General features: G+C 65.0%; 109 protein-coding genes and 1 tRNA gene (1 of these 110 running past the window's edge). 61 read left to right on the top strand and 49 right to left on the bottom strand.

Translation table 11 applies throughout. The features are described from left to right. On the top strand, positions 1–569 hold the 3' portion of the coding sequence (locus tag AVO45_RS17095) for an SDR family NAD(P)-dependent oxidoreductase (RefSeq protein WP_068349635.1). Its footprint begins 97 nt before the window's first position; only the last 569 of its 666 coding nucleotides appear in the window; its start codon lies off the left edge, out of view; it ends in the stop codon at positions 567–569. 4 nt (positions 570–573) lie between these two features. Here AVO45_RS17095 and AVO45_RS17090 read toward each other — a convergent pair whose 3' ends face one another. Beyond that, a complete protein-coding gene (locus AVO45_RS17090; RefSeq protein ID WP_068349457.1) occupies positions 574–2046 on the bottom strand; it encodes an MORN repeat-containing protein in 1473 nt (490 codons plus the stop codon). A gap of 158 nt (positions 2047–2204) precedes the next feature. Between AVO45_RS17090 and AVO45_RS17085 the strand changes: the two genes are divergently transcribed. The 3 genes from AVO45_RS17085 (at position 2205) to AVO45_RS17075 (ending at position 6146) form a co-directional block, all read left to right on the top strand. Continuing rightward, the gene (locus AVO45_RS17085) at positions 2205–3863 is read left to right on the top strand and encodes an NAD+ synthase (RefSeq protein WP_068349455.1); all 1659 of its coding nucleotides are present in this window, start codon (positions 2205–2207) and stop codon (positions 3861–3863) included. A gap of 362 nt (positions 3864–4225) precedes the next feature. Then, positions 4226–4645, top strand: a complete 420-nt coding sequence (locus AVO45_RS17080) for a hypothetical protein (protein WP_205627906.1) — start codon at positions 4226–4228, stop codon at positions 4643–4645. A gap of 169 nt (positions 4646–4814) precedes the next feature. Next, complete coding sequence (locus tag AVO45_RS17075) at positions 4815–6146, top strand: NAD(P)/FAD-dependent oxidoreductase (protein WP_068349452.1); 1332 nt, start codon at positions 4815–4817, stop codon at positions 6144–6146. 5 nt (positions 6147–6151) lie between these two features. Here the strand turns inward: AVO45_RS17075 and AVO45_RS17070 are convergent, their stop codons facing one another. After that, positions 6152–7084, bottom strand: coding sequence for an MBL fold metallo-hydrolase (locus AVO45_RS17070; RefSeq protein WP_068349450.1), 933 nt, complete (start codon positions 7082–7084; stop codon positions 6152–6154). 157 nt (positions 7085–7241) lie between these two features. On the opposite strand from AVO45_RS17070, the gene gltX reads away from it, so the two are divergent. Further along, a complete protein-coding gene (gene gltX / locus AVO45_RS17065; protein ID WP_068349449.1) occupies positions 7242–8567 on the top strand; it encodes a glutamate--tRNA ligase in 1326 nt (441 codons plus the stop codon). Positions 8568–8650: 83 nt separating this feature from the next. Here the strand turns inward: gltX and AVO45_RS17060 are convergent, their stop codons facing one another. After that, the gene (locus AVO45_RS17060) at positions 8651–9220 is read right to left on the bottom strand and encodes a gamma-glutamylcyclotransferase family protein (RefSeq protein WP_068349447.1); all 570 of its coding nucleotides are present in this window, start codon (positions 9218–9220) and stop codon (positions 8651–8653) included. A gap of 96 nt (positions 9221–9316) precedes the next feature. Here AVO45_RS17060 and AVO45_RS17055 point away from each other — a divergent pair, with 96 nt between their 5' ends. Continuing rightward, positions 9317–9781: an RrF2 family transcriptional regulator gene (locus AVO45_RS17055; RefSeq protein ID WP_068349633.1), complete on the top strand. Its 465-nt coding sequence runs from the start codon at positions 9317–9319 to the stop codon at positions 9779–9781. Here AVO45_RS17055 and AVO45_RS17050 read toward each other — a convergent pair. Beyond that, entirely contained in the window at positions 9778–12306 is a 2529-nt protein-coding gene (locus tag AVO45_RS17050) for an ABC transporter permease (protein ID WP_068349446.1), read from the bottom strand. The genes AVO45_RS17055 and AVO45_RS17050 overlap by 4 nt on opposite strands. Next, on the bottom strand, positions 12303–12998 hold the full coding sequence (locus AVO45_RS17045) for an ABC transporter ATP-binding protein (protein WP_082688863.1): 696 nt from the start codon (positions 12996–12998) through the stop codon (positions 12303–12305). Before AVO45_RS17045 ends, AVO45_RS17050 begins: the two co-directional genes overlap by 4 nt. A gap of 64 nt (positions 12999–13062) precedes the next feature. Between AVO45_RS17045 and AVO45_RS17040 the strand changes: the two genes are divergently transcribed. Beyond that, positions 13063–13689 carry an arylesterase gene (locus AVO45_RS17040; RefSeq protein ID WP_240482165.1) on the top strand — a complete coding sequence of 209 codons (627 nt, stop codon included), beginning with the start codon at positions 13063–13065 and terminating at the stop codon, positions 13687–13689. Between the two features lie 23 nt (positions 13690–13712). Here AVO45_RS17040 and AVO45_RS17035 read toward each other — a convergent pair whose 3' ends face one another. Then, complete coding sequence (locus tag AVO45_RS17035) at positions 13713–14189, bottom strand: DUF4329 domain-containing protein (protein ID WP_068349441.1); 477 nt, start codon at positions 14187–14189, stop codon at positions 13713–13715. A 107-nt stretch (positions 14190–14296) separates the two neighbouring features. Next, positions 14297–14854: a L,D-transpeptidase gene (locus AVO45_RS17030; RefSeq protein WP_068349631.1), complete on the bottom strand. Its 558-nt coding sequence runs from the start codon at positions 14852–14854 to the stop codon at positions 14297–14299. A 198-nt stretch (positions 14855–15052) separates the two neighbouring features. Here AVO45_RS17030 and trxC point away from each other — a divergent pair, with 198 nt between their 5' ends. Continuing rightward, positions 15053–15478: a thioredoxin TrxC gene (trxC, locus tag AVO45_RS17025; RefSeq protein WP_068349439.1), complete on the top strand. Its 426-nt coding sequence runs from the start codon at positions 15053–15055 to the stop codon at positions 15476–15478. 30 nt (positions 15479–15508) lie between these two features. On the opposite strand, the gene AVO45_RS17020 is transcribed toward trxC, so the two are convergent. Beyond that, the gene (locus AVO45_RS17020) at positions 15509–15715 is read right to left on the bottom strand and encodes a cold-shock protein (RefSeq protein ID WP_068349438.1); all 207 of its coding nucleotides are present in this window, start codon (positions 15713–15715) and stop codon (positions 15509–15511) included. A 463-nt stretch (positions 15716–16178) separates the two neighbouring features. Between AVO45_RS17020 and AVO45_RS17015 the strand changes: the two genes are divergently transcribed. The 8 genes from AVO45_RS17015 to rarD all read left to right on the top strand — a co-directional run bounded on the left by AVO45_RS17015 (position 16179) and on the right by rarD (position 26562). Next, on the top strand, positions 16179–16748 hold the full coding sequence (locus AVO45_RS17015) for a helix-turn-helix domain-containing protein (RefSeq protein ID WP_068349630.1): 570 nt from the start codon (positions 16179–16181) through the stop codon (positions 16746–16748). After that, positions 16748–17371, top strand: a complete 624-nt coding sequence (locus AVO45_RS17010; protein WP_068349436.1) for a LysE family translocator — start codon at positions 16748–16750, stop codon at positions 17369–17371. The genes AVO45_RS17015 and AVO45_RS17010 overlap by 1 nt, the downstream gene beginning before the upstream one ends. A 54-nt stretch (positions 17372–17425) precedes the next feature. Then, positions 17426–19873, top strand: coding sequence for a GcvT family protein (locus tag AVO45_RS17005; RefSeq protein ID WP_068349434.1), 2448 nt, complete (start codon positions 17426–17428; stop codon positions 19871–19873). A 39-nt stretch (positions 19874–19912) separates the two neighbouring features. Beyond that, entirely contained in the window at positions 19913–20959 is a 1047-nt protein-coding gene (locus AVO45_RS17000) for an alcohol dehydrogenase family protein (protein ID WP_068349431.1), read from the top strand. Between the two features lie 10 nt (positions 20960–20969). Beyond that, on the top strand, positions 20970–21866 hold the full coding sequence (locus tag AVO45_RS16995) for a homocysteine S-methyltransferase family protein (protein ID WP_068349430.1): 897 nt from the start codon (positions 20970–20972) through the stop codon (positions 21864–21866). A gap of 11 nt (positions 21867–21877) precedes the next feature. Further along, the gene (locus tag AVO45_RS16990) at positions 21878–22849 is read left to right on the top strand and encodes a GlxA family transcriptional regulator (RefSeq protein ID WP_082688858.1); all 972 of its coding nucleotides are present in this window, start codon (positions 21878–21880) and stop codon (positions 22847–22849) included. Between the two features lie 90 nt (positions 22850–22939). Next, positions 22940–25393 carry a GcvT family protein gene (locus AVO45_RS16985; RefSeq protein WP_068349426.1) on the top strand — a complete coding sequence of 818 codons (2454 nt, stop codon included), beginning with the start codon at positions 22940–22942 and terminating at the stop codon, positions 25391–25393. A gap of 263 nt (positions 25394–25656) precedes the next feature. Further along, positions 25657–26562, top strand: a complete 906-nt coding sequence (gene rarD / locus AVO45_RS19980; RefSeq protein WP_068349425.1) for an EamA family transporter RarD — start codon at positions 25657–25659, stop codon at positions 26560–26562. Here rarD and AVO45_RS19975 read toward each other — a convergent pair. After that, entirely contained in the window at positions 26553–27266 is a 714-nt protein-coding gene (locus AVO45_RS19975) for an SGNH/GDSL hydrolase family protein (protein WP_082688857.1), read from the bottom strand. The genes rarD and AVO45_RS19975 overlap by 10 nt on opposite strands. A 4-nt stretch (positions 27267–27270) precedes the next feature. Beyond that, a complete protein-coding gene (locus tag AVO45_RS16970) occupies positions 27271–27681 on the bottom strand; it encodes a nuclear transport factor 2 family protein (protein WP_068349626.1) in 411 nt (136 codons plus the stop codon). Between the two features lie 99 nt (positions 27682–27780). On the opposite strand from AVO45_RS16970, the gene AVO45_RS16965 reads away from it, so the two are divergent. After that, positions 27781–28428: an RluA family pseudouridine synthase gene (locus AVO45_RS16965; protein ID WP_068349423.1), complete on the top strand. Its 648-nt coding sequence runs from the start codon at positions 27781–27783 to the stop codon at positions 28426–28428. A 238-nt stretch (positions 28429–28666) separates the two neighbouring features. Here the strand turns inward: AVO45_RS16965 and AVO45_RS16960 are convergent, their stop codons facing one another. Continuing rightward, positions 28667–29551 carry a LysR family transcriptional regulator gene (locus AVO45_RS16960; protein WP_068349422.1) on the bottom strand — a complete coding sequence of 295 codons (885 nt, stop codon included), beginning with the start codon at positions 29549–29551 and terminating at the stop codon, positions 28667–28669. 292 nt (positions 29552–29843) lie between these two features. Further along, positions 29844–30233 carry a MerR family transcriptional regulator gene (locus AVO45_RS16955; RefSeq protein WP_068349420.1) on the bottom strand — a complete coding sequence of 130 codons (390 nt, stop codon included), beginning with the start codon at positions 30231–30233 and terminating at the stop codon, positions 29844–29846. Between the two features lie 100 nt (positions 30234–30333). Here AVO45_RS16955 and AVO45_RS16950 point away from each other — a divergent pair, with 100 nt between their 5' ends. Both AVO45_RS16950 and AVO45_RS16945 read left to right on the top strand, forming a co-directional pair. Next, a complete protein-coding gene (locus tag AVO45_RS16950; RefSeq protein WP_068349418.1) occupies positions 30334–30657 on the top strand; it encodes a hypothetical protein in 324 nt (107 codons plus the stop codon). 5 nt (positions 30658–30662) lie between these two features. Then, positions 30663–30881 (top strand): GDCCVxC domain-containing (seleno)protein, encoded by a 219-nt coding sequence (locus AVO45_RS16945; RefSeq protein WP_068349624.1) that lies wholly within the window; start codon positions 30663–30665, stop codon positions 30879–30881. Positions 30882–30963: 82 nt separating this feature from the next. Here AVO45_RS16945 and AVO45_RS16940 read toward each other — a convergent pair whose 3' ends face one another. Beyond that, positions 30964–32403 carry an aldehyde dehydrogenase family protein gene (locus AVO45_RS16940; RefSeq protein WP_068349416.1) on the bottom strand — a complete coding sequence of 480 codons (1440 nt, stop codon included), beginning with the start codon at positions 32401–32403 and terminating at the stop codon, positions 30964–30966. Between the two features lie 267 nt (positions 32404–32670). Here AVO45_RS16940 and AVO45_RS16935 point away from each other — a divergent pair, with 267 nt between their 5' ends. After that, a complete protein-coding gene (locus AVO45_RS16935) occupies positions 32671–33324 on the top strand; it encodes a peroxiredoxin (RefSeq protein ID WP_068349415.1) in 654 nt (217 codons plus the stop codon). Here AVO45_RS16935 and AVO45_RS16930 read toward each other — a convergent pair. The 3 genes from AVO45_RS16930 to AVO45_RS16920 form a co-directional block, all read right to left on the bottom strand. Further along, on the bottom strand, positions 33321–34037 hold the full coding sequence (locus tag AVO45_RS16930) for a glycosyltransferase family 25 protein (protein ID WP_068349621.1): 717 nt from the start codon (positions 34035–34037) through the stop codon (positions 33321–33323). The genes AVO45_RS16935 and AVO45_RS16930 overlap by 4 nt on opposite strands. Before the next feature lie 194 nt (positions 34038–34231). Continuing rightward, positions 34232–36382: a polyribonucleotide nucleotidyltransferase gene (gene pnp / locus AVO45_RS16925; RefSeq protein ID WP_068349413.1), complete on the bottom strand. Its 2151-nt coding sequence runs from the start codon at positions 36380–36382 to the stop codon at positions 34232–34234. 423 nt (positions 36383–36805) lie between these two features. Beyond that, positions 36806–37009, bottom strand: coding sequence for a hypothetical protein (locus AVO45_RS16920; RefSeq protein WP_068349411.1), 204 nt, complete (start codon positions 37007–37009; stop codon positions 36806–36808). Between the two features lie 14 nt (positions 37010–37023). On the opposite strand from AVO45_RS16920, the gene AVO45_RS16915 reads away from it, so the two are divergent. Together AVO45_RS16915 and AVO45_RS19530 are read left to right on the top strand one after the other, a co-directional pair. Continuing rightward, positions 37024–37875 carry a glycosyltransferase family 2 protein gene (locus tag AVO45_RS16915; RefSeq protein WP_157770195.1) on the top strand — a complete coding sequence of 284 codons (852 nt, stop codon included), beginning with the start codon at positions 37024–37026 and terminating at the stop codon, positions 37873–37875. A 277-nt stretch (positions 37876–38152) separates the two neighbouring features. Next, positions 38153–38878, top strand: a complete 726-nt coding sequence (locus AVO45_RS19530; RefSeq protein ID WP_082688856.1) for an FkbM family methyltransferase — start codon at positions 38153–38155, stop codon at positions 38876–38878. 112 nt (positions 38879–38990) lie between these two features. Here AVO45_RS19530 and AVO45_RS16905 read toward each other — a convergent pair whose 3' ends face one another. Next, positions 38991–40661, bottom strand: coding sequence for a peptidase U32 family protein (locus AVO45_RS16905; protein WP_068349406.1), 1671 nt, complete (start codon positions 40659–40661; stop codon positions 38991–38993). Positions 40662–40848: 187 nt separating this feature from the next. On the opposite strand from AVO45_RS16905, the gene AVO45_RS16900 reads away from it, so the two are divergent. Then, entirely contained in the window at positions 40849–42237 is a 1389-nt protein-coding gene (locus tag AVO45_RS16900; protein ID WP_082688855.1) for an SLC13 family permease, read from the top strand. A gap of 129 nt (positions 42238–42366) precedes the next feature. Then, positions 42367–42774, top strand: a complete 408-nt coding sequence (locus tag AVO45_RS16895) for a universal stress protein (protein WP_068349402.1) — start codon at positions 42367–42369, stop codon at positions 42772–42774. Positions 42775–42867: 93 nt separating this feature from the next. Here AVO45_RS16895 and rpsO read toward each other — a convergent pair whose 3' ends face one another. The 3 genes from rpsO to AVO45_RS16880 form a co-directional block, all read right to left on the bottom strand. Beyond that, positions 42868–43137 carry a 30S ribosomal protein S15 gene (gene rpsO / locus AVO45_RS16890; RefSeq protein ID WP_068349401.1) on the bottom strand — a complete coding sequence of 90 codons (270 nt, stop codon included), beginning with the start codon at positions 43135–43137 and terminating at the stop codon, positions 42868–42870. Between the two features lie 143 nt (positions 43138–43280). After that, positions 43281–44321: a calcium-binding protein gene (locus tag AVO45_RS20135; RefSeq protein ID WP_068349398.1), complete on the bottom strand. Its 1041-nt coding sequence runs from the start codon at positions 44319–44321 to the stop codon at positions 43281–43283. Positions 44322–44406: 85 nt separating this feature from the next. Further along, positions 44407–44928: a DUF1643 domain-containing protein gene (locus AVO45_RS16880; RefSeq protein WP_068349396.1), complete on the bottom strand. Its 522-nt coding sequence runs from the start codon at positions 44926–44928 to the stop codon at positions 44407–44409. Between the two features lie 72 nt (positions 44929–45000). Here AVO45_RS16880 and AVO45_RS16875 point away from each other — a divergent pair, with 72 nt between their 5' ends. Next, positions 45001–45369, top strand: coding sequence for a nuclear transport factor 2 family protein (locus tag AVO45_RS16875; protein WP_157770194.1), 369 nt, complete (start codon positions 45001–45003; stop codon positions 45367–45369). Here the strand turns inward: AVO45_RS16875 and truB are convergent. The 3 genes from truB to rbfA form a co-directional block, all read right to left on the bottom strand. Then, positions 45366–46271, bottom strand: a complete 906-nt coding sequence (truB, locus tag AVO45_RS16870; protein ID WP_068349393.1) for a tRNA pseudouridine(55) synthase TruB — start codon at positions 46269–46271, stop codon at positions 45366–45368. The genes AVO45_RS16875 and truB overlap by 4 nt on opposite strands. A gap of 97 nt (positions 46272–46368) precedes the next feature. Beyond that, entirely contained in the window at positions 46369–47106 is a 738-nt protein-coding gene (locus AVO45_RS16865) for a phosphodiester glycosidase family protein (RefSeq protein ID WP_240482163.1), read from the bottom strand. Then, positions 47103–47498 (bottom strand): 30S ribosome-binding factor RbfA, encoded by a 396-nt coding sequence (gene rbfA / locus AVO45_RS16860; protein WP_068349391.1) that lies wholly within the window; start codon positions 47496–47498, stop codon positions 47103–47105. Before rbfA ends, AVO45_RS16865 begins: the two co-directional genes overlap by 4 nt. Positions 47499–47587: 89 nt before the next feature. Here rbfA and dapB point away from each other — a divergent pair, with 89 nt between their 5' ends. Next, positions 47588–48397 (top strand): 4-hydroxy-tetrahydrodipicolinate reductase, encoded by an 810-nt coding sequence (gene dapB / locus AVO45_RS16855; protein ID WP_068349389.1) that lies wholly within the window; start codon positions 47588–47590, stop codon positions 48395–48397. 93 nt (positions 48398–48490) lie between these two features. Here the strand turns inward: dapB and AVO45_RS16850 are convergent, their stop codons facing one another. Further along, positions 48491–49306 carry a DMT family transporter gene (locus tag AVO45_RS16850; RefSeq protein WP_240482162.1) on the bottom strand — a complete coding sequence of 272 codons (816 nt, stop codon included), beginning with the start codon at positions 49304–49306 and terminating at the stop codon, positions 48491–48493. A 71-nt stretch (positions 49307–49377) separates the two neighbouring features. Here AVO45_RS16850 and AVO45_RS16845 point away from each other — a divergent pair, with 71 nt between their 5' ends. Beyond that, entirely contained in the window at positions 49378–49635 is a 258-nt protein-coding gene (locus tag AVO45_RS16845) for a hypothetical protein (RefSeq protein ID WP_068349387.1), read from the top strand. Between the two features lie 2 nt (positions 49636–49637). Beyond that, entirely contained in the window at positions 49638–50255 is a 618-nt protein-coding gene (locus AVO45_RS16840) for a LysE family translocator (protein WP_068349385.1), read from the top strand. 4 nt (positions 50256–50259) lie between these two features. Here AVO45_RS16840 and AVO45_RS16835 read toward each other — a convergent pair whose 3' ends face one another. From AVO45_RS16835 to tmpA, 3 genes are read right to left on the bottom strand one after another with little or no spacing between them, the layout of a single operon-like run. Further along, the gene (locus AVO45_RS16835; RefSeq protein ID WP_068349383.1) at positions 50260–50928 is read right to left on the bottom strand and encodes an ureidoglycolate lyase; all 669 of its coding nucleotides are present in this window, start codon (positions 50926–50928) and stop codon (positions 50260–50262) included. Further along, positions 50925–51515 carry a (R)-1-hydroxy-2-trimethylaminoethylphosphonate oxygenase gene (gene tmpB, locus AVO45_RS16830; RefSeq protein ID WP_068349382.1) on the bottom strand — a complete coding sequence of 197 codons (591 nt, stop codon included), beginning with the start codon at positions 51513–51515 and terminating at the stop codon, positions 50925–50927. Before tmpB ends, AVO45_RS16835 begins: the two co-directional genes overlap by 4 nt. Continuing rightward, complete coding sequence (gene tmpA / locus AVO45_RS16825; protein ID WP_068349617.1) at positions 51512–52648, bottom strand: 2-trimethylaminoethylphosphonate dioxygenase; 1137 nt, start codon at positions 52646–52648, stop codon at positions 51512–51514. Before tmpA ends, tmpB begins: the two co-directional genes overlap by 4 nt. A 97-nt stretch (positions 52649–52745) precedes the next feature. Here tmpA and AVO45_RS16820 point away from each other — a divergent pair, with 97 nt between their 5' ends. Beyond that, the gene (locus AVO45_RS16820; RefSeq protein WP_068349379.1) at positions 52746–53606 is read left to right on the top strand and encodes a LysR family transcriptional regulator; all 861 of its coding nucleotides are present in this window, start codon (positions 52746–52748) and stop codon (positions 53604–53606) included. Between the two features lie 65 nt (positions 53607–53671). Next, entirely contained in the window at positions 53672–54529 is an 858-nt protein-coding gene (locus AVO45_RS16815; protein WP_068349378.1) for a hypothetical protein, read from the top strand. An 8-nt stretch (positions 54530–54537) separates the two neighbouring features. On the opposite strand, the gene AVO45_RS16810 is transcribed toward AVO45_RS16815, so the two are convergent. Continuing rightward, on the bottom strand, positions 54538–54720 hold the full coding sequence (locus AVO45_RS16810; RefSeq protein ID WP_068349376.1) for a DUF1674 domain-containing protein: 183 nt from the start codon (positions 54718–54720) through the stop codon (positions 54538–54540). A gap of 92 nt (positions 54721–54812) precedes the next feature. On the opposite strand from AVO45_RS16810, the gene AVO45_RS16805 reads away from it, so the two are divergent. The 7 genes from AVO45_RS16805 (at position 54813) to AVO45_RS16775 (ending at position 63284) form a co-directional block, all read left to right on the top strand. Continuing rightward, the gene (locus AVO45_RS16805) at positions 54813–56072 is read left to right on the top strand and encodes an RsmB/NOP family class I SAM-dependent RNA methyltransferase (protein ID WP_068349374.1); all 1260 of its coding nucleotides are present in this window, start codon (positions 54813–54815) and stop codon (positions 56070–56072) included. Positions 56073–56160: 88 nt separating this feature from the next. Beyond that, positions 56161–57900 (top strand): heparinase II/III family protein, encoded by a 1740-nt coding sequence (locus AVO45_RS16800; protein WP_068349373.1) that lies wholly within the window; start codon positions 56161–56163, stop codon positions 57898–57900. Positions 57901–57923: 23 nt separating this feature from the next. Next, on the top strand, positions 57924–59513 hold the full coding sequence (gene purH / locus AVO45_RS16795; RefSeq protein ID WP_068349371.1) for a bifunctional phosphoribosylaminoimidazolecarboxamide formyltransferase/IMP cyclohydrolase: 1590 nt from the start codon (positions 57924–57926) through the stop codon (positions 59511–59513). After that, positions 59513–59986 carry a signal peptidase II gene (gene lspA / locus AVO45_RS16790; protein ID WP_068349369.1) on the top strand — a complete coding sequence of 158 codons (474 nt, stop codon included), beginning with the start codon at positions 59513–59515 and terminating at the stop codon, positions 59984–59986. Before purH ends, lspA begins: the two co-directional genes overlap by 1 nt. A 50-nt stretch (positions 59987–60036) precedes the next feature. Next, complete coding sequence (locus AVO45_RS16785; RefSeq protein ID WP_068349368.1) at positions 60037–60555, top strand: DUF3035 domain-containing protein; 519 nt, start codon at positions 60037–60039, stop codon at positions 60553–60555. Between the two features lie 81 nt (positions 60556–60636). Then, complete coding sequence (locus tag AVO45_RS16780) at positions 60637–61977, top strand: M16 family metallopeptidase (protein WP_068349366.1); 1341 nt, start codon at positions 60637–60639, stop codon at positions 61975–61977. Continuing rightward, entirely contained in the window at positions 61974–63284 is a 1311-nt protein-coding gene (locus tag AVO45_RS16775) for a M16 family metallopeptidase (RefSeq protein WP_068349364.1), read from the top strand. Before AVO45_RS16780 ends, AVO45_RS16775 begins: the two co-directional genes overlap by 4 nt. 6 nt (positions 63285–63290) lie before the next feature. Here the strand turns inward: AVO45_RS16775 and AVO45_RS16770 are convergent, their stop codons facing one another. The 4 genes from AVO45_RS16770 to deoC all read right to left on the bottom strand — a co-directional run bounded on the left by AVO45_RS16770 (position 63291) and on the right by deoC (position 68235). After that, on the bottom strand, positions 63291–63953 hold the full coding sequence (locus tag AVO45_RS16770) for a DUF6946 family protein (RefSeq protein ID WP_068349362.1): 663 nt from the start codon (positions 63951–63953) through the stop codon (positions 63291–63293). A 105-nt stretch (positions 63954–64058) separates the two neighbouring features. Beyond that, the gene (locus AVO45_RS16765) at positions 64059–64874 is read right to left on the bottom strand and encodes an SDR family oxidoreductase (protein WP_068349361.1); all 816 of its coding nucleotides are present in this window, start codon (positions 64872–64874) and stop codon (positions 64059–64061) included. 26 nt (positions 64875–64900) lie between these two features. Then, positions 64901–67234, bottom strand: coding sequence for an aldehyde dehydrogenase family protein (locus tag AVO45_RS16760; protein WP_068349359.1), 2334 nt, complete (start codon positions 67232–67234; stop codon positions 64901–64903). A gap of 11 nt (positions 67235–67245) precedes the next feature. After that, positions 67246–68235, bottom strand: coding sequence for a deoxyribose-phosphate aldolase (gene deoC / locus AVO45_RS16755; RefSeq protein ID WP_068349615.1), 990 nt, complete (start codon positions 68233–68235; stop codon positions 67246–67248). A 201-nt stretch (positions 68236–68436) separates the two neighbouring features. Between deoC and AVO45_RS16750 the strand changes: the two genes are divergently transcribed. The 6 genes from AVO45_RS16750 to AVO45_RS16725 all read left to right on the top strand — a co-directional run bounded on the left by AVO45_RS16750 (position 68437) and on the right by AVO45_RS16725 (position 75777). Beyond that, entirely contained in the window at positions 68437–69390 is a 954-nt protein-coding gene (locus AVO45_RS16750; protein WP_068349357.1) for a metal ABC transporter solute-binding protein, Zn/Mn family, read from the top strand. Position 69391: 1 nt separating this feature from the next. Next, positions 69392–70198 (top strand): metal ABC transporter ATP-binding protein, encoded by an 807-nt coding sequence (locus AVO45_RS16745; RefSeq protein WP_068349355.1) that lies wholly within the window; start codon positions 69392–69394, stop codon positions 70196–70198. Positions 70199–70202: 4 nt separating this feature from the next. Then, positions 70203–71408, top strand: a complete 1206-nt coding sequence (locus tag AVO45_RS16740) for a metal ABC transporter permease (protein ID WP_068349353.1) — start codon at positions 70203–70205, stop codon at positions 71406–71408. Next, entirely contained in the window at positions 71405–72334 is a 930-nt protein-coding gene (locus tag AVO45_RS16735) for a metal ABC transporter permease (protein WP_068349351.1), read from the top strand. The genes AVO45_RS16740 and AVO45_RS16735 overlap by 4 nt, the downstream gene beginning before the upstream one ends. Before the next feature lie 290 nt (positions 72335–72624). Then, positions 72625–74481, top strand: a complete 1857-nt coding sequence (mutL, locus tag AVO45_RS16730) for a DNA mismatch repair endonuclease MutL (RefSeq protein ID WP_068349349.1) — start codon at positions 72625–72627, stop codon at positions 74479–74481. Between the two features lie 57 nt (positions 74482–74538). Then, positions 74539–75777 carry a DNA recombination protein RmuC gene (locus AVO45_RS16725; protein ID WP_068349347.1) on the top strand — a complete coding sequence of 413 codons (1239 nt, stop codon included), beginning with the start codon at positions 74539–74541 and terminating at the stop codon, positions 75775–75777. Between the two features lie 3 nt (positions 75778–75780). Here AVO45_RS16725 and AVO45_RS16720 read toward each other — a convergent pair whose 3' ends face one another. Beyond that, positions 75781–76185: a hypothetical protein gene (locus AVO45_RS16720; RefSeq protein WP_068349345.1), complete on the bottom strand. Its 405-nt coding sequence runs from the start codon at positions 76183–76185 to the stop codon at positions 75781–75783. A 206-nt stretch (positions 76186–76391) separates the two neighbouring features. Between AVO45_RS16720 and AVO45_RS16715 the strand changes: the two genes are divergently transcribed. After that, on the top strand, positions 76392–76709 hold the full coding sequence (locus tag AVO45_RS16715; RefSeq protein WP_068349343.1) for a DUF3775 domain-containing protein: 318 nt from the start codon (positions 76392–76394) through the stop codon (positions 76707–76709). Positions 76710–76813: 104 nt separating this feature from the next. On the opposite strand, the gene AVO45_RS16710 is transcribed toward AVO45_RS16715, so the two are convergent. The 4 genes from AVO45_RS16710 to AVO45_RS16695 are packed head-to-tail and all read right to left on the bottom strand — an operon-like array spanning position 76814 to position 80322. Further along, entirely contained in the window at positions 76814–77956 is a 1143-nt protein-coding gene (locus AVO45_RS16710; protein WP_068349341.1) for a saccharopine dehydrogenase family protein, read from the bottom strand. A gap of 3 nt (positions 77957–77959) precedes the next feature. Next, on the bottom strand, positions 77960–79015 hold the full coding sequence (locus AVO45_RS16705) for a saccharopine dehydrogenase (RefSeq protein WP_068349613.1): 1056 nt from the start codon (positions 79013–79015) through the stop codon (positions 77960–77962). A 14-nt stretch (positions 79016–79029) separates the two neighbouring features. Continuing rightward, positions 79030–79644, bottom strand: a complete 615-nt coding sequence (locus AVO45_RS16700) for a glutathione S-transferase family protein (RefSeq protein ID WP_068349339.1) — start codon at positions 79642–79644, stop codon at positions 79030–79032. Between the two features lie 27 nt (positions 79645–79671). Continuing rightward, entirely contained in the window at positions 79672–80322 is a 651-nt protein-coding gene (locus AVO45_RS16695) for a histidine phosphatase family protein (protein ID WP_068349337.1), read from the bottom strand. Between the two features lie 199 nt (positions 80323–80521). Between AVO45_RS16695 and AVO45_RS16690 the strand changes: the two genes are divergently transcribed. Further along, positions 80522–81199, top strand: a complete 678-nt coding sequence (locus AVO45_RS16690) for a Crp/Fnr family transcriptional regulator (protein WP_082688853.1) — start codon at positions 80522–80524, stop codon at positions 81197–81199. Positions 81200–81250: 51 nt separating this feature from the next. Here AVO45_RS16690 and AVO45_RS16685 read toward each other — a convergent pair whose 3' ends face one another. Together AVO45_RS16685 and AVO45_RS16680 are read right to left on the bottom strand one after the other, a co-directional pair. Next, a complete protein-coding gene (locus AVO45_RS16685) occupies positions 81251–81952 on the bottom strand; it encodes a response regulator transcription factor (protein WP_068349332.1) in 702 nt (233 codons plus the stop codon). Beyond that, positions 81952–83847 carry a PAS-domain containing protein gene (locus AVO45_RS16680; RefSeq protein ID WP_068349331.1) on the bottom strand — a complete coding sequence of 632 codons (1896 nt, stop codon included), beginning with the start codon at positions 83845–83847 and terminating at the stop codon, positions 81952–81954. The genes AVO45_RS16685 and AVO45_RS16680 overlap by 1 nt, the downstream gene beginning before the upstream one ends. A gap of 233 nt (positions 83848–84080) precedes the next feature. On the opposite strand from AVO45_RS16680, the gene AVO45_RS16675 reads away from it, so the two are divergent. From AVO45_RS16675 to AVO45_RS16645, 7 genes are all read left to right on the top strand, one after another. After that, positions 84081–86072, top strand: coding sequence for an AMP-binding protein (locus AVO45_RS16675; protein WP_169796027.1), 1992 nt, complete (start codon positions 84081–84083; stop codon positions 86070–86072). Positions 86073–86165: 93 nt separating this feature from the next. Beyond that, positions 86166–86984 (top strand): ABC transporter ATP-binding protein, encoded by an 819-nt coding sequence (locus tag AVO45_RS16670; RefSeq protein ID WP_068349328.1) that lies wholly within the window; start codon positions 86166–86168, stop codon positions 86982–86984. A 29-nt stretch (positions 86985–87013) separates the two neighbouring features. Continuing rightward, positions 87014–88000 (top strand): branched-chain amino acid ABC transporter permease, encoded by a 987-nt coding sequence (locus AVO45_RS16665; protein WP_068349327.1) that lies wholly within the window; start codon positions 87014–87016, stop codon positions 87998–88000. Between the two features lie 87 nt (positions 88001–88087). Next, positions 88088–88345 (top strand): hypothetical protein, encoded by a 258-nt coding sequence (locus tag AVO45_RS16660; RefSeq protein WP_068349326.1) that lies wholly within the window; start codon positions 88088–88090, stop codon positions 88343–88345. 3 nt (positions 88346–88348) lie between these two features. Beyond that, a complete protein-coding gene (locus AVO45_RS16655; protein ID WP_068349324.1) occupies positions 88349–89425 on the top strand; it encodes a branched-chain amino acid ABC transporter permease in 1077 nt (358 codons plus the stop codon). 79 nt (positions 89426–89504) lie between these two features. Beyond that, positions 89505–90788, top strand: a complete 1284-nt coding sequence (locus AVO45_RS16650; RefSeq protein ID WP_068349322.1) for an ABC transporter substrate-binding protein — start codon at positions 89505–89507, stop codon at positions 90786–90788. 83 nt (positions 90789–90871) lie between these two features. Then, positions 90872–91705, top strand: a complete 834-nt coding sequence (locus tag AVO45_RS16645; RefSeq protein ID WP_068349320.1) for an ABC transporter ATP-binding protein — start codon at positions 90872–90874, stop codon at positions 91703–91705. 4 nt (positions 91706–91709) lie between these two features. Here the strand turns inward: AVO45_RS16645 and AVO45_RS16640 are convergent, their stop codons facing one another. After that, a complete protein-coding gene (locus AVO45_RS16640) occupies positions 91710–92540 on the bottom strand; it encodes a hypothetical protein (protein WP_068349318.1) in 831 nt (276 codons plus the stop codon). Positions 92541–92668: 128 nt separating this feature from the next. Here AVO45_RS16640 and AVO45_RS16635 point away from each other — a divergent pair, with 128 nt between their 5' ends. Next, positions 92669–93889 carry a phenylacetate--CoA ligase family protein gene (locus tag AVO45_RS16635; protein ID WP_068349611.1) on the top strand — a complete coding sequence of 407 codons (1221 nt, stop codon included), beginning with the start codon at positions 92669–92671 and terminating at the stop codon, positions 93887–93889. Between the two features lie 204 nt (positions 93890–94093). Then, a complete protein-coding gene (locus tag AVO45_RS16630) occupies positions 94094–95764 on the top strand; it encodes an ABC transporter permease (RefSeq protein WP_082688852.1) in 1671 nt (556 codons plus the stop codon). On the opposite strand, the gene AVO45_RS16625 is transcribed toward AVO45_RS16630, so the two are convergent. The 5 genes from AVO45_RS16625 to AVO45_RS16605 all read right to left on the bottom strand — a co-directional run bounded on the left by AVO45_RS16625 (position 95761) and on the right by AVO45_RS16605 (position 98574). Further along, positions 95761–96282, bottom strand: coding sequence for a GNAT family N-acetyltransferase (locus tag AVO45_RS16625; RefSeq protein WP_068349316.1), 522 nt, complete (start codon positions 96280–96282; stop codon positions 95761–95763). The genes AVO45_RS16630 and AVO45_RS16625 overlap by 4 nt on opposite strands. Further along, positions 96279–96833, bottom strand: coding sequence for a helix-turn-helix domain-containing protein (locus AVO45_RS16620; RefSeq protein WP_068349314.1), 555 nt, complete (start codon positions 96831–96833; stop codon positions 96279–96281). The genes AVO45_RS16625 and AVO45_RS16620 overlap by 4 nt, the downstream gene beginning before the upstream one ends. Positions 96834–96951: 118 nt before the next feature. Continuing rightward, entirely contained in the window at positions 96952–97968 is a 1017-nt protein-coding gene (locus AVO45_RS16615; RefSeq protein WP_068349312.1) for a Fe(3+) ABC transporter substrate-binding protein, read from the bottom strand. 324 nt (positions 97969–98292) lie between these two features. Further along, positions 98293–98418, bottom strand: a complete 126-nt coding sequence (gene ykgO / locus AVO45_RS16610; protein WP_005648635.1) for a type B 50S ribosomal protein L36 — start codon at positions 98416–98418, stop codon at positions 98293–98295. Between the two features lie 81 nt (positions 98419–98499). Then, positions 98500–98574, bottom strand: a tRNA-Val gene (locus tag AVO45_RS16605). A 148-nt stretch (positions 98575–98722) separates the two neighbouring features. On the opposite strand from AVO45_RS16605, the gene AVO45_RS16600 reads away from it, so the two are divergent. Further along, entirely contained in the window at positions 98723–99583 is an 861-nt protein-coding gene (locus AVO45_RS16600; protein WP_068349310.1) for an N-formylglutamate amidohydrolase, read from the top strand. A gap of 20 nt (positions 99584–99603) precedes the next feature. Here the strand turns inward: AVO45_RS16600 and AVO45_RS16595 are convergent, their stop codons facing one another. Beyond that, positions 99604–100857 (bottom strand): DNA polymerase IV, encoded by a 1254-nt coding sequence (locus AVO45_RS16595; RefSeq protein WP_068349308.1) that lies wholly within the window; start codon positions 100855–100857, stop codon positions 99604–99606. Positions 100858–101217: 360 nt separating this feature from the next. After that, positions 101218–101922 (bottom strand): orotidine-5'-phosphate decarboxylase, encoded by a 705-nt coding sequence (pyrF, locus tag AVO45_RS16590; protein ID WP_068349307.1) that lies wholly within the window; start codon positions 101920–101922, stop codon positions 101218–101220. Positions 101923–102230: 308 nt separating this feature from the next. Between pyrF and clpB the strand changes: the two genes are divergently transcribed. From clpB to AVO45_RS16570, 4 genes are all read left to right on the top strand, one after another. Next, positions 102231–104849 (top strand): ATP-dependent chaperone ClpB, encoded by a 2619-nt coding sequence (clpB, locus tag AVO45_RS16585; protein ID WP_068349607.1) that lies wholly within the window; start codon positions 102231–102233, stop codon positions 104847–104849. A 186-nt stretch (positions 104850–105035) separates the two neighbouring features. After that, a complete protein-coding gene (locus tag AVO45_RS16580; protein ID WP_068349306.1) occupies positions 105036–105683 on the top strand; it encodes a TVP38/TMEM64 family protein in 648 nt (215 codons plus the stop codon). Positions 105684–105787: 104 nt separating this feature from the next. After that, positions 105788–106237 (top strand): phasin family protein, encoded by a 450-nt coding sequence (locus tag AVO45_RS16575; RefSeq protein ID WP_068349305.1) that lies wholly within the window; start codon positions 105788–105790, stop codon positions 106235–106237. A 134-nt stretch (positions 106238–106371) separates the two neighbouring features. Further along, complete coding sequence (locus tag AVO45_RS16570; protein WP_068349304.1) at positions 106372–107061, top strand: DUF6629 family protein; 690 nt, start codon at positions 106372–106374, stop codon at positions 107059–107061. Between the two features lie 4 nt (positions 107062–107065). On the opposite strand, the gene AVO45_RS16565 is transcribed toward AVO45_RS16570, so the two are convergent. Further along, a complete protein-coding gene (locus AVO45_RS16565) occupies positions 107066–107461 on the bottom strand; it encodes a hypothetical protein (protein ID WP_068349303.1) in 396 nt (131 codons plus the stop codon). A gap of 187 nt (positions 107462–107648) precedes the next feature. Continuing rightward, on the bottom strand, positions 107649–108026 hold the full coding sequence (locus AVO45_RS16560) for a DUF302 domain-containing protein (RefSeq protein WP_240482161.1): 378 nt from the start codon (positions 108024–108026) through the stop codon (positions 107649–107651). A gap of 355 nt (positions 108027–108381) precedes the next feature. Between AVO45_RS16560 and msrP the strand changes: the two genes are divergently transcribed. Continuing rightward, positions 108382–109281 (top strand): protein-methionine-sulfoxide reductase catalytic subunit MsrP, encoded by a 900-nt coding sequence (gene msrP, locus AVO45_RS16555; protein ID WP_068349605.1) that lies wholly within the window; start codon positions 108382–108384, stop codon positions 109279–109281. A 4-nt stretch (positions 109282–109285) separates the two neighbouring features. Beyond that, on the top strand, positions 109286–109882 hold the full coding sequence (msrQ, locus tag AVO45_RS16550) for a protein-methionine-sulfoxide reductase heme-binding subunit MsrQ (protein ID WP_068349299.1): 597 nt from the start codon (positions 109286–109288) through the stop codon (positions 109880–109882). The last annotated feature ends 274 nt before the right edge of the window (positions 109883–110156 follow it).

Below are 110156 nucleotides of genomic sequence, written 5' to 3'. Positions count from 1 at the left end.
GCTCGGCCGACGGGTTCGATTTGACGCGGCCGGAAGTGGCTGAAGATATGCTCGGGCGTCTCGAAGGGCCATACGATCTTGTGCTCGTCGCCTCGGGCGCTCTTGAAATCGGCGGGGCGCAGCCGGAAAAGACCATCCGGGCGATTTCGGCAGAGGCGATGCTGGAGCAGTTCGCGTTGAACGCGGTGGGGCCGGCTTTGGCACTGAAACACGCGCACCGGTTGCTGCCGCGCAAGGGCAGGTCGGTCTTCGCGGTCCTGTCGGCGCGGGTCGGGTCGATCGGTGACAATCGGTTGGGGGGCTGGATCAGCTATCGCGCGGCCAAGGCGGCGGTGAACCAGATCGTGCATACCGCTGCGATCGAACTTGGCCGTACCCATCCCGACGCCATTTGCGTCGCCCTGCACCCCGGAACGGTCAAGACGCCGTTCACGCGGAAATACCTGGGGCGGCACCCGGCGGTCGAACCCGATGCGGCGGCCGGAAATCTACTGCGCGTCATCGACGGGCTGAGCGTCGATCAAACCGGTCAATTCTTCGACTGGGCGGGCCGGCCGATCCCTTGGTGACGGATTACCCGTCCGAGGTGGTGGGATCGGTGTTCTGCTCGGCCTCGGGCGCCTGCGGCTCGGACTCCGACGGTTCGGCCGCATCCTGATCGATCAGCGCGCCGTTTTCCCAGGTGCCCGTTTCCTGCTGGCCGCTGGCATAGCGCATCGTGCCTTCGCCCTGACGCTTGCCGTTGAGGAAATAGCCCTCGTAAACATCGCCGTTGGCATAGGTGGCCACGCCGCGTCCGGTGATGCGGCCTTCCTTCCACTCGCCGACGTATCTGAACCCGTCGGCCATGACGATTTCGCCCTGACCGTGGCGTTGGCCGTTCACGTATTCGCCGGTATAGACCGACCCGTCGGGATAGGTTGCCTTGCCCTGACCTTGCCGGATGCCATCGACCCAGTCGCCTTCGTAGCGGTAGCCGTCGGCATAGGTCATCACGCCCTTGCCGTGGTTGCGGGCGTTCTTGAACTGGCCCTTGTAGACGACGCCATTGGCATAGATCGCGGTGCCTTCGCCCTCGATCACGCCCGCGACCCAGCTGCCCTCGTAGCTGGAGCCGTCCGGATAGGTGATCTTGCCTTGCCCGTCCGCCAGATCGGCGCTCAACTCGCCGACATAGACCGACCCGTCGGGATAGGTCACCTCGCCCTCTCCCTCGATCTGTCCCTCGGACCAAGTGCCGGTATAGCGATAGCCGTCGGTTCCGATGAACGTCCCTTGGCCGTGGCGGCGGTCATCGGCGAACTCGCCTTCGTAGACGTCGCCATTCGCATAGATCACCTTGCCGGTGCCCTGGCGCTTTCCGCCGACCAACTGGCCTTCGTAGACGTCACCATTGGCCTGGGTCAGGCGGCCCGTGCCGGTGATCTGCCCTTCCACCCAGTCGCCGGTGTAGGTCATCCCGTCGGGCAGGGTGAGGGTGCCTTTCCCGTGGCGCTGGCCGGCAACGATGTCACCCTCGTAGACAGCCCCGTCCGGATAGGTGATCTTGCCCTTTCCCTGTTTCTGTCCGTTGACCCAGTCGCCTTCATAGCGATAGCCGCCGGGGCTGGTCATCACCCCCTTGCCGTGATGCTGGGCATTCACGAATCCGCCTTCATAGCGGACGCCGTTGGCATAGACGGCGACGCCGGTGCCGTTGATGACGCCGTCCTTCCACTCGCCTTCATAGGTGCCGCCATCGGCGAAGGTGATCTTGCCCACGCCTTCCGGTTTGCCCTTGGCGAATTCGCCTTCATAGACCGATCCGTTCGGGAACCGGGCGACCCCGTGGCCGCGGATCTCGCCTTCGACCCATTCGCCGGAATACTCATAGCCATTGGGAAGCCGGTAGGTGCCGATACCGTGCTGCAGGCCGTCCTTGAAGGTTCCTTCATAGACACCGCCCACTTCGTCCTCGGCGGTCAGAATCTGCCCCTGCTGGGCCCAGGCCGCACCCGCGGTCGTTCCCATGGCCACAATTGTGATCGTCTTGCAGATCCTGTTCATGGTTGCCCCTGTCTGCCCGGTTTGCATCGATTTCCTGACCAATAGCGCGAAATTAGGATACCGGCGATGGGGTAGCAACGTCTTTTGCCGCATTTGCCTTTTCCTCGCGCTGCGATCTGGTAAATGGCTTGGGAACCGACGAGGGCAAGAGGGGCACGATGGCCGACCGTTTCCGCATCACTCTGGCGCAGCTGAACCCCGTCATGGGCGATCTGGCGGGCAACGCGGACAAGGCGCTTGCCGCGTGGGAACAGGGGCGCGCGGCCGGGGCCGACCTGGTGGCCCTGCCCGAGATGTTCATCACCGGCTACAACACGCAGGATCTGGTGATGAAGCCTGCCTTTCACGACGCTGCGATCGCCACCGTCCGGGCGCTTGCCGAGCAATGCGCCGATGGTCCGGCGCTGGCGATCGGCGGCCCCTGGGTCGAGGACGGCAAGCTGTTCAATGCCTATCTGATCCTCAAGGGCGGCAAGATCGCCAGCAAGGTGCTAAAGCACCACCTGCCCAACGAAACGGTCTTCGACGAGATGCGCCTGTTCGACGCCGGGCCGCTGGGCGGCCCCTATGCCGTCGGCAACACCCGCATCGGCAGCCCGATCTGCGAGGACGCCTGGCACGAGGACGTGGCCGAGACCCTGGCCGAGACCGGGGCCGAGTTCCTGCTGGTTCCCAACGGATCGCCCTATTTCCGCAACAAGCAGGACATGCGGCTGAACTACATGGTGGCGCGGGTGGTCGAGACCGGACTGCCGCTGATCTACCTGAACATGGTCGGCGGGCAGGACGATCAGGTCTTTGACGGCGGCACCTTCGCGCTCAACCCGGGGGGCGAACTGGCTTTCCGGATGCCGGTGTTCGACGAGGCCGTCGCCCATCTCGACCTCGAGCGCGGCGACGACGGCTGGCGGACCGTGCCGGGCGAGATCGCGCCGCAGCCCGACGAATGGGAGCAGGACTATCGCGCGATGGTGCAGTCCCTGCGCGACTACATGGGCAAGACCGGGTTCGGAAAGGCGGTGCTGGGGCTTTCGGGCGGCGTGGATTCGGCGCTGGTCGCGGCGATTGCCGTCGACGCGCTGGGCGCGGACAACGTGCGCTGCGTCATGCTGCCCTCGGAATATACCAGCCAGTCCTCTCTGGACGATGCCGAGGCCGTCGCCAGGGCGCTGGGCGTGCGATACGATTATGTGCCGATCTCGGAAAGCCGTGCCGCGGTCACCGACACGCTGGCCCCCCTGTTCGCGGGGCGCGAGGCGGACCTGACCGAGGAAAACATCCAGTCCCGCCTGCGCGGCCTGTTGCTGATGGCGATCTCGAACAAGTTCGGCGAGATGCTGCTGACCACCGGCAACAAGTCCGAGGTCGCGGTGGGCTATGCCACGATCTATGGCGACATGAATGGCGGCTACAACCCGATCAAGGACCTCTACAAGACTCGCGTATTCGAAACCTGCCGCTGGCGCAATGCCAATCACCGCGACTGGATGATGGGGCCTGCAGGCGAGGTGATCCGGCCCTCGGTGATCGACAAGCCCCCCAGCGCCGAGTTGCGCGAAGATCAGAAGGACAGCGACAGCCTGCCGGATTACCCCGTTCTGGATGCCATCCTGGAGATCCTGGTCGATCGGGACGGCTCGATTGCCGACTGCGTGGCCGCCGGTTTCGACAGGGCCGTGGCGAAAAGGGTGGAGCATCTGCTCTATGTCAGCGAATACAAACGCTTCCAGTCGGCGCCGGGCACCCGGCTCACGCAGCGTTCGTTCTGGCTGGACCGGCGCTATCCCATCGTCAACCGGTGGCGCGACCCTTCGTGATGGCGCAAAATTGGCCTGTCTTTGCCTTAGTTTTGCCATAGATGAGGCGAAGATGGCCCATTAAGGGCGGAATCGCCAAGGTCGATACAGGTTTCCTGTCGAGCAGCTCGTAGCCCCCGTATTCACGGTGGCTTGGTATTCCGCTGGAATGTCAGTGAGTGTGTGTCATGGTTGATCGTGTTGGTTCGTGTGGAACGAAAAGGCAGGCAAAACGGTCAGAAGACCCTTCAAGGCATGAGACAGCAGGCTGCGATGTCGAAGCGACCATTCATGCGGTTCTCGGCGGAGAGCTGAATCAGCCCACCAGCGCGAAAAGAGGCACCGGTGCAAGTCCGGACCAGCCCGTTCAGGGAGGAGCGGTGTTGCTGACTCGGCCATCGTTGGCCGATGTGAAGCGGTTGGGGCCGACCCGGCGACAAGTCGCCTTCGCGGTCGTGGCACTGGTGGTGTTTCTCTGGCCGCTGCAGGTGATTTCGATTTTTCTGCTGACCGTCATTGCGCTGCTTGTCAGCTACTGGACGCTTGGCCATGAGCGCTCGGCCGAAGTGGGTGAACAGGCGATGGGCTGGTTGCAGGCCCGCTACCCGGCGGCGGCGTCGAGACTGCGGCAGGGCATGGCGCGCTATGGCCGTGCCGCCTGCGCACTTGTAGAGAGATTGCCCGAGCGCTGGACCGAGGGCCTCTACCTGCCCGATTTCGAGCCCCCCGCGGAACCACCGGAGAAAATGCAGCTGGACCCCTTTGAGCGGCTGTTGAAAGACAGGCAGAAAGGCGCCAAGTGAGCCGCGCCTGTCGCCGCGCCGGCCCGGTTCGTTCATGAGAACGACCGGTCTGCGTTGACCGAGTTGCCACAATCGCGGTTCGACTGTTCCTCCAGCCAGCAATTCACTTTTCACCGGCTCGATCCGGCGACATCAATAGATTGAAACCGGAGCAGCGAGCAGGACATTCATGCCAGGCCCAAAGCCGGATCCAGTCGAGCCGGATCTGTCTCTGCCCAAGCGGGTCGATGTGGTGATCGTCGGAGGCGGCATCATCGGCGCAGCCTCTGCATTGGAGCTGGCCGAGCGCGGCGTTTCGGTTCTGCTGTGCGAAAAGGGGCAGATCGCCGCCGAGCAGAGTTCGCGCAACTGGGGCTGGGTTCGGCTGGGCATGCGCGACCCCCGCGAGATTCCCCTGATGCTGGACTCGATCCGAATCTGGCAGGGGCTGGACGCCCGACTGGGGCGCAGAACCGGCTATGTGCAATCCGGCATCGTGTTCGGGGCGTCAGGGAAAAGATCGCAACGCAATCTCGAACGGTGGCTTGCCAATCTCGACGGCCTTCAGACCGGCGCCCGGATGTTGTCCCGTGCAGATATCGCCTCGGTCCTGCCCGGCGGGCAGTTGAAGCTGGACGCGGCGCTGCACACCCCGATGGATGGCCGGGCAGAGCCGCAATGGGCAGCGCCGGCAATCGCCGAAGGCGCGCGGGACCGCGGCGCGGCGGTGATGACGAACTGCGCCGTGCGCAGCGTCGATGTCCAGGCGGGCCGCATCGCCGGGGTTTACACCGAGCGTGGGCGGGTGGCCTGTGATCAGGTCGTGCTGGCAGGCGGGGCATGGTCAAGGCTGTTTGCCGGAAACGCAGGTCTATTCCTGCCGCAGCTCAAGGTTCTGAACACGGTCATGCGAACCTCTCCGGTCAGGGACGGCCCGGAAGCCGCCTTGTGGTCGGACGATTTCGCGATCCGAAAGCGGGCTGATGGGGGCTATGTGATCGCCTCGGGGCACGAGAACATCGTGGACATCGTGCCCGACAGCTTTCGCCTGGCATCGCGCTTCTTGCCCGCCTTCGCGCAGGACTGGCGGTCGCTCAGGTTCCGCCTGTCGCGGCGATGGGCCGAAGAGGCCCGGCAGGACCGCAGCTGGCTGCCGACCGATGTCACGCCGTTCGAACTGTGTCGGGTTCTGGATCCCGAGCCCTCCGCCAGGGTCCTGCGCAAGGCATGGGCGGATGCGCGGTGGGTGTTTCCCGCGCTGGAACAGGCCGAGATCGTGCAAAGCTGGGCGGGCATGATCGACGTGACGCCCGACGCCATTCCTGTGATTTCGCCCGTTGACGATCTGCCGGGCATGGTCATCGCCACCGGGTTTTCGGGCCATGGCTTTGGCATAGGGCCGGGGGCTGGCCGGCTGGTGGCCGACCTTGTCACGCAAGGAACGCCTTGCGTCGATCCGACAGCCTTTCGCCTGTCCCGCTTCACCGATGGATCGAAGGTGCGGCCGGACCCGGGTTACTGATCGCCTCAACCCATCATCTGGTAGCTGACCGGCACAAAGCGGAAACCGTCCCCGCGTGTCTCGACAAATCCGGCTGCGGGGAAGGGCATGTGATATCCGATCATCGGCACCTTGTCGGCCGCCAACATGCCCAGCACCTTGCGCCGCGCTGCGGTCGCCTGGGCCTTGTCCATGTCGAACTTGACCTCCCATTCGGGGTGCGCGAAGGACCAGACGTAATGGTTGGCCAGGTCCGCGGTCAGGATCAGCCGCTGGCCGCCGCTTTCCAGATGATAGACCATGTGCCCCGGTGTGTGGCCAAAGGCCGCCATGGCGGTCACGCCCGATGCGACTTGGCCGCCATCCTCGATGAAGGACATCTTGTCGGCGAACGGCGTGACCTTGGCGGCCACCATGTCGCCGACGCGGTTGCCTTCCTCCTGCGCCGACCAGAAATCATATTCTGCGGCGGCCGTGACATAGCGCGCGTTGGGGAAGGTCGGCGCATCCTTCGTCGTCATGCCTCCGATATGGTCCGGGTGCATATGCGTCAGCACGACGATGTCGATGTCCTCGGGGCTGACGCCCGCACCGGCCAGAGCCGTCTGAATGCCGCCCTTGCCCAGCCCCGTATCGAACAGGATCAGGTCGGAGCCGGTGTTGAGGAGCGTCGGAGTGAAATAGAACTGCGCCTTGTCGGCCGGGATGAAATTCTCGGCCGAGACCTTGGCGAAGTCCTCGTCCGACGCGCCGCCGCCGAAGATCTCCTTGGCGCCGTCCCGCGGCAGGCTGCCATCCAGCAGCGTGGTGACCGAAAACTCGCCCAGGCGAAAGGTTCTTGCTACCGCCGTGTTGGCCTTGGTTTCGGACCCGGCGGCCAGAGCCGGGGCTGCGACCGATGCAAATGGCAAGGCCGCAGCGGCCCCCAGAGCGGCCCGGCGTGTCAGTTTCGACGTCATTGCAAAAATCTCCCTGTCACCATGTCTGTGGCGTACCGACATAGGCCGGTGTGAAATCATTGCCACTCTGTCACGGTATGGCCTTGGCCGGGCCTGACAGCCGCCGCTGGACAAAAACGCGCCCATGTGACAAGAGCCGCGGCAACAGGAGACACCCATGACCACCACCCGTTTCGCCCCGTCGCCCACCGGTTACATTCACGTGGGCAACCTGCGCACCGCGCTGATGAACTATCTGATCGCCCGCAAGGCCGGCGGCACCTTCATCCTGCGCATCGACGACACCGACCCCGAGCGGTCGAAAGAGGAATATGTCGATGCGATCAAGCAGGACCTGGAATGGCTGGGCCTGCATTGGGACCGGATCGAGCGCCAGTCCGAGCGGCTGGACCGCTATGCCGCGGCCGCCGACAAGCTGCGCGAGATCGGCCGGTTCTACGAGGCGTTCGAAACCCCGACCGAACTGGACCTCAAGCGCAAGAAGCAGCTGAACATGGGCAAGCCGCCGGTCTATGACCGCGCCGCGCTGAACCTGTCGGACGCCGAGAAAGAGGCGCTGCGGGCCGAGCGCGGGAACGGCGTGTGGCGTTTCAAGCTGGATCACGAGCGGATCGAATGGAAAGACGGCATCCTGGGGGACGTGTCGATCGATGCGGCCTCGGTGTCGGACCCGGTGCTGATCCGGGGCGACGGGCAGGTGCTGTACACGCTGGCCTCGGTGGTGGACGATACCGAGATGGGCGTGACGGACGTGGTGCGCGGCGCCGACCATGTCACCAACACCGCGACCCAGATCCAGATTATCAAGGCGCTGGGCGGCAATGTTCCGAACTTTGCGCACCATTCACTGCTGACCGGCCCGCAGGGCGAGGCGCTGTCCAAGCGTCTGGGCACCCTGTCGCTGCGCGACCTGCGCGAACAGGGTGTGCAGCCGATGGCGCTGCTCAGCCTGATGGCGCGGCTGGGCTCGTCGGACCCGGTCGAGTTGCGCACGGACATGGCCGAGCTGATCGAAGGCTTTGACGTGACGCGTTTCGGCGCGGCGCCGACCAAGTTCGACGTGCAGGATCTGTTCCCGCTGACGGCGAGGTATCTGCAGACGCTGCCGCTGGAGGAGGTGGCCGACGCGGTTGCCGAGGCTGGCGTTCCGGCGGAGCTGGCCGAGCCGTTCTGGAACATGGCGCGCGAGAACATCACCACGCTGAACGACCTGAAGGGCTGGTGGGAGCTGTGCCGCGACGGCGCCGAGCCGCTGATCGACGACGAAGACCGCGAATTCGTCGCGCAGGCGATGGAATTGCTACCCGATGGGCCGTTCGACGGCGAGACGTGGGGCAAGTGGACGGCGGCCGTGAAAGAGGCCACCGGCCGCAAGGGCAAGGGCCTATTCATGCCGCTGCGCAAGGCGCTGACCGGCATGGAGCGCGGCCCCGAGATGGCGGCCCTGCTGCCGCTGCTGCAGGTGATCCGCGCCCGCAAGTGAGGAAACGCGCCTGCGGCGCGTGCCTTCGGCGAGAGTATTTGGAAAAAGATGAAGGGGCGGCTGCCGGTGGCGGCCGCCCTTTCTCATGTATGTTCAATGATTCTCGCGCCGATGCGGGCCAGCCGGTCATCGACCAGCGCGGTTTCCTCGGGCTTGAGCTGCTGGTGGCGCGGATAGCGGGGCGCGGCGCGGTCGTTCAGGATCGGGGCCTCCCACCCGTCGGTGGTCGCGAAGAAGCGATCCACTCCGTCAGGTCCGAATATGCGCAAATAGCCCTGGATCACCACGTCGATGTAGCTCAGCAGGATCGGATAGCTGTCTGTTGGGTCGTTGTGGCGGTGTTCCGGCACGGCGTAGACGGCGATTTCCGCCTCATGCTTCAGGGTATGTCGTACCGCCTGCGTGGCGGACACCCGGTCATAGGCCCATTCCCGTTCATCCAGCGCCGCCCAGTCGTTCCTTGGCACATGCGCGATCATCCCCTCGATCTCGCTGTGCGGGTCGGGAATCGCCGTCAGGAAGGCGACGGGCCGCAGGTCGGTGTGCCGCCAGGCCCGGCGCCAGCCCCGCAAGCGGGCCGGCTGCGGATCGGGAAAGTCGTGGGTGGCCAGATTTACGAGGCTGCCATAGCCGAAGAAATAGGGCTCTGCCATGAGTTCCGCTGTCCCAGAATGCAATTGATGTATGTCAAACAGCCTTTTTGAGCCTTGTGCAATAAGATTGCATCGCGAAACTCGGGGAGGATGCTCATGCGCATCACCAAAAGGACGAATATCGCCGTGCGGCTGTTGATGTACTGCGCCGCTCACCAGGACCGGCTGGTCACGAAAGCCGAGATCGCCGAGGTCTGCAACATCTCGGAGAACCACCTGGCGCAGGTGATCAACCAGTTGAGCCAGCTTGGCTATCTGAGCACGCAACGCGGGCGGAATGGCGGCATGGAACTGGCGCGGCCCGCCGACCGGATCCGGATCGGAGACGTGTTCCGCCACGTGGAAGGCGGCCTGCCCATTGCCGAATGCTTTGCGGATGCCGACAATTCCTGTCCGCTGACCGATGCCTGCCGGTTGAAGGTGGCGTTGCAGGATGCGGCACAGGCCTTCTTCGCCTCGCTGGACGAAATCACGCTCGATGCGCTGGTCTGCGACAATGCCGAGCTTATCAGCATCCTGCAGCCCGTTACCTGCAATCGCGAACTGCAGCCCGTCGCCTAGTCGTTGGCGCGTAGAATCCGGGCGGGTCGCACCGCAAGCGGGCGCCAGGCAAACAGCAGCCCCGCGCCCAGCGTGACGGTGATTCCGGCAAGGATGATGGCCAGCGCCGACGGCCAGATGACGGTGAAGCCGGTATCGAACACATAGGTCGCGACGGCCCAGCCGCCCAGCAACCCGGTGGCGAGGGCCACGGCGCCGGCGGCCGCGCCCAGAAGTGCGGCACGCAGGGCAAAGCTCAGCAGGATGCGGCGACGCTCGGCCCCGAGCGTCTTGAGAATGGCGGCCTCGTATTGCCGGGCGGTTTCGCCGGCCGCGGCGGCGCCGATCAGCACCAGAAATCCGGTCAGCAGCGAGACCCCGGCCCCATAGGAGGTAGCGGCGGCAAGTCCGGCCAGCAGCTCCGACACCCGATCGATGGCGTCACGCACGCGGATCGCGGTGATGTTGGGAAAGCGTTCCGCCAGATCCCGCAATATGGCGGCCTCGGCCTCTTCCTCGGCATAGACGGTGGCGATGAAGCTGTGCGGCGCCCCGGCCAGCGCGGCGGGGTTCATCGCCAGGACGAAACCCATGCCGGCGGTCGAGAAATCCACTTCGCGGAACGAGGCGATCGTGGCGGTGATGTCGCGCCCAAGGATGTTGATGGTCAGCGTGTCCCCGAGCTTGAGCCCCATCTCTTCGGCTTCTTCCGCCGCAAAACTGATCAGCGGCGGCCCGGAATAGCCCTTGGGCCACCATTCGCCCGCGGTCAGGCGGGTTCTGTCCGGCAGGTCCTCGGAATAGGTGACGCCGCGATCGCCCTGAACGACCCAGTGGTTGCCCGCGACCTCGCGGGCCGGGCGGCCATTGATCCGGGTGATGACCCCGCGCAGCATCGGTGCGCTGTCCACTCGGCTGACCGCCGGGTCCGTGTCCAGGCGTTCGGAAAAGTCCGGCATCTGGTCTTTCTGGATGTCGACAAAGAAATATGACGGGGCGATATCCGGCAGGTTCCCGGAAATCGCCTGCCGCAGGTTGCCGTCGATCTGCCCGACCGACGCCAGCACCGACAGCCCCAGTCCCAGCGACAGCACCACCGAGGCCGCGCCTTCGCGGGGGCCGGAAATGGCGGCGAGCGCCCAGCGCAGCGCCGGCCGGCCGCGTGACACCGTCGCGCCTGCGCGGGCGAGGGCGCGCACCAGCAGGGCGGACAAGGCCAGCAGCGCCAGGGCGCCGGCAATGCCGCCCGTCGTCCAGAGGGTCAGCCATGACGAGCCGCTGAACCATGCCGCGGCGCCCACCAGCAGCGCCGCGCCCAACGCGGCCAAAAGGACATAGCGGGCGCGGGGAAAGTAGCCGGCCGATGACAGCGCATCGCGAAACAGGGTGGCGGCGCGGATGTCCTCGGTGCGGGCGAGCGGCCAGAGCGTGAAAAGAAAGGCGGTGAGAAAGCCGTAGAGCGCGGCCTCTGCCAGCGGTGCCGGATAGAGGGTGAACACGGCCGGGACCGGCAGTCGCGCTTCGATCAGCGGGGCCAGCAGGACCGGGGTGATGCCGCCCAGCGTCAGGCCCAGCAAAATGCCGAAGGCAGACAGGACCCCGATCTGAAGGAAATAGGTCTGGAAGATCGTCGCGCGATCCGCCCCCAGCGTGCGCAGGGTGGCGATGGTGCCGGTCTTCCCCGACAGGTAGGCCCGGACAGCCGCCGACACGCCGACGCCTCCCACCGCCAGCCCCGACAGGCCGACGAGGATCAGAAAGGCGCCCAGCCGTTCGACGAATTCCGAGATGCCGGGGGCGCCGTTGCGGGCATCGGTCCAGCGCATGCCGGTGCCTTCGAACCGGCGGCGGGCCTGGGTCGCGGTTTCGGCTAGGGTTCCGTCATCGGGCAGGTCCAGACGGTACTTGGTGGAAAACAGCGTGCCCGGGGCCAAAAGGCCCGAATCGGCAAGGTCCGCCGTTCTGACAAGCGTGCGGGGCCCCAGCGCAAAGCCGTCCGCGGCCCCGTCCGGCTCGTGGGTGAGTACCGCCATCAAAACGAAGCTCTGGGTGCCCAGCCGGAACCGGTCGCCGGGGGACAGGCCCATCCTGTCCACCAGAACCCGCTCCATCACCGCGCCGGGCAGACCGCCCGATCCGGCAATTGCCTGTTCCAGCGGCATGTCCGGCTCCAGTCCGACCGAACCCACCAGCGGATAGATGGAATCCACCGCCTTGACCTGGGTCAGCGCGCGTTCGGCGTTGCCCTGTCTGTCGGTCACGGCCATGGACCGGAAATCCACCACTTCCGAGATCGCCAGCGCGGCGTTGTCCATCCATTCCCGTTCGTCCTCGGAGGCGAAACGGTAGGTGAACTCCATCTCGGCGTCGCCGCCCAGCAGGGCCGCCCCCTCCTGCCGCAGACCGGCCTCGATGGCAGAGCGGACCGAGCCGACCGCCGCGATGGCGGCCACCCCCAGCGCGAGGCAGGCCAGGAAGATGCGAAAGCCGCGCAGGCCTCCGCGCAGTTCGCGGCGGGCGAGGCGGGCGGCCAGCGGCAGGCTCATTCGGCGGCCTCGCGCGCCATTTCCTCGGCCAGTTGCCCGTCGCGCAGGCGGATCACCCGGTCGCAGCGGCGGGCGAGTTCCTGGCTGTGGGTGACCAGCACCAGCGTCGCCCCGTGCCGGTCGCGCAGGCCGAACAGAATGTCGATGATCGCGGCGCCGTTGGCCTCGTCCAGATTGCCGGTGGGCTCGTCCGCCAGCAGGATCTTCGGCCGCGGCGCCGATGCGCGGGCCAGTGCCACCCGCTGCTGTTCGCCGCCGGACAGCTGCGCCGGATAGTGGCCCGACCGATGCGACAGGCCGACCGCCTCCAACTCGGCCTCGGCGCGGGCGAATGCGTCCCGGTGCCCGGCCAGTTCCAAAGGCGTCGCCACGTTTTCCAGTGCCGTCATCGTCGGGATCAGGTGAAAGTTCTGGAATACGACGCCCATGTTGTCGCGCCGGAACCGCGCCAGCGCGTCCTCGTCCATCCGGGTCAGGTCCTGGCCCAGCGCCACGACGCTGCCGCCCGTCACCTGTTCCAGCCCGCCCATCAGCATCAGCAGCGAGGACTTGCCCGAACCCGACGGCCCGACGAGGCCCAGCGTCTCTCCCCTGTTCACAGACAGGGAAATATTGCGCAGGATATCGACGCGCCCGGCATTGCCTTCCAGGGACAAAGCGGCATCTTGAAGGGTGAGCACGGGGGTCGGCATGGGCAGATCCTTCGAAACGGGTAGGATTGGATATGGAGCGGTCGTCGCCATGCGCAAGGTTTTGATGTCAGTCGCATTTGCCTGTTGCGGTTTTGCCGCTGCGGCGGAAACCGTGGCCATCGCGGCCTTGGGGGATTCCCTGACGCAGGGTTATGGCCTTATCGAACAGGAGGGCTTCGTGCCGCAGATGCGCCAGTGGCTTGCGGCGCAGGGCGCCGATGTCCGCCTGATCAACGCGGGCGTGTCCGGCGACACCACGGCGGGCGGTGCCGCGCGGGTCGAATGGACGCTGACACCGGACGTGGACGGGATGATCGTGGCGCTGGGCGGCAACGACGTGCTGCGCGGAATTGATCCGGCGGTGTCGCGGGCCAATCTGGATGCCATCCTGACCGCGGCCGACAAGGCAGGTGTCGAGGTTCTGCTGGTCGGCATGGAGGCGCCGGGGAACTACGGCCCCGAATACAAGGCCGCTTTCGATGCGATCTATCCGGAACTGGCCGCAGCGCACGGCGCGCTGTACGCGGGCAGTTTCTTTGCCGGCCTGAACGCCGAAGGCGACCCGGATGCGGCGCGGGCCCTGATGCAGTCCGACGGCATTCACCCCAACGCCAAAGGGGTCACGCGGATCGTCGAGAATCTGGGGCCCTGGGTTCTGAAGCTGGTCGAGCGTGCCGCGCAGGGGCAGTAGGCCCGTCCTGCACCCCAAACCGCTCAGTGGAACAGTTCCAGCGCCTCAAGGTCGCTGACAGTGTAGAAGCTCGAGATGATCCCGTCGTCGCCGGGGCGAAAGTCGGGATCCTGGGGCAGGCAGCCCAGCCCGCAGATCTGATAGGCGATCATGGCCGCGCCATCGATGAACCACAGGCGGCCGCCCGGCGTTGCGACATAGCCATCGACGCCCTCCGCATTGTCAGCCTCGATATCCAGCACGGTTGGAAACTCGGCCGGAACGAACGGGTCATAGGCGCCGTGGGTGTGCAGAGAGGCAAGCGGCGTGAACCCGTCCGGCGGGCTGGGCGGCGTGCAGCCGTCCCAGTCTCCCCGGGCCATTTCGGTAAAGATCATCTCACCTTGGGCAGATCGGCCCAGGTAACCGCAATATTCGAAACCGACCGCAAACGAGAGCAGCTGGATCGGCGCGAACCGTTTCTTCACGGCTGCGATCTGGGCCTCGGGCGGGACCCGCACCGGATCGGAAAGCCCCTGACCTGCAAGACAGAGGCTGCAAAGGACCGAGGTCAGAGCCGGCCTGCCGAGGGAAGGAAGAGTATCCTGAAACAACGTATCCCGATCCGCTAGACGACGGTGACGACCGTTCCGATGGGCACCCGCTCGTACAGGTCGATCACATGCTCGTTCAGCATGCGGATGCAGCCATTCGACACCGCCCGCCCGATCGTCTCCGGCTGAATCGTTCCGTGGATGCGGAAGAACGTGTCCCTGCCGTTCTGGAACAGATACAGGGCGCGTGCGCCCAGAGGATTGTCCGGCCCGCCGGGCTGAACGTAATCGTTGTTGGCGAAACGGGCATAGGTGACCGGATCGCGCTCGATCATCTCTTCGGTCGGACGCCATGTCGGCCATTCCTTCTTGACGTCGATGGTTGCGGTGCCGCGGAATTCCAGCCCCGCCTTGCCGACGCCGCAACCATAGCGGATCGCCTTGCGGGGTTCGGTCACGAAATACAGGTAGAACGAGCGCGGCGCGACCAGCAGGTGCCCGGGCTGGAACTGCTTCTTGATCCGGACAAATTGCGGCGTGGGGTCGTATTCTTCCGCCTTCTTGGCCAGCGATGCCCCCGGCAAGGCACTGGCGGCCGCCGATGCGGCAAGAAATCTGCGGCGTGTAATCATTTCCATTCCAACCAATATCCCAACAAATGCCTGGGTATTTTCTGTCGGACAGCCAGGCGGGTCAATGCGACCGGCGGGAATAACCGAATTGTGAAGCGCCGCGGCCACTGACCTCCGGCGGTTTTGCGTGCGCGGGTTATTGTCCCGTCAGTGTGCCGCGACTATATACATTCCGAAAACTGAATATGGAGTGCCGGAATGGGTGACAAGACATTGACCTGCCTGAAATGCGGCCAACTCAACCGGGTGCCCGAAGCCAGGTTGGGCGCGGGGCCGAAATGCGGCGCGTGCGGAACCGCCTTGGTACATGGCGACGCGGTGGACGTGGATCCCGCGATTCTGGAAAAGGCTGCAAAGAACGATGACCTGCCGCTGGTGGTCGATTTCTGGGCCCCGTGGTGCGGGCCGTGTCGGATGATGGCGCCGGAATATTCCAAGGCTGCGGCGAAACTGGCCGGTCAGGCCCGTCTGGTGAAACTGGATACGCAGAAATATCAGTCGACCGGTGCGCGCTACCGGATCCGGGGCATTCCCACCATGGTCGCCTTCGAACGCGGGCGCGAGGCAAAACGCCAGTCCGGCGCGATGCGCGAAGGTCAGATTGTCGGCTGGGTAAAAGGATAGGGCGGGGAAATTCCCCGCCCTTTCGCCATCTTATGCGACGGCGATGTTGTCTGCGCTTTCGCGGCCGTCCCGGCCCGAGCGGAGGTCATAGGTGACCTTCTGGTTGTCGGCCAGACCGGTCAGACCGGCGCGTTCCACGGCCGAGATGTGCACGAACACGTCCTTGCCGCCGTCTTCGGGCGCGATGAAGCCATAGCCTTTGGTGGTGTTGAACCATTTTACGGTGCCTGCGGGCATTCCGTGTCTCCTTTAATTGTTGCTGCCCACGGTATTGCGGCAGCCCGGCGTCGTTGTCTGTATCGATAGACTGAACGCCGGAAACGGAGACAGTAGGTCGAAATAGAATAACGGTAGCGCCAATGGATATGGCACTGACGACGCTTCATGACAAGGGGCAAGCGGTTTTGCCTGTCAGGTGGCGGTTTTCGGCCGGGGTGTCCGTGTTGTGAAAACCCGGTGCGGCATGGGTTTCTCCCGCCGCCCCTTGCCAAGACCCGGGACACCGATTCGGCCCGGCGCATCCGGGCTGCGCCGCCGTGGCATGAGCGGAGGGCGAGTCGCGGCAACCACGCGAAATCGCACGCAAAGCAGGCAAAGACACGACGCGTGCTCCGCGGTGGTGAAAAAATGCTTGGAAATTTCACGGATTCGAGTCATCGTGAAAATCGAGGAGAAAATTTCACGACGGACGGAGGAACCGGTGAACAGCAACGCCCCGCACAGCGCGACGCTCGGCGCCGACATCCGCGCCCTGCGCAAGGCGCGGGGGCTGACGCTGTCCGAGATCGCCACCCGGCTCGACCGCTCTGTCGGCTGGCTCAGCCAGGTCGAGCGCGACATGTCCGAACCGTCGATCTCGGACCTGCGTCAGATTGCCGAGTGTCTCGGCGTGCCGATGTCGATGCTGTTTGCCCACTCCGCCGCGCCGGCTGAGGAACAGGGCTACGTGGTGCGCGCGGGTGCCCGCCGCCCGATGGGCTCGGGCGAGGAAGGGCTGATCGAGGAACTGCTCTCGCCCGATCTGACAGACGATTTCGAGATGGTGCATTCGACCTTTCAGCCCCGCTCGCGGATGCAGACCCCGGCCGACCGACCCACGCAGGAGGTGGGCTACATGATCTCGGGCCGCCTCGACCTGACGATCGGCGGGCGCAGCTTCACCGTCGGGCCGGGCGACAGTTTCCGCATCAAGCACGAACCCTATCACTGGGCGAATCCCTATGACGAGCCCGCCGTGGCCATCTGGGTCATCGCCCCGCCGGTATACTGATGAGCTTCGAGGCCTGGACCATATTCGCACTGTTCTGGGTGGTGTTCGTCACCACGCCGGGGCCGAACGCGGTCAACTGCATCTCGAACGAGATGAGCCTGCCCTTTCCCAAGGCGATGCTCGGCGTGCTGGCGATCCTGACCCAGGCCAGCGCCTTCCTGATCCTCTCGGCGCTGGGGGTGACGGCCCTGATCGCGGCCTCGCCCACCGGGTTCTTCATCGCCAAGCTGATCGGGGCGGGGTTCCTGATCTATGTCGGCGTGCGCGGCTGGATGAACGCCGGCCAGCCCGCCCCCGCCGCCGAACGACCGGCGCGGCATGTCTATCTGCACGCGCTGGCGGTGGCGACGATCAACCCCAAAAGCGTCGCGGGCTATCTGGCCGCGTTTTCTCAATTCGTGCAGCCGGACGTTCCGATCTGGCAGCAGATGGCGGTCATCATGCCGACCGCGCTGACCATCACCACGCTCAGCTACACGGGCTTCACCCTGCTGGGCGCGCTGATGGGCAAGGCGGCGCTGGGGGCCGTGTTCAACACATGGGTGCGCCGGGTCATGGCCACCTGTTTCATCATCTACGGGGTCTTGCTGGGCACCAGCGCGACCCCGGCGGGAAAAACGTAATGCCGGTCGCGGCAGGGATCTGCCTTCGCGGCAAATAGACAGGGAGCAAGACCTATGAGTGATTTTCCGACAAAGGCCCGCGTGGTCATCATCGGCGGCGGCGTGGTGGGGGCCTCCTCGCTGTATCATCTGGCCAAGAAGGGCTGGACCGACTGCGTTCTGCTGGAAAAGAACGAGCTGACCGCTGGCTCGACCTGGCACGCGGCGGGCAACGTGCCGACCTTCTCGACCTCGTGGGCGATCATGAACATGCAGCGCTACTCGACCGAGCTGTATTCGCGCCTCGCCGACGAGGTCGATTACCCGATGAACTACCACGTCACCGGCTCGATCCGGCTGGCCCACAGCAAGGAGCGGATGCAGGAATTCGAGCGCGCCGCCGCCATGGGCCGCTATCAGGGCATCCCGATGGAGATCTGGACGCCGGAGCAGGCCAAGGAGCGGTACCCGTTCCTGGAACTGCACGATCTGGTCGGGGTTCTGTACGATCCGACCGACGGCGATATCGACCCCGCGCAGCTGACCCAGGCGCTGGCCAAGGGCGCGCGCGACATGGGGCAGAAGATCATCCGGTTCTGCCCCGCCACCGGCGTCACCCAGCATGACGACGGCACCTGGACCGTGCATACCGAGAAGGGCGACATCGACTGCGATTATGTCGTCAACGCCGCCGGCTACTACGCCCAGCGCGTGGGCGAATGGTTCAAGCCCTTTGGCGGCCGCACTGTGCCCGCGATGGTCATGAGCCACCAGTACCTGCTGACCGAGGAAATCCCCGAGGTCGAAGCCTGGTCCAAGGAAAACGGCGGCAAGCTGCCGCTGCTGCGCGACGTGGATGTGTCCTACTACCTGCGGCAGGAAAAGAACGGCTTCAACCTTGGCCCCTACGAGCCCAACTGCAAGGGCCACTGGATGACCGAGGACGACCCGATGCCCGAGGATTTCAGCTTCCAGCTGTGGAACGACGATCTGGACCGCATCGAGGACATCGTCACCGACGCGATGGAGCGGGTGCCGCTGATGGCGACCTCGGGCGTGGGCCGCGTGATCAACGGCCCGATCCCCTATGCGCCTGACGGCCTGCCGCTGATCGGCCCGATGCCCGGCGTCAGGAACGCCTTCGAGGCGCATACCTTCACCTTCGGCATCGCCCAGGGCGGCGGCGCGGGCAAGGTGCTGGCCGAGTGGATCGTGGATGGCGCCACCGAATGGGACATGTGGGCCGTCGATCCGCGTCGCTATACCGACTACACTGATCAGGACTACTGCAACCAGAAGGGCATGGAGGTCTACGGCAACGAATACGCCATGCACTTCCCCCATCACGAATGGCCCGCCGCGCGCGACAAGAAGCTCTCGCCGGTCCACGCCAAGGTCAAGGAACTGGGCGGCGTCATGGGCGCCTACAATGGCTGGGAACGCGCCAACTGGTTCGCTCAGCCGGGCGACGACACCTCCGAGGAAAGCACCCACACCTGGGGCCGCTCGGGCCCGTGGGAACAGCGCATCAAGGAAGAATGCGAGGCCGTGCGCGACCATTGCGGCGTGCTCGACCTGCCGGGCTTCTCGCGCTTCGTCGTCAAGGGCGACGGCGCGGCCGAGGCGCTGCGCGGGCTGGTCACGGGCGGCCTGCCCAAGGTGGGCCGGATCAACCTCGTCTACATCGCCGACGATCGCGGCCGCATCCTGACCGAGATGTCCTGCATGCGCCTGGGCGAGGATGACTTCGTGATGATCACCGCCGCCACCGCGCAGTGGCACGACCGCGACATCCTGAGGAACGCGATGCCCGCGGGCGTCACGGTCGAGGACGTGACCACCACCCGAGACACCCTGATCGTGACCGGACCCAAATCGCGCGAGATCCTGTCGGGCCTGACCGATGCCGACCTGTCGCTGGGCTGGCTGACCCATCAGGCAGCCACCGTGGCCGGGCAACCCGCCCACCTGATCCGCGTCTCCTTCGCCGGTGAACTGGGTTGGGAGGTGCACGCCCTCAACGAGCACATGCCCGCGATCTATGACGCGATCCTCGCCGCCGGGGCCAAGCCGTTCGGCATGTATGCGCTGAACTCTCTGCGCATCGAAAAGGGCTATCGCGCGTGGAAGGGTGATCTGAGCACCGACTACTCGCTGCTCGAAGGCGGACTTGAACGCTTCATCAAGTTCGACAAGCCGCAGGATTTCCCGGGCAAGGCCGCGTTGCTGGCGGAAAAGCAGCAGGGCGTCAAGAAACGCTTCGTCACCCTGATCGTCGAGGCCGGGGACTGCGACGCGCCCTACATGTCCTGCATCTGGAAGGATGGCGAGATCGTGGGCGAGACCACCTCGGGCGCCTGGGGCTATCGCGTGAACGCCTCGGTCGCGCTGGGCATGGTCCGCAGCGACCTGGCGGTGCCGGGCACCGAGCTCGAGGTCGAAATCTATGGCGAGAAATGCAGCGCCGTGGTTCAAGAGGACAAACCCCTCTGGGATCCCGAGAACGAACGCCTGCGGGCCTGACCTGAGATCCGGCCCGCCATTGCCGAAAGGACACGACCAATGAGCAAGACCATGCAGGGTGTCTATCTGACCCGGCACGGCGGGCCCGAAGCGCTGGAATGGCGCGAGGACATCCCTGTTCCGACCCCCGGGCCGGGGCAGGTGCTGGTCCGCGTCGCCGCGGCCGGCGTCAACAACACCGACATCAACACCCGCATCGGCTGGTATGCCCCCGAGGTGACCGGTGCGACCGATGCGGTCGATCAGGATGTCGAGGCCGGAGGCTGGGGCGGCGCCCTGGCCTTTCCGCGCATTCAGGGCGGGGATCTGTGCGGCATCGTCGAACAGGTCGGCCCCGGTGTCGCCTTCAAACCGGGCCAGCGCGTGACCTGCCCGATCAACCTGCCGCGTCCCCGGCCCGGCAATCCGACCGGCTTCATTGCCTTGGGGTCCGAGATCGACGGGGCCTTTGCCCAATACTGCCTGCTCGAAGCAGATGACCTTTACGATGTCACCGAGTCACCGCTGACGGACGTGGAGATCGCCGCCATCCCCTGTGCGTTTGGCACCGCCGAGAACCTGCTGACCCGCGCGGGCGTGACCGCCGGGCACAAGGTTCTGATCACCGGCGCTTCGGGCGGTGTCGGGCTGGCGGCGGTGCAACTGGCCGCCCTGCGCGGGGCTTCGGTTGCCGGCGTCACCAGCGCCGCCAAGGCGGATACCGTCCGGGCGCAGGGGGCCTCGGAAACCTTCGAGCGCAACGCGCCGCTGCCGCAGGACAGCTTTGACGTGGTGATCGACGTGGTCGGCGGCCCGACCTTTCCCGGCCTGATCCGGGCGCTGAAACCGGGCGGCCACTATGCCGTCTCGGGCGCCATCGCCGGGCCGATCGTTCAGGCCGACCTGCGCGAGATCTACCTGCGCGACATCACCCTCCACGGCTGCACCCATCAGGCCTTCGAGGTCTTTGGTCGGCTGGTCGAGATGATCAACGCAGGCCGGATCCGGCCGCTGGTGTCGAAAACCTACCCCCTGCGCGACATCGCCAAGGCGCAGGAGGATTTCCAGTCCAAGGCCCTTCCCGGCAAACTGGTGCTGATCCCTTAAGGAGGTGCGCATGACCGATATCACGCTTCTGGATGGCTCGATCGGGCAGGAACTGGTGAAACGCAGCGGCGACCGGGCGACGCCGCTCTGGTCCACGCGGGTGATGATCGACCACCCCGACCTGGTGGGCGAGGTCCATGCCGACTATTTCCGGCGCGGGGCCACCATCGCGACGACCAACACATACGCCGTGCACCGCTCGCGCCTCGTCAGGGTGGGCATGGAAGACCAGCTGCCCACCCTGATCGACACCGCGCTGGCCCAGGCCGAACGCTCACGCGCCGGGTTCCCGCAGGGCCGCATCGCGGGCTCTCTTGGTCCCCTGCTGGCCTCCTACCGGCCCGACCTGAGCCCCGACCCGGACGAGGCGGCGGAAAAATTCCGTGAACTCGTGCAGATGATGGCCGACCGCGTCGATCTGTTCCTGATCGAAACCGTGTCCTCGGTGCAAGAGGCCGAGGGTGCGCTGCGCGGCACCCAAGGCTGCGGCAAGCCGGTCTGGCTGGCGCTGACCGTGATGGATGATGACGGCACCCGCCTGCGCTCGGGCGAGGCGCTGGGCGACATCGCGCCCTTGGTGGACCGCTTCGACCCCGAGGCGGTTCTGATCAACTGCTCGCGCCCCGAGGCGATCCCGGCGGCGCTCGAGATCATCAAGGGCTTCGGGCGGCCCTTCGGCGCCTATGCCAACGGCTTCACCCGCATCTCCGAGGGGTTTCTGCAGGACGCGCCCACCGTGGACGCGCTGGAGCAGCGGCAGGACCTGGGGCCAGAGGCCTATGCCGATCACGCGATGGGCTGGGTCGCGCAGGGGGCCACGATCGTCGGCGGCTGCTGCGAGGTCGGCCCCGACCACATCGAGGAACTGGCGGGCCGCCTGCGCGCCGCGGGTCACCGGATCGTCTGAGGAGGAGAAGCTTGGCAGAGCGGCAGGCACCCTATCCCGAACGGCAATGGCAGGTGGATATCCTCGTCGCCGACGGGTTCGTGCTGACCGAACTGGCCGGGGTCGCCGACGTGCTGCGCATCGCCAACCGGGTCTGCCCGGTGCCGCCCTTCGCCTATACCTACCGCTCGCTCAGGGGCGGCACGGTTGCCTGCCGCGCCGGGGCCTGGGTCGAGACCGAACCGGTGATCCGGCAGCCCACCGCGGACTACCTCTTCGTCATCGGCAACACCGACCCCGACCACCCCGACCTGTCGATTGCGCGGGTGATCTCGGACTATACCCATCGCGGCGCGCAGGTCTTTCTGCTGGCCGAGGCCGCCAGCCGCTACATCAAGGACAAGGGCGCCGAGGATCACGCAACGCATTGGGAAAACGCCTCGTTCCTGCGCGAGCGGGGGGCGGGCTTCGATGCCAAGTTCTCGATCGCGACCGAACATGGCCTCGTCGTCACCTGCGCCGGAATGGGCGCGACCGTGGACGTGACGCTGGCGCTGATCGGCCGCCATGTCTCGGGCGCGGCCAAGATGACCGTCGCCGACATCATGCTGCACGAAAACATCCGCGATTTCGGCTCGATGCAGCCCTTTTCGGGCGTCAAGGCCACCACCACCGGCGACGACAAGCTGGACCAGTGCATCAAGATCATGCAGGCCAATATCGAAGACCCGGTGCCAATCAACGAGATCGTCGCCGCCCTCGGCCTGTCGAACCGCTCGCTCGAGCGCAAGTTCAAGACCTATCTCGGCGCCACGCCCAACGGCTTTTACCGCGAAATGCGGCTGGCCAAGGCCAACAACCTGCTGCTGAACACCACCCTGAGCGTGCGCGAGATCGGGCTGGCCTGCGGGTTCCCGAACGGGTTCTCGACCATCTACAAAAGCGTCTACGGCGTCACCCCGTTCGTCATGCGCCGCCAGAGGCGCGCGCCCGGCACACGGTGATTATCGCCCGTTTTCTGACGTTTTTGATGGATTTCCTGCCGCCTTTCCGTGGCAGACTTGGCGCAAGACCCAAGATTCGGAGACATCGGAATGGTTGATCTTCCCAGCAAGGCCCGCGTGGTCATCATCGGTGGCGGCGTGATCGGATGCTCGGTCGCCTATCACCTGACCAAGAAGGGGTGGAAAGACGTGGTGCTGCTCGAGCGCAAGCAGCTCACTTCGGGCACCACCTGGCACGCGGCGGGCCTGATCGCCCAGCTGCGCGCCACCGCCAACATGACCAAGCTGGCGAAATACAGCCAGGAACTCTATGGCGCGCTCGAAGAGGAAACCGGCGTCGCCACCGGCTTCAAACGCTGCGGCTCGATCACCGTGGCGCTGACGGATGAACGCCGCGAAGAGATCTATCGCCAGGCCGCCATGGCCCGCGCCTTCGGGGTCGAGGTCGAGGAGATCTCGAACGAGCGCGTGGCCGAACTGTATCCGCATCTCAATCTCGACGGCGTCAAGGGCGCGGTCTATCTGCCGCTGGACGGGCAGGGCGACCCGGCCAACATCGCGCTGGCGCTGGCCAAGGGGGCGCGCCAGCGCGGTGCCATCGTCAAGGAACGGGTGAAGGTCACCGACATCGCCAAACAGGGCCGGCGCGTGACCGGTGTGGACTGGGTCGCCGATGACGGCAGCGCATCGGGCCATATCGAATGCGACATGGTGGTCAACTGCGCCGGCATGTGGGGCCATCAGGTGGGCCGCATGGCGGGCGTGAACGTGCCGCTGCATGCCTGCGAACATTTCTACATCGTGACCGAGAACATCGAGGGCCTGACCCAGCTGCCGGTGCTGCGGGTGCCGGATGAATGCGCCTATTACAAGGAGGATGCGGGCAAGATCCTGCTGGGCGCTTTCGAGCCCAACGCCAAGCCCTGGGCGATGGACGGCATCCCCGACAGTTTCGAGTTCGACCAGTTGCCCGAGGATTTCGATCACTTCGAACCGATCCTCGAGGCCGCCTGCAACCGCATGCCGATGCTGGCCGAGGCGGGCATCCATACCTTCTTCAACGGCCCCGAGAGCTTCACGCCCGACGACGCCTATCACCTTGGCCTTGCGCCCGAGATGGACAATGTCTGGGTCGCCGCCGGCTTCAACTCGATCGGGATCCAGTCGGCGGGCGGCGCGGGCATGGCGCTGGCCGAATGGATGGATTCGGGTGAAAAACCCTTTGATCTGGGCGACGTGGACATCAGCCGGATGCAGCCCTTCCAGGGCAACAGGACGTATCTGTTTGAACGCTCCAAGGAAACGCTGGGCCTGCTCTATGCCGACCACTACCCCTATCGCCAGAAGGCAACGGCACGCGGCGTGCGCCGGACGCCGTTCCACCACCACCTCAAGGAACACGGTGCCGTGTTCGGTGAACTGGCAGGCTGGGAGCGCGCCAACTGGTTCGCCAACGAAGGGCAGGAGCGCGAATACCGCTACAGCTGGAAGCGCCAGAACTGGTTCGAGAATTCGGCCGCCGAACACCGTGCCGTGCGCGAGAACGTGGGCATGTACGACATGTCCTCCTTCGGCAAGATCCGGGTCGAAGGCCCCGACGCGCAGGCTTTCATGAACTATGTCGGCGGCGGCGATTATGCCGTGCCGGTGGGCAAGATCGTCTATACCCAGTTCCTGAACCGCCGCGGCGGGATCGAGGCCGACGTAACCGTCACCCGCCTGTCCGAAACCGCCTATCTGGTGGTCACCCCGGCGGCGACCCGTCTGGCGGACCAGACGTGGATGGAGCGAAACAAGGGCGACTTCCGCGTCGTCATCACCGATGTCACGGCGGCCGAAGGCGTTCTGGCGGTGATGGGGCCGAATTCACGGGCCTTGCTGGAGAAAGTCTCGCCCAACGATTTCTCGAACGCGGCAAACCCCTTCGGCACCGCGCAGGAAATCGAGATCGGCATGGGCCTCGCTCGCGCGCATCGCGTCACCTATGTGGGCGAGCTGGGCTGGGAGATCTATGTCTCCTCCGACATGGCGGGCCACGTCTTTGAAACGCTGCATGCGGCGGGGCAGGACATGGGGCTGAAGCTGTGCGGTATGCACATGATGGACAGCTGCCGGATCGAGAAGGGCTTCCGCCACTTCGGCCACGACATCACCTGCGAGGATCACGTTGTGGATGCCGGTCTGGGCTTTGCCGTCAAGGTGGACAAGGGCTGTGACTTCATCGGCCGCGAGGCGGTGATCGCGCGCAAGGAGAGCGGACCGAAATCGCGCCTGGTGCAGTTCCGCCTGACCGATCCCGAACCCTTGCTGTTCCACAACGAGCCGATCGTCCGGGACGGTGAATACGTGGGCTATCTCAGTTCGGGCAACTATGGCCACACGCTGGGTGGCGCCATCGGTTTGGGCTACGTGCCCTGCGAAGGGGAAAAGGCCGTAGACGTTCTGGCCTCGACCTACGAGATCGACGTTTGTGGCGCGAAAGTCCGGGCCGAGGCGTCGCTCAAGCCGATGTACGATCCCAAATCCGAACGGGTGAAGGTGTGACCACGGGGTTCGGTGGGGGCTCTGCCCCCGCCGCCTTCGGCGACTCCCCCGGGATATTTTCAGCCAGATGAAGTGGGCCACCCTTACTTCATCTGGCCTCAAATATCCCGGAGCGCGAGGCAGAGCCTCTCAAAATAGCCTTCAAACAAGGCGGGACATGTCGTTTTCGATCAGGACCCGTGATGGCCGACGCAACAGAATTCCGTATTTCCTTCGCCGCATAACCTGCCATATGAACCGGGTACAACACTCGGAGAAACTGCATGGCGCAGCCCGCATTCACCACCGACACCGGGGACACGCCCAAGGGGCTGGCCCTCGCCGTCACGGCCTATCTGCTGTGGGGGTTCCTGCCGCTCTACATGAAGGCGATGGCGCATATTTCGCCGGTTGAAGTGGTTGCGCATCGCGTCATCTGGTCGGTGCCAGTGGCGGGGCTGCTGCTGGTGGCGCTGGGCCGGACCCGCGACCTGAAGGCGGCCCTGAGCAACCCGAGGATGCTGGGCATGGCCTGCCTGACGGCGGCGCTGATCTCGGTCAATTGGGCGATCTATGTCTGGTCCATCGCCAATGGCAAGGCATTGGACGCGGCCCTGGGGTATTACATCAACCCGCTGTTCAGCATTGCCTTGGGCGCAATTCTGCTGCGTGAGCCGCTGGGCCGCACGCAGTTGGTCGCGGTCGGATTGGCGGCGGCGGGGGTGCTGGTTCTGGTGCTGGAGGCCGGCAGCCTGCCCTGGGTCGCCATCGGCCTGATGGTGACTTGGGGGTTTTACGCTTTCTTCAAGCGGTCGCTGCCGATCGGACCCAACCAGGGATTTCTGCTCGAGGTGCTGATCCTGCTGATGCCTGCATTGGCTTATGTCACGTGGGTAGGGGCCGAGGGAGCGGGTCATTTCGGGGGCTCCGCCACCGATACCATCCTGCTGGTCGGGGCCGGAGTGGTGACGGCGGTGCCGCTGCTGGTCTATGCCAACGGGGCCAAGCTGGTGCGCCTGTCGACCATGGGCATCCTGCAATACATCGCGCCGACGATGATCTTTCTCACCGCCGTCTTCGTGTTCGGAGAAGAAATCGACCGTGGCCGGATGATCGCCTTTCCGATGATCTGGGCGGCGCTGGTCGTCTATTCGATTCCGATGGTCCGGCAGATGCGCGCTCAGTCCTGATCGCGGATGATCCGGGCCACCGCCTCGGCCCAGAGGGCATAGGCGCGCGGGCTGGGGTGATACCCGTCCGGTGCCGCCAGCGCCGGGTCTTCGGGCAGGTACAGGGCCAGGTGGTGGACCTGCGGGAACCGCGCGGCGACCTCCTGCAAGCCCTCGTCCAGCCGCGCGGCCTGTCGGCCCAGGACCCAGGCCAGCGGCTGCGGCAGCGCCGGGAAACGGTGCATCGGCGGCACCCCGGTCACCACGACGCGGCGCGCGCCGAGCGTTTCGGTCAGGTGCCGCAGCAATTCGCCCTGCCGGGCCGCGAACTGCGCCCGCGAGGTGGCGCGGGTCACGTCATTCACACCCAGCGCGGTGACGGCCACGTCGAAGGTGCCCCTCACCTGTTGCAGCCGCTCCAGCGTATCGCGTGTGGTGTGGCCCGTGCTGGCCTCGAGCCGCCATTCGACGCTGTAGTGCCGCCCCAGCTGTTGCACCAGATGGCCCGAGAGCGCCTGTTTCTGCGTGCCTGCACCAACCCCGGCCGCCGAACTGTCACCGGCGATCAGCAGCCGCAGCCTCGGCCCTCGCCCGTCGCGCCCCTCGCGCGGTCCGATCGGCTCGGGCAGCAACTGCGCGTTGCGGCGCACCATCAGCGCCTGCCCCGCCAGCAGCGGCAGCAGCGGCACCCGCAGGATCTGGTCGGCACCGATCATGTTGCGCATGGGGTCAGGACAGCGCCTCGCGGAATTTCAGGAACCGGGCGTCGGTCATCACCCGTGCGTTCATGGCGTCGCGCAGGGCGCCGATTGTCTTGTAGGGGCGCATGACCACCTCGAACACCTGGATCAGCCCCTCGTCGTTCAGCGTGATCAGGTCCACGCCCACGGCATCAAGATCGCCGACCTTGCACTGGAACTCCAGCGCCCAGTCCTTGCCCGCGCCCATGATCCGGCGATAGCGGAAATCGGAAAACACCTGCCCCACATGGCCCAGCACCGCCGCCACCGGCTCGCGCCCCGTCCAGGTCTTGTAGTAGGTGGGCGGCAGAAAGCGGACATCCTCGGCCAGCAGTTCGTGGATCAGGCTCTCGTCGCCCTTGGCCACGACCTCCTGCATTTTCTCGATCGTCGGGTGCATGGTCATCTCCCTATTCGGCTGCAGCGAGAGTTGCGGATGCGGCCCCGCCACGCAAGGACGACGTTGCGGGAGGTGGCGCGCTGCGATAGGCAGGCGCGCATGAGCGAGATCTACACTCCCCCCCAGACGCCGCTGGACGTGTTGCACGAGGACGCGCAGCTGATCGTGGTCAACAAGCCCTCGGGGCTGCTGTCCGTGCCGGGGCGGGGCGAGCACCTGGCCGACTGCCTGCTGACGCGGGTGCAGGCGGCCTTTCCGCAGGCGCTGCTGGTGCACCGGCTCGACCGGGACACCTCGGGCGTGATGGTCTTTGCCCAGACGCCGCATGCGCAGCGGCATCTGGGGCTGCAGTTCGAGAAACGGCAGACCAAGAAAACCTACATCGCCCGGGTCTGGGGGCAGCTCGAGCCAAAAACCGGCACTGTCGATCTGCCGCTGATCGTGGACTGGCCGAACCGGCCGCGGCAGATGGTCTGCCACGACACCGGCAAGCCCGCCGTGACCGACTGGCGCGTGGTGCGCTACGAGGATGGCACGACCCGCGTCAGGCTTTTTCCAAAAACCGGACGGTCGCACCAGCTGCGGGTTCACATGCAGGCCGTGGGCCACCCGATCCTGGGCGATCCGTTCTATGCGGAAGGAGAGGCGCGGGACTACCCCCGCCTGATGCTGCATTCCGAGGAGTTGCGCCTGAAACATCCCGAAGGCGGGGTGTCGATGAAATTCCGCGCCCCGGCGGATTTCTGAGAAGCGATGGTTTGAAACAGGCAGCGGGTCTGATTTTCGCGTCAGGTGCGTTCTGTCGGCGCGTGCCGCCCAACTCCCCATCGAGACGCACGCAGGACATCCGGCGCACCTGACGCGAACGAGGTTTTCCGTGAGTGAGTGGAGCCTGTACGAGTTTGGCGTGTAACCTCGTCTGCGTTTCTATTCGCAGACCGGGGTTGCGGCCATATCGAAAAATGCAACATTGGGATTGCAGATTTCAGCCGTCCGTTCCCGTGCCTGCTTCGAACTCGCACTGGCCGCACAGGCAGTTGTTGGGCCCTGAGAAACAGCTTTCGACCCAAGATTTCACGGCTTGCAACCGCAGGTCATTGCGCCGGGATTCATGGTAAACCGCATATACCGGACTGGCCGAGACAAGCGCATCGGGCGCCAGTCGCTCGATCTTGTTCTGGTTTCGCACCGAACATGTCAACAAGGGACCGGGCAGCCCTGATTCCAGCACCGCCTTTTCGACTTCGGCCAGAGAACCCAGACGAACAGTCGGGCCATCGCCGAAATGGGAAAACCCGTTCTTCATCATCGGAAGCCCGTCGAATTCTCTGGACAGCCCGACCCAATCCTTTCCGGGTCTGCTTCCCTTTCTGTTGTAGAATGCGCTGACCCGGCTGCCTATGCGCTTGGAAATGAACCTGCCCTCCTTGGGCCGTTCCAACCGGATCGCCAGGTCGATCTCGCCATGTGCCAGACTGCGCTTGGGTTGATAGCCGATTTCGAGGATCAGGTTCGGATAGCGGTCTCGAAAGCGCTTGAGGTTCGGGGCCAGAGCCGCAGAGCTGATGCCGTGATAGCAGCTGATCGAAATCCTGCCCTTCAACTCGCATTCCGGCTTGCCCAGGGCGACTTCAAAGGCCTCCAGTTCCTTCTCGGTCCTCTCGGCCAGCTCGGCAAGGGTCATGGCTTCTGGCGTCAGGTGCCAACCGCCCTCGCTCTTTCGGAAAAGCTGGGCCCCGACGTCCTTGGTCAGCCGGTCGATGCGCCGGGATACCGTGGCCGGATTGGTCTCGAGCACCTCTGCCGCGGCCCGCATCGTTCCGGCTCGTGAAAGGGCCAGCAGAAACCTCAGGTCATCCCAGTCATACACTCGATCAGCTCACATGGTTTGCAATCAACCGGCCGGAACGTGCCGGAAAAACCTCTCCGAAGGGCCGCGGCCCAAGGCAACGCTACGCCCTTGGATGCTTCGAGGCAATGAAATCATCCTTCGAGGCGATGCCTCACGATGCCTTGGCGATCCGTTCTGTGCGGAAGGCCCGGCGCAGAGCTGTCCCCGCCTGATGCCGCATTCCGAGGCGTTGCGCCTGAAACATCCCGAAGGCGGGGTGTCGATGAAATTTCGCGCCCCGGCGGATTTCCGAGAAGACGGCAAAAGGAACTTACCCTCCCCGCAAGGCGTCAAGCATGGGGCAGTCGGTGTTTCCCTCGGAACAGTTTGCCGTCAGCTCGGTCAGGGCCGCCTCCAGTCTGCGAAGTTCGGCGATCTTTTTCCGGGTCGAGGCAAGCTGACGGTCGCCCATCCGGAACACGGCATCGCAATCCGAATACTCTCCGACCGACAGTTCAAGCAGGGCTTTTGCGTCGCTCAGGGAAAACCCCAGGTTTCTGCAGTTCTTGAGGAATTTCAGTCGCCCGATCGCTTCGGCCGAATAGATGCGCCGCCCGTTTGCCGAACGCTCCGGTGGCGGCACGATGCCCTCGCGCTCGTAATACCGGATGGTTTCGATGCTCACGCCACTTTGCCGGGATGCTTCGCCTATCGCAAACATGTGAAGAAAACCTTCTTGAACCTGTAGTGGCTACAGGAAGCATATTGGGCCGCAGATGAAACGGCAACGTGCCGTTTGAACGCGCAAAGGCTGGAAGGACATGAAAAACTATCTGCGCCTCAGTTTCCTGAGTTCGCTGGCCGCGCTTGGCGTGGCGACCTGCTGTGTCTTGCCGATGGTGATGCTCCTGCTGGGTCTGGGCGGAAGCTGGCTGGCGGTGTTCGGAAAGATCGCCGCGGCAAGCTACTACGTGCTTGCACTGTCCGTGGCTCTCGTTGCAGTCGCGTGGCTGATGGCCTATCGGCGCGGAACGCTGGCGCGGCTGAAACCGTGGCTGATGGCCAGCACTGCGCTGACCGCCATTGCCTGGGTCGTCGTTTTCAACGAGGCCCGGATCAACGACCTGCTCATGACCTGGATGTGACCGAGATGACCGAGAAGACCCCGACCCTGGAAAGCACGATCACCTGTCCGCATTGCGGCCACAGCGAAACCGAAACCATGCCCACCGATGCGTGCCAGTGGTTCTACGAATGCAAATCCTGCAAGACGGTTCTGACCCCGAAACCGGGCGATTGCTGCGTGTTCTGTTCCTATGCAACCGTGCCCTGCCCACCGATCCAGGCCGGAGACAGCTGCTGCGGCTGACGGGGTTTTGCCTGCAACGCAATGAAAAAGGCAAGGCGCCCTTCGAACGCCTTGCCCCGATTTTCCGACCCGGAACGGTTTCTTATTCCGGCGTCCAGCCGCTGACGGCCTTGACCTCCAGGAAGTCCTCCAGACCCCAGACACCGCCTTCGCGGCCGTTGCCGGACTGTTTCATGCCGCCAAAGGGCGAACCGGCGGCGCGCGACTGGCCGTTCATCTCGACCATGCCCGAGCGCAGCCGCCGCGCCATGCGGTTGGCGCGGGCGCCGTCCTGCGTCTGGACATAGTTGGTCAGGCCATAGGGCGTGTCATTGGCGATCTCGATGGCCTCTTCCTCGGTGTCGAAGGGGATCATCGTCAGGACCGGGCCAAAGATTTCCTCGCGCGCGATGGTCATCTGGTTGTTGGCATCGGCAAAGACCGTCGGCTTGACGAAATAGCCCTTGTTGAAACCCTCGGGCCGGCCGGTGCCACCGGCGACCAGGCGGGCGCCCTCGTCGATCCCCTTCTGGATCAGGTTCTGGATCTTGGTCCACTGAACCTCGTTCACCACGGGGCCGATATGGCGACCTTCCTCCAGCGCGTTGCCCACGGTCACCTTGCTGGCCACCTCGGCCGCGGTCTCGACCGCCTGGTCATAGATCGGGCGCTGCACCAGCATCCGGCTGGGCGCGTTGCAGCTCTGGCCGGTGTTGTTCATCATGTGCAGCACGCCGCGCTTGACCGCCTTGTCATCGGCATCGGCAAAGATCACGTTGGCGCCCTTGCCGCCCAGCTCCAGATGCACCTTCTTCAACGTGTCGGCGGCATTCTTGGAAATCGCCGTGCCCGCGCGGGTCGATCCGGTAAAGCTGACCATGTCCACGTCCGGATGCCCCGACAGTTGCGAGCCCACGCCCACGCCGTCCCCGTTCACGAGGTTGAAGACACCGGCGGGGAAGCCTGCCTCGTGCATCATCTCGGCAAAGATCATCGCGTTCAGCGGGCTCTGCTCGGAGGGTTTCAGAACCATGGTGCAGCCAGCGATGGCCGCCGCGCCCACCTTGAGCGTGATCTGGTTCATCGGCCAGTTCCACGGCGTGATCAGCGCGGCCACGCCGACGGCCTCATGGATGATCCGGTCATTGGGGGCATGATCGCCCAGAGGGCGCTCGAACTGGAAATCCTTGGCCGCCTTGATGAAGTTCTTCAGGTGCCAGATCCCGGCGCCCACCTGCTGGGTGCGCGACATGTCGATCGGCGCGCCCATCTCCAGCGACATCGCCTGCGCCAGATCCTCGCCGCGGGTCTTGTAGATCTCAGCCAGCTTCTCGACCAGCGCGATGCGCTCTTCGACCGGGGTGGCCATCCAGCCGGGCAGGGCCGCCTTGGCGGCGGCCACGGCGGCGTCGGTGTCGGTCTGCGAACCCAGCGAGATCACCGCGCAGGGCTCCTCGGTCGAGGGGTTGATGACCTGGAAATCATTGGGCTGGCTGGGGGCGACCCATTGCCCGTTGATGTAGAAGTCGCGTTTTTCGATCATGGCTCTCCCTCTCCCGATCAGATCTGTGTTCGACCGCGCGGTCGGTTTTCGCGGACACTCTGTCAAAGCGTCGTCCAGGGGGCAAGGGGGTGCGACCAAAAATTTGATCAAATTATTCGTCCGCAGCGGCAGGGGGCACGAATTTACCGCAAGAGAATGGCAAGTTGGGAGTTTTTCCCGAATTTGCAGAACGGCCTTTAACGCCGCGTCAAAACCTCTAAGTCTTCAGGTGGAACAAAAGAACGCCAACAGGAAAGGAGGCAAGCCATGGGTCTGCGCATCAACGATATCGTTCCCGACTTCACCGCCGAAACGGATCAGGGCCCCATCCAGTTCCATGACTGGATCGGCGACAGCTGGGCCATCCTGTTCTCGCACCCCAAGGATTTCACCCCGGTCTGCACCACCGAGTTTTCGGCCGTGGCGCAACTGGCCGACGAATGGGCCAAGCGGAACACCAAGGTGATCGGTGTTTCCGTGGACAGCGCCGAAGATCACAGGAAATGGAAGGGCGACATCGAGAAATTCGGCAATACCAGTGCAAGCTTCCCGATCATCGCCGACACGGACCTGGCGGTGTCCAAGGCCTTCGACATGCTGCCCGCTGGCTATTACCTGCCGGACAACCCGACGCCGGCCGACAGCCAGACGGTGCGTTCGGTCTTCATCATCGCGCCGGACAAGACGCTGAAACTTTCGATGACCTATCCGATGAACGTGGGCCGCAACTTTGCCGAGGTGCTGCGCGCGCTGGATGCCCTGCAGACGGCCGAGCAGAAAAACGTCGCGACCCCCGCCGACTGGACGCCCGGCGCGGATGTCGTGATTCCGCTAGCCGTCAGCGATGCCGAGGCCAGGGAGAAATACGGTGAATACACCACCCACTTCCCCTATCTGCGGACGGTGAAACTACCGGCCTAGGGTTTCTGTGGATATTTCTGCAGCTTGAGGCGGTACTTCGCCCGCTTCACTTCCCGCTCCAGCGCCTCGCCGGGGCGGGTTTTCTTCTGGATGGTCGAACCGCCGATCTCGGCGGCGACCTCTTGGTTGCCGGTTCCCAGAAGGGCGTGAACCGGCTGATTCGTGATCCAGTGCATCTGCAGGAACGTGTCCACGGGGCGGTCGATCCGGTCGGTCGCGGCCAACAGCCGGGCGGCGGCGCCGCGCCCCACCACCTGGCAGCAGCATTGCAAGCCGATCACGCGCGGCAGGATCAACCGCAGACCGCCCTTTTCCGCCAGAACCGCAACCGGCGTTTCGCGCTGTTTGACCGGCAGCCGGATATAGTGCTCGGGCGTCGCGTGTTCCGCGATGATTTCCAGCGCGGTGCCGAAGCGGGCGGGGTCGATCCGCAGATCATCCTCGGTGATGATCGCCAGGTCGATTTCCTCTTCGACCAGCTTGCGCCAGATCCGCCGGTGGCTTTCAAAGACACCGACCTCGGCCGGGCGGAGCGGAAATGGGTAGCGGGGGCGATGGAGATCGCCCTTGAACAGCTGCACGCCCGCGATCTGTTCGGGGTCGCGTCCATTCACCGCTTCGAACAGTTCGGCCGAGGGCAGGTCATGGCACAGACGCTCGGCATTGGGCCGTCTGCTTGTGCTGGCCGACATATGGATGATGAAGGAACGCATGCGCAGTGAATAGATGACCTGTGACAATCGTCAAATGAAAACGGGAACTGCTGGCGTGATTTGGACCGAAACGGGAATGATAATCAAGCAAAGGTTGCAGCCGGCCGATCCTGAACGACTTGAGCCAGACGTCACGCCGCAAAAAAAGGCCCCGGCATCGAACCGGGGCCTTTCCGTTCAGATCGAGGGGCGGATCACTCCGCGCTGGCCTCTTTCTTTTCTTTCTTCTCGGGCACGATCTCTTCGCCGGTTTCCTGATCGACGCATTTCATCGACAGGCGCACCTTGCCGCGATCGTCAAAGCCCAAGAGCTTGACCTTCACTTCCTGGCCTTCCTTCAGAACGTCCGAAGGATGGTTCAGGCGGCGGTTTTCGATCTGGCTGACATGCACCAGCCCGTCGCGCTTGCCGAAGAAGTTCACGAAGGCGCCGAAATCGACGATCTTCACGACCTTGCCGGTATAGATCTTGCCCTCTTCCGGCTCGGCCACGATCGAATGGATCATGTCATAAGCCTTCTGGATAGCTTCGGCATTCGGCGAGGCGATCTTGATGATGCCGTCATCGTTGATGTCGACCTTGGCGCCGCTGGTCTCCACGATCTCGCGGATCACCTTGCCGCCCGAGCCGATCACTTCGCGGATCTTGTCGGTCGGGATCTGCATGGTCTCGATGCGTGGGGCGTGGACCGAGAACTCGCCGGTCTCGCTCAGCGCCTTGCTCATCTCGTTCAGGATGTGCAGACGGCCGTCCTTGGCCTGGGCCAGGGCTTTCTCCATGATCTCGGGGGTGATGCCGGCGACCTTGATGTCCATCTGCAGCGAGGTGATGCCGTTTTCGGTGCCCGCCACCTTGAAGTCCATGTCGCCCAGGTGGTCTTCGTCACCCAGGATGTCGGTCAGAACGGCGTAGGAACCGTCCTCTTCCAGGATCAGGCCCATGGCCACACCGGCCACCGGCGCCTTCAGCGGAACGCCCGCATCCATCATCGACAGCGAGCCACCGCAGACCGATGCCATCGAGGACGAGCCGTTCGACTCGGTGATCTCGGACACCACGCGGATGGTGTAGGGGAAGTCGGTCGGCGCCGGCAGAACCGCCTGCAGCGCGCGCCAGGCCAGCTTGCCGTGGCCCACTTCGCGACGGCCCGGAGGGCCAACGCGGCCCACTTCACCGACCGAGTAGGGCGGGAAGTTGTAGTGCAGCAGGAAGGGTGACTTGAACGTGCCGTGCAGCGCGTCGACGAACTGTTCGTCGTCGCCGGTGCCCAGCGTGGTCACGGCCAACGCCTGGGTCTCGCCACGGGTGAACAGGGCCGAGCCATGGGTGCGCGGCAACAGGCCGGTTTCGGCCACGATCGGGCGCACGTCGGTGGTCGAGCGGCCGTCGATCCGCTTGCCGCCCTTGACGACATCGCCGCGCAGGATGCCGGCTTCGAGCTTTTTCATCGCCGAGCCAAGGTTCGGGTCTTCCAGCTGCTCTTCGGTCAGCGCTTCCTTGATCGCCTCGCGCGCGGCTGCGACCGCGGCGGTGCGCTCCTGCTTGTCGGTGATGGCGAATGCGGCGCGCATCTTGTCCTCACCGGCGGCCTTCACGGCTTCGTAGAGTTCCGAGTAATCCGGCGGGGTGAAGTCGAACGGCTCTTTCGCGCAGTCTTCGGCAAAGTCGATGATCAGGTCGATCACCGGCTGGATCTGCTCGTGCGCAAAGGTCACGGCGCCCAGCATCTCGGCCTCGGACAGCTCGTAGGCTTCCGATTCCACCATCATCACGGCGTCCTTGGTGCCGGCGACGACCAGGTCCAGGCGTTGCTCGGGGTTCAGGCGCAGATCGTGCATGTCCTCCACGGTGGGGTTCAGCACATATTCGCCATCGGCATAGCCCACGCGGCAGCCCGCGATCGGGCCCATGAACGGCACGCCCGAGATGGTCAGGGCGGCCGAGGCCGCGATCATCGCGACGATGTCGGGGTCATTGACCAGATCGTGGCTCAGAACGGTGCACATCACCAGCACTTCGTTCTTGAAGCCCGGCACGAAGAGCGGGCGGATCGGACGATCGATCAGGCGCGCGGTCAGCGTCTCTTTCTCGGTCGGGCGCGCCTCGCGCTTGAAGAAGCCACCCGGCACCTTGCCGGCGGCATAGTATTTTTCCTGGTAATGCACGGTCAGCGGGAAGAAATCCTGCCCCGGCTTCTGTTCCCTGGCGAAGGTCACGTTGGCCATGACCGAGGTTTCGCCCAGGGTGGCGATGACCGAGCCATCGGCCTGGCGGGCAATCTTGCCCGTTTCCAGTGTAAGCGTCTCTTCGCCCCACTGCATGGATTTGGTTGTTACGTCAAACATCTAGCGTATCCTAAAAGGGAGCACTCCCGGGCCCATCCCGGGTCTCCCGTTTGCATGGCGGCCCCATTGCCGCCGACCCCACCTATCTTCCTTCCGAGTGCCGGGGTCAGGGCACAACGTCTCAGATGCTGCGCCCATACAGGAAAACGTGCGGATTGAAAACAGGAAACCTCCGTCCCCATACGGCGGCGCCGGCGACGCAAACGTGTGTGGCAGCCACGCGCGCATCGCATTAGCGTCTGGTCACGAAGCATCTGGCGTGGTTGACGGCCTTATTTCTCGCCCTTGCGGCGCAGGTGGGCGCAAGGGCGGTGCAGTATGCCCTCGGTGCGAACAGATCGCAGGTCGGCTTTACGGTCGGGTTCGGCAAGGACGAGATAACCGGAACGATCCCCGTTCAGACAGCCGCCCCTGCGTCCGACCCTAGACCGCCGCGTCGGCCTCCTTGAGTTCCGCAGCCTCGGCCCGGCTCAGCTGCGCGCCCTGCCTGCGTTTCAGCAGCACCTCGCGGGCGCGGGCGTATTGCGGATCCTGCCAGAAGATCAGGCAGCCGTTGCAGCCCCGGCCGCAGCAGCCCTCGGTGCAGAAGTTGACTCGCCAAGACGGGTCTCCTAGTTCTGCGCGCAAAGAGGAGGGTAAGATTGAAAATCGCCGCAGTCACGATGGTATTTCGCGACTACGAAATGCTGTCTCGTTGGTGTGACTATTACGGGACGCAACTCGGCCGTGAGAACCTGTATATCGTCTCTCACGGATTCGATCCGCATCACAAGGAAATCACCGAGGGGTGCAATCTTGTTACGATACCCCGCGATAAGCTGACTGATTTCGACGCATGGCGCTTTGAGATGCTGCACAGCTTTGTTCAGTTTCTGTGCGCCTCCTACGAGTGGGTGATTAGAACAGATGCCGACGAATTCGTCGTGGCGGACAGTTCGGCAGGGACATTGCCTCAAATCCTCGAGCGTCAAGTAGACCCTTTTGTTTTCGCGCTAGGTGTCGAAGTGTTTCAAGGCCAAAACGAACCCGAATTGACTTCGCAACCCATCACTGCACAGCGTCGCCATGGGCTTGTCTGGGCGTCCTATTCTAAGGCTTTCGCCGTCAAGGCTGGATGGCGGCTGGAAAACCACGGTATTAGGTTTGACCCTCGAAAATTGACCGGGTTGCGTGTGAACATGCCTGAGGGGCTTTATCTGTTGCATATGCGTCTATCTTCCACCTCGATCCATCAGGCGCATCGGGACCGTAAAGTCCTTATGCCTTCTGCGCCGCGGTCGTGGCGAAACATAGATCGTTGGGAGCAGCAGTTACACGATGCGATCGCGTTGGGCCCTGTCGAAGACAGCACTGCGCATCTGCGCCAAGTTTGGGCTGCGCAAAACAAATCGCGCTTGCGACGAATATACCACGCAGGCAAGTTGAGGCCTGTGGTAAGATCCGAATTCAATCGCGTGGTCGAATTGCCCGTCGGGATCGTTGGTCGGGTGTGACATTTAATCAAACATTGCGTTTTGCTGCGAAGGAGGGGTTCCGAGTAGCAGAGATGACGGCGAAGGCGCCCGGGCCTCCGAGAAACCGGCGCAAAGTTTTTCAGTTGCCCCTCACCCGGGTCCTCTCTCGTTGGTCTGAAACTAGCCTCGGGTGATAGCGCAAGTTACTGACGCAAAGTCTTGGTTCTGACTCGACATTGTGCGATCAAAATGTTGGTTCGAAGAGCGGCACGACCAGCGAGCGCTTGAGAAGCAAGTAGGGCGAACAAGGATTGGCATGCAACCGAAGAGTGTTTCAGAGGCGGTGTTCTTAACGCCCAAGGTAAGGGTTGCCAGGGTCAATCACTTGCGAAAAACCATTCTATTCGCTGTGAGAAATCCACGCGACGTGATTCAACGTGAACATGTTGCCGGTCGCTTCTATGAACCCGAAGAGCTAGGTATTATTGCCAATCACTTTCCTCTGGGGGGGCAATTTTGCGATATCGGCGCTAACGTCGGCAATCATACCTTGTATGTGGCAATGTTCCTACATGCAGAAAGAATTGTTCTGGTCGAGCCCAACCCGGACGCGACTGACTTGCTACGGTCCAATGTGTTCCTGAATGGGCTAGAAAAAGTTTGCGACCTGAGGCATCTGGGGATTGGCCTGTCGGATGGGGGCGCTAAGTCAGGAGGTGTCAGCGCAAGCAGGAAAAACAATCTTGGCGGCGCTCGCATGGTAGAAAATGAAGGTGACATTCCCCTGATCACGGGCGACGCGCTTCTGGCTGGCGAGAAATTCGACATGATAAAAATTGATGTCGAGGGCATGGAAATGAAGGTGCTCAACGGAATGGAAAACCTGTTGCGGCGCACCAAGCCAAAACTTTTTGTTGAGGTCGACCGACAGAATTTCAAGGCGTTCGATGATTTTTGCGCGACCCATAACTATGAAGTGCTTGAGCAGTTCAAAAGATATCGTCCAAATACCAATTTTCTTCTGGGGCCTAGGCTGGAGTGAAATGGCTCTGCCGGTTAGCAGAGCGCTCTGATTTCGGTCTAACTTGAAAAGCGAACAAGCCACAGAGGTTGTTTCTGTCCGCGTGACAGGCTTCTGCTGGTCAAAAAGTTGCTTAGCTCTGTTCCACGAGCAAACTGCCAACCTCCTTGAGTTCCGCAGCCTCCGCCCGGCTCAGCTGCGCGCCCTGCTTGCGTTTCAGCAGCACCTCGCGGGCGCGGGCATATTGCGGATCCTGCCAGAAGATCAGGCAGCCGTTGCAGCCCCGGCCACAGCAGCCCTCGGTGCCGACGCGGTTGGTCTTGAACCGGCGCGCGTTGTCGTCCTGCGCGATGGCCTCGGCCAGCGCGTCGCGGCGGCGCTCGTAGGCGTTGGGGTTGTCGCGCCCCGAGACCTCCATCCCCTGCACCAGCTTGTCCAGCCGCAGCCGCTTCCACTGTTCGTCGGTCAGCGCGCGCTCCTTGCGCATCACCGAGAACGCCGGGAACCGGGCGCGCAGCTCGTCGGGGTCCTCGTGGTCGAACAGGGCGAACGGCAACCGGATCACCGTCTTGTCGCTGCCGCGCACCACGTCCACACGCTCGCCGGTCTCGGCGTTCTCGAAATCATAGACCCGCAGCAGCACCGTTTCCCGCGCGATGGGCGAGACGAATTCCAGCACCTCGCCGGCCACCAGCTTGTTCTTGACCTCGACCAGCAGGGCGTCCTCGGTCACCTCTTTCACCACGCCGGCATATTCCCACTGCGCCAGCGAGGCGGTGTGTTCATAGCCATGCGCATAATTGGTCAGACGCCCCTCGTGGAAGGCCAGCGTGTAGCCGCGGTTGCCCACCGCCTCCAGCTCGCGCATGTAGGGTTTCGGGTCCCAGTTCTCGGGGTCCGCATAATAGTCATCGATCGCCATGCGATAGGCGCGCGCGACGATGGCGGCGTAATATTCCGACTTGCCGCGCCCCTCGACCTTGAGGCTGTCCACGCCGATCTTCAGGTATTCGTCCAGCTTGGGCATGATGCACAGATCGCGCGAGTTCAGGATGTAGGACCCGCGGTCATCCTCCTCGATCGGCATCAATTCACCGGGACGGCAGCCTTCCTCCAGCAGGAATTCGAACATGCCGGCGTTTTCCTCGGTGAGGTTGAGATCCTCGACCGTGCCATCCTTGAGCCGCACGCGCAGCTTGTAGTTCCAGCGGCAGGAATTGGCGCAGTTGCCCTGGTTGGCGCCGCGCTCGGCCATGAAGTTCGACAGCAGGCAGCGCCCCGAATAGGTCATGCACATGGCGCCATGCACGAAGGCCTCGATCTTGATGTCGGGGCATTTCTCGCGGATTTCCACCAGTTCGGGGTAAGAGACCTCGCGCGCCAGCACCACCAGCTCGGCCCCCTGGTCCTGCCAGAACTTCACCGACAGCCAGGAACAGATGTTGGCCTGTGTCGAGACATGCAGCGGGATCTCGGGCGCGCGGTCGCGCACATACTGGAACACGCCGGGATCGGCCACGATCAACCCGTCCGGCTTCACCTTGCGCACGGTGTCGATGTACTCGTCCAGCTTGGGGATGTCCTTGTTGTGCGAGAACAGGTTCAGCGTCAGATAGGCGCGCCGCCCATGCGCGTGGCAGAACTCGACCCCCTCGATCACCTCGTCCAGCGTGAACTCGGATTTCGTGCGCAGCGACATGTCCGGCGTGCCCAGATAGACGGCGTCGGCCCCGTAAAGGATCGCCATCTTCAGCTTGCGCAGATTGCCCGCCGGCATCAGCAGTTCGGATCGTTTCTGTGTCATGGAACCAGCCCGACAAAAGAAGAAAGGGGCCTTCTACGAGAGTTTGCCCGCGTTGTGAACAGGAAACTGGTGCAGAGCCGGGGCAGGGCAAGGCGGCACGGGCCGCATGTCCACCACCGACCCGCTTTTGCATTTCCTGCCAAGCCGTTAGGGTTGCCGGAAAGGCAAAGACGGTTAGGGTGCAGGGATGACGCTTAGGTCACTGGTCAGTTTTTGCGGATTGTTGCTTCTGCTGGTCCCCGTCTTGGTGCCCGCGCCCGAGGGGATTCCCGATGCGGCATGGTTGGCCACCGGCCTTGCGCTGACCATGGCGCTCTGGTGGTTGACCGAGGCGCTGCCGCTGGCGGTCACCGCGCTGCTGCCGCTGGCCGCGGCGCCCTTGCTGGGGGTCGGAGAGATCGGCGAGGTCGCCAGATCCTACAGCCACCCGCTCATCATCCTGTTCCTCGGCGGTTTTCTTCTGGCCAAGGCGATCGAGAAATCCGGGCTGCACCGGCGTCTGGCCGGCGCGCTGCTGGGGATGGCGGGCAAAAGCCCCGACCGTGTTCTGGCGGCCGTGATGCTGGCGACGGCATTCCTCAGTCTCTGGATCAGCAACACCGCCTCGGCCATGGTGGTCGCACCGATCGCGGCGGCCATCGCCGCCTCGCAGACCGACCGCCCGGCCTTTGGCACCGCCCTGATGCTGGGGGTCGCCTTTGCCGCCACCATCGGCGGCATGGGTTCGCTGATCGGGACGCCGCCCAACGCGATCTTCGCGGCCTATGTCAGCCAGACCTACGGGGTGAACGTGGGCTTTGCCCAATGGGCCGCGGTCGGGGTGCCGGTCGCCCTGATCCTGCTGCTGCTCACCTGGGTCGTGCTGGCGCGGCTGACGCCCGGCGCGCTGGGGCCGGAACTGACGACCTCTTTCGGCTTCGGGGCCGAGGCCATGGGCACGGCCGAGCGCCGCGTCGCGCTGATCGCCGGGCTGACGGCGCTGGCCTGGATCTCGCGCCCTCTGATCGAGTGGCTCCTGCCCGGCATCGCGCTCTCGGATGCGGGGATCGCGATGGTGGCGGCCATCACGCTGTTTCTGGTGCCGGACGGGCAGGGCGGACGGCTGCTCGACTGGGACACCGCCGCCGGTCTGCGATGGGACGTGCTGATCCTCTTCGGCGGGGGACTGGCGCTGGCGGGCATCCTGGAACAGAGCGGGCTTGCCGCCTGGATCGGCGGCGCGGTGCAGCACATGGCCGGGCTGTCCGAGTTCTGGCTGCTGATCCTGATCGCGGGGCTGATCGTCTATGTGGGCGAACTGGCCAGCAATACCGCGATGGCGGCGATCTTTCTGCCCATCGCCGGGGCCGCCGCCACCTCGCTGAATGCCGATCCGGTCGCCTTCATGCTGCCGGTGGCCCTGGCGGCGTCGGTCGGCTTCATGCTGCCGGTCGCGACCCCGCCCAACGCCATCGTCTTCGCCAACCCGGCCGTTTCGCGCGGCGACATGCTGCGCGCGGGCGCGCCGCTGGACGTCATCGGAATCTTCGTCGCGGTCGGTCTCAGCTGGCTTCTGGGGCCGGTCTTTTTCGGCTGAGTTGCCCCACATGGGCAAAAGCGGCCATTATTACCGCCAGTTAGTCTTGATTTGGCTCAACGCAGAAAGGGTTCTGTTGCCGCAATATCAAGACCGGATTGGCTGCATGATCGAAAGGGGAGGTTCAACATGTACAGCAATATTCTCATTCCGGTGGTCTTTGACGAAGGCCACGACACGCAAGCCTCGTTTCTTGCCGCGCGCGCGCTCGCGAATGACGACGCCAGGTTCACGGTTCTTCACGTGATGGACCCCATCCCAGCCTATGTCGCCTCGCAGATCCCGGCGGATGTGCTGGCGAAATCGCGGGACCGGACCGAGCGGGAGCTGAAAGAGATGGCTGCCGCCTTGCCCGGGGCCACGACGGTTCTGGAAAGCGGACATGCCGGCCGGTTCATCGTCGACTACGCCGACCGGCACGGGATCGACTGCATCGTTCTGGCGTCGCACCGGCCGGGGATCGAGAACCTGTTTCTCGGCTCGACCGCCGACCGGGTCGTGCGCCATGCCAAATGCTCGGTGCACGTGATCCGCTGAACGGGCATGAAACGGAAAACGCCCGCCTTGCGGCGGGCGTACAAATCGGAAGAGTCCGATTTTGAAACCGGTACAAATCGGTCGAAACGCCGATCAGCGGCGGATACCCAGACGTTTGATGAGGTCCTGGTAGCGGGCCTCGTCCTTGCCCTTGAGATAGTCCAGCAGCTTGCGGCGCTGGGCAACCATCTTCAGAAGGCCACGACGGCCGTGGTTGTCCTTCTTGTGGGTCTTGAAGTGCTCGGTCAGGGTGTTGATGCGCGAGGTCATGATCGCAACCTGAACTTCCGGCGAGCCGGTGTCGCCTTCCTTGGTCGCGAATTCCTTCATCACGCGTGCTTTTTCTTCAGCAGTGATCGACATCGGGGTCTCCTTTACAGGTTAGAGTGGATGGCGCAGGCCGGGATGTCGTCCAGCACAGGCCCATGGAGAAAACCGCGCCGAATCCGACACGGATGGGCGCGTATAGGCGCATTTGGCGCAAATGGCAAAGGATTTCTGCGGATCTACCCAGTGACTCCGAAAGCGGCCAAATCCAGCGTCCGCAGCAACTCGATATCCTCCGCAGAGATCGCCTCGGCGCAGTAGAGACGTGCGACCTCGTGCCCTTCGATCAGCACCCGCGTCAGGTTCTCGGTATCGGGGTCGGATTCGATCTGAATGTCCGGGTCGGGATTGGCCTCGTCGTCCCAAGTCACCAGCAAACGGTCCGCCCCCGGCTGAAAATCCATCACCGTCACGGAGTCCGCCGGCGCGTTGCCCTGCAAAACGATCTCGTCCCCGTCGCTGCCGCCCGAGACGACATCGCCGCCGCCGGCAAGGATCCGGTCTTCTCCGGCGCCGCCGTTCAGATAGTCAACCGCGCCATCGTCCTGTCCGAGGTCGCCATCGGCACCGGAAATCAGATCGTCCCCGTCGCCACCGAACAGGGTGTCGCTGCCGGCCTCACCCGCCAGCACATCGTCGCCGTCACCGCCATGCAGGGCATCATCCCCGTCGCCGCCCGAGAGCTCATCATCGTCCTGACCGCCGACCAGCCGGTCGTCGCCATCGCCGCCATCCAGCCGGTCATTCCCGAAATGCCCGAACAGGGCGTCATCGCCATCCTCACCCGCCAGGGCATCCGCGCCGTCGCCGCCATGCAGTTCGTCATCCCCGTCGCCGCCGGCCACGGTGTCATCGCCCCCGGCGCCGAGCAGCGTGTCGTTGCCGCCGCCCCCCTGGATCTGGTCATCCCCGCCATAGCCATTGATCTGGGCGCTGCCCTCGTTCCCGGCAAGGACATCGCCGTCCTGGTCGCCGGCCAGCACCAGATTCCCCTCGAACTCGCTGATCTTGCCGGCGGTTTCACCTTCTTCGGCAGCCGCGCCGGGCTCGTCTTCGGTCTCGAGCAGATCTCCCCGAGACGGTCCGGCCTCTGCCGCAACTTCCGTTTCGGCGCCGAACTCCTCTTCCTGGTCCTCGTCCTCTTCGGAGACAACGTCGCTCATCGCGTAGGCGACGCCGCCGACTGCGGCCAGCCCGAACAAACCCGCCAAAAGAAACATGGGACACCTCCTTGGGCACCGTGCCCGGCATCCCGAAATATCCCACGTTCACAGGAGGTTGGTCAAAACCAAACTGGATATCTGGTTAACCGTTGGTGACCGTCGCCCAGAGCACCGGTTGCTGGGCATAGGCGATGTAGAGAGGGTGCTTGGGGTGGCCGTCCCTGGTCAGCCCGAGGTGATAGAGCGGCTGGCCGGTGCCGCGCAGCAGGCGCTCGACCGCGGGGCCGCGCGCCAGATGCGCCCCATGCGTGCCCCAGGCCGCGATGACCTGATCGGCCCATTCGACGCCCGACAGGATGGCCGTGTCATTCTCGGGGCCCACCGGATCGGCGGCGGCGCGCATCTTGCGCGGGTCGGTGTCGCGCCAGGCAAAGATGTTGGTGACCTGAAAGGCGCCGAACCCCAGCGCGCGGGCCCGGCGCTCGCAGCGTTCGACGGTGGGATCGTTCTGCACCTCGGTCGCGGTCGAGGGGTTCAGCATCACGAACAGCGCCCGGCGCCCCGCGGGCTCCCAGACCCGGGTGAGGCTGTAGCGATAACGTTCGCAATCGGAATAGACGGCGGTCGAGGGCGCATCGCCCTTGGTGTGTGAACGGGTGATCATGGCGGTCCGCTTCGTATCCTGTTTCGCGGACTCATGCTAGCCTTGCACCGTTCAGAGCGAGAGATTCGTATGATGAAAAGCGTTGACCAGTATTCCGAAATCGTCGCCACCGTCCGTGATTACGTCGAGGGCATGTGCAATGCCGATGCCGAAAAGCTGCGCCGGGTGATGCATCCCAAGGCCTGCAGCATCGGCCATTTCGAAGGCGGGCTGGAATGGGACGACACCGAGGCCTTCATCGCCGTGGTGGCCGACATGGTGGAAAACCCCGATCCCGACCCGTGGTTCCGCATCAAGTCGATCCACATGGTCGGGGACATGGCCTCGGTCCAGATCGAGAATTACTGGCTGGGGATGCTTTTCGACGACATGCTGACCCTGCTGAAACACAACGGGGCGTGGATGATCGTGTCGAAAGTGTTCTACCAGCACCCGTCCTAGGTGTTGAACACCCGGCTGGGGTGCAGCTCGCCCGCCTTGTAGATGCCGACCGCCACGGCCTTGCCCTCGAACGAGGCCCAGGCCTCGTCGCCATACTCCACGTCCGAGGCCAGCACCATGCCGGGATTGCCGTTGCGCAGCCGCACCGCGCCTTCGGGGGTGCATTTCAGTTCGGGCAGATCCGCCAGCCCCTCTTCCAGAGGTCGCAGGTAGTCGTCCAGCGCGGGCGTTTTCGCCATCTCGTCGATCTGCTCGATGCTGAGGCCGTCCTCGGCGTCGAACGGACCCGACCAGATGCGCCGCAGTTCCCGCACATGGCCATAACAGCCCAACGCCTCGCCCAGATCGCGGGCGATCGAGCGGACGTAACCGCCCTTGCCGCAGGTCATTTCCAGAACCACGTGATCGGGGTCGGGGCGATCCACCATCACCAGTTCCTCGACCCAGAGTGGGCGGGCCGCGATCTCGACCTCTTCGCCCTCGCGCGCCAGCTTGTAGGCGCGCTGGCCGTCGATCTTGACGGCCGAGAATTTCGGCGGAACCTGCATGATCTCGCCAATGAAGGGCAGCAGCGCCTCCTTGATCTCGTCATCCGTCGGGCGCCGGTCGCTTTCGGCGATCACCTCGCCCTCGGCGTCGTCGGTGTTGGTGGCCTGTCCCAGCCGGACGGTAAAGGTATAGGCCTTGAGCGCGTCGGTGACGTAGGGCACGGTCTTGGTCGCCTCGCCCAGAGCCACCGCCAGAACGCCGGTCGCCTCGGGGTCCAGCGTGCCGGCATGACCCGCCTTCCTGGCGTCAAGCGCCCAGCGGACCTTGTTCACCACGGCGGTCGAGGTCATGCCCGCGGGCTTGTCCACCACCAGCCAACCGGAAATGTCGCGACCCTTGCGTTTGCGTCCCATGCTGCACCTTGAATTCTGCCGAGGCGCGCGACCTAGCGGATCGGTCGGGCGCTGTCAATTTGGCAAGGGCGCAGGCGGTGCCGTGCGGTTTGCAGAATTACTGCATCGCCTCGACGATGCCCACGATCGGACCGAGGGCAAAGCCGATATCCGACCGGCCCAACTGCGGTGCATAGAGGCGCGAGACCTTGCCATCGAAATAGAGCGCCTGTGGCGTCTTCAGCACATCCCGGAACAGGCTGCCGAATTCGTGGAAGGTCACATAGTCGTTCGAGATGGCAAAGACGACGCGCTTGCCATCGGCGCTGGTGCCGACCCCGTTGCGGATGTAGCGCGAGGTCGAGTCGGGCAGGAAGCGAGGGTGCAGTTCGCCGTCAATCACCAGCATCGGCCCGGACTGGGTGGCGAAACGGCATTCGGGCGCGGTTTCCACGAATCGCAGCGTCTCGATCACGTCGGCACGACCGTCGCGGATGCAGAAGACGCCGTTCGGCAGCAGCCCGAAATTGCCCGGGCCCGGATTGGCGATCACCCGCATCACCTCGGCGCCGTTCTCGACATAGTGGCCCACGGGCGAGCGGTCGTCGTGATACATGCCGGCGTTCATGGCAAAGACCAGCTGCCGGCCCTCGCCGGCCAGTTCGGCGTTGACCGCCGAGAACTGGCCCAGCAGATCCCCCTCGGAATCATTCAGGAACAGGCGCAGGTCCTCGGCGTCGGCATCCGCCTCGCAGACGGTATAGCGGTTGCCGTCATGGGTCAGGTCGCGGCACTCAACCGCGGCCGCATCGGCCGCCCACAGGGCCGCTGCCAGCGCCAGAAAGGCCCGGATCACTCGTCCAGATCGCGGCGCACCGCGTCCTGTTCGAACATGCGGCGTGTGTCGTCCAGCCTGTCAAAGGTCTCGTCCAGCCGGAACCGCAGATCGGGCGCGAATTTCAGGCCGACCTTCTTGCCGACGACGCGGCGCAGTTCGCCCTTGTTGCGCGCCAGCAGTTGCAGCACGTCCTCCTGCCCCTTGCCGCCCAGCGGCAGGACATAGGCCGTGGCGATCTTGAGATCGGGCGAGGTGCGCACCTCGCCCACGGTGATCGACAGGCGGTTGAGGTCGGGGTCATGCACGTCGCCGCGCGCCAGCACCTCCGACAGGGTGCGTCGGATCAGTTCGCCGACCCGCAGCTGCCGTTGCGAGGGGCCGGGGCCATCGTGGAATTTGTTCTTAGCCATGGTTTCGATCTAAGCCGAAACCGGGGCTTTGCCAAGCGGCCCCGAACCGGGTAGGAGGCTTTGAGCCGAATTGAGAAGGAAACCGCGCCATGACCCATATACCAGGCATCGTCATCACCGGGGCATCGGGCCGCATGGGCCAGATGCTGATCCGCACCGTGACAGAGAGCGATCAGGCCCGGCTGGTGGGCGCCGTCGAGCGCGCGGGCCATGACTGGATCGGCCGCGACGTGGGCGAGGCGATGGGCGGCCAGCCGCTGGGCGTCACCGTCACCGACGACCCGCTCGAGGCTTTTGCAAAGGCGCAGGCGGTGATCGACTTTACCGCGCCCGAGGCGACGGTCGAATTTGCCGGTCTGGCGGCGCAGGCGCGCTGCGTGCATGTGATCGGAACCACCGGCATGAGCGACGCGCAGATCGCGGCGCTGGAACCTGCCGCGCGTCACTCGGTCATCGTGCGCGCCGGCAACATGAGCCTTGGGGTCAACCTGCTGGTGCAGCTGACGAAAAAGGTCGCCGCGGCGCTGGACGAGGATTTCGACATCGAGGTGATCGAGGCGCATCACCGTCACAAGGTCGATGCGCCCTCGGGCACGGCGCTGATGCTGGGCGAGGCCGCCGCCGAGGGGCGGGGCGTGCAACTGGCCGATGTCGCCGACCGCGGCCGCGACGGCATCACCGGCGCGCGCGAACGTGGCCATATCGGCTTCCACGCGATCCGGGGCGGGGACATCGTCGGCGAACATGACGTGCTGTTCGCGGCCCCTGGCGAGCGGATCGTGCTGCGCCATGTGGCGACCGACCGCGCGATCTTTGCCCGCGGCGCGCTCAAGGCCGCGCTGTGGGGGCAGGGGCAGAAGCCCGGCCAGTATGACATGGTGGACGTGCTGGGGCTGTGATCAGCCCCTCTGCGCTTTCCTAAGCTGCTGTTCCCGGTGAAACAGCAGAAGCGCCGAGCCGACGATGATCGCGCCTCCGATCAGGGTCGGCGCTTAGGGGATTTCGCCGAACAGCACGAATCCCAGAATGGCGGCATGGATCAGCTGCATGTACTGGATGTTGCCGATCACGCTGGCCTCGCCCAGCCGCAGCGCCCTGACGCCCGCCCATTGCCCAGCCGTCGCCACGACTCCCATCGAGACCAGCAGAAGAAGCCCGGCCAGATCCGGGGTTGTCCAGACCCAGGGTAGCGGCAGGGCTGCCAGAAGGCCGACGAAGACGGACTGGTAGACAAGCAGGGTGGCGGTCGATTCGGTCTGCGACAGTTGGCGGACGGAAATGACGGCCATCGCCGCCCCGAACGCGCCAAGAACCGGGATCAGGGCGTAAGGGTCTGCAAACCCGCCGGCGCCCGGCTGCATGACTATGACGACGCCGAGGAACCCGGCAGCGATCAGGGACAGCCGGAACCGGCCCACGGGCTCGCCAAGAAAGCGCGCCGACAGCAGCGCGACGAAAAAGACCTGAACAAAGCCCAGCGTGACGGCCGTGGTCAAGGGCAGAACCGCCACCGCCCAGATGCTGGTGGACAGGGCGATGAAAGCGCCTGCCAGCCGAATGGCGTGCTTGCCGGGGTGCCGGGTTCCGAGGCTTTCGGGTAAAGATCCGGCGATGGTCGGCAGCGTCGACAGGAACACCACGATCTGCCGGAAGAACAGGATTTGCAGCACGTGATATTCGGCGACCGCGACCTTGGCCAGGGCGGCGACCACGGCGAACAGGCCGGTGGCAAGCAACGCCCAGAGGATCCCGCGAATGTTGTCGGGCCGGGCCGTTTCGACCGCGCGGCCGGCTGCTGCCTTGTCCATGAGTATTGTCCTTGCCGGGGAAGAGAATCATTGGTACCACGGTACCAAATGATCTGTAAAGGGAGGCGCTGATGGCCACCGGAAACCGAAAGGTCGAGCGCGTGCAGACCGGTGTGCGCATCGAAAAGAGGATCCTGAAAGTGCTCAAGGCCGTGGCCGAGCGTCACGACATGGGGCTGGGCGACCTGATCGAGGGGATCGTGCTGCACAGCTTCGAAGGGCGCGCGCCCTTCGGGCAGGACACGCTGGACTTCATCGCGCAGATACGGACGGCCTATGGGCTGGACCTGACCGCGGAAGACAGCCACAAGCTGATCGAGGAGGAATAGAATTGGGTCTTGAATGGGATTTCTGGGTTTTCGTGGCGGCCCTGTCGATGGCTGCCGTGACGCCCGGGCCGGGCCTTGCCGCGCTGGTTGCGACCGTTCTGGCGGGTGGCGCCCGCCGGGCGATCTGGTTTTGCGCCGGGATCATCGCGGGCGATCTGGTCTGGCTGGCCCTGTCCCTCAGCGGTCTGGCGCTGGTGGCGCAGAAACTGCCCTTTGTCTTTCTGACGATCAAATGGAGTGGCGTCGCCTATCTGAGCTATCTGGCCTGGCGGATCTGGCGCGCGCCCGTAGGCGCAGGCGGGGCCGTTGCCCAACCTCGGGAACAGCGGGCCGTCGCCCGTGCGCTGGCGGGGTTTTCGGTCACGATGGGCAACCCCAAGGCCATGCTGTTCTATCTGGCGCTGCTGCCGAACATCGTCAGCCCCGAACATCTGTCCGCGCCTCTGATCCTGTCGCTGTGCCTTGCCGTCGTCTTGGTTCTGGGGACGGTCTTTGCGGTCTATGTCATGGCGGCCGAGCGCGCCCGCGCCGCCGTGAAGAACCGGTCCGCGATGCGCCGATTCAACCGCCTGACCGCCTCGGCCCTCGGCGGGGCGGCCGTCTGGATCGCCAGCAACTGACCCGTCAGAGATCCCTGACCCTGTCCGCCCGCAGCGGGCAGGCCAGATAGACGCCGAACTCCTGGCCGATATCGGCGCTGACGCGGGCATGTACGCGGCCCTGCCGGTCGAGAAACCTCTGGCTGTCCTCGACCGGGAAAATGCCCTCGTGCCAGATGCCGGGATGGATATACAGCCCGCGCGACCCGTCACACCAGAAGGCGACCATCTTGTCCGGGGTCAGGTTGTCTCCGGGCAGGGCGGCGGGAACGATGAAGGGTTTGTTGTCAAGCGGCCAGAACATCTGCCCGCCATCGGGGTGATAGTTCATGTGCCACAGCAGCACCTGATCGCGCGGGGCCGTCCGGCGGTCGGTCTGCGCCTGCTGAGGGTCGGCGGACCAGCCCAGAACATAGTGGCCTTTCACGGCCTCGTTCTCGCCGTAAAGAACATCGCCCCGCCAGTCGCAGCGGAAAGTGCCCTCGACCCAGCCGCCCTCGTCGCCCGTGCCCTCGTCGATCGGCCGCCAGCCCTGCTGCGGCCAGCGCACGATCTCGATCTTGAAGTTCTCGGGGTTATCGACAAGGCAGCCATAGCCCTTGACGTTCTCCTCGGTGGCCCGGATCAGCGGCACCTCGTGCCACGGCAGCGACGGTTTCGAACTGGCCTCGAAGATGTATTCCGGCGCGCTCATACCGCCCCCATATGCGCATCCACGATGCGCTGCACCATCGGCGCGAAATGCCGGAAGCCGGGGGTTTCCATGTCGGCCCGCTTGCCCGCCTCGTCCAGATAGCGCACCTGGATGATCTTTTCGAGATTGGGGTTCTTCTCGAACTCGGCCACCTCCTCGGCGCTCATCGGCCCGCCCTGCAGGTTCAGCGAGTGGATCGAGGCCTCGGAGAGCCGCTTGAAATAGTCCGGCCTGGTGGCGCAGAGATAGCGTTTCGCCGCCACATGGTACTTGACGCAGTCGGTCACCACCGAGGGGAAGAACGGCGCCAGCACCTCGGCGCCCGCGTCCTCGTGGTGGCGGTCCTCGGTGTCCTCCATGGTGAAGGTGCCGAACTCGGAGGTGAAATGGCCGATGTCATGCAGCAGCGCCGCCACGATGATGTCCTCGGGCATGCCGTTCTGCTCGGCGATGGTGGCGCCTTGCAGCATGTGTTCGGCCATGGTGACGGGCTCGCCCAGATACTCCTCGCCGCCGCGGCGCTCGAAGATGTCGGCAAGGAAGGCCACGATGTTGTCCCGGGTCAGGGTCGAGAAATCGGGTTTCATTCGGCGGCCTCCGGCTGGGTCATGTCGAGCGCGGCGAGGGTCGAAAGCAACCCGTCCTTGTCGGCATAGCACCCCTGCAGCCAGCGCGACCCCGCGCCGGAATAGCCCGTACGCGCGTGCAGGACGCGGGTGTTGTCGACGATGAAGCTTTCGCCCGGCTCCAGCTTGAAGGAGACGCCCATCGCGGGGTCGTCGATATAGCCGGCAAGCTGGCGGTAGGCGGCGTAATAGGCCTCCATGCGGTCGAAGGGGATATCGACCAGCGGCGCGGCGGACCGGTTGTTGAACCGTATCCCGATCAGCTGTCCGTCGGGGGAAAGCTCGATCATCGGGCGGCGCGAGCGCAGGCAAACACCGTCCGATCCCCGGTATTCGAACCGGGCCGGATAGCCCGCGAGCAGCGCGAAGCCTTCGGGGTTTTCCTCGCGCAGCCGTTCGGCGGCGCGGAACCCGTCCACCACGATCGAATCCCCGCCTTTCGCCGAGTTCTCGAGGCAGTAGAGGATCTGCAGCGTCGGAACCGGGTCACGGTAGGGGTTGTCGGTATGGGCCTGCAGCCCCAGCCCGGTAAAGGCCAGGTTGGTCGGGTTCACCTCGGTGCGCACTTCGAAATAGGGGCCGTAATTGGTCTCACGGACATAGCCGAACAGGTCGGCGACCTTGAGCAGCGATTCCGGCTCGGTCGGGCCGCCCGTCAGCTTGGCAAAGCCGTATTCCGCGACGGCGGCCAGCCACGCGCGTTTGGCGGCGGTGCTCCGGTGCACCTCGGCCCAGTCCGCGCCGGGCGCTTCGATGCTGGCATCCCACGTGGTGATCCCGGGGGCGATCCAGCCCTTTGCGTGGCTCATCTCCCGGTCATAGGCGTGATCGGCCAGCCAGCTTGCCGGGAAAGTGACCGTCTTGTCCTCGGGCTGGAACGTGACCCGCAGATCGCCCTCGACGACCTCAGCCGCTGAAACCGACGTGTCGGCGGGAATGTCGCCGATGGTGATCAGGCGCTGGCCGTTGCCGGGGTCGCGGGTTTCGGGGTCGAGCGCGTTGTCGCGCAGCCAGATGGCGTGGAAACGGGCACGGGTGCCGTTGGCGAAATCAAGTGTAACGACCGACGGGTCATGAGTGGCGGCGTGCAGCATCGGGGGCTCCTGTTCGGCGCGGTTGTCCTTGAGGACATAGCTTTCCCGTGGCATTACCACAATTAATCCTTATTCCGGCTGAGGGTTGGAAAAACTTATGGATAAGAAAAAGACCGGCCTGCCGCCGCTGGACTGGCTGCGCGTCTTCGAGGCGGCGGGGCGTCTGGGCGGATTTTCGGCCGCCGCGCGCGAATTCGGGCTGACGCAGGCCGCCGTCAGCCAGCGCATCGGCAACCTCGAGGCCTGGCTCGGCCGGTCGCTCTTCGTGCGCGAGGCGCGCGGGGTATCGCTGACGGTCGAAGGGGAAAGCTATCTGCCCCTGGTGCAGGAAAGCCTATCGGCGCTGGAACGCAGCACCGAGGACCTGTTCGGCAAGGCCCCGCGCCAGCTGCGGGTGGCCGGGCTGGGTTCGCACGTCAACGCGCTGGTGTTTCCGAACCTGGCCGGTTTCCAGCAACGCCATCCCGGCGTGCGTCTGGTCACCGATTCCGTCGCGCGCCGCTCGTCGCTGGACGAGGAACGCACATGGTTGCAGATCCGCTTTGGCCGCGGCGTCTGGCCGGGGCGCGAGGCCGGTCTGATCACCTCCGAGGTGCTGGCGCCGATGGCCGCGCCGGGGGTGGGGTGGGGCGCGCCCGTCATCGAACTGCGCGGCGAGCGGCCGGGCTGGCGGGACTGGGCCCGCCTATCGGGACAGCCGGAACCCGGCCCGGCGCTGCTGAGCGTCGATTCGATGGAACACGCGCTGACGGAGGCGCAGCAGGGGCTTGGCGTGGCGCTCGGCTCGCTTCCCCTCGCGCGGAACCTGCTGCAATCCGGGCGGCTGCGGCGTCTCGACCTGCCGGAAATGACGACACGGGACGGCTATTGGGTGACCTGGCCCGACGAGCGGGTGCAGTCCAGAAAACTCAGGGCGCTGATCGCGGACTTTCTCGACACGCTCCGGTCGGCCGGGTGACCGGCCCGCCCCCGGCGTTTTGAGACCGCCGCATTTCGCGCTATCATCGTTGCGGAGATTTTTTCATGTCCGCATTTCTGCAAAGCCTGTTTCTTGCGATCACCTTGAACGTTCTGGCGGCGGTGAGGCTCGCGGCACAAAGCCCGCAGGAGATCGTCGAATGGATTTACCTGTCCCTTGCGCAACCCGGTTCCTACGGCATCGCCTATCTTTCCGCCCCCGACCGCCGGGATCGCTATTTTTCACACCGGATGGCGCGGTTCTTCGCGGCTAATGACAGCCATGGGGGCGATCTGGCCTCTGCCTGCATCGACTTTGCCCTCGAAGTGCCGGGGCAGGACTATGACGCTGCCGAAATCCTGCGGACGATCCGACTGCGCACCGAGGCCCAGGGCGCGCGCCGCATCGTTCATGCGGAGTTCCGGAACTTCGGGCAACCCGCGCATGTCATCTACGAGTTCACCGCCGTGAACGGGCAATGGCGGATCGACGACATCGCCGGGCAGGGCTGGCGGTTGTCGCAGATCCCCTGCGCTCCGGCCTCGGCCGCGCCAAGGGCTCAGGCCGCACAGGTGACGGGTTACTGTTTCAAAGATGCGGATGGCACGCTGCGGCTGGATCTAGACGGAACCGGCCGCGGGGATTTCGAACTGGAACTGTGGTTCCCCAGCGGGCATCTCTGCGCGATCGGCGGCCCGGTCAGCCCGTCCGGCAACGGGTGGGTGTATCAGGAACGGCTGTATGACGGGTCGCTGTGCCAGCTCGAATTGCAGGCCACGCCCGGTCAGGGGGTTCGTGTCAGCGACCCGGAACACGCCTGCAAACGGCACTATTGCGGGCAGCGGGCGGCGATGGACGGGGTCGAGTTCCCGCGCGCGACGCAGGTGGATTGCGCCCTCGTCCCGCGCTGGCCCCGGAACTGAACCCGCGCTCAGAAGTCGATCGCGATGCCCTTCTTCTCCCAGTCGCCATAGCGGGCCGGGTCCGGGCCGTCGCGGCCTCCCAGTTCCTTCGGCATCGGTTTTGCCTCGGCCTCGGCCTGTCTGCGGCGTTCCTCGGCCTCGGCCAGTGCGCGCTGGGCGGCAGGAGGGAGATCTTTGCTGGCGTCGCTCATGGCTCTGGGTTCCTTTCCGTGCGTACCCCTGATATACGCCCGCGTCCGCCCAAGGCAATGCGGGCAGGAGTCACAGTCAAAAAGGCGGCCACATGGCAGACAGCGCAACCACGGCGCGGCGCAGCGCGATCTACCTGCTGGATCAGGTTCTGGGCGAGGGCAAGCTGCTGTTGGAATGTCTGGCGGCGGGCGCCCTGGACCGGCTCGACCCCGAGGATCGCGCCCGCGCCCAGCGGCTGGCCATCGAAACCCTGCGGGGACTGGAACGCGCCGACCGGTTGCTGGAAAACCATCTCAGGAAAACCCCGGACCTGACCGTGCGAAACGCTCTGCGGCTGGGCACGGTCGAACTGTGCCACGGCGCGGCGGCGCATGGGGTGGTCAATTCCATGGTCGAGATCGTCGGCCGCTCGCGCAAGCACGGGCGGCTCAAGGGGCTGGTCAACGCGGTTCTGCGCAAGGTCGCCGACGAAGGCCCCGAGGCGTGGCCGCGCATGCGCGTGCCGCGCCTGCCCGAGTGGCTGCGCGGCCCGCTGATCGAGGCCTGGGGCAAGGAAGCGGTCGAGGGGATGGAACGCGCCCATTTCGCCGGCGCGCCGCTGGACCTGACGCTGAAACCCGGCGTCACGGGGCCGGATGGCGAGGTTCTGCCCACGGGCTCGATCCGGTTGCACGAGGCGGGGCAGGTTTCCGCCCTGCCGGGGTTCGCCGCTGGGGACTGGTGGGTGCAGGATGCGGCGGCGGCGCTGCCGGCCAAGGTGCTGGCCCCGAAACCGGGCGAGCGGGTGCTGGATCTCTGCGCCGCGCCGGGCGGCAAGACGATGCAACTGGCCGCGGCCGGGACCAGGGTGACCGCGCTGGACATTTCCGAGGCGCGGATGGCCCGCCTGCGCGAGAATCTCAAGCGGACGGGGCTGTCGGCAGAGCTGATCGTGGGCGATGCGTTGGAACACGAGGGCCAGTATGACGCCATCCTGCTGGACGCGCCCTGTTCGGCGACCGGCACCATCCGGCGCCATCCCGACCTGCCGCACGCCAAGGACGGATCGGAATTCGGCGGTCTGATCGAGTTGCAATCGCTGATGCTGGCCCATGCCTGGGGCCTGCTGAAACCGGGCGGACGGCTGGTCTTTTGCACCTGTTCGCTGCTGCCGGACGAGGGCGAGGTGCAGGTCGAAGGGGCGCTGGATTTCTTCGCCGACATGAGCGTGGATCGTGCGGCGCTGGACCTGCCGGGGGTCGAGCCCGGCTGGATCACCGAGGAAGGCGGGCTGCGCCTGCGCCCGGACTACTGGCCGGAACGCGGCGGCATGGATGGCTTCTACATCGCCTGCCTGCGCAAAGCGGGCTGACGACCGACGCTTTTCGGTGACTCGGCCAGGATCACCCGCTATCCTCGGCAGCAAACGCCCGAAGAGCGTGAGAGGCAGAGCAGCGCAGATGTCCAGTCCGGAAACCATGGCGACCAGGTGGGTGCGGTTCCAGAACCGTCTCTACGCGCGTCTGAGCCAGCGGCAGAAGGCGGTCAGCGGCTTTGTCGCACAGCCGGATCCGCGCACGGTGGGATCCTTCGCGCGCGGGCGTCAGCTGCTGGCCGGGAACCTCATGTTCGCGGGTTATCTGGTCGAGTCGCAGGACAGCGGCCTGTGGGAGGTCGCGGCGCCGAACGCCGCCTTTGATGACGAGCGCCATGGCTTTGCCTGGCTCGACGATCTGGCCGCCGTCGGCGACGCACGGGCGCGCGAACAGGCGCAGCGATGGCTCTGGGGCTGGATCGAGGCGCATGGACGCGGCCGCGGGCCGGGCTGGGCGCCCGATCTGACCGGCCGCCGGCTGATCCGCTGGATCAACCATGGCCTGTTTCTGCTGCGCGGGGTCGAACCCGCGCAGAGCGAGCGGTTCTTTCGCTCGCTGGCGCAGCAGACCTGGTTCCTGTCGAAACGCTGGCACGCCGCAACGCCGGGGCTGCCGCGCTTCGAGGCATTGGCGGGGCTGATCCACGCCGGTCTGGCGCTGGAAGGTCTCGAGGACATGGCCGATCCGGCGGTGCGGGCGCTGGCGCGGGAATGCGACAGCCAGATCGACGCGCAGGGCGGCCTGCCCACCCGCAACCCCGAGGAGCTGCTCGAGGTCTTCACCCTTCTCACCTGGACGGAAACGGCCCTGCACGATGCCGGGCGAGGGGCGCCCCCGGCCCATGCCGCTGCGATCCGCCGGATCGCCCCGACCCTGCGCGCGCTGCGCCATGCCGATGGCGGGCTGGCGCGGTTCCACGGGGGCGGGCGCGGACTGGACGGGCGGCTGGATCACGCGCTGGCCCAGAGCGGGGTCAGGCCGACGCATCCGACCGGGTTGTCGATGGGATACGCGCGCCTGTCCGCCGGCCGCACAAGTGTGATCGTCGATGCCAGCCCGCCGCCCTCCGGCAAGGCCTCGTACAATGCGCACGCCTCGACCTTGGCGTTCGAACTGACCTCCGGGCGTCGTCCGCTGATCGTGAATTGCGGCTCGGGTGAAAGCTTTGGCCTGGAATGGCGTCGCGCCGGGCGGGCCACGCCATCGCATTCGACCCTGTGCCTGGACGGCTATTCCAGCGCGCGGCTGAGCCCGCCGCTCAGGGGCACCGCGAACGAGGCCCTGGTCGGCGGGCCCGTCAGCGTTCCGGTCGAACTGGACGAAACCGAGCACGCCACCCGCTTCCAGGGGGCGCATGACGGCTATGCCAAGGTGTTCGGACTGACCCATGCAAGGGCGCTGGAGCTGAGCTTTGACGGGCGAAGCCTGACGGGCGAGGATCTGCTGCTCGCGATGGACGACGCCGCCAAGCGGCAGTTCGACAAGGCCATGGACGCCTCGGGGCTGGCCGGAATCGGTTTCGACATCCGTCTGCACCTGCATCCCGAGGTCGATGCGGCCCTTGATCTGGGCGGCGCTGCGGTGTCGATGGCGCTCAAAAGTGGCGAGATCTGGGTCTTCCGGCATGATGGCGGCGGAAAACTGTCATTGCAGCCAAGCGTTTACCTTGAAAAGGGCCGTTTGAAACCACGCGCGACAAAACAGATCGTTCTATCCGGGCGCGCAATGGAGTATGCGACGCGCATCCGGTGGACGCTGAGCAAGGCGCAGGATACTGCGGCCGCGATACGCGACCTGAACCGGGATGAGCCCGAATTCGACTGATCCGCACAAGGACCCCGAGACCCATGACCGAACTTCACCCCGTGCGCCGCGCGCTGATTTCCGTATCCGACAAGACCGGACTGATCGAGCTGGGCAAGGCTCTGGCGGACCGTGGGGTCGAGTTGCTCTCGACCGGGGGCACCGCCAGGGCGCTGCGCGACGCCGGCCTGACCGTCAAGGACGTGTCCGAGGTGACCGGCTTCCCCGAGATGATGGACGGCCGGGTCAAGACGCTGCACCCGATGGTGCATGGCGGGCTTCTGGCGCTGCGTGACAACGACGCCCACGTGGCGGCGATGGAACAGCACGGCATCGGTGGGATCGACCTGCTGGTGGTGAACCTCTACCCGTTCGAGGCCACCGTGGCCCGTGGCGCCGGTTGGGACGAGTGCATCGAGAACATCGACATCGGCGGCCCCGCGATGATCCGCGCCGCCGCCAAGAACCATGCCTTCGTCAACGTGGTGGTGGATGTCGAGGATTACGAAAAGCTGCTGGGTGACATGGACCAGCATGACGGCGCCACCTGCCCGAAATTCCGCCGCAAGCTGGCGCAGAAGGCCTATGCCCGCACCGCCGCCTATGACGCCGCCGTGTCGAACTGGATGGCCGGCGCGCTGGAACTCGAAGCCCCCCGCCGCCGCGCCTTTGCCGGCGAACTGAAACAGACGCTGCGCTATGGCGAGAACAGCCACCAGAAGGCGGCCTTCTACACCGATGGCTCGAACCGTCCCGGCGTGGCGACCGCCGTGCAGCTGCAGGGCAAGGAACTGAGCTACAACAACATCAACGACACCGACGCCGCCTATGAACTGGTGGCCGAGTTCGACCCGGCCGAAAGCGCCGCCGTCGCCATCATCAAGCACGCCAACCCCTGCGGCGTGGCCAGGGCCGGCACGCTGGCCGAGGCCTATCAGAAGGCGTTCGACTGCGACCGTACCTCGGCCTTCGGCGGCATCGTCGCCCTGAACCGGCCGCTGGACGCGGAAACCGCCGCCAGGATCACCGAGATCTTCACCGAGGTGGTGATCGCGCCGGGCGCATCGGATGAGGCCAAGGAAATATTCGCCGCCAAGAAGAACCTGCGCCTGCTGCTGACCGAGGCTCTGCCCGATCCGCGCCAGCCGATCGTGGCCTACAAGCAGGTTGCGGGCGGTATGCTCGTGCAGGACAAGGATGTCGGCTATGTCGGCATGGAGGATCTCAAGGTCGTGACCGAAAAGGCCCCGACCGAGGCGCAGATGCAGGACCTGCTCTTTGCCTGGAAGGTCGCCAAGCACGTCAAGTCCAACGCCATCGTCTATGTCAAGGACAACGCCACCGTGGGCGTGGGCGCGGGCCAGATGAGCCGCCTCGACAGCGCCAACGTGGCCGCCGCCAAGGCCGAGCGCATGGCCAAGGAACTGGGGTTGCCAGAAAGCCTCGCCAAGGGCTGCGCGGTTGCGTCGGATGCGTTCTTCCCCTTCCCGGACGGCCTGCTGGAGGCCGCGGCCGCGGGCGGCACCTGCGTGATCCAGCCGGGCGGCTCGATGCGTGACGAAGAGGTGATCAAGGCCGCCAACGAGGCGGGCCTTGCCATGGTCTTCACCGGCATGCGCCATTTCCGCCACTGATGCGGTATCGCGCGCTCTTCTGGGCCGGGGCGCTGGCCTTTCTGCTCGACCAGGTCAGCAAGTATCTGGTCGTGCATGTGATGGGCGTGGCGCAGCGCGGCCCCATCGACGTGTTCCCCCCGCTGCTGGTGTTCAGCTACGGCGAGAACCGGGGCATCAATTTCGGCCTGTTCCAGGGTGACGGCGACACCGCCCGCTGGGTCCTGATCGGCCTGTCTGTGGCCATCAGCCTCGCGGTTTTCGTCTGGCTGAGCCGGGCGCCGCGCTCTGCGGTCATGCTGATCAGCGGTGGCCTGCTGATCGGCGGCGCGCTGGGCAACGTGCTGGACCGGGTGCTCTATGGCTATGTGCTGGACTTTCTGAACATGTCCTGCTGCGGCATCGACAATCCCTTCGTGTTCAACCTTGCCGATGTGTTCATTTTCGCCGGTGCGCTGGGGCTGATGCTGTTCGACGGCAAAAAGCCCTCGTGACGGGCCGCCGGAAATGGGATAAAAGCGCCTGAAACAGGCTGGAGACAACCATGCGGATACCGCTGGCGACAATCGTTGTGACCGCTGCCATCGCGGTGTCGGGCTGCTCGAACAAGGGGCTCAAGGACATTCGGCCGCAAGGGCCGGGGCCGGACGAGTTCGGGATTTTGCCGGTCAAGCCGCTGACGAATCCCAACGACTACAGCTTTTTGCCTGCGCCCACGCCCGGCGGCTCCAACCTGACCGACCCGACGCCCAAGGCCGATGCCGTCGTGGCGCTGGGCGGAAGCGCCACGGCGCTGGACCCGAACAAGGGCATCCCGTCGCAGGATCAGGCCCTGGTCGTGGCGTCAAGCCGGTATGGCGTGGCGCCCAACACACGGCAGGTCGTGGCGGAAGAGGACGAGGAGTTCCGCAAGCGGCAGGGCCGGTTCACCCGCATCCGCCTGTTCCCGGTGGATCGCTATGCGCAGGCCTATCGCAGGGAATCGCTTGATCCCTACAAGCAGACCGACGCGCTCCGGCGGCAGGGATTCGCCACGCCTTCGGCGCCGCCATTCGGTGAATAATTCTTAACTTTCCGTCAGCGCACTTGAACCTGCACGCGCGGGCCGTAGGTTTACCCGGGTAACCGACACGGAGGATGCCGCATGGTCCGGGCCCTGGTGCTTTCAGCCGCCCTAGTTTTCGCGACTCCGCTTCTGGCCTATAACGGGCACGAGGCGGTCACGACCTTCACGCTCGACAACGGCATGGAGGTGGTGGTGGTCGAGGATCACCGCGCGCCGGTCGTGCAGCACATGGTCTGGTACCGGGCCGGGTCCGCTGATGAACCCGTGGGCTCATCGGGCGTGGCGCATTTCCTCGAACACCTGCTGTTCAAGGGCACCGACACGATGGCGCCGGGCGAGCTGTCGGCCACGGTCGCGGCCAATGGCGGCACCGACAACGCGTTTACCTCCTACGACTACACCGCCTATTTCCAGCGCGTCGCCGCCGACCGGCTGGAGCTGATGATGCGGATGGAGGCGGACCGGATGCGCAACGTGCGCCTGACCGAGAATGACATCGTCACCGAGCGCAACGTGATCCTCGAGGAACGCAACCAGCGCACCGAGAACAACCCGCGGGCGCTGTTCGGCGAGCAGTTGAACGCGGCGCAGTTTCTCAACCATCGCTATGGCGTGCCGGTCATCGGCTGGAAGCACGAGATGGAAGAGCTGGACATGGACGACGCCCTGTCCTTCTACCGCACCTATTACGCGCCCAACAACGCGATCCTCGTGGTCACCGGCGACGTGGACCCGCAGGAGGTCAGGGCGCTGGCCGAGAAACACTACGGCGTGATCCCCGCCAACCCGGACCTGCCCGAACGCTACCGCTCGCAGGAGCCGCCCCAGACCGCCGAACGCCGCCTCATCTACAAGGACCCCCGCGTTTCGCAACCCTATGTCCAGCGCAGCTATCTGGTGCCGGAACGCGATCCGGGCGATCAGGAAACGGCGGCGGCGCTCTACCTGCTGGCCGAACTGCTGGGCGGCGGCACCACGTCCTACCTGAACGAAAAGCTGCAATTCGACGCGCAGAAGGTGGTCTATGCCGGGTCGTGGTACCGGGGCGTCTCGCTGGACGACACCACCTTTGACCTGATCGTCGTTCCGGCCGAGGGCGTTTCCCTGCAAGAGGCCGAAGCGGCGATGGATCAGGCCATGGCCGAGTTTCTGGCCGAGGGGGTCAAGCAGGAGGATCTGGACCGGATCAAGATGCAGCTGCGCGCCTCGCTGATCTATGCCCGCGACAACGTGGACGGCATCGGCAACCGCTACGGGCAGGCGCTGGCCAGCGGCCTGACGGTCGAGGACGTGCAGGCCTGGCCCGAGATCCTGCAGGCGGTGACCGGCGACGAGATCCTCGCCGCCGCCCGCGAGTTTCTGCGCCCCGAGGCCTCGGTGACCGGCTGGCTGATGCGCGACGAGGAGGTGACGCAATGAAGGCAATCGCAACATTCGTGGCCGCCCTGTTGCTGGCCCTGCCGGCCTGGGCCGAGATCCAGATCCAGGAGGTCACCTCGCCCAAGGGCATCAAGGCGTGGCTGGTCGAGGAACACTCCATCCCCTTCACCGCGCTCGAGATCCGGTTTCGCGGCGGCACCTCGCTGGATGACCCGGACAAGCGCGGCGCGGTCTACCTGATGAGCGGCCTGCTCGAGGAAGGCGCGGGCGACATGGATGCGCGCAGCTATGCGCGTGAACTCGAGTCGCTGGCCGCTTCGTTCTCCTACAACGCCACCGACGACTCGGTTGCGATCTCGGCGCAGTTCCTGACCGAGAACCGGGATCAGGTGGTGGACCTGCTGCGCACCACCATCCACGAGCCGCGTTTCGATCAGGACGCGATCGACCGGGTGCGGGCGCAGGTCCTGTCCGGGCTGAAATCCGACGAGACCAACCCCAACAAGATCGCCAGCCGGCATTTCGCCAAAATGGCCTATGGCGAACACCCCTATGGGTCCGAGGGCAAAGGCACGATCGAGAGCGTCTCGGCCCTGACCCGCGACGACATCGTGGCGGCCTATCGCGGGGTCTTTGCCAAGGACAGGCTCTATGTCGGGGCGGTGGGCGACATCACGGCCGAGGAACTGGGCGTGCTGCTGGATACGCTGCTGGCCGATCTGCCCGAAACCGGGGCACCCATTCCCGGCAAGGCCGAGGTGAACATTTCCGGCGGCGTTTCCGTGGTGGAGTTCGATACGCCGCAATCGGTGGCCCTGTTCGCGCAAAAGGGCATCGACCGGGACGACCCGGATTTCTTTGCCGCCTACATCCTGAACCACATCCTCGGCGGCGGGGGCTTTGAAAGCCGCCTGATGCAGGAGGTGCGCGAAAAGCGTGGCCTGACTTACGGGGTCTATTCCTATCTGGTCCCCAAGGATCTGGCCTCGGTCTATCTGGGGTCGGTGGCGTCGGCCAATGACCGCATCGCCGAGGCAATCGAGGTGATCCGCGCCGAATGGAGACGCGCCGCCGAGGAAGGCGTCACCGAGAAAGAGTTGCAGGACGCCAAGACCTATCTGACCGGCGCCTACCCGCTGCGGTTCGACGGCAACGCGCAGATCGCGGGGATCATGGTGGGGATGCAGATGGAGGGGCTGCCGATCGACTACATCGCCACCCGCAACGACAAGGTGAACGCGGTGACGCTGGACGAGATCAACCGCGTCGCGCGCGAACTGCTCGACCCCGAAGGGCTGCATTTCACCGTCGTCGGCAAGCCGGTGGGGCTGGAGACAACGAACTGAGATGAGTTAGGGGGTGTCCAAGTGGCGCTCGGCGCCCGTGACCCATGCCAACATCAGGGAGCGTCCGTCCGAAAGGAGGCGTTTGTGCAGAACACCTCTTTCACTTTCTGTTCCGAGAAACGCGCAGAAAGCCGCAAAATCATCGAACCATCTGTGTTCCTGCGAAAACGACTGAACAACCATCGCCGCGGCGTCGGTTTTCAGTCGTTTCGATTCGATGATTGCCGCCGCTGATCGATGGAATAGTTGATAGCGCAAGTCAGCAGGCGGTTCAGGGCACTCAAGATAGTCGCAGATGGCTTGCAAGCGTTGCTTCTTGCCTTCGGAGCCGTCGGCAAGCCAGTCGCCCAGAGTTCTGTCAAACGGTTCGTTGACCTTTGCCTCTACCGCCAGCGCCACAGTCTGGTCTTGAGCGCGAAGCAGAGCAAACACGTCGCATTGGCTATCGCGCCGACCCCCGGGCAACGGAACTTTATGCTCAGGCACGGCAAAGATTAACTCAGGGTCACTCTCGAACAACGCGGATATCTCGGGTGGCAAACCGTCTGCGGACATCCATGAACGGGCGGTGGCCATAGCCGAATATCCAGGTTTCCACTGCTTTTCAGGGTCTGCCAACAGGCCTTTCCAGTCGGAAATGTCTCGGGCGGGCAATAGTATTTTTGACATTCCCTAATTAGAGCCGGTTGCGGTTATCCTAGCAACCTGAATTGGCGAAACCGTTCAAATGCGGTCTCGGTACTGCTTCAGTTTCAACAACACAACCCAATTGGATCAGCGCTTTTTGCCGGCCATGCTGCGCAGCATCTGTCCCATCATCTGGCCGAACTGGCCCGAGCCGCGCTGATACAGCGCCCCGTCCACGGCCAGAACCGTGCCGCTGACATAGCTGGCCATGTCCGAGGCCAAAAACAGGCAGGCATTGGCCACGTCCTGCGGGGTGCCCCAGCGGCCCAGCGGCACGTCCCGAAGCAATTGCGCGCCCGCGTCCGGGGTGGGGGCCAGGCGCTTGGCGCCCTCGGTGCCCTCGATGAAGCCCGGCACCACCGAGTTCACCCGGATGCCCTCGACGCCCCATTCCATCGACAGGGTGCGGGTGATCTGATCGACCCCGGCCTTGGCCGCGCAGACATGGGCCTGGCCCTCGTAGGGCAGGTAGGATTGCGGGGCCGAGATGTTGATGATGTTGCCGCCGGGGCGTTTCAGATAGGGATAGGCGCCCTTCAGCACATGCACGGTGCCCATCAGGTCGATCTCGACCACGGTGCGGAAGGCGTTGACCGACATCTCCGCCATCAGCGCCGGGAAGTTGCCCGCCGCCCCCGAAACCAGCACGTCGAAGTCACCCAGCGCCGCGTGGAACTGTTGCAGCCCCGCCGCGACCGCATCCGGGTCACGCACGTCGAAGGCCGCGCCGATGGCCTCGGCCGCGCCCGCCGCCTTCAGCGCCGCGACCGTGTCGTCCACCTTGTCCTGCGAGCGGCTGGCCACGGCCAGTTTCGCGCCCGAGGCCGCGAAGGCCTCGGCGATGCCCCGGTTGATGCCACTGGTGCCACCAATGACGATGACCGTCTTTCCCGCAAAGTCCATGCAGAGCCTCCCCTGATGCGGGAGCCCTACTCTCCGTAGGGCACCCAGATGTTCTTGACCTCTGTCGTAGCCTGCAGGAAGCGGCGGGTGTGGTCCACGCTCCAGTCAAATGCCGTCGCGTTATTCACCCAGGTCCGTTTCAGGTTCCCGGCCGAGGCTTTCTCGATCTGGCCCGACAGGTCCGACGACGAGAAGGACCAGACCGCATCCACGTTCAGATGCGCGGCCAGCGGTTTGGCCAGTTCCGCGTGGCTGCCGGTCAGGATGTTCACCACGCCGGCGGGCACGTCCGAGGTGTCCAGCACCTGGTAGAAGTCGGTGGCCGCCAGCGGATAGGGCTCGGACGCCACCAGAACCACCCGGTTGCCCATCGCGATCGCCGGGGCCATGGCCGAGACCAGACCCAGCAGCGGCGCCTCGTCGGCACAGAGCGCGCCGATCACGCCCACCGGTTCCTTCATCGCAATCGCCACGCCCCGGATCGGAACGCCATGCACCTGGCCGTCATACTTGTCGGCCCAGGCGGCGGCGGTGAACAGGCGCTGGATCGCGGCCTCGACCTCTTTCGCGCCGTCCCTGCGGCCGGTCATCGCGTCGATGCGATGCGCGAACTCGGCGGCGCGGGCCGAGAGGTTTTCGCCGATGTAATACAGGATCTGCGCCCGCAGATGGCCGGTGGTTTTGGACCAGCCCTTTGCGCCCGCCGCGGCCTCAACCGCGTTGCGCACGTCCTTGCGGTTGGCCAGACCCACATGGCCCAGCAGCCCCGCCTTGCCCCACACCGCGCGGGAATAGCCGCCATCGGGCCGCGCCTGCTTGCCGCCGACATACAGCTTGGCGGTGCGGTCGATGGGGTCGACCGGGCCGCCTTCGCCCACGACAGGTTCGATTTTCGCCAGATGCTTGGTTTTGCCCTTGGACTTGGTATAGGCGGCCAGCCCTTCCCAGCCACCTTCACGGCCAAAACCGCTTTCGCGCACGCCGCCAAAGCCCGCAGCCGCGTCGAACAGGTTGGTGGCATTGACCCAGACCACGCCGGCGACCAGCTTGGGCGCGATGTCCAGCGCAAGGTTGACGTTCTCGGTCCAGACCGTGGCCGCCAGCCCGTAACGGGTGTTGTTGGCCAGTTCGACCGCCTCGGCCGGGGTGCGGAAGGTGGTCGAGACCAGAACCGGGCCAAAGATCTCCTCCTGCATCAGCGGGTCCGAGGGCTCCAGCCCGGTGATCAGCGTCGGCGGGTAATAGCAGCCGTTCTCGGGCAGTTCGCAGGTGGCGCGGTGGACCTGACCGGCGGAGTTGCCATCGACCATCGAGGTGATGGTCTGCAGCTGCACCGGGTCCACCACGGCGCCCACGTCGATGCATTTGTCCAGCGGGTTGCCGACGCGCAGCTTGTCCATGCGGGCGCGCAGCTTGGCATGGAACCGCTCGGCAATGCCCTCCTGAACCAGCAGGCGCGAGCCCGCGCAGCAGACCTGGCCCTGGTTGAACCAGATCGCATCGACCAGACCTTCGATGGCTGAATCGATATCGGCGTCGTCAAAGACGATATAGGGCGACTTGCCGCCCAACTCGAGCGTCAGCGACTTGCCCGACCCGGCGGTGGCCTCGCGGATGCGGCGGCCCACCTCGGTCGAGCCGGTGAAGGCGATCTTGTCCACGTCCGCCTTCACGATCATCTCGCCCACCGCACCGTCGCCGGTGACGATGTTGACCACGCCCTTGGGCAGCCCGGCCTGCCGGCAGATATCGGCAAACAGCAGCGCCGTCAGCGAGGTGTATTCGGCGGGTTTCAGAACCACCGTGTTGCCCATGGCCAGCGCCGGGGCCACTTTCCACGCCAGCATCAGCAGCGGGAAGTTCCACGGGATGATCTGGCCGCAGACCCCCAGCGCCTGCGCGTCGGGCAGTTCGCTTTCCATCAGCTGGGCCATGCCCGCGTGATAGTAGAAATGCCGCTGCACCAGCGGAATGTCGATGTCGCGCGATTCCCGGATCGGCTTGCCGTTGTCCAAGGTCTCCAGCACCGCGAACAGGCGGGCGTGTTTCTGGATCAGCCGCGCGATGGCATAGAGGTAGCGGGCGCGGGCCGGGCCGCCCAGCTTTTCCCATTTGGGCTGCGCCTTGCGCGCGGCGGCGACGGCGGCGTCCACATCGGCCTGCGTGGCCTGGGTCAGCTTGGCCAGAACCTCGCCCGTGGCCGGGTTGCGGCTTTCAAACCCTTTGCCCGGCTTGGTGAAGGCCCCGTCGATGAAATGGCCGAACGCACCGCCCTGATCGCCCAGCCACGCCAGGGCTTCGGCGGCGCTTTCCGGGGCGGGTCCGTATTCCATGGTCTCGAAAATCTCTTTGATTGTCATTGGTCCTGTCCTCAGCCCATCGGGTGCCGGTATCCGGCCGAGTATGCCCCGGTGACGTGATGTTCCAGCTGCCGCTCGATATCGCCCAGCAGCGACGAGGCGCCGAACCGGAACAGGTCGGGCTGCAGCCAGCGGTCGCCCAGCTCGTCCTTGATCAGCGACAGGTAGACCAGCGCGTCCTTGGCCTTGGAAATCCCGCCCGCGGGCTTGTAGCCCACGCGATAGCCGGTGCGGTCATAATAGTCACGGATCGCGCGGATCATCACCAGCGACACGGGCAGGGTGGCGTTGACGCTTTCCTTGCCGGTCGAGGTCTTGATGAAATCGGCGCCCGCCATCATGCAGACCAGCGAGGCGCGCGCCACGTTGCGCAGGCTGCCCAATTCGCCGGTGGCCAGGATGGCCTTTACATGCGCCTCGCCGCAGGCCGCACGAAACGCCTTCATCTCATCATAAAGCGCCTGCCAGTCGCCTTTCAGCACATGGCGGCGCGAGATCACGATGTCGATCTCCTCGGCCCCGGCCTTCACGCTTTCCTCGATCTCGGCCACGCGCAGGTGAAAGGGCGACAGCCCCGCCGGAAAGCCGGTGGACACGGCCGCGACAGGAATGCCGGTGCCCTTCAGCGCGTCCACCGCCGTTTCGATCATGTCATGATAGACGCAGACCGCGCCGGTGGTGATCGGCGGCATGCCCAGGGCCTTCAGCAGGGCGGGCGACACGGGCTGCCGGGCCTTGGCGCACAGGCGCCGCACGCGGCCCTCGGTGTCATCGCCCGACAGGGTGGTCAGGTCGATCATGGTGATCGCCTTCAGCAGCCAGGCTGCCTGATAGTCTTTCTTCACGGACCGGCGACCGGGCAGGGTCGCGGCGCGGCGTTCAATGGCCGAAGTGTTGGCCTGCACCGCTCTCACCCAGTCCAGATCAAGCGCCATGCCAGGGTTCCTGGGCTCGGTCACTTGCGGCAGATGCGCGGTGCGCTCGAGGCTCTGCGTTTCCATCATCGCTTCCTTTGGGAGGTTTGGCGCCAAAATCGCATGAGCTGCGTGTGCATGGCAAGCGGGGAGGGGCGGGTTTCGCGGCAAAATTTGACCGAATGGACAAAAAAACTTTCTTTGTTGCGAATAATTCTCAATTGCATTGACTTGGTTGCGAATGGTTCGCATATTGGTGTTCGAGAAAATCACAAAACGGGATTCGCCATGATTCGTCGCAGCTTTCTGATGGTTCTTGCCCTGGTCGCCGCCGCACCGATGGCGGCCCTGGCGCAGCAGCCGCTCAAGGTGGTGGCGACCACGGGGATGATCGCGGATGCCGCCCGCCAGGTCGGCGGCGATCTGGTCGAGGTCAAGGGGCTGATGGGCCCCGGCGTCGACCCGCATTCCTATCGCCAGACCCGCAGCGACATCGTCGCGATGACCCGCGCCGACCTGGTCCTGTGGCACGGCCTCTACCTGGAAGCGCAGATGGAGGAGTTCTTTCACGATCTGGCCCGCAAGCGCGCCGTGGTCGCGGTGGCCGAGGCGATCGACAAGTCGAAACTGCGCGCCCATGACGACTATGCCGACAAGTATGACCCGCATGTCTGGATGACGCCCGAGCTGTGGCGCGACGTGGTGGTCGAGGTGCAGCGCGCGCTGACCGAACTGCGCCCCGAGGCGGCCGAGACCTTTGCCGCCAACACCGCCCGTCACCTGGCCGAACTCGACCGCCTTGCCGCCTATGCGAAAGAGGCACTGACCAAGGTGCCCGAAAACAACCGGGTGCTGGTCACCGCCCATGACGCATTCGGCTATTTCGGCCGCAGCTACGGCTTCGAGGTGATGGGCATCCAGGGCATCTCGACCCAGTCCGAGGCCGGCCTGAACCGCATCGGCGAACTGGTGGATATCCTCGTCGAACGCAAGATCTCGGCCGTTTTCGTGGAAAGCTCGGTCTCCGACCGCTCGGTGCGGGCGCTGATCGAGGGTGCGGCCGCCAAGGGCCACGAGGTGACGGTGGGCGGCGAGCTGTTCTCGGACGCGATGGGCGAAGAGGGCACCTATGAGGGTACCTATCTGGGCATGCTCGACCACAACATCACCGTGATCGCCGGGGCGCTGGGCGCCGAGGTGCCCGCGCGCGGCATGAACGGCCAACTCTCGGCGGGGTTCTGAGATGACGCTCGAGCTCGCAGCAGATCAAGGCACCCGGATCACGCCGCAGGACGTGGCGCACAGCCCTCTGGCGATCCGGGGGCTGACCGTCTCCTACGGGCAGAAACCGGCGGTGTTCTCGGTGGACATGACGGTGCAGCCGGGCGCCATGACCGCAATCATCGGGCCGAACGGTGCCGGCAAATCGACCCTGCTCAAGGCTGCGCTGGGCATCGTCAAGCCGCTGTCGGGGCAAGTAACGGTCTATGGAAAGCCTCTGGACGACAGCCGCGCCCGCATCGCCTATGTGCCGCAGCGCGCCAGCGTGGACTGGGATTTCCCGACCCGGGTGATCGACGTGGTGCTGATGGGGCTCTACCGCGAACTGGGGCTGCTGGGCCGGGTCCGCGCCCGCCACATCGCCAAGGCGATGGACTGCCTGAACCGGGTCGGCATGCATGACTTTGCCGACCGCCAGATCGGCCAGCTGTCCGGGGGCCAGCAGCAGCGGGTGTTCCTGGCCCGCGCACTGGCGCAGGACGCCGACCTGTATCTGCTGGACGAGCCCTTTGCCGGGGTGGACGCCGCCACCGAAAAGGCGATCATCGCGGTTCTGAAATCGCTGAAACAGGCGGGCAAGACCGTCGTGGTGGTGCATCACGACCTTGCCACCGTGACCGACTATTTCGACCACGTCTTCCTGATCAACACGCGCAAGGTGGCCGAGGGGCCGGTGGACGAGGCCTTTACCGCCGAGACGCTGCAGGCCACCTATGGCGGCCGGCTGGCCACGGCGCAGATCGACCAGATCTCCCGCGCGCTGGGATAAGCCCATGCTGTGGGAGGCCCTGACCCTTCAACTCGGCTACAACGCCACGCTGGTGGCCATCGGCGCCACCCTGCTGGGCCTTTCGGCGGGCGTCACCGGCACCTTCCTGTTCCTGCGCAAGCGGGCGCTGGTGAGCGACGCCATCAGCCACGCCACCCTGCCGGGGGTCTGCATCGCCTTCATGGTCATGGTGGCGCTGGGCGGCGAGGGGCGCAACCTGATCGGCCTGCTGATCGGCTCGGCGCTGTCGGCCTGGGTGGGCCTTCTGTGCATGAACTGGCTGACCCGCCGCACCCGTCTGGCCGAAGACGCGGCGATCGGGGCCATCCTGTCGGTGTTCTTCGGCTTTGGCGTGGTGCTGCTGACGGTGATCCAGACCATGGGCGTGGGGCGGCAGGCGGGGCTCGAAGGCTTCCTGCTGGGCTCGACCGCCGGGATGCTCTGGGCCGACGCGATGGTGATCGCCTTTGGCGGCGCGGCGACGCTGGCGCTGGTCATGCTGATCCGCCGCCCGATGATGCTGGTGGCCTTTGACCCTGAATATGCCGCCGCGCGCGGATTGCCGGTCGCGCGCATCGACCTTGCCATGATGGGGCTGGTGATGGCGGTGACGGTGGTGGGGCTCAAGATCGTCGGCCTGATCCTGATCGTGGCGCTGCTGATCATCCCGCCGGTGACGGCGCGCTTCTGGACCGAGCGGTCCGACCGCGTGGTGCTGATCGGCGGTCTCGCGGGCGGTCTGGCTGGCTATCTGGGTGCGGCGCTGTCGGCCTCGGCTCCGAACCTGCCCACGGGGCCGATCATCGTTCTGGTCAGTTTCGCCTTCTTCGCTGTCTCGTTGCTGCTGGCGCCGGTCCGCGGCGTTCTCGCCGCCGTGCTGCGCCATGCCCGGTTCCAGCGGCGTGTGCACATGCGTCAGGGGCTGCTGGCTTTGGCCCAGGGGCAGACGATCTATGAACCGCTGACCCTGCGCCTGCTGCGCCGCGCCGGCCTGGTGCGGGCCGACGGCGTGCCGACGGATAAGGGCAAGGCCCGCGCCGCCAAGGCGCTGCGCGACGAGAAACGCTGGGAACTGGTGCGTGCCGATCAGGCGCACGAGGCCACCGCCGCGCTCTATGACGGGCTGCGCGATATCGAGACCGTTCTGACCCGCGACCAGATCGAGGAGATCGACCGCCGCATCGGCGGCCCGCAGGGGGTGACGGCATGAGTGGCGAAGAGTTCGTCTCCCTTTCTCTGACCCCGCTGCTGATCGGTATTTTTGCGGCGGTGGCCTGTGCCTTGCCCGGCAATTTCCTAGTGCTGCGCAAGCAGGCCCTGATCGGCGACGCCATCAGCCATGTGGTGCTGCCGGGCATCGTCGTGGCCTTCCTGCTGACCGGCATGATCGCCACCTGGCCGATGATGCTGGGCGCGGCGGGGGCGGCGATTCTGGCCGTGATCCTGATCGAGTCGGTGCGCCGTCTTGGCCGGATCGAGCCGGGCGCGGCGATGGGCGTGGTGTTCACCACAATGTTTGCCGGCGGCGTTCTGCTGTTGGAGCAGACCGACACATCGACCGTGCATCTGGACGTGGAACACGCGCTCTACGGCAATCTCGAAAGCCTGATCTGGCTGGACGCGACCGGCTGGGCCTCGCTGCTCGACCCGCAGGCGCTGGCCGGGCTGCCGGCGGAACTGCCGCGCATGGCGCTGACCATGTGCGTCGTGATCCTGTTCACCTGGGCGCTCTGGCGGCCGCTCAAGATCTCGACCTTCGACGAAGGCTATGCCCGCACCATCGGCATCCGCACCAACCTGCTGGGCCTGATGCTGGTGATGATGGCCGCCATCGCGGCGGTGGCCGCCTTTGACGCGGTGGGCTCGATCATCGTGATCGCCATGTTCATCTGCCCGCCCGCCGCCGCCCGGATGATGACCAACCGGCTGGAACGGCAGGTCGCGTGGAGCGTGGCCTTTGCCGTGGCCTCGGCCGTGTCGGGCTATGTTCTGGCCGGATACGGGCCCCTGTGGCTGGGCGCGCAGGACGCGGTCAGCGCCGCCGGAATGATCGCCACGATGTCGGGGATCATCCTTGCCCTTGCCGCCCTGTTCGGCCCCTGCCGAACTCGCACGGGCGCACCCGGACAGGCCTGACTTGGCGGTTTCCCGCGTCCCGGTTGCCGAGGATCGGCTGAACACCGCCCAGACTGACCCGTGGCCATATTTCTGGTGCACGAAGCCGCCAACTGTGGTGCAACGGGCGACATTCAAGCCGGCTCTATGGAAAGCACCACTCACAACTCGCCCGGCCAGATCCGAAACGCCTGCCGTCAGCACCGCTGGCAGACCTCATCGGATGCGGCCGGGCGACTGCGTTCCGTTCCAGTTAAATCCTCCTCCAAACCGGTGGCAGAATCGCGTTCGTGCGTGCTAGGTATGGGGGTATGTCGCAGGCAAACCCCAATATCGGCGAAAATCGCCCCGTGATCCGGCAACTCGACGAGGCCGCGATCAACCGCATTGCCGCAGGCGAGGTGGTCGAGCGTCCGGCCTCGGCCGTCAAGGAACTGGTGGAGAACGCGATCGACGCAGGCGCCACCCGGATCGCCATCGACATCGCCGACGGCGGCAAGACCTTGATTCGCGTGACCGACGACGGGTGCGGCATCGCGCCCGAGGATCTGCCGCTGGCCCTGTCGCGCCACGCGACCTCCAAGATCGACGGGTCCGACCTGCTCAACATCCACACCTTCGGGTTCCGGGGCGAGGCGCTGCCCTCGCTGGGCGCGGTGGGGCGTCTGACCATCACCAGCCGCGTGCCGGGTGCCGAGGCGGCGCAGATCCGTGTGGCCGGCGGCAAGATGGAGCCGGTGAAGCCCGCCGCCCTGCGCGCCGGCACCGTGGTCGAGCTGCGCGACCTGTTCTATGCCACGCCCGCGCGGCTGAAATTCATGCGCACCGACCGGGCCGAGGCGCAGGCGATCTCGGACACGGTCAAGCGGCTGGCCATGGCCGAGCCCTCCATCACCTTCACCCTGCGTGATGTCTCGGGCGGCGGCGAGGGGCGCGTGGTGTTCCGCGCCGACCGCGAGAACGGAGACCTGTTCGATGCGCTGCACGCCCGGCTGGCCCGCATCCTGGGGCGCGAGTTTGCCGAGAACGCGCTGCGGATCGACGCCACCCGCGAGGGGATCCGGCTTTATGGCTATGCCGCGCTGCCCACCTATTCGCGCGGCGCGGCGGTGGCGCAGTTCCTGTTCGTCAACGGCCGGCCGGTGCGCGACAAGATGCTGACCGGGGCCCTGCGCGCGGCCTATTTCGATTTCCTCAGCCGCGACCGGCACCCGGCGGCGGCCCTGTTCATCGACTGCGAGCCGACGCTGGTGGACGTGAACGTGCACCCCGCGAAATCCGAGGTGCGGTTCCGCGATCCCGGCGTGGCGCGCGGGCTCATCGTCTCCAGCCTGCGCCACGCGCTGGCCGAGGCGGGGCACCGTGCCTCGACCACCGTGGCCAACGCGACCTTGGGTGCGATGCGGCCCGAACCGGCCCCGACGGCGCCCGCGCGGGTCTATCAGATGGACCGGCCCTCGCCCGCGGCGCGGGCCATGGCCTATCAGGCGCAGGCGCCCGGCTTTGCCGATCTGGCCAATGCCTACAGCGGCAGCGTGGTCGAGCCCGTGGCCGAACCTGCGCCGCCCGACCAGACGCCGCCCGAGCATCTGCCCCTGGGGGCGGCGCGCGGGCAGGTTCATGAAAACTACATCATCGCCCAGACTGCCGACGGCATGGTGATCGTGGACCAGCACGCCGCGCATGAACGGCTGGTCTATGAGAAACTCAAGACACAGATGGCCGAGAACGGCGTGGCCGCGCAGGCGCTGCTGATCCCCGAGATCGTCGAGCTGTCCGAGGGCGACTGCGCCCGGCTGCTCGCGGTGGCCGATGACCTGTCGCGCCTGGGCCTGACCATCGAGCCCTTCGGCGGCGGCGCGGTGGCGGTGCGCGAAACCCCGGCCATTCTGGGCGAGGTCAACGCGCGGGCGATGATCCTCGACATTCTGGACGAGTTGGCCGATCAGGGCGAAAGCCAGACGGTGCAGGCCCGGATCGAGGCGATCCTCAGCCGGGTGGCCTGTCATGGCTCGGTCCGGTCGGGCCGCCGGATGCGCGCCGAAGAGATGAACGCCCTGCTGCGCGAGATGGAGGCCACGCCCCATTCGGGCCAGTGCAACCACGGGCGGCCCACCTATGTGGAACTGAAGCTGAGCGATATCGAACGGCTGTTCGGGCGCAGTTGATCCGGCCACCGGTCGGCGGTAGAAAAGAAGAAACAAAACGAGAACAAGTAGGTTGAGATGATCGAGATTGCAGGCAACAGCTATTCCCTGGACGATCCGATGGTGATGGCAGGCCTGATCGGGGCGGGGGTGGTTCTGCTGATCCTTGTCCTGCTGTTCCTGGCCCTGCGCGCCGCCAACCGCTCGGCCCGGATGGCCGAGCCGCTGGCGCAGCAGATGGCGGTGCTTGGCCAGTCGGTGCAGCAGCTCAGCCTCGGGCAGGAGCAATTGCGCGGCGGCTTGCAGCATGTCTCGGACACGCAGGCCAATGCGCAGGTGCAGGTGATCCAGACGGTCGAAGCACGCCTGTCGGCGGTGCAGCAGCACATGAACGACCGCCTGGCCGACAACGCCATGAAATCCGCCCGCGCGCTGGCCGAGATGCAGGAGCGGATGAAGGAAACCCTGCACGGCACCTCGAAACAGACCGCGACCTCGCTGACCCAGCTGCAAGAGCGTCTGGCCGCCATCGACAAGGCGCAGGACAACATCACCAAGCTGTCGGGCGACGTGCTGTCGCTGCAGGACATCCTGTCGAACAAGCAGACCCGCGGCGCCTTCGGCGAGATCCAGTTGAACGACATCGTGTCCAAGGCGCTGCCCTCGGACAGCTACGTGCTGCAGGCGACCCTGTCGAATGGCAGACGCGCCGACTGCCTGATCCGCCTTCCCAACCCGCCCGGTCCGATCGTGATCGACAGCAAGTTCCCGCTGGAGGCCTATGAGGCGCTGGTGGGCGCGGGCAATGACATGGAGTTGAAGGCGGCGGTGCAGATGTTCCGCACCACGGTGCGCAAACACATCACGGACATCTCGACCAAGTACATCCTGGACGGTGAAACCGCCGACGGGGCGCTGATGTTCCTGCCCTCCGAGGCGGTCTATGCCGAACTGCACGCCAAGTTCCCTGAACTGGTGCAGGAGAGTTTCGCGAAACGGGTCTGGATCGTCTCGCCGACCACCTGCATGGCCACGCTGAACACGATGCGGGCGATCCTGAAGGACGCGCGGATGCGGGAACAGGCGGGCGCGATCCGCAAGGAACTGGGCCTGCTGCACAAGGATGTCGAGCGCCTGGGCGACCGGGTGGCCAATCTTGACCGGCATTTCGGTCAGGCGGCCAAGGATATTTCCGAGATCAAGATCAGCGCCGAAAAGGCCGGCCGCCGCGCGCAGCGGCTGGACAACTTCGATTTCGAGGAACTGGCCCCCGAGGACCGCGCCAACGTGGTGCCGCTGGGCAAGACCGAGGGCTGAGGCCTACTGGATCGACAGGTCCAGATTGTAGCCGACGGTCTTGCCGGTATCCCGGTCGTTGCCCATCAGGTAGACGCGGATGGTATAGTCGCCATCCTCGGGCAGGATGATGCGGGCGGTGTTGCCGTCGACCGAGCCGTTGTAGATGGCCACTCCGTCGCTGCCCGGAGGCAAGATGTTGAAATAGATCACGCCGTTGCCGTTGGTGTCGCTGACCTGAAGTTCGGCGAACATTTCCTGCCCGGCTCTGGCGCCCAGTACATGGTCGAAATACTCGTCGCCAGAGATGGCGCCGCTGACCATGGTTCCGAAATTGCCGGGCTGGAATGTCACATCCGCTTTCATCTGCGCAGCCGCGGGAAGGACCGCAGCGAGAAAAAGCAGCGTCGTCAGGGCTCGCGTCAACATTGTGAAAAACCTTTCGTCGATTCCCGAAGCCGAGTCTACCACAGCGAAACCAGCGCTCAGCTTCCCCGCGCTTCTTTCAATCCCGGTCCGGCTGTCGTGTTTCGTTCCGGACTGGCTCTGGCACCACTTGTTTGCTTAAGATCAAGGACGAAAAGTGACTCTGCGGGTTGTGATGGGTCCAAACAAGCGGACAGAGGAGTACGGACATGCTGGAGATTTCGCCGAGAAAGGTGGCGCAGGTGGCCCTGATGGGGCGCGAACTGGGCCGCGCCGAGGGCGAGATGCGTGCCTTCATCGAGCGAATGAGCGAGGATGAGCAGGCGGAACTGGTGGCGATCATGTGGATCGGGCGCGAGAGTTTCTTCCCGGAGGATCTGGAAGAGGCGATCGCAACAGCGCGGGCCGAGGCCTCGACCCCCTGCGCCGATTACCTGATCGGCACGCCGCACCTGTCGGATCATCTGGAAAATGGTCTGGATGCGCTGGGGATCTCGGCCGAGGACGTGGAAAACGACCTGATGTGAGATCGTCCGCGGCGGGAGCGAGGGGCCAGCCCCTCGCGCTCCCCGGAGTATTTTCGAAAAGATGAAGCACAGGGCGCGGTGGGCAAGCCGCGCCCTTTGGTGTGTCAGGCGGTGTGATCGACCACCTGCAGGTGCTGCGCCAGCTTGTCGATCTCGGCCATCCAGGCCTGAACCAGTTTCGGATCGCTGGGCGCGGCGTGGACCCCGGCGGGGATGGCGCGGTTCAGCACCGCTTCGACCGCCAGCGAGACCGGGATCGAGACGAGGCGGGCCATGGCGCTGCCACGCTCGTCGCCCCAGGCGTCCATCACATAGGTCTTGTGCCAGACTGCCTTGCCGTCCTTCTCGGCCTTCAGACCGACGCAGAGCACGACGCGGTCGGGCTCGCCCTCGTCATAGGCGTTTTCGGCCCAGAACTGGTCGGACATTTCCTTGAGCCGCGCCTCGCCCTCGGGGCCTTCCAGCGTTTCGATCTCGCGGAACACGTCCGACCACGCATCCGACCAGCCGTTCAGGCGCAGGGTGCCGCGGACGAATTCCTTGACCGGCCAGTGATCCTCGAAATGGTACTGCTGCATGAAGGGGATCGAGTCGCGGTTGGGATAGACCTCGAAGCTTTCGGGCGTGGGCAGCGGCGCGACATAGGTGCTGATCGCGTCCCACGGCCGGGCCACGTCCAGCGGGGCATAGTCGCGGATCGACCGCGAGGGGGAACGCAACGCCTTGAGCACACCCAGGGGCGACCAGCTGAACTTGTAGCGGAACGGGTTGGGGTTCTTGGGGATGCCGCCGCAATAGGAAATGAAACTCAGATGGTTTTCCGGGTCGAAGGCGTCGGACGCGCGATAGTCGTCCACCAGCGCATGCGCCATCAGGTGGTCGATGCCGGGGTCCAGCCCGACCTCGTTGACCAGCGCGACGCCGGCTTCGCGGGCCTTGTCATCCAGCGCGCGCATCTCGGGCGCGATGTAGGAGGAGGACACGAAATGCGCGCCCTTCTCGATCGCCAGTTCGGCCAGTGGAACGTGCCAGTCGCCCGGCAGCATCGAGACGATCACGTCGCCCTTTTCCAGCACAGCGCCCAGAGCGTCGATGTCGAAGGTCCGGATGTCGTCGGTCAGGTCGCCGACCTCGGCACGGGCCTTTTCGACGGTCCGGTTCCAGACGGTGACCGGATAGCCGGCCTCGATCAGGCGTCGCAGGCCCGGAATGGCCGACAGGCCGGTGCCGCACCAGTGGATGGTCATGGCTCAGATTCCCTTCATGTGAGTTTCGAATGTCGCCCTGGCCCGGCCCCAGACGCCGCTGTCGATGTCGGTCAGCGCAAGCAGCGACGGCAGCAGCTGGGCGGCGTAGTCCTGAGAGCTCTCGACCGGCAGCATCGAGGGCAGGTTGTCGATGGCCATCACGTCCAGCACCGGGTCGGTGGCGACGCGCAGGGCGGGTTCTTCCCAGGTGGTGGCGCGGTCATAGACCGGCACCGGGTTGTAGTCGCTGTCGGGGTCACAGGCCACGTCGCCGATGGCGGTCAGCCGGCGCGGGGCGGTCAGGGCCTCGCGCGGGACGAAGACCGGGGTTCCCGGCCGCGCGAAGATGCAGTTGAGGAAGATGTCGTGTTCCAGGATTTCCGGGAACGGCCCGCCATGGGCGGTCTCCGCCATGTCCCACTTGGTCACCTCGACCCCCATCGCCTCGCACAGGTCCGAGGCCCCGGTGCCGACCCGGCCCAGAGCGCCGATCACGATGGCGCGGGGGCGGGGGGCGCCGGTGGCGTCGAGTTCGGCCAGAAGTTCGGCGTTCAGCGCGTCCTTGCCGGGATAGACACCGACGGGGCCGCAGATCTCGCCGCGCTGCTGCGCCGCCCAGGTCTTGAGCGTCACCGCCGCGCCCGCGTAGCCCGCCCAATAGCCGAAGGCCGCGACCCGCCGCCCATTCTCGTCCACCAGGTACTCCAAATCATACAGCGTGCCGCCGCCGGCCTTGAACCGCTCCAGAAGCTTGCGGCCCGAATGCTGGCCCTTGAAGGCATGGCCGAACATGATGTGGCGGTGCGGCAGGGGCGTGCCGTCCTCGGGCAGTTCCTTGAGGCCGAAGATGATCGCGTCCAACGGCGCCTCCGGCCAGCTGTTTTCGGGCGCGATCTCGCAGCCCGCTGCGCGGTAGCCGTCGATCGGGATGGCGCGGACATGGCTCTCCTCGACCGTCACGCGGATGCCGGCCGCGATCAGTTGCGCCGCACCCTCGGGCGTCAGCCCCACCCGTTCCTCGTTCGGGCGCTGTTCGGCCCGGACCCAGAGATGTGTCATCATTCGTCCTTCTGTCAGAGCATCCCGGCGGCCTTGACCGCCTGAACCGAGGCGCGCGCCTCCATGGCCTCGCGGAATGCGGAAATCTTGTCAAAACCCGAAACATCGACCTTGTCGCCCTCGAGCCAGCTGCACACCACGTAAAGATACGGGTCGGCAAGGCTGAACCTTTCGCCCAGCACGAACGGTCCCCGCAGGCCGCTGGCCTCGATATACCTGCAGGAGGCGGTCATGGTCTGGGGCACCTTGGCCGCCATGTCCTTCCAGCTGGATTTCCTGTCGGCCCAGCGGGCCCCGCGCATCTTGTGCGCGTGGTTCACATGCATCGTCGAGGCGAGGTAGTACATCACCTCGCGCATCCGCGCCGCCAGCAGCGGGTCGTCGGGGACAAGCCCCGCCTCGGGCGCCTTGGCCGCGATGTACTCCAGCAGGGCGCCGGTCTCGGTCAGGATCCCGCCATCGACCACCAGCGCCGGAACGCGGCCCTTGGGATTGATCTGCCTGTAGCCCGGCCCGGTCTGCTCGGCGCTGGCGAAATCGATGCGGACCGGCTGATATTCCAGCCCCGCCTCTTCCAGCGTGATGGCGACCGCCACCGAGATCGTGTTGGGGGCATAGTAAAGCTGCATCGGCGGTCTCCGTCGGCGATGGGCGGGTTACAAATGGGTCTGCGCGAATTGCCGCTCGGGCGCTTCCAGATGCGGCACCGCATTGAACAGAACCGGGCTCAGGTGGTCTCCGATCGGGTAGAGACGATGCATCGACGTGTTCATGATGGCAAGGGCGACCCGCGCCATCGCCGGGATGTCCAGCCCCAGCGCCTGCCGCACCACCATCGAGATCAGCGCCCCCGAGGTGACGACGATCGCCGGGCCGCCCTCGGTGCCGATCTCGCGCAGCGCCTCGGACACCCGCGATTCGAACTGGGCGAAGGTCTCGGGCGGATTCGCGATCTCGCCACGGGCCCAGGCCTCGAAGGTCATCGGCAGGTGCCGGACGAATCCCTCGCGGTCCTGCGGGATGGTGATGCCGTGCTGTTCCTCGTACAGCTTGGCCAGGGTGAAATACTGAATCTCGTTCAGGCGCGGATCCTGCACCGGGTTTTCCAGCCCCATGCTGGTGGCTGTTTCCACGTGGCGGGTGAGGGTGCCGCAGTAGATTCGCGGATGGTGCGCGCGGGTTTCCTGCAGATGCGCGCCCAGCCAGCGCGACTGCTGGTGACCCAGATCGCTGAGGCGGTCGTAGTTCTCTTCGTCGCGCGCCTCGGTATTGGCCTGACCGTGGCGAACCAGTGTGATGTGGGACATGGGCTGCTCCTCTTGAGGGCAAGTCTTAGGGCAGGTTTCGGGCGGGTGCCAGAGGGGTTCGACGTCGCAGAATGTCAAACTTTCCGGTCGCCACCCGGGGCGCCGGCGTCGAAAAGAAAATTCAGCCGTCTTGATCTGGCTCAACTTTTTTGTCTCGAACTGAGTGTAGGCATGAGGCTCGATTGGGAGCGCGAAACACATGTCTATGGCAATCACGGATACAACACTGTTCGAGCAGTTGTCCCAAAAGGTCAGGGACTGCCTGCTGTCCAAGGCCCGGGTGCAGGAATTTGACCGCGGGGCAACGATCTGCCTGCAGGGCGAGCCGACGAAGACCATGAAGGTGGTGCAGTCGGGTTGGGTCAAACTCTACCGCGTGTCGCCGAATGGCGGCGAAGCGGTGCTGGCCACGCTTTCGGAAGGGCAGAGTTTCAACGAGATCTCCGCGTTGCAGGGCCGTCGCAGCCCGACCTCGGCCGAAGCCGTCAGCGATTGCGCGATCCTGAACATTGATCTGGCCAACGTCCTGGCTTGCCCGGATGCTTACCGCGAAGTGACTCAGGCGGTGCTGTCGGCGGCATCGAACCACATCGACGCGCTGCTCGACGATATCGAACAGCTCAAGGTCAAGACCGGTGCGCAGCGCCTGTCGGATTACCTGCTCAGCCTGAGCGAGGCCGAGAGCGGCCTGAACGAGATCGTCCTGCCCTTCGAAAAAACCCTGCTGGCGGGCAAGCTCGGGATGAAGCCCGAAAGCCTGTCGCGCGCCTTTGGCCGCCTCAAGCGCTATGGCGTCACCAGCAACAGGGGGCATGTCCGCATCAATGATGTTTCCGTGCTCCGGTCCTATGCCGAACAAGACAGCGCCTGCGCCTAATGGGCATAATGGGCGCGTTTCGCTGCCGATGCGCTTGGGGCCGAGGCCCGCTCAACGCCAGCTGACATCGCCCAGAAAGATGTAGCCCGCCCCGTAGATCGTCTTGATCAGGCGCGGGTTTTTCGGGTCTTCGCGCAGCTTGGTGCGCAGGCGCGAGATGCGCACGTCCATCGCCCTGTCGAAACTCTCGCCCGCGCCGCCGCTCAGCATCTCCTGCATCTGGGCGCGGCTGATCAGGCGCTTGGGGCTTTCCAGGAACATCCGCAGCACCTCGCCCTCGGCATGGCTGAAGGTGGTCTCCGTGCCGCTTTCGTGTTCCAGCACGTAGCGGTCGAAATGGGCGGTCCAGCCGTTGAAATGGGCGGTGTCGCCCCCCTGGGCGACCGCGCGGGGCGCGCGCAGGCGGGCGCGGACGCGGGCCACCACCTCGGCCGGGTCGAAGGGCTTGGTGATATAGTCGTCGGCCCCCAGTTCCAGCCCGGTCACACGGTCCTGCACCTGCGCGCGGCCCGAGATGATGATTACCGCCGCGCCCTGCTCCAGCGCCAGCCGGTGCACCAGCGCCAGCCCGTCGGTATCGGGCAGCGACAGGTCCACCAGGCAGACATCCGGCGTCACCCGCTTGAGCGAGGCCTCGAACTCGCGGGCGCGGGAAAAGCTCTGGGTGCGGAAACCGGCATCCTCCAGCGCGTCCGTCAGGATCTGGCGGATTTCCGGTTCGTCGTCGAGAATGGTCACCAGCGGTTGGGTCATCAGGCAGCCTCGGGACGGAGCAGCGCAGACAGTTGCGCGCGCGAGAAGGGTTTGCGCAGAACCGGCCCCTGTGCAAGGGCTTCGCGGTGCAGCGGGTCAGAAAGCGGCAGCGACGTCATCAGGATGCAGGGCAGGTCCGGCGGCAGTCGCCGGATCAGGTCCAGCCCGGTGCCCGAACCCTCCAGCCGGATATCCGACAGCACCACCGAGATGCCCTCGATTTCGGCCGCCAGCGCCGAGGCCTCGTCGGCCGAGGTCGCCTCGATCACCGAAAGGCCGAGGTCGATCAGCATGTCGCGGAACTGGCTGCGCAGATCGTCATTGTCCTCGACCAGCAGCGCCAGCCCGCCCTGCGCCTTGGGCGCTGGGCGGTAGGGCAGGCGCAGGATCACCGCCGCGCCCGAGGTGGTGTTGCGCAGCTGCAGGTCGCCGCCGGCCAGCTTGACCATGTCATAGACCATCGGCAGGCCCAGCCCCGAGCCTTCGCTGCCCTTGGTGGTGAAGAACGGGTTCAGCGCCTTGTCCAGCGCCTCGGGCGAGAAGCCCGGGCCGGTATCGGTGACGGTGATCTCGACCCAGATCGAGCTGATCGCATGGGCGGAGATGGTGATCTGGCCGGTCGCGCCGCAGGCGTCGCGGGCGTTCAGCACCAGGTTCAGCAGCGCGTCCTGCAGCATCCCCGGATCCAGCATCAGCGCCTCGTCGGGCAGCGTGTTGACCACCGACAGCCCCATCCCGCGCGGCAGCGAGGGCGAGGCGAGGATCTTCATGTCCTCCAGCAGGCTGCGCATGTCGGTGGCCTGCGGGTGCAGCGTCCGGTTGCCGGTCATGTCGGCGATGCGGTTCAACAGCTGCCCGCCCCGGCGCGCGGTCTGCTGCGTGGCGGCGACCAGTTCGGCGGCCTCTTCCGGCAGGTCCATCTTTTCCAGCTTGCCCTGCATCCCGAGGATGATGGTCAGCAGGTTCGAGAAATCATGCGCCAGCCCGCTTGTCATCTGCGCCGCCATGGCCCGCCGCCGCGACTGCTGCAGCGCGACGCGGGCCTGGGTTTCCTCGGTGACGTCCATCGACAGGATATAGACGCCGCCCTCCTTGTCGGGAGTGAAGGACACCCGGATGCGGCGCTGGTCGTGATCCTCGGTGAACTCGAACACCGAGGTGCGCCCGCCATAGGCCTTTTGCAGATGCGGGGCGACGCGGGCAAAGGCTCTCGGCCCCAGCGCCTCGGAGATGTGAAGACCAAGAATATCCGAAGGCCGCCCCGGCATGACCGAGCTGAGACGCCGGTTCGAATAGGTGTAATGCCCGTCGGCATCCACATGCGCGATATGGGCGGGCATCATCTCGGTGGTCATGCGGGTGCGCGCTTCGATCTCGGTCAGTTGCCGCTTGGCCTCCTCCAGCGCCGAGATGGTCGCCGCAAGCTCGCGGTTGGCGGCCGAAAGCTCCTCGGCATGGGTCAGCAACTGGTCCGACAATTCCTCGGACCGGGCGCGCAGCAGTTCCTCGACCCGCTTGGTGCGGGTGATGTCGGTATAGACGGCGACCCAGCCGCCCTGCGGCAGGGGCGACCCCTCGACCGAGATCACCTGCCCGTTGGGCCGCACCCGCTCGATGTAATGCGGCTCGAAGGCCAGCGCCTGATCGACGCGGTGCCGCACGACCTCCTCGATGTCCTCGACGGGGCCGTATTCCCCCTTGCCGGCGATATAGCGAATGGTGTCGGCGAATTCCGCGCCGGGCCGCACCAGCTCGTCGGGCAGGTCGAACATCTCCTGGAACCGGCGGTTGCTGAGGACCAGCCGCAGCTTGCTGTCATAGATCGACAGCGCCTGACCGATCAGGTTCAGGCCGGCGGTGGTCAATGCCTTGATGCGCTGTTCCGACAATTCCATCCTCCACGGGCCCATGCCTAGCACCCGAGACCGGCGGAGTGTAGGGGCATTGCACGTCGTTTCCAACGCCGCCGACCCGATATGTGACAGGCGCCGCCGAAGTTTCGGCGGGCTGTTACAATTCGTAACATTTGGGAAAACATCAGGAAAAAGTTGACGCCCAACAATTTGCTCGTCCCTAATCGGGGCAGAATCGCATTCGCGATCACTTCCGGCTTCAGGAGGAGGCCGGGATGGGGAGGAGAAAGACATTGGCTCAGACGCAGTCGGGCGCCGAAGGGTTGCACTCCCTTCCGGCGCTGCTACACCGCAACGCGACACAGTTCGGGGATGCCCCCGCCTATCGGGAAAAGGAATTCGGGATCTGGCAGTGCTGGACCTGGGCCGAGGCCGCGGCCGAGATCCGCGCGCTGGCGCTGGGCTTTCTCGAACTTGGCGTGGAAAAGGGCGACCACATCGCGGTGATCGGGCGCAACCGGCCCGCGCATTACTGGTCGATGGTGGCCGCGCAGATGGTCGGCGCCGTTCCGGTTCCGCTCTATCAGGATTCGGTCGCCGAAGAGATGGCTTATGTTCTGGAGCACTGCGGCGCGAAATACGTGGTCTGCGGCGACCAGGAACAGGTCGACAAGGTCATCGAGATCCAGGAGAACCTGCACCAGGTCAAGCACATCCTCTACACCGACAAGCGCGGCATGCGGAAATACGACCACAGCCAGATGAACGCGCTCGAGGACATCATGGCCGAGGGGCGTGCCGGTCACTTCCGCTTTGACGCCGAGCTGGACCGCCGCATCTCCGAGATCACCTATGACGACACCTGCGTGATGCTCTACACCTCGGGCACCACGGGCAAGCCCAAGGGCGTGGTGCTGTCGAACCGCAACGTGATCGAAAGCGCGAAGAACTCGGCCGAGTTCGACCACCTGACCCGCAACGAGGACATCCTGTCCTATCTGCCGATGGCCTGGGTCGGCGACTTCATCTTCTCGGTCGGTCAGGCCTACTGGTGCGGCTTCTGCGTGAACTGCCCCGAAAGCGCCGACACGATGATGACCGACCTGCGCGAGATCGGCCCGACCTATTTCTTCGCGCCGCCGCGGGTCTTCGAAACCCAGCTGACCAACGTGATGATCCGCATGCAGGACGCCAGCGCGCTCAAGCAGCGGATGTTCAACTATTTCATGGATCACGCCAAGAAGGTGGGCGGCCGCATCCTGGACGGCAAGCCGGTCGGCTTCATGGACCGGCTGAAATACGCCCTCGGCAACATCCTGGTCTACGGTCCGCTCAAGGACACGCTGGGCTACAGCCGCATTCGCGTCGGCTATACGGCGGGTGAGGCGATCGGCCCCGAGATCTTCGAGTTCTACCGCTCGCTGGGCATCAACCTCAAACAGCTCTACGGCCAGACCGAGGCCACCGTGTTCATCACCGTCCAGCCCGATGGCGAGGTGCGCGCCGACACGGTGGGCGTGCCGGCCCCCGATGTCGAGCTGAAGATCGCCGAGAACGGCGAGATCTACTACCGCTCGCCCGGCGTGTTCGTCGAATACTACAAGAACCCCGAATCCACCGCCTCGACCAAGGATCCCGAGGGCTGGGTGGCCACGGGCGATGCCGGCTTCATCGAGGAAAGCTCGGGGCATCTGCGGATCATCGACCGCGCCAAGGACGTGGGCAAGATGGCCGATGGCTCGATGTTTGCGCCGAAATATGTCGAGAACAAGCTCAAGTTCTATCCCGACATCCTCGAGGCGGTGCTGTTCGGCAACGGCAAGGACCACTGCGTCGCCTTCATCAACATCGACCTGAACGCGGTCGGCAACTGGGCCGAGCGCAACAACATCGCCTATGCCTCGTACCAGGAACTGGCGGGGCACCCGCGGGTTCTGGAGACGATCAAGAACCACGTGGCCGAGGTGAACAAGTCGGTCGCCGCCGACGAGATGCTGTCGGGCTGCCAGGTGCACCGCTTCGTCGTGCTGCACAAGGAACTGGACGCCGACGACGGCGAGATCACCCGCACCCGCAAGGTGCGCCGCAAGTTCGTCGAGGACAAGTACGCCGACATCATCGAGGCGCTCTATGACGGCTCGGAGACGGTCACGACGACGACCGAGGTCACCTATGAGGACGGGCGCAAGGGCTCGATCAGCGCGACGCTGACCATCGTCGACGCCCCCGTGGTGACCGCGACACAGCACAAGGTAGCGGCGGAATGAGGCGGGCCGGAGGCGCGGCGCTCGCCCTGCGGGCCTCGCCCCGCCCACCGTCCCGCAAGCCGGGGTCCTGCCGAACAGACAAGGGAGTAGCCGATGCTTGATGCATCCGAAGGATACGTCACCGAGGACGGTCGCAAGATCGGCGGCGTGGTGATGGAAATGAAGAACATCACCCTGCGCTTCGGCGGCGTGGTGGCAATCAAGGACATCTCGTTCGACATCCGCGAAGGCGAGATCCGCGCGATCATCGGCCCGAACGGCGCCGGCAAGTCCTCGATGCTGAACGTGATCTCGGGCTTCTACGTCCCGCAGGAGGGCGAGGTCTGGTTCCACGGCAAGAAACGCCCGCCGATGAAGCCCTACGAGGTGGCCCGCCAGGGCATCGCCCGCACCTTCCAGAACATCGCCCTGTTCGAAGGCATGAGCGTGCTGGACAACGTGATGACGGGCCGTCTGAACTTCATGAAGACCAACATCCTCCAGCAGGGCTTGTGGATGGGCAAGGCCGAGGCGGAAGAGACGGAGAACCGCGAGGCGGTCGAGAAGATCATCGACTTTCTCGAGATCCAGCACATCCGCAAGACGCCGGTGTCGCGTCTGCCCTACGGCCTGAAAAAGCGCGTCGAGCTGGCCCGCGCCCTGGCGGCCGAGCCCAAGCTCCTGCTGCTGGACGAGCCGATGGCGGGCATGAACGTCGAAGAGAAGGAGGACATGTGCCGCTTCATCCTCGACGTGAACGACGAATTCGGCACCACGATCGCCCTGATCGAGCATGACATGGGCGTGGTGATGGACCTGAGCGACCGGGTGGTCGTGATGGATTACGGCAAGAAGATCGGCGACGGCACCCCCGACGAGGTGCGCAACAACAAGGAAGTCATCGACGCCTATCTGGGCGTGTCGCATGACTGACCGCCTGACAGACACGAGGGGAGGCAAACATGCCTGATCAGTTGATTTACGCGATGGAGGTCATCCTGAACGGCCTGATGGCCGGGGTGCTCTATGCGCTGGTGGCTCTGGGGTTCGTGCTGATCTACAAGGCGTCCGGCATCTTCAACTACGCGCAGGGCGTGATGGCCCTGTTCGCGGCCATGACGCTGGTCGGAATCATGAATGGACAGGTGCCCTTCGCGCACCTGATCAACGCGATTTTCGGCGGCCATATCACGCATTTCGGATGGAACATTCCAGCCCTGCTGGCGATCATCCTGACGATGGGCGTGATGGTGCTGCTGGCCTGGGCGGTGCAGCATTTCGTCATGCGGCACCTGGTCGGACAGGAGCCGATCATCCTGTTCATGGCCACCATCGGCCTGGCCTATTTCCTGGAAGGCGTGGCCGACCTGATGTGGGGATCCGAGATCAAGACGCTGGACGTCGGGCTGCCGCAGGGCATCAACCTGTGGATCGACGAGACCACCTACAACATCTTCGGCTACGGTTTCTTCATCGACAATCTGGACATCGTGGCGACGATCATCGCGGCACTTCTGGTGGCGGCGCTGGTGGCCTTCAGCCAATACACCAAGCAGGGCCGCGCCATGCGCGCCGTGGCCGACGATCACCAGGCCGCGCTGTCGGTCGGCATCTCGCTGAACTTCATCTGGGTCATGGTGTGGTCGGTCGCCGGTTTCGTGGCGCTGGTCGCGGGCATCATGTGGGGCACCAAGTCGGGCGTGCAGTTCTCGCTGTCGCTGATCGCGCTCAAGGCGCTGCCGGTGCTGATGCTGGGCGGCTTCACCTCGATCCCGGGCGCCATCGTCGGCGGCCTGATCATCGGCGTGGGCGAGAAGCTGTTTGAATTTGCCGTCGGCCCGCTGGTGGGCGGCGCGACCGAGAACTGGTTCGCCTATGTGCTGGCGCTGATCTTCCTGGTGTTCCGCCCGCAGGGCCTGTTCGGAGAGAAGATCATCGAGAGGGTGTGACCGGGCAGGGCGACCGCGTGGCGCCAGGGCGCCACGACACCCGCCCACCCGGAACCTTCGCCGGTGTCGTGAGGTAGAGAAGACAGGATGAAGAAGCTGATCGCCATCATCAACGTCGTCGCCTGGTCCGGGTTCTGGGCCTTCGGCTACCTTGCCCTGACCGCCGAGGGATTGAGCGACCGACAGCTCGTGATCGCCGCACTTCTGGCCTTTGCCGGGCTCGTGACCGGCATCGGCGCCTACATGAAACTGGTGCGTTCCGCCGAAGACAGCGGCTACGCAAAAACGTCGAAACAACTGGATGCCGCGACCCGCAACCGCGCGCAGGAAGAATGGGGAAAGTGAACCATGTTCTATCGTGAAGCCGGAGACTTCAAGGTCTCCTACAGGGACGACAGCCAGACCTTCCCGATCAAGTTCGACCGGTACCGCTACTATGCGGTCCTGGTGGTCGCCTTCGGCATCATCCCCTTCATCATCAACGACTATTGGGCCAACGCGCTGCTGCTGCCCTTTTTGATCTACGCCATCGCGGCGATCGGCCTGAACATCCTGGTGGGCTATTGCGGGCAGGTCAGCCTCGGCACCGGGGGCTTCATGGCCGTGGGCGCCTATGCCTGCTACAAGCTGATGACCGCCTTTCCCGAAGTGTCGATGTTCATCCACGTCATCCTTGCCGGCGGCATCACCGCGCTGGTGGGGGTTCTGTTCGGCCTGCCCAGCCTGCGCATCAAGGGGTTCTACCTGGCGGTGGCGACGCTGGCGGCGCAGTTCTTCCTGGTGTGGCTGTTCAACCGGGTGCCGTGGTTCTACAACTACTCGGCCTCGGGCCAGATCAACGCGCCCGAGCGTGACGTGTTCGGCATCATCATCACCGGCCCCAACGCGCCGGCCTGGGCCACCTACCTGTTCTGCCTGATCTTCCTGACCGCCAGCGCGATCATCGCCCGCAACCTGACCCGCGGCACCACGGGCCGCACCTGGATGGCGATCCGCGACATGGACATCGCCGCCGAGATCATCGGGGTGAACCCGCTGAAGGCCAAGATGAGCGCCTTTGCCGTCAGCTCGTTCTTCATCGGCATCTCGGGCGCGCTGTTCTTTGCCCTCTATCTCGGCGCGGTCGAGGTGGGCGAGGCCTTCGGCATCCAGAAATCGTTCCTGGTGCTGTTCATGGTGATCATCGGCGGGCTGGGGTCGATCTTCGGCTCTTTCGCCGGGGCGGCCTTCCTGGTGCTGCTGCCGGTGGTGCTCAAGGTGTTCGGCGCCGACTGGATGGGCTGGCCCACCGACATCGTGGCGCACCTGCAGCTGGTGATCGTCGGCGCGCTGATCATCATGTTCCTGATCCTCGAGCCGCACGGGCTGGCGCAGCTGTGGCGCGTGGCGAAGGAGAAGCTTCGGCTCTGGCCCTTCCCCTATTGATGGGGTTTGCCCGAATTCAAGAGGGGTGAGCAATTCCGCCCCACCACTACATCGGACCAATCAAGGGAGGATAAACCCGATGAAAATGAAACTGGCAACCGTGGCGCTGAGCGCCCTGATGGCCGCAGGCCCGGCGATGGCCGACCTGGTGTTCCCGTCGCTGAGCTACCGGACCGGCCCCTATGCCGCGGGCGGCATTCCGTTCGCCGACGGCTATGCCGACTATTTCACCCTGCTGAACGAGCGTGACGGCGGTATCGGCGGCGTTCCGGCCAAGGTGATCGAGTGCGAAACCGGCTACAACACCGAGAAGGGCGTGGAATGCTATGAATCGACCAAGGGCGAAGGCGCGCTGGTCTATCAGCCGCTGTCGACCGGCATCACCTATCAGCTGATCCCCAAGGTGACCGCTGACGGCATCCCGATGCACACCATGGGCTATGGCCGCACCTCGGCCAAGAACGGCAAGGTGTTCAGCCACGTCTTCAACTATCCCGCGAACTACTGGGACGGCGCGTCCGGCGCGATCAACTACCTGCTGGAAGAGAATGGCGGTGATCTGAGCGGCAAGAAGATCGCTCTGGTCTATCACAACTCGGCCTACGGCAAGGAACCGATCCGCACGCTGGAAGAACTCTCCAAGAAGCACGGCTACGAGCTGATCACCCTGCCGGTCGATCACCCGGGCCAGGAGCAGAAGTCGCAGTGGCTGCAGATCCGCCGTGACAAGCCGGACTACGTGCTGATGTGGGGCTGGGGCGTCATGAACCAGGTCGCCATCCAGGAAGCCGCCAACATCCGCTTCCCGATGGAAAACTTCATCGGCATCTGGTGGTCGGGCTCGGAAAACGACGTGCTGCCCGCCGGTGACGGCGCCAACGGCTACAAGGCCCTGACCTTCCACAACGTGGGTTCGGACTATCCGCTGTATGACGACCTGAAGAAATACGTCCTCGACGCGGGCAAGGCTGCCGGCGCGGGCGATCAGGTCGGCACCGTGCTCTACAACCGTGGTCTCTATGCCGCGATGCTGGCAGCCGAAGCCGCCAAGAAGGCACAGGAGATCTCGGGCAAGGCCGACATCACCGCCGCCGACATGCGCGACGGCATGGAAGCACTGGAGATGACCGAAGAGAAGATGGCCGAGCTGGGCCTGCCGAACTTCGGCCCGATCTTCACCGTTACCTGCGAAAACCACGGCGGTGACGCGCTGGTCGGTGTGACCCAGTGGGATGCGGCCAGCAAGACCTGGACGCTGATCTCGGACTTCAAACCGACCGATGGCGAAGTGATCGGCGCGCTGATCGAGGAAGACTCGGGCGCCTATGCCGCCGAGAACAACATCGAACCGCGCTGCAACTGAGCAGCTGAAAACACGGGGCGGCGGCTGACTGCCGCCCCGAACCGGACAAGCCCCGAACGGGGCAGGCATGAGGACAAGTGCTGATGCTGGATGCGGCAACAACCACCGACGTGCAGGCGGATACCCTGCTTGAGGTCAACAATATCGAGGTGATCTACAACCACGTGATCCTCGTGCTCAAGGGCGTCAGCCTCACCGTTCCCAAGGGCGGCATCACCGCGCTGCTGGGCGGCAACGGCGCAGGCAAGACGACGACGCTGAAAGCGGTGTCCAACCTGCTCCATTCCGAGCGTGGCGAGGTCACCAAGGGCACGATCAAGTATCGCGGCGAGGACATCCACGAACGGGATCCGGCCGAGCTGGTACAGAAGGGCGTGATCCAGGTGATGGAAGGCCGCCACTGTTTCGAACACCTGACGGTCGAGGAAAACCTGCTGACCGGCGCCTATACCCGCAAGGACGGCAGCGCCAACATCCAGCAGGACCTGGAACTGGTCTACACCTACTTCCCGCGCCTGAAAGAGCGCCGCAAGAGCCAGGCGGGCTACACCTCGGGCGGGGAACAGCAGATGGTCGCGATGGGCCGCGCGCTGATGAGCCGCCCCGAGACGATCCTGCTGGACGAGCCCTCGATGGGGCTTGCGCCGCAGCTGGTCGAGGAAATCTTCACCATCGTGAAGGATCTCAACGAGAAGGAAGGCGTGTCCTTCCTGCTGGCCGAGCAGAACACCAACGTGGCGCTGCGCTTTGCCCACTATGGCTACATCCTGGAATCGGGCCGCGTGGTGATGGACGGCCCCGCCGCCGAACTGCGCGAGAACCCGGACGTCAAGGAATTCTACCTCGGCATGTCCGAAGAAGGCCGCAAGAGCTTCCGCGACGTGCGGTCCTATCGCCGCCGCAAGAGGTGGCTGTGAGGCATCAGGCGTGTTGGGCTTCCGCTTTCATCTCGGAAATCCGGTCCAGCGCCTCTTGGCGCGTGTTCCGGATATTGGGGCGGAACCCCTGCGACTCGGCCCGCATCCGGATGTCGGCCTCGGTTTCCGAACCGGCCGCATAGCGGACCGAGCCCAGCGACGCCGCCTGGTTCAGCCGCTTGCCGCGCCGGGCATATTGCACCCACGCCGCCGGCAGGATCTCGCAGCCGTTGAGATTGACCAGAAAATACCACTTTCGGCCGGTCTCGCGGATGCGTTCTTCGACGTAGTCATAGAAATCGTTCACGTCGCGCGAGTGATGAAAGACAAAATGAGAGAAGTCCACCTCCATGATCCCGGCCTCGCCGTCAAAGCCGAGGCGCCGCGCGAACTCCGCCGCGGTGTAGTTCGGGTCGTGCTGGATGCGCTTGCGGCGCTTGGTGGGCAGCTGCGCGATGCGCGCAAGGGCGTCTTCCCGCGTCGCGAACAGGTTGGGATCGAAGGCCTCGGTATTCGCCGCGCGTTCGATCTGCGCCCGCGTCTCCTCCGAGGGATCGAACCGGACAGATCCCATCGAGTGCGTCAGGTTCAGCGCCTTTCCCCGGCGGGAATAGGCCAGCCAGGCCTCGGGGTCGATGCGCGTGCCGTAGAGGTTCACCAGGAAGAACCAAAGCTCTTCGCCGGTCTGCGCAATGCGTTCTTCCAGCCGGTCGTAGAACCGGTTGACCGTTTCCGCGTTGTCGAAATGAAAGCCCGAGAAATCCGCTTCCATGGTCTGAATATCGTCGTGGAACGTGATGCGGCGGTCCATCTCCGCGGTCTCAAATCCGGTCAAGAATCCATCCTTTCTCAAAATCCGACGGGCGAACGGTATGCAATTGCATGCAGGGTTCTGCCCCTACGTAAACCGAATCTCAATCAGGCAAGCTGTCGCGCCCCGCGCGGCGCATGGAGGACCTGTCCATGACCCAGTATTTCGATGCACTCGAGACCCGTTCGGCGGACGAGCGCGCGGCCGACATCGCAACGCAGCTGCCGCAGCAGATCGCCCGCGCCAAGACGGCCGCCAGCTTTGCCCGGTTGCTGGAGGGGGTCGATCCCGACGCCATCACCTCGGCCGAGGCGCTGGCCCAGCTGCCGGTGCTGCGCAAGTCGGAACTCAGCCGCGCCCAGGCCGAAAACCCGCCCTTCGGGGGGTTCACCGTCAAGCCGGCGCATGGGTTCGCCCATATCTTCCAGTCGCCGGGGCCGATCTACGAGCCGGGCGGGGTGGATCATGACTGGTGGCGCATGGGCCGCTTCCTGCACGCGGCCGGGATCGGGCAGGGCGACATCGTGCAGAACTGTTTCGGCTATCACCTGACGCCGGCCGGCATGATCTTTGAAAACGGCGCCCGCGCCGTGGGGGCCGCGGTTCTGCCCGCCGGCACCGGCCAGACCGAGCTGCAGGTGACCGCCGCGCGCGACGTGGGCTGCACCGCCTATGCCGGCACGCCCGACTACCTCAAGGTGATCCTCGACAAGGCCGACGACATGGGGGTCAACCTCAAGTTCTCCAAGGCCGCCGTGGGCGGCGGGGCGCTGTTCCCCTCGCTGCGCCAGGAATATGCCGACCGGGGCATCACCTGCCTGCAAAGCTACGCGACCGCCGATCTGGGCAACATCGCCTATGAAAGCCCCGCGATGGAGGGGATGATCGTCGACGAACATGTCATCGTCGAGATCGTCACGCCGGGAACGGGCACGCCGGTGGCACCGGGCGAGGTGGGCGAAGTCGTGGTGACCTCCCTCAATCCCGACTACCCGCTCATCCGCTTCGCCACCGGCGACCTCTCTGCCGTGCTGCCGGGGCAGTCGCCCTGCGGCCGCACCAACATGCGGATCAAGGGCTGGATGGGCCGCGCCGACCAGACCACCAAGATCAAGGGCATGTTCGTGCGCCCCGAACAGGTGGCCGCGCTGGTCGAAAAGCATGACGAGATCGTCAAGGCCCGCGTGATCGCCACCCGCGACGGCGAGATGGATGCCATGACCGTCAAGATCGAAAGCCCCGGCGGCGACAAGGACGCCTACGCCAAGTCGGTCATCGAGGTGCTCAAGCTGAAAGGCGCGGTCGAGGTGGTCGCCCCCGGCACCCTGCCCAAGGATGGCCTGGTGATCGAGGATCAGCGCGTCTACGACTGAGCCCGGATTGCGGCCTCCGTGAACCGATCGCCGCCCGGCGGCGATCGGCATGTATTTTGCCCTGCCGGCTGGAGCGATACGTTGAAAACCGGGCCCTTCCCGCCCGGTTTCGGCAGGCGCTGTCCCGATTGGCACTGGAATCTCCGATAAATTTGGTCAATTAAGGGGCAGGCGCGATGGGGCGCCGCAAGCGGTGCAGAGGCAATGGCCGAAATCGAATATTCAGAACACGGCTCGCGCCATCGCAGCGCGGTGGGTACACGGGTGCTGGGCACGCTGGCCTACACGATCGCCGCGGCCTGCCTGCTGCCGATGGTGGCCGTGTTTCTGGCCGCTGTGACCGGCGGCACCGACACGATCTCGCACCTGATGGACACCGTGCTGCCGCGCTACACCGCGACCACGGTGATCCTGGTGGTGCTGGTGGCGATCGGCACCTTCTCCATCGGCGTCGGGGCCGCCTGGCTGGTGACCATGACGCGCTTTCCCGGCGTGCGCATCCTGGAAATCGCGCTGGTGCTGCCGCTGGCCTTTCCGGCCTATGTGCTGGCCTATGCCTATACCTTCATCCTCGACCACCCCGGCATCGTGCAGACGACGCTCCGGCAGGTGACGGGCTGGGGGCCGCGCGACTACTGGTTCCCCGAGATCCGCTCGACCGAGGGCGCGGCGCTGATGCTGGTGCTGGTGCTCTATCCTTACGTCTATCTTCTGGCCCGCGCGGCCTTTCTGCAGCAAAGTGCCACCGCCTTTCTGGCCGCCCGCGCCCTCGGCAGCAGCCCGTGGTCGGCCTTTCTGCGCGTGTCGCTGCCAATGGCGCGCCCCGCCATCGCCGGGGGCGTGCTGCTGGCGGTGATGGAGACCATCGCCGATTTCGGCACCGTCGCCTATTTCGGCGTCCAGACCTTTGCCACCGGCATCTACACCAGCTGGTTCTCGATGGCCGACCGCGCCGCGGCGGCGCAACTGGCGCTGTGCCTGCTGGGTTTTGCGCTGCTCATGGCGGTCACCGAACGGGCGCAGCGGGGCAAGGCGAAATACTACCAGGCCGGCAAGCGCCACACGGCCCTGCCCGCCGCACAGCTCAAGGGCTGGCAGTCGGCGGCGGCGCTGACGCTCTGCGTGATCCCGGTGCTTTTCGGCTTTCTGCTGCCGGTCATCGTGCTGGTGCAGATGGGTTTTGAATCCGAACAGAACCTGCTGTCGCGCCGCTATGTCGGTTTCATCCAGAACTCGCTGACACTGGCCGGAACGGCCGCGGTGGTGACGGTCTGCGCCGCGATCTGCGTCGGCTTCTTCCAACGCCTGAAACCGGGGCGCCAGTCGGCCGCGGCGGCCTATCTGGCGCGGCTGGGCTACGCGGTGCCCGGCGGCGTGATCGCGGTGGGCCTCATGGTGCCCTTCGCCAGCTTCGACAACGCGCTCGACGCCTGGATGCGCGAGACCTTCGACATCTCGACCGGCCTGCTGGTGACCGGCTCGATCTGGCTGCTGGTGGCGGCCTACATGGTGCGTTTCCTTGCTGCCGCGCTCAGCGCCTACGAGGGCGGGCAGAGCACGGTTCACGCCAACATGGACGCCGCCGCCCGGTCGCTGGGCCAGACCCCGCTGGGCACGCTGCGCCGGGTGCATCTGCCGATCCTGACGCCGTCGCTGCTGACCGCGCTGCTGATCGTCTTCGTCGACGTGATGAAAGAGCTGCCCGCCACCCTCATCATGCGGCCCTTCAACTTTGACACGCTGGCGGTGCAGGCCTACCGGCTGGCCTCGGACGAGCGGCTCGAGGGCGCGGCGGTGCCCTCGCTGGTCATCCTCGCCGTGGGTCTCTTGCCGGTGATCCTGATCTGCCGCCAGGTGGGGCGGAACCAGCGCTAGGGTGCAAGCTGCTTGAACATGTAGGTCGTCGGCTCATACCGCTCTTCGACCGGGTTGCGGCAATAGTTGGGGATCTCTCCCGCGATCTCGAACCCGAGACTTTCATAGAGGATCCGTGAAGGGTCAGAACTGCGCGTATCCAGCACCAGCAGCCTGCGCCCCAATGCCCGTGCCCGCGCCTCGAGCGCCTGCATCAACGCCCGCCCCAGTCCGCGCCGCCGTGCCTCGGGATGAACCAGCAGCTTCGCCACATCGGCCCTGTGCGGCTGGTTCGGCATCTGGGCCATGACCAGTTGCACCGTGCCAAGGGTCTGATCACCGTCGCGCGCCACGAACAGCTCCGTGCCGCCCGGCCCCACCGTCGGAAACACCCGGTCCCGCCAATAGGCCCGCGCCCGAGGCCTCTCGAAGGGCAGGATGAACCCCACGCTGGCCCCGTCCTGCACGCAGGCGTGCAGGATCGCGGCCAGATCCTCCAGCGCCGCCGGCAAGTCCTGCGGCCCCAACCGCGCGATCATATCAGCACCAGCATGTAGCGGGCGCCGCGCTGCGGTCCGGTCTCGAACCGGTTGGGGCCCGAGAGGTGAAAGCGCAGGCCGTCGCCCGCGCTCAGTTCGTGCGGCGTGCCATCCACGGTCAGCGTCAAGGCCCCGTCGAGCATGACCAGATGATGCTCCTGCCCCGGTTTCGGCGGCGCGTCATAGGCGATGGCGGTGCCGGGGGGCAGGTGGCATTCCAGCACCTCGCCACTCAGCCCCGGCGCCGGGGGCGAGACCGACCGGCGGGTAAAGCCCGTCTCGGGATCGGTCCATTCGGGTTGCCTCTCATAGGGCACCTTGCGGTCGAATGTCTCCTCGACCATCATCAGCAGGCGCGACATCGGCAGGCCGAAGGCCGCGCAGAGATGGCCGAGGCTTTGTGCGGTCGGGCTGACCTCGCCCTTTTCCAGCCGCGACAGGGTGGCCCGGCTCAGCCCGCTTTGCGCGGCCAGCTGATCCAGCGACCAGCCGCGGGCCTGCCGCAATTCCCTGAGGCGATCCGCAAGTCGTTCCGAGAGTGTGTCCAGCATGTTCCAAAAACGAGAGAAAATTTCAGATATGGAAATGCTGCACTGAAATGGAACGATAATCAAACGAAAAAGGCGCAGGGAAACCCCTGCGCCCTTGGATGCCTGTTTTTCGGGCGGATTACTTCCAGCCGACCTCGTTGAAGATCTTCTGCGCCTCGGGGATGTTCTTGGCAACTTCCGACAGGTTGATGTCGTCGGCCTTGAACTCACCCAGAGCGGCCACGTTCTCGGCCAGCGGTACGCCGGCGACGGCGGGGTATTCGTCATTGCCGTTCGAGAAATAGACCTGCGCCTGATCGCTGGCGAGATACTCCAGGAACTTGATGGCGTTGTCCTTGTGCGGGGCATGCGCCGCGACACCGGCGCCCGACAGGTTCATATGCGCGCCTTCCGCGTCCTGCGACGGGAACTGGATGCCGATCATGTCGATGCTGTCCGACAGGCCCTTGACGTTTTTGCGCAGCGCCCGGGCAAAGTAGTAGGAGTTCGAGACCGAGATCTCGCACTCGCCCGACACGATGCCGCGCAGCTGGTCGGTGTCACCGCCCTGCGGGTCGCGCGCCATGTTGGCGACCACGCCCGCGGCCCATTCCCTGGCCTTCTCAGCGCCGTGGTGGGTGATGATCGAGGCCAGCAGCGTCTGGTTGTAGGTGTTGGTCGACGAGCGGATGCAGACCAGACCTTTGTATTCGGCGTTTGCCAGATCCAGGTAGGTGGCCGGCGGGTTGGTCACGTCATTCTTGTCGTAGAAGATGATGCGCGCGCGCTGCGAGAAGCCGAACCACTGGTTGTCCTCGTCCTGGAGGTTGGCGGGGATGCGCTCTTCCAGAACGGCGCTGTCGATCGCCTGCAGCAGACCGGCGTTCTTGGCCCGCGCCAGGCGCGAGGTGTCCACGGTCAGCAGGATGTCGGCGGGCGAGTTCGCGCCCTCGGCTTCCATCCGCGCGATCAGCTCGTCGGCCTTGCCTTCGATGCGGTTGATCTTGATGCCGGTGGCCTCTTCGAAATCGGTATAGAGGCGCTCGTCAGTGTCATAGTGGCGCGACGAATACAGGTTCAGTTCGCCCTCGGCGGCGGCCGAGGTCGCGATGAGGGCGGTCAGCGCGGCGGCGATGCAGGTGGAGGATTTCAGCATTGGTGTGTCCCTACTGTTTTTGTTCGCGAAAAATCTGACTGATTTGCTCAATTAAAGGATTCCGGGCGGGATGCAAGAAAAAACCGACAAAATTACTTGGTTAAAAATGTCGCGGCGCTCTCAGGGACTTTTCCCCCGAACGGTTGGGCGTCGGCTGGCCGATAAAGACAGGCTTCGCCCTGTTCGTTTCAGTCTCCTACGCGATGGCGGCCTGTTGCATCACATGGCTCGTGCGGAGGGTTCTCAGGCGGGGCCGCGGGGCCGATTGAGCACAAAAAAACCGCGCCCGAAGGCGCGGTTCCTTGAAACGGTGTATCGCCGTTCTCAGCCCTGGCGGGCTTTGAACTTGCGCTGCGTCTTGTTGATGACGTAGACGCGGCCTTTGCGACGCACGACCCGGCAGTCGCGGTGCCGGTTCTTGAGCGAGCGGAGCGAGTTCTTGACCTTCATGGCCTATCTCCAGTTCCTGCGGCGCGGGCCAGCGCCTGGGTTAGCGGGTGCCCCGGGTCAGACCCGAAACAGTGAAACAGATGGTGGGCGGTACAAGGATCGAACTTGTGACCCCTTCGATGTCAACGAAGTGCTCTACCGCTGAGCTAACCGCCCACTTTCCCTTTGCGAGATCCGCCCCAGAACGAAATGGGGCGCGGAACCCCGCGCCGGTGGAGGGGTCTATAAAAGGAGTCGTCGGGGGGATCAAGGGCTTTGGTGCAACATTTTTCCGGGCTATGTTTCTTTCCGACAAGGAGAGAACATGCAGAACGCAGCCTACCATATCAGCCTGCCCGCCAGGCGCACCTCCTGCGTGGTGTTTTCCTCGCCGCACAGCGGGCGTGACTATCCTGCCGAGTTCCTTCAGCGATCGGTGCTGGGCCGCCATGCGATTCGCTCGTCCGAGGACGCTTTCGTTGACATGCTGTTCGAGCCGGCCGCCGAATATGGGGCGCCATTGCTCAAATCCGCGGTGCCGCGCGCCTATCTCGACCTCAATCGCGCGGCCGAGGAACTGGACCCGGCGCTGATCGAAGGGGCGCGGCGCAATGGCCACAACCCGCGCGTGGCCTCGGGGCTGGGGGTGATTCCCCGCGTGGTGGCCAACGGACGGGCGATCTATCGCGGCAAGCTGCCGATGGCCGAGGCACAGCGGCGAATCGAGACCTACTGGCATCCCTACCATGCCCGGCTGCAATCGCTGCTCGACGAATCACGCCGGCAGTTCGGTCAGGCGATTCTGGTCGATTGCCACTCGATGCCGCGCGAGGCGGTCGCCGGGCTGACCCGCAACCGCAGCGCCCGGCCGGAAATCGTGCTGGGCGATCGGTTCGGGGCGTCGGCCTCGGCCGAGATCGTGGATCGAATCGAGGCCGCTTTCGCGGCGGCCGGTCTGACCGTCTCGCGCAACGCGCCCTTCGCGGGCGCCTATGTCACCCAGACCTACGGGCGGCCGTCGCGGCACCAGCACGCGGTTCAGATCGAGATCGACCGCTCGCTCTATATCGACGAGGCGAAAATCGAGCCCAACGAAAACTTCGAGACCTTCCGCCGGGTGTTGCGCGCGGTGATCGCCGAGATCGCCGCCATCGGGCAGGACCGGGTGCAACTGGCCGCCGAGTAAGGGCGGAACACAGCGCGCGTCTAACGCAGCGCCCGTCCTTTCAGAATCGCATCCGCGCCGAACTTGCGCCGGATCTCGTCGGCTGCCCGTTCGGCCTCCGACCGCCGCGCCGCGCCGGGGTCCAGCAGGTCGCCCGAGATGTCCGCCTGATCCGCATCGCACAGGTCCGACAGGCCGCAGCCCAGCAGGCGATAGGGCCCCTGGTCGCCCACCTGATCGAACAGGCCGCGCGCGGTGCGATAGATCCGGTCGGCCATCTGGGTTGCGTCGCGCAGCGACACGCGCCGCGTCAGGATCTTGTGGTTGGCCCGTTTCAGCTTCAGCGTCACCACCCGCCCCGCCAGCCCCTTGGCCTTGGCGCGGTCGGCGACCTTTTCCGCCATCCGCCACAGATGCCCGTCCAGCACGTCCGGGTCGGCGGTGTCCTCGAAGAATGTGGTCTCGTTGCTGATCGACTTCATCGGCGTGTGCGCCGAGACCCGGCGCTTGTCCTGCCCGCGCGCCAGATGCCACAGCCGATGGCCCATGGACCCGAACCGGGCGGTCAGCGTCTCCTGGTCCCAGCGCAGCAGATCGGCGAAGGTGCGGATGCCCGCGCGCTCCAGCGACTCCTGCGCCGCCGGGCCAATGCCCCAGATCAGCCGCACCGGCTTGTCGTGCAGAAACTCCGCCGTTTCCGCCTTGCCGATCACCGAAAACCCGCGCGGCTTGTCGAGGTCCGAGGCCACCTTGGCCAGGAACTTGTTGTGCGACAACCCGATCGAGCCGGTCACGCCCAGCTCGTCCTTCATCCGCTTGACCAGCCGCGCCAGCATCACCGCGGGCGGCGCACCGTGCAGGCGCTGAGTGCCCGACAGGTCCATGAAGGCCTCGTCCAGAGACAGCGGTTCCACGTCCGGGGTCAGCTCGTCCATCATCGCGCGGATCTGGCGCGACACCTCGGCATAGACCGACATGCGCGGCTTGATCACCACCGCGTCGGGGCACAGCTTCAGCGCCTGGAACATCGGCATGGCCGAGCGCACGCCGCGGATGCGCGCCACGTAGCAGGCGGTGGACACCACGCCGCGCCGCCCCCCGCCGATGATCACCGGCTTGTCGGCCAGTTCGGGGTTGTCGCGCTTTTCCACCGAGGCATAGAAGGCGTCGCAGTCCATGTGCGCGATGGTCAGGTCGAACAGTTCCGGATGCCGCACCACGCGCGGGCTGCCGCAGCCCGGGCAGCGCCGGGCGTCGTCAAAACGGGTCATGCAGTCGCGACACAGGCCGGGCATTCCACTTTTCCTGATCCGGGATTCGCCTGTTCCAGCTACACCAGAAGCGGCCGCCGATCAAAGGGCGGGGCAGGGATCAGAATTGTCGGGGTTCTCCCCCAAGAAAACCCCCCGCTGTTCCGGCGGGGGGAGGAAACGAACCTCAGGAAGAAATGGTTCGTTGGGGAGTGTCTCAGGTCAAGCGTCGCCCAGAATCGCCATTGGCGATAGGGGCGGAGGTGACGCAGGGAAAACTCGCCTTTTCCATGTGCTTTTGAGGGCACAGAGGCAATTTGGCGCGGTTGGGCGGCAAAATCGCGCGAACTCAAACGGTTGCGCCGGAAATTCGGGCAAAATGCGAAAGGCGCGGTCCAGATCGGCTCAGTTGCCGTTCGCCGATTCCAATTCGTCCAGAACGGCCCGCGCGGCGGCTTTGGGGTCTTTCGCGCGGTAGATCGGGCGCCCGACGACGATGTGATCCGCCCCGTCGGCAACCGCCTGCGCCGGGGTCGCGACGCGTTTCTGGTCGCCCAGGGCGGCGCCTGCGGGCCGCACGCCCGGGGTCACGATCAGGCGCCCCTCGGCCTGCGGCAGGGCGCGGATCAGGGCGGCTTCCTGCGGGCTGGCGATGACGCCGTCGGCCCCCGCCTCGAATGCCCGCGCCGCGCGCTCGATCACCAGATCCTGCACCGCGCCTTCCTTGATCAGCCCGGCATCCAGATCCGCGCGGTTCAGCGAGGTCAGGATCGTGACGGCCAGAATCTTCAGATCCTTGCCTGCCGCCCCTTCCTTGGCGGCGCGCACCACATGCGGGTCGCCATGCACGGTCAGGAAATCCAGATCGAACTGCGCCAGCCCCCGCACGGCATTCTCGACCGTGTTGCCGATGTCAAAGAGCTTCATGTCCAGAAAGATGCGCTTGCCATGCTCCTGCTTGAGCTCGTTGGCCAAGGCCAGCCCGCCCCCGGTCAGCATGCCCAGCCCGATCTTGTAGAACGACACCGCGTCGCCCAGCGTCTCGACCAGCTTCAGCCCCTCCAGCGCGTTCGGGACATCGAGGGCGACGATCAGGCGGTCATCGGACATGGCAGCTCTCCTTGTTGCGGGCTGGGCGCTTCATAAGGAGCCGTTGGCCCGCGGGCAAGGCCGGCGGGCCGAGAAACTCCCGCGCCCGAACGCAGACCAGCGGTCTGCATTGCGGCCTTGGGCCCGGCGCCGCGCCCAAGGCGCGGCGCGGTCGCGCAACGGGGAACCGGTCGGGAAACTCGGGCCGGAATTCTCGGCCAGCCCCCTTGAAGCCGCAGCGATATTTCCCAGATTGATTTCGAGGCCCAGAACTGACGCGTGCCGCCGAGCGGGCGCAAAACCTTGGGCGCTTGGAAAAGGAGAGAATGATGGACTTGAACAAGTTCACCGAGCGGGCACGAGGATTCGTGCAGGCGGCTCAGACGATTGCAATTCGCGAGGGGCACCAGCGACTGTCCCCCGAGCACCTTCTCAAGGCATTGATGGATGACGATCAGGGGCTGGCAAGCAACCTGATCACCCGCGCCGGCGGTTCCCCCGAACGGGTCGTCGAGGCTCTGGACGTCGCCATGTCGAAAATCCCCAAGGTCAGCGGCGACGCGGCGCAGGTCTATCTGGACACCCAGACGGCCAAGGTGCTGGACGAGGCCGAGAAGATCGCCAAGAAGGCCGGCGACAGCTTCGTTCCGGTCGAGCGCGTGCTGATGGCGCTGTGCATGGTGAAATCCAAGGCCAAGGAGGCGCTGGAGGCCGGCGCCGTGTCGGCGCAGAGCCTGAACGAGGCGATCAACGACATCCGCAAGGGCCGCACCGCGGACAGCGCCAACGCCGAAGAGGGCTATGACGCGCTCAAGAAATATGCCCGCGACCTGACCGAGGCCGCCCGCGAGGGCAAGATCGACCCGATCATCGGCCGCGACGAGGAAATCCGCCGCGCCATGCAGGTCCTGTCGCGCCGCACCAAGAACAACCCGGTCCTGATCGGTGAGCCCGGCGTCGGCAAGACCGCCATCGCCGAGGGCATGGCCCTGCGCATCGTGAACGGCGACGTGCCGGAATCGCTCAAGGACAAGAAGCTTCTGGCGCTCGACATGGGCGCGCTGATCGCCGGTGCGAAATACCGCGGCGAGTTCGAAGAGCGCCTGAAGGCCGTCCTGAACGAGATCACGGCAGCCGCCGGCGAGATCATCCTGTTCATCGACGAGATGCACACGCTGGTGGGCGCCGGCAAGGCCGACGGCGCGATGGATGCGGCCAACCTGATCAAGCCGGCGCTGGCGCGGGGCGAGCTGCACTGCATCGGCGCCACCACGCTGGACGAGTACCGCAAATACGTCGAGAAGGACGCGGCCCTTGCCCGCCGGTTCCAGCCCGTCTTCGTGCAGGAACCCACGGTCGAGGACACGATCTCGATACTGCGCGGCATCAAGGAGAAATACGAGCTGCACCACGGTGTGCGCATCTCGGACTCGGCGCTTGTCGCGGCGGCGACCCTGTCGCACCGCTACATCACCGACCGTTTCCTGCCCGACAAGGCGATCGACCTCGTGGACGAGGCCGCCTCGCGCCTGCGCATGGAGGTGGACAGCAAGCCCGAGGAACTCGACCAGCTCGATCGCCAGATCCTGCAGATGCAGATCGAGGAAGAGGCGCTCAAGCTGGAAGACGACGCGGCGTCCAAGGACCGTCTGGAAACGCTCCAGAAGGAACTGGCCGAGCTCAAGGAGAAATCCGCCGAGATGACGGCCCAGTGGCAGGCCGAGCGTGACAAGCTGGCCAGCGCCCGCGAGCTGAAGGAACAGCTGGACAAGGCGCGCGCCGAGCTGGAGATCGCCAAGCGCGAAGGCAACCTCGCCAAGGCGGGTGAGCTGTCCTACGGCATCATCCCCGAGCTCGAGAAAAAGCTGGCCGAGGCCGAAGCCGCCGAGGAAACCGGCATGATGGTCGAAGAGGCCGTGCGCCCCGAACAGATCGCCGCGGTGGTCGAACGCTGGACCGGCATCCCGACCTCGAAGATGCTGGAAGGCGAGCGCGAGAAGCTGCTGCGCATGGAAGACGAGCTGCACCGCCGCGTCATCGGCCAGGACACCGCCGTCCAGGCCGTGGCCAACGCCGTCCGCCGCGCCCGCGCGGGTCTGAACGACGAGAACCGGCCGCTGGGCTCGTTCCTGTTCCTCGGCCCCACCGGCGTCGGCAAGACCGAGCTGACCAAGGCCGTGGCCGAGTTCCTGTTCGACGACGAACATGCGATGGTCCGCATCGACATGTCCGAGTTCATGGAGAAACACGCCGTCGCCCGCCTGATCGGCGCGCCGCCGGGCTATGTCGGCTATGACGAGGGCGGGGTGCTGACCGAGGCGGTCCGCCGCCGGCCCTATCAGGTCGTGCTGTTCGACGAGGTCGAAAAGGCCCACCCGGACGTGTTCAACGTGTTGCTGCAGGTGCTCGACGACGGCGTGCTGACCGACGGTCAGGGCCGCACGGTGGACTTCAAGCAGACGCTGATCATCCTGACCTCGAACCTCGGTTCGCAGGCGCTCAGCCAGTTGCCCGAGGGGGCCGACGCCGCCGAGGCCAAGCGCGACGTGATGGACGCGGTGCGGGCGCATTTCCGCCCCGAGTTCCTCAACCGCCTCGATGAGATGGTCATCTTCGACCGGCTCAAGCGGTCGGACATGGACGGCATCGTCGACATCCAGATCGCGCGCCTGAAAAAGCGTCTGGCCGCTCGCAAGATCGACCTGGTGCTGGACGACTCGGCGCGGGAATGGCTGGCCAACGAAGGCTACGACCCGGTCTTCGGCGCCCGTCCGCTCAAGCGCGTGATCCAGCGCGCCCTGCAGAACCCGCTGGCCGAAGCCATGCTGGCCGGCGAGATCAAGGACGGCGACACCGTTCCGGTCACCGCCGGCCCCGATGGGCTGATCATCGGCGATCGGGTCGGCACATCGGACCGGCCCACGCCCGATGACGCGGTCGTCCACTAAGACCCGTCTGATCTGACACACAGGAAAGACCCCGGCACATGTCCGGGGTCTTTTCACGTCTGCATGGATGCGCGCCGCTCGATCCGAGCCTTCAATTCTGCGTGCAGCGGCGCGGGGCGCGAGTGATCGGTGCCGCCAGGCCTGCTATGGTCTTGCTCTTAACCGCCCATGCGAAAGGCATGCGCCATGACATCCTTTGGGCAAAGGGCCGCCATTCTTGCGCTTCTGACCGTGCTTCTGGCCGGGGCGGTGTTGGCCTATGCCCATGCCGGGCAATTCGCCAGCCCCGAGCAGATGGCGGCGCAGCTGCGCGCGGCAGGCATCTGGGCCCCGGTCGTGGTGATCGGCCTGATGGTCCTGCACAGTTTCGTGCCGTTCCCCGCCGAGATCCTGGCGCTCTGCGCCGGGGCCGTGTTCGGCACCCTGCTGGGCGGCGCGCTGATCTGGGTGGGGGCGATGGCGGGGGCCTTGGTGGCCTTCGGGCTGGCGCGCTGGCTGGGGCGCGAGGCGGTGCGCGGCTGGCTCGGCACGGCGCAGGCCCGGCGTCTGGACGACTGGACCGAGACGCAGGGGGCTTTCACCCTGCTGGTCCTGCGCCTGCTGCCGGTGGTGGCCTTCAACCTGATCAACTACGCCGCCGGCCTGACGCGGGTGCGGCTGTGGACCTTTGTCTGGACCACCGCCATCGGCATCCTGCCCATCACCTTGCTGAGCACATGGCTGGGCGCGCAGATGCTGAGGCTGGACTGGCCGACGCTTCTGGCCTTTTCCGCCGGGGCGATTGCGGCGCTGTGCCTTCTGCACTGGCTGGCAAGAACGCACGGATGGGTCTGACTTTTTGCCCGAAAACCTCCCCGGATTTGATTTCAATTAAGGCGGAAACCCCCGAAGGCTGAGACAATGACGAAAGGCCATTTCTGTTACGAGGAGAAACGCTCATGACCAGAAAGAAAACCAAGGCCGACGCGCCCAAGGCATTCTCGGACATCCTGAAACCGTTGCAGGCTGCCTCGTCGGTCAACCCCCTGCTCAAGCCGCAGATCGAACAGTTTTGGGACGCGCAGGAAAAATTCCTGGACGAGACCGAACGCTTTGCCCACCACTGGTTCGAACGCCGCCACGAGGCCATCCGCACGGCACTGACCGCCGCCCGCGCCGCCACGGCAGAGGGGCGGGCGGACCCGGCCAAGGCGATGGAGGCCATGCTGGACTGGCAGCGCCATTCGATGGAGCGGCTGGTCGAGGATGCCCGTGAATGGCTCGACACGATGTCGCGCTGCGCCAGCTATGCGACCGAGACCGAGGCCGAAGCGGTCGAGGAGACATTGGAAGAAGCCGCCGAGATCGCCAGGAAATCGACGAAATCGGCGAAATCCGAGCCTGTTTGAAACAGGTGAACTCTGGCCGCAGCTGACGACGTGTCCCGGCGTCGTCGGGGGTTATGGCCAATAGGACACGCGACCGCGTGCCATTTTCCCGGTGCCGCGACGGCGGGGTGGCAAGACTGTATAGTGCCGGAACCATGTGTTTTTCCGCCGAGGCAAGTTTCATAGCCGGTGCCGCATTGGTGGGGTGCAGCGGCCTGACGTTCGGAATGGGGCGTGAAATGGGCGCGCGGTTTCTGCCGCTGGCCGCCTTTCCGTTGTTCTTTGGCGTTCAGCAAATCGCCGAAGGCGTCCTCTGGCTGTCTCTCGGAGACACGTCGCCCTCGGTCCCGGCTGCGATGGTGTTCTTGTTTTTCGCCTATTGGTTCTGGCCGGTCTGGGTGCCGCTCTCCTCGGCGCTGATCGAACCGAGCGTCATGCGGCGCCGGATGTTCATGGGTGTCTCGGCCGTCGGCTTCGGCTTTGGGATGCTGCTATTCCTGCCTGTTCTCCTGCAGCCGGACTCGCTTGGGATATCCCTGGTCCAGCACTCGATCCAGTATGACAACCCCAGAGTCATGCCGGATGACTTCGTCAGATACGCCGCCCGGCTGTTCTATGCGGCGATCATCTGCCTTTCCCTGATCGGGTCCAGCCATCCCCAGATGCGCGGCTTTGGCTACCTGATCCTGGCCACGATGGTCATCGGCTTCGTCTTTGCCTCCTACGCCTTCACCTCGATCTGGTGCTTCATGGCCGCGATTGTTTCGGCAAGCATCTTCCTCGTCCTGCGCTCGATGCGGTCTGGCACCCCGGCGGGTCTGGGAATCGGGAAACGGGAAAGCTGAGTCTTCACCCGCTGGCCGTTCTTTCGTCGCAGGTCTTCTTGGCCTGCGCCACGGACAGCGAGTTCCCGATGAGCTTCACGTCGTTCGTCAGCGTGCTGACCTCTGCAGCACCGGGGGGGCGCTCAAAGCCGAAGGTCACGGCGCGCTCACCCGGTTGGGCCGTGCTGGCCGAGGGGCCCTTCCACACATACAGCCTCTGGTTCGCAGGCTTCTTCAATCGCGTCAGCGCGTAATCCCCCGCGCCGCACCAGTAGATCGCGTTTTCCGAAAAATCCGCGATCACCTCGATCAGGCCGCTGTCCAGTTGATAGGCTTTCGACCGTGACTCGTTTCCGGCCTGCGCGCACAGGGGCAGGGCGGCGGCAAGAGCAAGGGTCAACGCGAATGGCCGGGCAGACATGGTTCATTCCTCCGATGGGTGATTGCATGTAATACGCGGGTGCCCCGCGTTCGGATCACCCGGCAGAGATCCAGTGCGCCGGCGGCCGGGGGGGGCGCGGCGCCTGCCCCCAGCCGTTTCTCGTTGTACAAAACGGAAGATCGGCCTTTCCGTGGCGGTACAAAACGGAACAACCGCCCGGTCCGGCCTATTCGCCCAGGGCGTCCTTCACGATGCCGTCCAGCAGCGACTGAACCTCCTGCATCGGACCTTCGGGGTACTGGCGGTACCCGACGACGACTTCGTCGGGCTTGTCCGCAAGCTGCGCCACGAAGATGCCATAGGGACAATGGACGATGTTCATGGGGTCGGCCTCCATCACCCGCCGCGACACGGCCGCCGAGCAGAACGTATAGACATTCGCCTTGGTGAACAGCACCTTGTCCGATCCCACGTCTTCGCGGGTCCGCTTCAGCATGTCCCCCACGTAGCTGACGTGATCCACCACCAGCCCTTCACCGACGATGGCGGTTTCGACGGCGAAGGCCACGTCGTCGAAACTGTCCGAGCTCGTGTAGCTCACCATATCCTGTGCCTGGGCGGCAGCCGCCCCCCAAATGCAGCAGGTTGCTAGCAAGAGTTTTCTCAATTTCCTTCTCCCTTTGTGGTCGTCCCTGGCGCGACATGGGCAGACAGCTTGGACGCTCTGGCCGATTCTGCCTTGCGCCAGATCAACATATAGGAATTTTAGCATGATTCTTCCGATTTCCTTTGGTCCACGCAAACCGGGTAGAGCCGAACCCCGCAGGTATGCTGTATACTTGGATGGCGAGGACACCAGAAAAGGTTACAGCGCCTTGTCACGAATGTGAGGCGAGTTGCTTTGGCAACTTCCTTCAGGGCGGCTAAGCCGGTGAAAATTGATGAAACTGGAGACCGAGATGGCCAATCGCTGGCAGAATGACCTGACCTTTTCGGACGTGACGCCCGAAGCCGTATTCTTCAACCGCAGGAAGTTCATCACCGGCGCCGCCGGCCTTGGCCTTTCCGCGCTGGCCGGTCCGGCCCTGGCAGACAAGCTGGAACCGAACTCGTGGCAGGAGATCACCTCGTACAACAACTACTACGAATTCGGCACCCGCAAGGAGGACCCCGCGAAATACGCCGGCGCCCTGACCACCGAGCCCTGGAGCGTCAAGATCGACGGGCTGGTCGAGCGCCCCGGCGACTACGACCTGCAGGACATCCTCTCGGAGATGACGATCGAGGAGCGCATCTATCGCTTCCGCTGCGTCGAGGCCTGGTCGATGGTGGTGCCGTGGAACGGGTTCGAGCTTGCCGATCTGTTGGACATGGTGGGCGTCCGGCCCGAGGCCAGATACGTGGCCTTTGAAACGCTCTACCGCCCCGAGGAGATGCCCGGCACCCGCTTCCCGGTTCTCGACTGGCCTTACCGCGAGGGGCTACGGCTGGACGAGGCGCTGCACCCGCTGACGCTGATCGCGACGGGGATCTACGGCAAGCCGGTCCCGAAGCAGAACGGCGCGCCGCTGCGTCTGGTGGTGCCGTGGAAATACGGGTTCAAGTCGATCAAGTCGATCGTGCGCATCACCCTGACCGACACGCAGCCGCCAACCAGCTGGAACATGTCCATCCCGAACGAATACGGCTTCTACAGCAACGTGAACCCGAACGTGGATCACCCCCGCTGGAGCCAGGCCACCGAGCGCCGGATCGGTGGCGGCCTGTTTTCCAGGCGCGTGCCGACGCTGATGTTCAACGGATATGAAAATGAGGTGGCCGGACTTTACGATGGAATGGATCTGGCGAAGAATTATTGACGTCATGGAGTGGTTGAACGCGCAACTGCGCCGCATTCCGGTGTGGCTGGTCTATCTCGTCGGTTTCCTGCCGGCCCCGGTTCTTCTGTATCAGGGCGCAACCGGCGGGCTGGGGGTCGAGCCGATCAAGGCCTTGGAGCACGAGCTGGGCGAACTGGCCTTGCAACTGGTCATCGTAGGCTTGGCGATGTCACCTCTCAGAAAATATGTCGGGCTGAACCTGATGAAGTTTCGCCGGGCGATCGGCCTGCTCGCCTTTTTCTATGTCTTCTGTCACCTTCTGGTCTGGCTGGTTCTGGATGTGCAGATCCCGGCGCAGATCTGGGCCGATATCGTGAAACGGCCCTATATCACGATCGGCATGGCCGGGTTCCTGATGATGCTGCCCTTGGCGCTGACCTCGAACAACAGGTCGGTTCGCCTGCTGGGCCCTCGCTGGCGGAGCCTGCACAAGCTGACCTATCCGGCGGCGCTGTTGGGCGCCCTTCACTATGTCATGTTGGCCAAGGGATTTCAGATCGAGCCGCTGATCTACTTCGGAATCGTGCTTGGGCTGCTGCTTCTGCGTCTTCCTGGGGCGCGTCGCAAAGCCATGGCTTGAGGCAAGTGGTTTAGAGGTGAGACCGCTCCGGCGACCGGCCAATCCCAGCGATCTGCATCCCAAGGGGGCGCGAGTCGGAGCGATTCACTTGGATAGGGGCCTGTGCGTACCTATGTTATAGGGGTGCCGGGCTTCGTTGGGCCGCTTAACCGGTTGAAATTGTTTTACTATCCATGATTTCCGCATTTTTTTTGATTTTTTGTGTATTGGGGGGTTGCGGGTGTTTGGAGTAATCCGTAAATAGCCCCTCACCGGCGGCGCTGAGGTGCTGCAG

It is taken from the genome of Ruegeria marisrubri, from assembly GCF_001507595.1.
In the GTDB taxonomy this organism is placed as follows: domain Bacteria; phylum Pseudomonadota; class Alphaproteobacteria; order Rhodobacterales; family Rhodobacteraceae; genus Ruegeria; species Ruegeria marisrubri.
This window is presented reverse-complemented; position numbering and strand designations above follow the sequence as displayed.

What these genes read in the sequence shown, in the direction of transcription:
- AVO45_RS16715 (WP_068349343.1), top strand. Translation starts at nt 76,392, where the DNA reads ATGCTGGAGATTTCGCCGAGAAAGGTGGCGCAGGTGGCCCTGATGGGG.
- lspA (WP_068349369.1), top strand. Translation starts at nt 59,513, where the DNA reads ATGCGGTATCGCGCGCTCTTCTGGGCCGGGGCGCTGGCCTTTCTGCTC.
- mutL (WP_068349349.1), top strand. Translation starts at nt 72,625, where the DNA reads ATGTCGCAGGCAAACCCCAATATCGGCGAAAATCGCCCCGTGATCCGG.
- AVO45_RS16895 (WP_068349402.1), top strand. Translation starts at nt 42,367, where the DNA reads ATGTACAGCAATATTCTCATTCCGGTGGTCTTTGACGAAGGCCACGAC.
- AVO45_RS16745 (WP_068349355.1), top strand. Translation starts at nt 69,392, where the DNA reads ATGACGCTCGAGCTCGCAGCAGATCAAGGCACCCGGATCACGCCGCAG.
- AVO45_RS16875 (WP_157770194.1), top strand. Translation starts at nt 45,001, where the DNA reads ATGAAAAGCGTTGACCAGTATTCCGAAATCGTCGCCACCGTCCGTGAT.
- AVO45_RS16965 (WP_068349423.1), top strand. Translation starts at nt 27,781, where the DNA reads ATGAGCGAGATCTACACTCCCCCCCAGACGCCGCTGGACGTGTTGCAC.
- rarD (WP_068349425.1), top strand. Translation starts at nt 25,657, where the DNA reads ATGGCGCAGCCCGCATTCACCACCGACACCGGGGACACGCCCAAGGGG.
- deoC (WP_068349615.1), bottom strand. Translation starts at nt 68,235, where the DNA reads ATGGAAACGCAGAGCCTCGAGCGCACCGCGCATCTGCCGCAAGTGACC.
- AVO45_RS16625 (WP_068349316.1), bottom strand. Translation starts at nt 96,282, where the DNA reads ATGATCGCGCGGTTGGGGCCGCAGGACTTGCCGGCGGCGCTGGAGGAT.
- AVO45_RS16770 (WP_068349362.1), bottom strand. Translation starts at nt 63,953, where the DNA reads ATGTCAAAAATACTATTGCCCGCCCGAGACATTTCCGACTGGAAAGGC.
- AVO45_RS19530 (WP_082688856.1), top strand. Translation starts at nt 38,153, where the DNA reads ATGCAACCGAAGAGTGTTTCAGAGGCGGTGTTCTTAACGCCCAAGGTA.
- AVO45_RS16900 (WP_082688855.1), top strand. Translation starts at nt 40,849, where the DNA reads ATGACGCTTAGGTCACTGGTCAGTTTTTGCGGATTGTTGCTTCTGCTG.
- AVO45_RS16645 (WP_068349320.1), top strand. Translation starts at nt 90,872, where the DNA reads ATGCTGGATGCGGCAACAACCACCGACGTGCAGGCGGATACCCTGCTT.
- AVO45_RS16665 (WP_068349327.1), top strand. Translation starts at nt 87,014, where the DNA reads ATGCCTGATCAGTTGATTTACGCGATGGAGGTCATCCTGAACGGCCTG.
- AVO45_RS17075 (WP_068349452.1), top strand. Translation starts at nt 4,815, where the DNA reads ATGCCAGGCCCAAAGCCGGATCCAGTCGAGCCGGATCTGTCTCTGCCC.
- AVO45_RS16575 (WP_068349305.1), top strand. Translation starts at nt 105,788, where the DNA reads ATGACCAGAAAGAAAACCAAGGCCGACGCGCCCAAGGCATTCTCGGAC.
- AVO45_RS16565 (WP_068349303.1), bottom strand. Translation starts at nt 107,461, where the DNA reads ATGTCTGCCCGGCCATTCGCGTTGACCCTTGCTCTTGCCGCCGCCCTG.
- trxC (WP_068349439.1), top strand. Translation starts at nt 15,053, where the DNA reads ATGGGTGACAAGACATTGACCTGCCTGAAATGCGGCCAACTCAACCGG.
- AVO45_RS17000 (WP_068349431.1), top strand. Translation starts at nt 19,913, where the DNA reads ATGAGCAAGACCATGCAGGGTGTCTATCTGACCCGGCACGGCGGGCCC.
- tmpB (WP_068349382.1), bottom strand. Translation starts at nt 51,515, where the DNA reads ATGAAACCCGATTTCTCGACCCTGACCCGGGACAACATCGTGGCCTTC.
- AVO45_RS16945 (WP_068349624.1), top strand. Translation starts at nt 30,663, where the DNA reads ATGACCGAGAAGACCCCGACCCTGGAAAGCACGATCACCTGTCCGCAT.
- AVO45_RS16835 (WP_068349383.1), bottom strand. Translation starts at nt 50,928, where the DNA reads ATGAGCGCGCCGGAATACATCTTCGAGGCCAGTTCGAAACCGTCGCTG.
- dapB (WP_068349389.1), top strand. Translation starts at nt 47,588, where the DNA reads ATGACCCATATACCAGGCATCGTCATCACCGGGGCATCGGGCCGCATG.
- AVO45_RS16995 (WP_068349430.1), top strand. Translation starts at nt 20,970, where the DNA reads ATGACCGATATCACGCTTCTGGATGGCTCGATCGGGCAGGAACTGGTG.
- pyrF (WP_068349307.1), bottom strand. Translation starts at nt 101,922, where the DNA reads ATGTCCGATGACCGCCTGATCGTCGCCCTCGATGTCCCGAACGCGCTG.
- AVO45_RS17050 (WP_068349446.1), bottom strand. Translation starts at nt 12,306, where the DNA reads ATGAGCCTGCCGCTGGCCGCCCGCCTCGCCCGCCGCGAACTGCGCGGA.
- AVO45_RS16670 (WP_068349328.1), top strand. Translation starts at nt 86,166, where the DNA reads ATGCTTGATGCATCCGAAGGATACGTCACCGAGGACGGTCGCAAGATC.
- AVO45_RS16630 (WP_082688852.1), top strand. Translation starts at nt 94,094, where the DNA reads ATGGCCGAAATCGAATATTCAGAACACGGCTCGCGCCATCGCAGCGCG.
- AVO45_RS16560 (WP_240482161.1), bottom strand. Translation starts at nt 108,026, where the DNA reads ATGGTGAGCTACACGAGCTCGGACAGTTTCGACGACGTGGCCTTCGCC.
- AVO45_RS17045 (WP_082688863.1), bottom strand. Translation starts at nt 12,998, where the DNA reads ATGCCGACCCCCGTGCTCACCCTTCAAGATGCCGCTTTGTCCCTGGAA.
- AVO45_RS17030 (WP_068349631.1), bottom strand. Translation starts at nt 14,854, where the DNA reads ATGATTACACGCCGCAGATTTCTTGCCGCATCGGCGGCCGCCAGTGCC.
- AVO45_RS16570 (WP_068349304.1), top strand. Translation starts at nt 106,372, where the DNA reads ATGTGTTTTTCCGCCGAGGCAAGTTTCATAGCCGGTGCCGCATTGGTG.
- AVO45_RS16805 (WP_068349374.1), top strand. Translation starts at nt 54,813, where the DNA reads ATGGCAGACAGCGCAACCACGGCGCGGCGCAGCGCGATCTACCTGCTG.
- rbfA (WP_068349391.1), bottom strand. Translation starts at nt 47,498, where the DNA reads ATGGCTAAGAACAAATTCCACGATGGCCCCGGCCCCTCGCAACGGCAG.
- AVO45_RS16735 (WP_068349351.1), top strand. Translation starts at nt 71,405, where the DNA reads ATGAGTGGCGAAGAGTTCGTCTCCCTTTCTCTGACCCCGCTGCTGATC.
- AVO45_RS16775 (WP_068349364.1), top strand. Translation starts at nt 61,974, where the DNA reads ATGAAGGCAATCGCAACATTCGTGGCCGCCCTGTTGCTGGCCCTGCCG.
- AVO45_RS16600 (WP_068349310.1), top strand. Translation starts at nt 98,723, where the DNA reads ATGCAGAACGCAGCCTACCATATCAGCCTGCCCGCCAGGCGCACCTCC.
- AVO45_RS16680 (WP_068349331.1), bottom strand. Translation starts at nt 83,847, where the DNA reads ATGGAATTGTCGGAACAGCGCATCAAGGCATTGACCACCGCCGGCCTG.
- AVO45_RS17055 (WP_068349633.1), top strand. Translation starts at nt 9,317, where the DNA reads ATGCGCATCACCAAAAGGACGAATATCGCCGTGCGGCTGTTGATGTAC.
- AVO45_RS16970 (WP_068349626.1), bottom strand. Translation starts at nt 27,681, where the DNA reads ATGCACCCGACGATCGAGAAAATGCAGGAGGTCGTGGCCAAGGGCGAC.
- AVO45_RS19975 (WP_082688857.1), bottom strand. Translation starts at nt 27,266, where the DNA reads ATGCGCAACATGATCGGTGCCGACCAGATCCTGCGGGTGCCGCTGCTG.
- AVO45_RS16655 (WP_068349324.1), top strand. Translation starts at nt 88,349, where the DNA reads ATGTTCTATCGTGAAGCCGGAGACTTCAAGGTCTCCTACAGGGACGAC.
- AVO45_RS16815 (WP_068349378.1), top strand. Translation starts at nt 53,672, where the DNA reads ATGTCCGCATTTCTGCAAAGCCTGTTTCTTGCGATCACCTTGAACGTT.
- AVO45_RS16615 (WP_068349312.1), bottom strand. Translation starts at nt 97,968, where the DNA reads ATGCTGAAATCCTCCACCTGCATCGCCGCCGCGCTGACCGCCCTCATC.
- rpsO (WP_068349401.1), bottom strand. Translation starts at nt 43,137, where the DNA reads ATGTCGATCACTGCTGAAGAAAAAGCACGCGTGATGAAGGAATTCGCG.
- AVO45_RS17040 (WP_240482165.1), top strand. Translation starts at nt 13,063, where the DNA reads ATGTCAGTCGCATTTGCCTGTTGCGGTTTTGCCGCTGCGGCGGAAACC.
- AVO45_RS16685 (WP_068349332.1), bottom strand. Translation starts at nt 81,952, where the DNA reads ATGACCCAACCGCTGGTGACCATTCTCGACGACGAACCGGAAATCCGC.
- AVO45_RS16935 (WP_068349415.1), top strand. Translation starts at nt 32,671, where the DNA reads ATGGGTCTGCGCATCAACGATATCGTTCCCGACTTCACCGCCGAAACG.
- AVO45_RS16660 (WP_068349326.1), top strand. Translation starts at nt 88,088, where the DNA reads ATGAAGAAGCTGATCGCCATCATCAACGTCGTCGCCTGGTCCGGGTTC.
- AVO45_RS17020 (WP_068349438.1), bottom strand. Translation starts at nt 15,715, where the DNA reads ATGCCCGCAGGCACCGTAAAATGGTTCAACACCACCAAAGGCTATGGC.
- AVO45_RS16720 (WP_068349345.1), bottom strand. Translation starts at nt 76,185, where the DNA reads ATGTTGACGCGAGCCCTGACGACGCTGCTTTTTCTCGCTGCGGTCCTT.
- AVO45_RS16620 (WP_068349314.1), bottom strand. Translation starts at nt 96,833, where the DNA reads ATGCTGGACACACTCTCGGAACGACTTGCGGATCGCCTCAGGGAATTG.
- gltX (WP_068349449.1), top strand. Translation starts at nt 7,242, where the DNA reads ATGACCACCACCCGTTTCGCCCCGTCGCCCACCGGTTACATTCACGTG.
- AVO45_RS17085 (WP_068349455.1), top strand. Translation starts at nt 2,205, where the DNA reads ATGGCCGACCGTTTCCGCATCACTCTGGCGCAGCTGAACCCCGTCATG.
- AVO45_RS16800 (WP_068349373.1), top strand. Translation starts at nt 56,161, where the DNA reads ATGTCCAGTCCGGAAACCATGGCGACCAGGTGGGTGCGGTTCCAGAAC.
- AVO45_RS16845 (WP_068349387.1), top strand. Translation starts at nt 49,378, where the DNA reads ATGGCCACCGGAAACCGAAAGGTCGAGCGCGTGCAGACCGGTGTGCGC.
- AVO45_RS16780 (WP_068349366.1), top strand. Translation starts at nt 60,637, where the DNA reads ATGGTCCGGGCCCTGGTGCTTTCAGCCGCCCTAGTTTTCGCGACTCCG.
- AVO45_RS16710 (WP_068349341.1), bottom strand. Translation starts at nt 77,956, where the DNA reads ATGACCATCCACTGGTGCGGCACCGGCCTGTCGGCCATTCCGGGCCTG.
- truB (WP_068349393.1), bottom strand. Translation starts at nt 46,271, where the DNA reads ATGGGACGCAAACGCAAGGGTCGCGACATTTCCGGTTGGCTGGTGGTG.
- AVO45_RS17060 (WP_068349447.1), bottom strand. Translation starts at nt 9,220, where the DNA reads ATGGCAGAGCCCTATTTCTTCGGCTATGGCAGCCTCGTAAATCTGGCC.
- AVO45_RS16635 (WP_068349611.1), top strand. Translation starts at nt 92,669, where the DNA reads ATGACCCAGTATTTCGATGCACTCGAGACCCGTTCGGCGGACGAGCGC.
- AVO45_RS16785 (WP_068349368.1), top strand. Translation starts at nt 60,037, where the DNA reads ATGCGGATACCGCTGGCGACAATCGTTGTGACCGCTGCCATCGCGGTG.
- AVO45_RS16675 (WP_169796027.1), top strand. Translation starts at nt 84,081, where the DNA reads ATGGGGAGGAGAAAGACATTGGCTCAGACGCAGTCGGGCGCCGAAGGG.
- AVO45_RS16930 (WP_068349621.1), bottom strand. Translation starts at nt 34,037, where the DNA reads ATGCGTTCCTTCATCATCCATATGTCGGCCAGCACAAGCAGACGGCCC.
- AVO45_RS17005 (WP_068349434.1), top strand. Translation starts at nt 17,426, where the DNA reads ATGAGTGATTTTCCGACAAAGGCCCGCGTGGTCATCATCGGCGGCGGC.
- AVO45_RS16905 (WP_068349406.1), bottom strand. Translation starts at nt 40,661, where the DNA reads ATGACACAGAAACGATCCGAACTGCTGATGCCGGCGGGCAATCTGCGC.
- msrQ (WP_068349299.1), top strand. Translation starts at nt 109,286, where the DNA reads ATGGAGTGGTTGAACGCGCAACTGCGCCGCATTCCGGTGTGGCTGGTC.
- AVO45_RS16700 (WP_068349339.1), bottom strand. Translation starts at nt 79,644, where the DNA reads ATGCAGCTTTACTATGCCCCCAACACGATCTCGGTGGCGGTCGCCATC.
- AVO45_RS16760 (WP_068349359.1), bottom strand. Translation starts at nt 67,234, where the DNA reads ATGACAATCAAAGAGATTTTCGAGACCATGGAATACGGACCCGCCCCG.
- clpB (WP_068349607.1), top strand. Translation starts at nt 102,231, where the DNA reads ATGGACTTGAACAAGTTCACCGAGCGGGCACGAGGATTCGTGCAGGCG.
- AVO45_RS16595 (WP_068349308.1), bottom strand. Translation starts at nt 100,857, where the DNA reads ATGCCCGGCCTGTGTCGCGACTGCATGACCCGTTTTGACGACGCCCGG.
- pnp (WP_068349413.1), bottom strand. Translation starts at nt 36,382, where the DNA reads ATGTTTGACGTAACAACCAAATCCATGCAGTGGGGCGAAGAGACGCTT.
- AVO45_RS16950 (WP_068349418.1), top strand. Translation starts at nt 30,334, where the DNA reads ATGAAAAACTATCTGCGCCTCAGTTTCCTGAGTTCGCTGGCCGCGCTT.
- AVO45_RS16740 (WP_068349353.1), top strand. Translation starts at nt 70,203, where the DNA reads ATGCTGTGGGAGGCCCTGACCCTTCAACTCGGCTACAACGCCACGCTG.
- AVO45_RS17010 (WP_068349436.1), top strand. Translation starts at nt 16,748, where the DNA reads ATGAGCTTCGAGGCCTGGACCATATTCGCACTGTTCTGGGTGGTGTTC.
- AVO45_RS16705 (WP_068349613.1), bottom strand. Translation starts at nt 79,015, where the DNA reads ATGACACATCTCTGGGTCCGGGCCGAACAGCGCCCGAACGAGGAACGG.
- AVO45_RS16810 (WP_068349376.1), bottom strand. Translation starts at nt 54,720, where the DNA reads ATGAGCGACGCCAGCAAAGATCTCCCTCCTGCCGCCCAGCGCGCACTG.
- AVO45_RS16650 (WP_068349322.1), top strand. Translation starts at nt 89,505, where the DNA reads ATGAAAATGAAACTGGCAACCGTGGCGCTGAGCGCCCTGATGGCCGCA.
- AVO45_RS16750 (WP_068349357.1), top strand. Translation starts at nt 68,437, where the DNA reads ATGATTCGTCGCAGCTTTCTGATGGTTCTTGCCCTGGTCGCCGCCGCA.
- AVO45_RS20135 (WP_068349398.1), bottom strand. Translation starts at nt 44,321, where the DNA reads ATGTTTCTTTTGGCGGGTTTGTTCGGGCTGGCCGCAGTCGGCGGCGTC.
- AVO45_RS16985 (WP_068349426.1), top strand. Translation starts at nt 22,940, where the DNA reads ATGGTTGATCTTCCCAGCAAGGCCCGCGTGGTCATCATCGGTGGCGGC.
- msrP (WP_068349605.1), top strand. Translation starts at nt 108,382, where the DNA reads ATGGCCAATCGCTGGCAGAATGACCTGACCTTTTCGGACGTGACGCCC.
- AVO45_RS16695 (WP_068349337.1), bottom strand. Translation starts at nt 80,322, where the DNA reads ATGTCCCACATCACACTGGTTCGCCACGGTCAGGCCAATACCGAGGCG.
- AVO45_RS16955 (WP_068349420.1), bottom strand. Translation starts at nt 30,233, where the DNA reads ATGTTTGCGATAGGCGAAGCATCCCGGCAAAGTGGCGTGAGCATCGAA.
- ykgO (WP_005648635.1), bottom strand. Translation starts at nt 98,418, where the DNA reads ATGAAGGTCAAGAACTCGCTCCGCTCGCTCAAGAACCGGCACCGCGAC.
- AVO45_RS17070 (WP_068349450.1), bottom strand. Translation starts at nt 7,084, where the DNA reads ATGACGTCGAAACTGACACGCCGGGCCGCTCTGGGGGCCGCTGCGGCC.
- purH (WP_068349371.1), top strand. Translation starts at nt 57,924, where the DNA reads ATGACCGAACTTCACCCCGTGCGCCGCGCGCTGATTTCCGTATCCGAC.
- AVO45_RS16765 (WP_068349361.1), bottom strand. Translation starts at nt 64,874, where the DNA reads ATGGACTTTGCGGGAAAGACGGTCATCGTCATTGGTGGCACCAGTGGC.
- AVO45_RS16580 (WP_068349306.1), top strand. Translation starts at nt 105,036, where the DNA reads ATGACATCCTTTGGGCAAAGGGCCGCCATTCTTGCGCTTCTGACCGTG.
- AVO45_RS16850 (WP_240482162.1), bottom strand. Translation starts at nt 49,306, where the DNA reads ATGGACAAGGCAGCAGCCGGCCGCGCGGTCGAAACGGCCCGGCCCGAC.
- tmpA (WP_068349617.1), bottom strand. Translation starts at nt 52,648, where the DNA reads ATGCTGCACGCCGCCACTCATGACCCGTCGGTCGTTACACTTGATTTC.
- AVO45_RS16690 (WP_082688853.1), top strand. Translation starts at nt 80,522, where the DNA reads ATGTCTATGGCAATCACGGATACAACACTGTTCGAGCAGTTGTCCCAA.
- AVO45_RS17090 (WP_068349457.1), bottom strand. Translation starts at nt 2,046, where the DNA reads ATGAACAGGATCTGCAAGACGATCACAATTGTGGCCATGGGAACGACC.
- AVO45_RS16880 (WP_068349396.1), bottom strand. Translation starts at nt 44,928, where the DNA reads ATGATCACCCGTTCACACACCAAGGGCGATGCGCCCTCGACCGCCGTC.
- AVO45_RS16820 (WP_068349379.1), top strand. Translation starts at nt 52,746, where the DNA reads ATGGATAAGAAAAAGACCGGCCTGCCGCCGCTGGACTGGCTGCGCGTC.
- AVO45_RS16940 (WP_068349416.1), bottom strand. Translation starts at nt 32,403, where the DNA reads ATGATCGAAAAACGCGACTTCTACATCAACGGGCAATGGGTCGCCCCC.
- AVO45_RS16725 (WP_068349347.1), top strand. Translation starts at nt 74,539, where the DNA reads ATGATCGAGATTGCAGGCAACAGCTATTCCCTGGACGATCCGATGGTG.